At 60.3% G+C, this 115,343-nt stretch carries 94 protein-coding genes, 2 tRNA genes and 1 pseudogene (2 of these 97 running past the window's edge); 52 read left to right on the top strand and 45 right to left on the bottom strand.

Going from position 1 to position 115,343, the window contains the following annotated elements:
* The 4 genes from HDF16_RS08690 to HDF16_RS08675 form a co-directional block, all read left to right on the top strand.
* Nucleotides 1-364, top strand: the 3' portion of a protein-coding gene (locus HDF16_RS08690; RefSeq protein ID WP_184215555.1) for a CDP-alcohol phosphatidyltransferase family protein. The gene continues 275 nt to the left of window position 1, outside the view; only the last 364 of its 639 coding nucleotides appear in the window; the start codon falls outside the window, past its left edge; its stop codon occupies nucleotides 362-364.
* 50 nt (nucleotides 365-414) lie between these two features.
* Nucleotides 415-1,383, top strand: coding sequence for an isoaspartyl peptidase/L-asparaginase (locus tag HDF16_RS08685; RefSeq protein WP_184215553.1), 969 nt, complete (start codon nucleotides 415-417; stop codon nucleotides 1,381-1,383).
* 90 nt (nucleotides 1,384-1,473) lie between these two features.
* Complete coding sequence (locus HDF16_RS08680; RefSeq protein WP_184216250.1) at nucleotides 1,474-3,030, top strand: hypothetical protein; 1,557 nt, start codon at nucleotides 1,474-1,476, stop codon at nucleotides 3,028-3,030.
* A 33-nt stretch (nucleotides 3,031-3,063) separates the two neighbouring features.
* Nucleotides 3,064-3,750: an endonuclease III domain-containing protein gene (locus tag HDF16_RS08675; RefSeq protein WP_184215551.1), complete on the top strand. Its 687-nt coding sequence runs from the start codon at nucleotides 3,064-3,066 to the stop codon at nucleotides 3,748-3,750.
* 8 nt (nucleotides 3,751-3,758) lie between these two features.
* Here the strand turns inward: HDF16_RS08675 and HDF16_RS08670 are convergent, their stop codons facing one another.
* Both HDF16_RS08670 and HDF16_RS08665 read right to left on the bottom strand, forming a co-directional pair.
* Complete coding sequence (locus HDF16_RS08670; protein WP_184215549.1) at nucleotides 3,759-4,892, bottom strand: type IV pilus twitching motility protein PilT; 1,134 nt, start codon at nucleotides 4,890-4,892, stop codon at nucleotides 3,759-3,761.
* Nucleotides 4,893-5,174: 282 nt separating this feature from the next.
* Nucleotides 5,175-6,845 carry a B12-binding domain-containing radical SAM protein gene (locus HDF16_RS08665; RefSeq protein ID WP_184215547.1) on the bottom strand — a complete coding sequence of 557 codons (1,671 nt, stop codon included), beginning with the start codon at nucleotides 6,843-6,845 and terminating at the stop codon, nucleotides 5,175-5,177.
* 330 nt (nucleotides 6,846-7,175) lie between these two features.
* Between HDF16_RS08665 and HDF16_RS08660 the strand changes: the two genes are divergently transcribed.
* Together HDF16_RS08660 and HDF16_RS31210 are read left to right on the top strand one after the other, a co-directional pair.
* Nucleotides 7,176-7,355 (top strand): hypothetical protein, encoded by a 180-nt coding sequence (locus tag HDF16_RS08660; RefSeq protein WP_184215545.1) that lies wholly within the window; start codon nucleotides 7,176-7,178, stop codon nucleotides 7,353-7,355.
* Between the two features lie 319 nt (nucleotides 7,356-7,674).
* Nucleotides 7,675-11,373, top strand: a complete 3,699-nt coding sequence (locus tag HDF16_RS31210; RefSeq protein ID WP_184215543.1) for a TonB-dependent receptor — start codon at nucleotides 7,675-7,677, stop codon at nucleotides 11,371-11,373.
* A 149-nt stretch (nucleotides 11,374-11,522) separates the two neighbouring features.
* On the opposite strand, the gene HDF16_RS08650 is transcribed toward HDF16_RS31210, so the two are convergent.
* Complete coding sequence (locus HDF16_RS08650) at nucleotides 11,523-12,890, bottom strand: Nramp family divalent metal transporter (protein WP_246408899.1); 1,368 nt, start codon at nucleotides 12,888-12,890, stop codon at nucleotides 11,523-11,525.
* A 112-nt stretch (nucleotides 12,891-13,002) separates the two neighbouring features.
* On the opposite strand from HDF16_RS08650, the gene HDF16_RS08645 reads away from it, so the two are divergent.
* Together HDF16_RS08645 and purD are read left to right on the top strand one after the other, a co-directional pair.
* Nucleotides 13,003-13,677, top strand: coding sequence for a metal-dependent transcriptional regulator (locus tag HDF16_RS08645; protein ID WP_184215542.1), 675 nt, complete (start codon nucleotides 13,003-13,005; stop codon nucleotides 13,675-13,677).
* A gap of 138 nt (nucleotides 13,678-13,815) precedes the next feature.
* A complete protein-coding gene (gene purD / locus HDF16_RS08640) occupies nucleotides 13,816-15,225 on the top strand; it encodes a phosphoribosylamine--glycine ligase (protein WP_184215540.1) in 1,410 nt (469 codons plus the stop codon).
* On the opposite strand, the gene HDF16_RS08635 is transcribed toward purD, so the two are convergent.
* Complete coding sequence (locus HDF16_RS08635) at nucleotides 15,222-16,274, bottom strand: hypothetical protein (protein WP_184215538.1); 1,053 nt, start codon at nucleotides 16,272-16,274, stop codon at nucleotides 15,222-15,224. The two genes, purD and HDF16_RS08635, sit on opposite strands and share 4 nt — an antisense overlap.
* Nucleotides 16,275-16,313: 39 nt before the next feature.
* Between HDF16_RS08635 and HDF16_RS08630 the strand changes: the two genes are divergently transcribed.
* Nucleotides 16,314-18,365 (top strand): glycosyltransferase family 39 protein, encoded by a 2,052-nt coding sequence (locus HDF16_RS08630; protein ID WP_184215536.1) that lies wholly within the window; start codon nucleotides 16,314-16,316, stop codon nucleotides 18,363-18,365.
* Nucleotides 18,366-18,515: 150 nt separating this feature from the next.
* Nucleotides 18,516-20,351 carry an ATP-dependent DNA ligase gene (locus HDF16_RS08625; protein WP_184215534.1) on the top strand — a complete coding sequence of 612 codons (1,836 nt, stop codon included), beginning with the start codon at nucleotides 18,516-18,518 and terminating at the stop codon, nucleotides 20,349-20,351.
* An 11-nt stretch (nucleotides 20,352-20,362) separates the two neighbouring features.
* Here the strand turns inward: HDF16_RS08625 and HDF16_RS08620 are convergent, their stop codons facing one another.
* From HDF16_RS08620 to HDF16_RS08610, 3 genes are all read right to left on the bottom strand, one after another.
* Nucleotides 20,363-20,776, bottom strand: a complete 414-nt coding sequence (locus HDF16_RS08620; protein WP_184215532.1) for a hypothetical protein — start codon at nucleotides 20,774-20,776, stop codon at nucleotides 20,363-20,365.
* Nucleotides 20,777-20,845: 69 nt separating this feature from the next.
* Nucleotides 20,846-21,058 (bottom strand): hypothetical protein, encoded by a 213-nt coding sequence (locus HDF16_RS08615; protein ID WP_184215530.1) that lies wholly within the window; start codon nucleotides 21,056-21,058, stop codon nucleotides 20,846-20,848.
* A gap of 183 nt (nucleotides 21,059-21,241) precedes the next feature.
* On the bottom strand, nucleotides 21,242-21,808 hold the full coding sequence (locus tag HDF16_RS08610; protein ID WP_246408983.1) for a type VI secretion system tube protein Hcp: 567 nt from the start codon (nucleotides 21,806-21,808) through the stop codon (nucleotides 21,242-21,244).
* Between the two features lie 227 nt (nucleotides 21,809-22,035).
* Here HDF16_RS08610 and HDF16_RS08605 point away from each other — a divergent pair, with 227 nt between their 5' ends.
* Nucleotides 22,036-23,082 (top strand): aldo/keto reductase, encoded by a 1,047-nt coding sequence (locus HDF16_RS08605; protein ID WP_184215526.1) that lies wholly within the window; start codon nucleotides 22,036-22,038, stop codon nucleotides 23,080-23,082.
* A gap of 83 nt (nucleotides 23,083-23,165) precedes the next feature.
* On the opposite strand, the gene HDF16_RS08600 is transcribed toward HDF16_RS08605, so the two are convergent.
* From HDF16_RS08600 to rpsU, 4 genes are all read right to left on the bottom strand, one after another.
* Complete coding sequence (locus tag HDF16_RS08600; RefSeq protein ID WP_184215524.1) at nucleotides 23,166-23,657, bottom strand: DinB family protein; 492 nt, start codon at nucleotides 23,655-23,657, stop codon at nucleotides 23,166-23,168.
* Between the two features lie 25 nt (nucleotides 23,658-23,682).
* Nucleotides 23,683-24,606 (bottom strand): MBL fold metallo-hydrolase, encoded by a 924-nt coding sequence (locus tag HDF16_RS08595; RefSeq protein ID WP_348641275.1) that lies wholly within the window; start codon nucleotides 24,604-24,606, stop codon nucleotides 23,683-23,685.
* Between the two features lie 148 nt (nucleotides 24,607-24,754).
* On the bottom strand, nucleotides 24,755-25,159 hold the full coding sequence (locus HDF16_RS08590) for a zinc-ribbon domain containing protein (protein WP_184215520.1): 405 nt from the start codon (nucleotides 25,157-25,159) through the stop codon (nucleotides 24,755-24,757).
* Nucleotides 25,160-25,482: 323 nt separating this feature from the next.
* Nucleotides 25,483-25,680 carry a 30S ribosomal protein S21 gene (gene rpsU / locus HDF16_RS08585; RefSeq protein WP_013581735.1) on the bottom strand — a complete coding sequence of 66 codons (198 nt, stop codon included), beginning with the start codon at nucleotides 25,678-25,680 and terminating at the stop codon, nucleotides 25,483-25,485.
* 173 nt (nucleotides 25,681-25,853) lie between these two features.
* Between rpsU and HDF16_RS08580 the strand changes: the two genes are divergently transcribed.
* On the top strand, nucleotides 25,854-26,369 hold the full coding sequence (locus HDF16_RS08580; protein ID WP_184215519.1) for a gamma carbonic anhydrase family protein: 516 nt from the start codon (nucleotides 25,854-25,856) through the stop codon (nucleotides 26,367-26,369).
* A gap of 90 nt (nucleotides 26,370-26,459) precedes the next feature.
* On the opposite strand, the gene HDF16_RS08575 is transcribed toward HDF16_RS08580, so the two are convergent.
* On the bottom strand, nucleotides 26,460-26,786 hold the full coding sequence (locus HDF16_RS08575; protein WP_184215517.1) for a hypothetical protein: 327 nt from the start codon (nucleotides 26,784-26,786) through the stop codon (nucleotides 26,460-26,462).
* Complete coding sequence (locus tag HDF16_RS08570) at nucleotides 26,783-27,343, bottom strand: RNA polymerase sigma factor (protein ID WP_184215515.1); 561 nt, start codon at nucleotides 27,341-27,343, stop codon at nucleotides 26,783-26,785. Before HDF16_RS08570 ends, HDF16_RS08575 begins: the two co-directional genes overlap by 4 nt.
* A 111-nt stretch (nucleotides 27,344-27,454) precedes the next feature.
* Between HDF16_RS08570 and HDF16_RS08565 the strand changes: the two genes are divergently transcribed.
* From HDF16_RS08565 to HDF16_RS31785, 3 genes and pseudogenes are all read left to right on the top strand, one after another.
* Nucleotides 27,455-27,889: a DUF6249 domain-containing protein gene (locus HDF16_RS08565; protein ID WP_184215513.1), complete on the top strand. Its 435-nt coding sequence runs from the start codon at nucleotides 27,455-27,457 to the stop codon at nucleotides 27,887-27,889.
* Between the two features lie 76 nt (nucleotides 27,890-27,965).
* Complete coding sequence (hisS, locus tag HDF16_RS08560; RefSeq protein ID WP_184215511.1) at nucleotides 27,966-29,291, top strand: histidine--tRNA ligase; 1,326 nt, start codon at nucleotides 27,966-27,968, stop codon at nucleotides 29,289-29,291.
* Nucleotides 29,288-29,830, top strand: a pseudogene (locus HDF16_RS31785) (DUF1287 domain-containing protein); the annotation flags it as partial. The gene hisS and the pseudogene HDF16_RS31785, both read left to right, overlap by 4 nt.
* Before the next feature lie 177 nt (nucleotides 29,831-30,007).
* Here the strand turns inward: HDF16_RS31785 and HDF16_RS30565 are convergent.
* The gene (locus HDF16_RS30565; protein ID WP_246408898.1) at nucleotides 30,008-30,514 is read right to left on the bottom strand and encodes a hypothetical protein; all 507 of its coding nucleotides are present in this window, start codon (nucleotides 30,512-30,514) and stop codon (nucleotides 30,008-30,010) included.
* 230 nt (nucleotides 30,515-30,744) lie between these two features.
* Between HDF16_RS30565 and aspS the strand changes: the two genes are divergently transcribed.
* Together aspS and HDF16_RS08545 are read left to right on the top strand one after the other, a co-directional pair.
* Nucleotides 30,745-32,529, top strand: a complete 1,785-nt coding sequence (gene aspS / locus HDF16_RS08550; protein WP_184216245.1) for an aspartate--tRNA ligase — start codon at nucleotides 30,745-30,747, stop codon at nucleotides 32,527-32,529.
* A gap of 194 nt (nucleotides 32,530-32,723) precedes the next feature.
* Nucleotides 32,724-33,659, top strand: coding sequence for an alpha/beta fold hydrolase (locus HDF16_RS08545; protein ID WP_184215507.1), 936 nt, complete (start codon nucleotides 32,724-32,726; stop codon nucleotides 33,657-33,659).
* Nucleotides 33,660-33,684: 25 nt separating this feature from the next.
* Here the strand turns inward: HDF16_RS08545 and HDF16_RS08540 are convergent, their stop codons facing one another.
* The 3 genes from HDF16_RS08540 to HDF16_RS08530 form a co-directional block, all read right to left on the bottom strand.
* Nucleotides 33,685-34,317 carry a TetR/AcrR family transcriptional regulator gene (locus HDF16_RS08540; protein ID WP_184215505.1) on the bottom strand — a complete coding sequence of 211 codons (633 nt, stop codon included), beginning with the start codon at nucleotides 34,315-34,317 and terminating at the stop codon, nucleotides 33,685-33,687.
* 244 nt (nucleotides 34,318-34,561) lie between these two features.
* Nucleotides 34,562-35,581, bottom strand: coding sequence for a hypothetical protein (locus HDF16_RS08535; RefSeq protein WP_184215503.1), 1,020 nt, complete (start codon nucleotides 35,579-35,581; stop codon nucleotides 34,562-34,564).
* 178 nt (nucleotides 35,582-35,759) lie between these two features.
* Nucleotides 35,760-36,722 carry an AraC family transcriptional regulator gene (locus tag HDF16_RS08530; RefSeq protein ID WP_184215501.1) on the bottom strand — a complete coding sequence of 321 codons (963 nt, stop codon included), beginning with the start codon at nucleotides 36,720-36,722 and terminating at the stop codon, nucleotides 35,760-35,762.
* A 196-nt stretch (nucleotides 36,723-36,918) separates the two neighbouring features.
* Here HDF16_RS08530 and HDF16_RS08525 point away from each other — a divergent pair, with 196 nt between their 5' ends.
* Nucleotides 36,919-37,914: an aldo/keto reductase gene (locus tag HDF16_RS08525; RefSeq protein WP_184215499.1), complete on the top strand. Its 996-nt coding sequence runs from the start codon at nucleotides 36,919-36,921 to the stop codon at nucleotides 37,912-37,914.
* Nucleotides 37,915-37,998: 84 nt separating this feature from the next.
* Nucleotides 37,999-38,394 carry a (R)-mandelonitrile lyase gene (locus tag HDF16_RS08520; protein ID WP_184215497.1) on the top strand — a complete coding sequence of 132 codons (396 nt, stop codon included), beginning with the start codon at nucleotides 37,999-38,001 and terminating at the stop codon, nucleotides 38,392-38,394.
* A gap of 24 nt (nucleotides 38,395-38,418) precedes the next feature.
* Here HDF16_RS08520 and HDF16_RS08515 read toward each other — a convergent pair whose 3' ends face one another.
* Complete coding sequence (locus HDF16_RS08515) at nucleotides 38,419-40,032, bottom strand: DHA2 family efflux MFS transporter permease subunit (protein WP_184215495.1); 1,614 nt, start codon at nucleotides 40,030-40,032, stop codon at nucleotides 38,419-38,421.
* 160 nt (nucleotides 40,033-40,192) lie between these two features.
* Between HDF16_RS08515 and HDF16_RS08510 the strand changes: the two genes are divergently transcribed.
* From HDF16_RS08510 to HDF16_RS08495, 4 genes are all read left to right on the top strand, one after another.
* Entirely contained in the window at nucleotides 40,193-40,768 is a 576-nt protein-coding gene (locus HDF16_RS08510; protein WP_246408897.1) for a TetR/AcrR family transcriptional regulator, read from the top strand.
* 114 nt (nucleotides 40,769-40,882) lie between these two features.
* Nucleotides 40,883-41,266: an ArsR/SmtB family transcription factor gene (locus HDF16_RS08505; protein ID WP_184215493.1), complete on the top strand. Its 384-nt coding sequence runs from the start codon at nucleotides 40,883-40,885 to the stop codon at nucleotides 41,264-41,266.
* Entirely contained in the window at nucleotides 41,266-41,715 is a 450-nt protein-coding gene (locus HDF16_RS08500) for an SRPBCC family protein (protein WP_184215491.1), read from the top strand. Before HDF16_RS08505 ends, HDF16_RS08500 begins: the two co-directional genes overlap by 1 nt.
* Nucleotides 41,716-41,890: 175 nt before the next feature.
* Nucleotides 41,891-42,721, top strand: coding sequence for a DUF899 domain-containing protein (locus HDF16_RS08495; protein WP_184215489.1), 831 nt, complete (start codon nucleotides 41,891-41,893; stop codon nucleotides 42,719-42,721).
* A 16-nt stretch (nucleotides 42,722-42,737) separates the two neighbouring features.
* Here HDF16_RS08495 and HDF16_RS08490 read toward each other — a convergent pair whose 3' ends face one another.
* Together HDF16_RS08490 and HDF16_RS08485 are read right to left on the bottom strand one after the other, a co-directional pair.
* A complete protein-coding gene (locus HDF16_RS08490) occupies nucleotides 42,738-43,469 on the bottom strand; it encodes a gamma-glutamyl-gamma-aminobutyrate hydrolase family protein (protein ID WP_184215487.1) in 732 nt (243 codons plus the stop codon).
* Nucleotides 43,466-44,608: a pyridoxal phosphate-dependent aminotransferase gene (locus tag HDF16_RS08485; RefSeq protein WP_184215485.1), complete on the bottom strand. Its 1,143-nt coding sequence runs from the start codon at nucleotides 44,606-44,608 to the stop codon at nucleotides 43,466-43,468. The genes HDF16_RS08490 and HDF16_RS08485 overlap by 4 nt, the downstream gene beginning before the upstream one ends.
* Before the next feature lie 366 nt (nucleotides 44,609-44,974).
* On the opposite strand from HDF16_RS08485, the gene HDF16_RS08480 reads away from it, so the two are divergent.
* A complete protein-coding gene (locus HDF16_RS08480) occupies nucleotides 44,975-45,508 on the top strand; it encodes an Hsp20/alpha crystallin family protein (protein WP_184215483.1) in 534 nt (177 codons plus the stop codon).
* Nucleotides 45,509-45,574: 66 nt separating this feature from the next.
* On the opposite strand, the gene HDF16_RS08475 is transcribed toward HDF16_RS08480, so the two are convergent.
* A complete protein-coding gene (locus tag HDF16_RS08475) occupies nucleotides 45,575-46,288 on the bottom strand; it encodes a YoaK family protein (protein WP_184215481.1) in 714 nt (237 codons plus the stop codon).
* A 66-nt stretch (nucleotides 46,289-46,354) separates the two neighbouring features.
* On the opposite strand from HDF16_RS08475, the gene clpB reads away from it, so the two are divergent.
* Complete coding sequence (gene clpB / locus HDF16_RS08470; RefSeq protein WP_184215479.1) at nucleotides 46,355-48,976, top strand: ATP-dependent chaperone ClpB; 2,622 nt, start codon at nucleotides 46,355-46,357, stop codon at nucleotides 48,974-48,976.
* Nucleotides 48,977-49,099: 123 nt separating this feature from the next.
* On the top strand, nucleotides 49,100-50,854 hold the full coding sequence (locus HDF16_RS08465) for an NAD(P)/FAD-dependent oxidoreductase (protein ID WP_184215477.1): 1,755 nt from the start codon (nucleotides 49,100-49,102) through the stop codon (nucleotides 50,852-50,854).
* A gap of 9 nt (nucleotides 50,855-50,863) precedes the next feature.
* Here the strand turns inward: HDF16_RS08465 and HDF16_RS08460 are convergent, their stop codons facing one another.
* Nucleotides 50,864-51,847 carry a LysR family transcriptional regulator gene (locus tag HDF16_RS08460; RefSeq protein ID WP_184215475.1) on the bottom strand — a complete coding sequence of 328 codons (984 nt, stop codon included), beginning with the start codon at nucleotides 51,845-51,847 and terminating at the stop codon, nucleotides 50,864-50,866.
* A gap of 109 nt (nucleotides 51,848-51,956) precedes the next feature.
* Here HDF16_RS08460 and HDF16_RS08455 point away from each other — a divergent pair, with 109 nt between their 5' ends.
* Nucleotides 51,957-52,883, top strand: coding sequence for a DMT family transporter (locus tag HDF16_RS08455; RefSeq protein WP_184215473.1), 927 nt, complete (start codon nucleotides 51,957-51,959; stop codon nucleotides 52,881-52,883).
* Between the two features lie 15 nt (nucleotides 52,884-52,898).
* Here the strand turns inward: HDF16_RS08455 and HDF16_RS08450 are convergent, their stop codons facing one another.
* Entirely contained in the window at nucleotides 52,899-53,600 is a 702-nt protein-coding gene (locus HDF16_RS08450; protein ID WP_348641273.1) for a hypothetical protein, read from the bottom strand.
* A gap of 159 nt (nucleotides 53,601-53,759) precedes the next feature.
* Between HDF16_RS08450 and HDF16_RS08445 the strand changes: the two genes are divergently transcribed.
* Nucleotides 53,760-54,581 carry a cytochrome b/b6 domain-containing protein gene (locus HDF16_RS08445; RefSeq protein ID WP_184215471.1) on the top strand — a complete coding sequence of 274 codons (822 nt, stop codon included), beginning with the start codon at nucleotides 53,760-53,762 and terminating at the stop codon, nucleotides 54,579-54,581.
* Nucleotides 54,578-55,855 carry a molybdopterin-dependent oxidoreductase gene (locus tag HDF16_RS08440; RefSeq protein ID WP_246408893.1) on the top strand — a complete coding sequence of 426 codons (1,278 nt, stop codon included), beginning with the start codon at nucleotides 54,578-54,580 and terminating at the stop codon, nucleotides 55,853-55,855. Before HDF16_RS08445 ends, HDF16_RS08440 begins: the two co-directional genes overlap by 4 nt.
* 12 nt (nucleotides 55,856-55,867) lie before the next feature.
* Here HDF16_RS08440 and HDF16_RS08435 read toward each other — a convergent pair whose 3' ends face one another.
* A complete protein-coding gene (locus HDF16_RS08435; RefSeq protein WP_246408891.1) occupies nucleotides 55,868-56,299 on the bottom strand; it encodes a winged helix-turn-helix transcriptional regulator in 432 nt (143 codons plus the stop codon).
* An 84-nt stretch (nucleotides 56,300-56,383) separates the two neighbouring features.
* Here HDF16_RS08435 and HDF16_RS08430 point away from each other — a divergent pair, with 84 nt between their 5' ends.
* Nucleotides 56,384-57,154, top strand: a complete 771-nt coding sequence (locus tag HDF16_RS08430) for an SDR family oxidoreductase (RefSeq protein ID WP_184215469.1) — start codon at nucleotides 56,384-56,386, stop codon at nucleotides 57,152-57,154.
* Nucleotides 57,155-57,203: 49 nt separating this feature from the next.
* On the opposite strand, the gene HDF16_RS08425 is transcribed toward HDF16_RS08430, so the two are convergent.
* From HDF16_RS08425 to HDF16_RS08415, 3 genes are read right to left on the bottom strand one after another with little or no spacing between them, the layout of a single operon-like run.
* Complete coding sequence (locus HDF16_RS08425) at nucleotides 57,204-58,883, bottom strand: mechanosensitive ion channel family protein (protein WP_184215467.1); 1,680 nt, start codon at nucleotides 58,881-58,883, stop codon at nucleotides 57,204-57,206.
* Between the two features lie 19 nt (nucleotides 58,884-58,902).
* Complete coding sequence (locus HDF16_RS08420; protein WP_184215465.1) at nucleotides 58,903-60,174, bottom strand: Gfo/Idh/MocA family protein; 1,272 nt, start codon at nucleotides 60,172-60,174, stop codon at nucleotides 58,903-58,905.
* A 22-nt stretch (nucleotides 60,175-60,196) separates the two neighbouring features.
* Complete coding sequence (locus tag HDF16_RS08415) at nucleotides 60,197-61,126, bottom strand: sugar phosphate isomerase/epimerase family protein (protein ID WP_184215463.1); 930 nt, start codon at nucleotides 61,124-61,126, stop codon at nucleotides 60,197-60,199.
* Nucleotides 61,127-61,320: 194 nt separating this feature from the next.
* Here HDF16_RS08415 and HDF16_RS08410 point away from each other — a divergent pair, with 194 nt between their 5' ends.
* Nucleotides 61,321-62,409: a serine/threonine-protein kinase gene (locus HDF16_RS08410; RefSeq protein WP_184215461.1), complete on the top strand. Its 1,089-nt coding sequence runs from the start codon at nucleotides 61,321-61,323 to the stop codon at nucleotides 62,407-62,409.
* Nucleotides 62,410-62,416: 7 nt separating this feature from the next.
* On the opposite strand, the gene HDF16_RS08405 is transcribed toward HDF16_RS08410, so the two are convergent.
* Nucleotides 62,417-63,424: a c-type heme family protein gene (locus HDF16_RS08405; RefSeq protein WP_184215459.1), complete on the bottom strand. Its 1,008-nt coding sequence runs from the start codon at nucleotides 63,422-63,424 to the stop codon at nucleotides 62,417-62,419.
* Between HDF16_RS08405 and HDF16_RS08400 the strand changes: the two genes are divergently transcribed.
* Together HDF16_RS08400 and HDF16_RS08395 are read left to right on the top strand one after the other, a co-directional pair.
* Nucleotides 63,403-64,191 carry a HugZ family protein gene (locus HDF16_RS08400; protein WP_246408889.1) on the top strand — a complete coding sequence of 263 codons (789 nt, stop codon included), beginning with the start codon at nucleotides 63,403-63,405 and terminating at the stop codon, nucleotides 64,189-64,191. The genes HDF16_RS08405 and HDF16_RS08400 overlap by 22 nt on opposite strands.
* A gap of 111 nt (nucleotides 64,192-64,302) precedes the next feature.
* A complete protein-coding gene (locus HDF16_RS08395; protein WP_184215455.1) occupies nucleotides 64,303-65,856 on the top strand; it encodes a FecR family protein in 1,554 nt (517 codons plus the stop codon).
* Here HDF16_RS08395 and prmC read toward each other — a convergent pair.
* The 4 genes from prmC to prfA form a co-directional block, all read right to left on the bottom strand.
* Nucleotides 65,853-66,716, bottom strand: coding sequence for a peptide chain release factor N(5)-glutamine methyltransferase (prmC, locus tag HDF16_RS08390; protein ID WP_184215453.1), 864 nt, complete (start codon nucleotides 66,714-66,716; stop codon nucleotides 65,853-65,855). The genes HDF16_RS08395 and prmC overlap by 4 nt on opposite strands.
* Nucleotides 66,717-66,736: 20 nt before the next feature.
* On the bottom strand, nucleotides 66,737-67,123 hold the full coding sequence (locus HDF16_RS08385; protein WP_184215451.1) for a VOC family protein: 387 nt from the start codon (nucleotides 67,121-67,123) through the stop codon (nucleotides 66,737-66,739).
* A 10-nt stretch (nucleotides 67,124-67,133) separates the two neighbouring features.
* Nucleotides 67,134-67,703: a hypothetical protein gene (locus HDF16_RS08380; protein WP_184215449.1), complete on the bottom strand. Its 570-nt coding sequence runs from the start codon at nucleotides 67,701-67,703 to the stop codon at nucleotides 67,134-67,136.
* Between the two features lie 66 nt (nucleotides 67,704-67,769).
* Entirely contained in the window at nucleotides 67,770-68,846 is a 1,077-nt protein-coding gene (gene prfA, locus HDF16_RS08375) for a peptide chain release factor 1 (RefSeq protein WP_184215447.1), read from the bottom strand.
* Nucleotides 68,847-69,160: 314 nt separating this feature from the next.
* Between prfA and HDF16_RS08370 the strand changes: the two genes are divergently transcribed.
* From HDF16_RS08370 to HDF16_RS08340, 7 genes are all read left to right on the top strand, one after another.
* Nucleotides 69,161-69,235: transfer RNA gene (locus HDF16_RS08370), tRNA-His, on the top strand.
* Nucleotides 69,236-69,307: 72 nt separating this feature from the next.
* Entirely contained in the window at nucleotides 69,308-70,105 is a 798-nt protein-coding gene (locus tag HDF16_RS08365; RefSeq protein ID WP_221312606.1) for a DUF72 domain-containing protein, read from the top strand.
* A gap of 17 nt (nucleotides 70,106-70,122) precedes the next feature.
* On the top strand, nucleotides 70,123-71,139 hold the full coding sequence (locus tag HDF16_RS08360) for an alpha/beta fold hydrolase (protein ID WP_184215445.1): 1,017 nt from the start codon (nucleotides 70,123-70,125) through the stop codon (nucleotides 71,137-71,139).
* 79 nt (nucleotides 71,140-71,218) lie between these two features.
* Nucleotides 71,219-71,836, top strand: a complete 618-nt coding sequence (locus HDF16_RS08355; RefSeq protein WP_184215443.1) for a hypothetical protein — start codon at nucleotides 71,219-71,221, stop codon at nucleotides 71,834-71,836.
* A 48-nt stretch (nucleotides 71,837-71,884) separates the two neighbouring features.
* A tRNA-Arg gene (locus tag HDF16_RS08350) sits at nucleotides 71,885-71,961 on the top strand.
* Nucleotides 71,962-72,231: 270 nt separating this feature from the next.
* Nucleotides 72,232-78,183 (top strand): FG-GAP-like repeat-containing protein, encoded by a 5,952-nt coding sequence (locus HDF16_RS08345; RefSeq protein WP_184215441.1) that lies wholly within the window; start codon nucleotides 72,232-72,234, stop codon nucleotides 78,181-78,183.
* Nucleotides 78,184-78,583: 400 nt separating this feature from the next.
* Nucleotides 78,584-79,999, top strand: coding sequence for a sensor domain-containing diguanylate cyclase (locus HDF16_RS08340; protein WP_184215439.1), 1,416 nt, complete (start codon nucleotides 78,584-78,586; stop codon nucleotides 79,997-79,999).
* A gap of 15 nt (nucleotides 80,000-80,014) precedes the next feature.
* Here the strand turns inward: HDF16_RS08340 and HDF16_RS08335 are convergent, their stop codons facing one another.
* The 4 genes from HDF16_RS08335 to HDF16_RS08320 form a co-directional block, all read right to left on the bottom strand.
* Nucleotides 80,015-81,016 (bottom strand): MBL fold metallo-hydrolase, encoded by a 1,002-nt coding sequence (locus tag HDF16_RS08335; RefSeq protein WP_221312604.1) that lies wholly within the window; start codon nucleotides 81,014-81,016, stop codon nucleotides 80,015-80,017.
* 103 nt (nucleotides 81,017-81,119) lie between these two features.
* Nucleotides 81,120-82,133 carry an MBL fold metallo-hydrolase gene (locus HDF16_RS08330; RefSeq protein WP_184215437.1) on the bottom strand — a complete coding sequence of 338 codons (1,014 nt, stop codon included), beginning with the start codon at nucleotides 82,131-82,133 and terminating at the stop codon, nucleotides 81,120-81,122.
* A gap of 94 nt (nucleotides 82,134-82,227) precedes the next feature.
* Nucleotides 82,228-85,980, bottom strand: a complete 3,753-nt coding sequence (locus HDF16_RS08325; RefSeq protein WP_246408887.1) for a TonB-dependent receptor — start codon at nucleotides 85,978-85,980, stop codon at nucleotides 82,228-82,230.
* A gap of 417 nt (nucleotides 85,981-86,397) precedes the next feature.
* Nucleotides 86,398-87,297 (bottom strand): LysR family transcriptional regulator, encoded by a 900-nt coding sequence (locus tag HDF16_RS08320; RefSeq protein WP_184215435.1) that lies wholly within the window; start codon nucleotides 87,295-87,297, stop codon nucleotides 86,398-86,400.
* Nucleotides 87,298-87,556: 259 nt separating this feature from the next.
* Between HDF16_RS08320 and HDF16_RS08315 the strand changes: the two genes are divergently transcribed.
* Nucleotides 87,557-88,297, top strand: a complete 741-nt coding sequence (locus HDF16_RS08315) for a glutathione peroxidase (RefSeq protein WP_246408885.1) — start codon at nucleotides 87,557-87,559, stop codon at nucleotides 88,295-88,297.
* Nucleotides 88,298-88,303: 6 nt separating this feature from the next.
* Here HDF16_RS08315 and atzF read toward each other — a convergent pair whose 3' ends face one another.
* The 5 genes from atzF to HDF16_RS08290 all read right to left on the bottom strand — a co-directional run bounded on the left by atzF (nucleotide 88,304) and on the right by HDF16_RS08290 (nucleotide 96,289).
* The gene (gene atzF, locus HDF16_RS08310; protein ID WP_184215433.1) at nucleotides 88,304-90,103 is read right to left on the bottom strand and encodes an allophanate hydrolase; all 1,800 of its coding nucleotides are present in this window, start codon (nucleotides 90,101-90,103) and stop codon (nucleotides 88,304-88,306) included.
* 13 nt (nucleotides 90,104-90,116) lie between these two features.
* Nucleotides 90,117-93,716 carry an urea carboxylase gene (gene uca, locus HDF16_RS08305; RefSeq protein WP_184215431.1) on the bottom strand — a complete coding sequence of 1,200 codons (3,600 nt, stop codon included), beginning with the start codon at nucleotides 93,714-93,716 and terminating at the stop codon, nucleotides 90,117-90,119.
* 18 nt (nucleotides 93,717-93,734) lie between these two features.
* Nucleotides 93,735-94,409, bottom strand: a complete 675-nt coding sequence (locus tag HDF16_RS08300; RefSeq protein ID WP_184215429.1) for an urea amidolyase associated protein UAAP2 — start codon at nucleotides 94,407-94,409, stop codon at nucleotides 93,735-93,737.
* 42 nt (nucleotides 94,410-94,451) lie between these two features.
* A complete protein-coding gene (locus HDF16_RS08295) occupies nucleotides 94,452-95,177 on the bottom strand; it encodes an urea amidolyase associated protein UAAP1 (RefSeq protein WP_246408883.1) in 726 nt (241 codons plus the stop codon).
* 125 nt (nucleotides 95,178-95,302) lie between these two features.
* Entirely contained in the window at nucleotides 95,303-96,289 is a 987-nt protein-coding gene (locus tag HDF16_RS08290; protein WP_184215427.1) for a Vgb family protein, read from the bottom strand.
* A 217-nt stretch (nucleotides 96,290-96,506) separates the two neighbouring features.
* On the opposite strand from HDF16_RS08290, the gene hslV reads away from it, so the two are divergent.
* Both hslV and hslU read left to right on the top strand, forming a co-directional pair.
* Nucleotides 96,507-97,160 (top strand): ATP-dependent protease subunit HslV, encoded by a 654-nt coding sequence (gene hslV / locus HDF16_RS08285; RefSeq protein WP_281383427.1) that lies wholly within the window; start codon nucleotides 96,507-96,509, stop codon nucleotides 97,158-97,160.
* 58 nt (nucleotides 97,161-97,218) lie between these two features.
* On the top strand, nucleotides 97,219-98,853 hold the full coding sequence (hslU, locus tag HDF16_RS08280) for an ATP-dependent protease ATPase subunit HslU (RefSeq protein ID WP_184215425.1): 1,635 nt from the start codon (nucleotides 97,219-97,221) through the stop codon (nucleotides 98,851-98,853).
* A 5-nt stretch (nucleotides 98,854-98,858) separates the two neighbouring features.
* Here the strand turns inward: hslU and HDF16_RS08275 are convergent, their stop codons facing one another.
* From HDF16_RS08275 to HDF16_RS08265, 3 genes are all read right to left on the bottom strand, one after another.
* Nucleotides 98,859-100,034, bottom strand: coding sequence for an acyltransferase family protein (locus HDF16_RS08275; protein WP_184215424.1), 1,176 nt, complete (start codon nucleotides 100,032-100,034; stop codon nucleotides 98,859-98,861).
* Between the two features lie 101 nt (nucleotides 100,035-100,135).
* Nucleotides 100,136-101,128, bottom strand: a complete 993-nt coding sequence (locus HDF16_RS08270; RefSeq protein WP_184215422.1) for a transaldolase — start codon at nucleotides 101,126-101,128, stop codon at nucleotides 100,136-100,138.
* 97 nt (nucleotides 101,129-101,225) lie between these two features.
* Nucleotides 101,226-102,476 carry a fibronectin type III domain-containing protein gene (locus HDF16_RS08265; protein ID WP_184215420.1) on the bottom strand — a complete coding sequence of 417 codons (1,251 nt, stop codon included), beginning with the start codon at nucleotides 102,474-102,476 and terminating at the stop codon, nucleotides 101,226-101,228.
* A 187-nt stretch (nucleotides 102,477-102,663) separates the two neighbouring features.
* On the opposite strand from HDF16_RS08265, the gene HDF16_RS08260 reads away from it, so the two are divergent.
* Entirely contained in the window at nucleotides 102,664-103,506 is an 843-nt protein-coding gene (locus HDF16_RS08260; protein WP_246408881.1) for a helix-turn-helix domain-containing protein, read from the top strand.
* A 55-nt stretch (nucleotides 103,507-103,561) separates the two neighbouring features.
* On the opposite strand, the gene HDF16_RS08255 is transcribed toward HDF16_RS08260, so the two are convergent.
* Nucleotides 103,562-105,673, bottom strand: a complete 2,112-nt coding sequence (locus HDF16_RS08255; RefSeq protein ID WP_184215418.1) for an alpha/beta hydrolase family protein — start codon at nucleotides 105,671-105,673, stop codon at nucleotides 103,562-103,564.
* Between the two features lie 76 nt (nucleotides 105,674-105,749).
* Here HDF16_RS08255 and HDF16_RS08250 point away from each other — a divergent pair, with 76 nt between their 5' ends.
* The 8 genes from HDF16_RS08250 to HDF16_RS08215 form a co-directional block, all read left to right on the top strand.
* The gene (locus tag HDF16_RS08250) at nucleotides 105,750-107,123 is read left to right on the top strand and encodes a glycoside hydrolase family 27 protein (RefSeq protein WP_221312603.1); all 1,374 of its coding nucleotides are present in this window, start codon (nucleotides 105,750-105,752) and stop codon (nucleotides 107,121-107,123) included.
* A 48-nt stretch (nucleotides 107,124-107,171) separates the two neighbouring features.
* Nucleotides 107,172-107,723 (top strand): GNAT family N-acetyltransferase, encoded by a 552-nt coding sequence (locus tag HDF16_RS08245; protein ID WP_184215416.1) that lies wholly within the window; start codon nucleotides 107,172-107,174, stop codon nucleotides 107,721-107,723.
* A 120-nt stretch (nucleotides 107,724-107,843) separates the two neighbouring features.
* On the top strand, nucleotides 107,844-108,878 hold the full coding sequence (gene ruvB, locus HDF16_RS08240; RefSeq protein ID WP_184216219.1) for a Holliday junction branch migration DNA helicase RuvB: 1,035 nt from the start codon (nucleotides 107,844-107,846) through the stop codon (nucleotides 108,876-108,878).
* Nucleotides 108,879-109,108: 230 nt separating this feature from the next.
* Complete coding sequence (locus tag HDF16_RS08235) at nucleotides 109,109-110,203, top strand: putative urea ABC transporter substrate-binding protein (protein ID WP_184215414.1); 1,095 nt, start codon at nucleotides 109,109-109,111, stop codon at nucleotides 110,201-110,203.
* A gap of 3 nt (nucleotides 110,204-110,206) precedes the next feature.
* On the top strand, nucleotides 110,207-111,076 hold the full coding sequence (locus HDF16_RS08230) for an ABC transporter permease (protein ID WP_184215412.1): 870 nt from the start codon (nucleotides 110,207-110,209) through the stop codon (nucleotides 111,074-111,076).
* Nucleotides 111,061-112,008, top strand: a complete 948-nt coding sequence (locus HDF16_RS08225) for an ABC transporter ATP-binding protein (protein WP_184215410.1) — start codon at nucleotides 111,061-111,063, stop codon at nucleotides 112,006-112,008. The genes HDF16_RS08230 and HDF16_RS08225 overlap by 16 nt, the downstream gene beginning before the upstream one ends.
* Nucleotides 112,005-115,271: a PSD1 and planctomycete cytochrome C domain-containing protein gene (locus tag HDF16_RS08220; RefSeq protein WP_184215407.1), complete on the top strand. Its 3,267-nt coding sequence runs from the start codon at nucleotides 112,005-112,007 to the stop codon at nucleotides 115,269-115,271. Before HDF16_RS08225 ends, HDF16_RS08220 begins: the two co-directional genes overlap by 4 nt.
* 67 nt (nucleotides 115,272-115,338) lie before the next feature.
* Nucleotides 115,339-115,343: the 5' portion of a DUF1501 domain-containing protein gene (locus HDF16_RS08215; RefSeq protein WP_184215404.1), read on the top strand. It continues 1,465 nt past the right edge of the window; only the first 5 of its 1,470 coding nucleotides appear in the window; its start codon is at nucleotides 115,339-115,341; the stop codon falls past the right edge of the window.

The following is a 115,343-nucleotide window of genomic DNA, read 5'->3' as shown; positions in this document are numbered from 1 at the left end:
CTTCGACTCCGTCATGGACCGCTATTCCGACGTCGCCATCTTCTTTGGCCTGCTGGTCTTCTACGCCCGCGGCAATCGCCTCTTCTACGTCGGCCTCACCGCCTTCGTGATGACGGCCTGCCTGATGGTCAGCTACACCCGCGCTCGCGCCGAAGCCCTGATCGGAAGCTGCAAGGTAGGCTTCATGGAGCGCCCGGAACGCATCGTCTGCGTCATCCTCGGAGCGCTCGCCAACCACTGGGGAGTCATGGCCGCGGCCCTCTGGGTGCTCGCCTTCTTCTCAACAGTCACGGTCATCCACCGCATCCGCTACACGTATCTAGAAACCGAGCGGATGAAGATGCTAGAACTGAAGCGCGGCTAAGAAATACGTTCGCGAATACCGTGTACTGAGATCTGCATACAATCATCTAGATGCCCCACCCGAAACCCACCCTCATTATCCATGGCGGCGCATGGGCCATGCCCGACGACGCGATCGCCGCCCACGAGAACGGCATCGCCAACGCCCTCGCCGCCGGATACGCCATCCTTGAAGAAGGTGGCACCGCCGTCTCCGCCGTCGAAGCCGCCGTCGTCGTCATGGAAGATGACGAGACCTTCGACGCCGGCCGAGGCAGCTTCCTCACCCGCGACGGCCGCGTCCAACTAGACGCGCTCCTCATGGACGGCTCGAACCTCCGCACCGGCGGAGTCGCCTGCGTTGAACGCCTCCGCAACCCCATCAAGGCCGCCCGCCTAATCCTCGACGAAAGCCCTCATGTCTACTTTGTCGGCGCGGGAGCCGAGCGCTTCGCCCGCCAGCACGGCATGGAACTCTGCGACAACATGGACCTCGTCATCCCCCGCGAGCAGGCCCGCCTCTACGCCTTCCAACAAGCCGAACTCGCTGGCGGAGTCGACGAAACCTTCTCTGGCCCAGCCTCTGATTCATCGAGCTCGCTCGACAAAGAAGCCGCCCACGCCCTCGAATCCCACGACACCGTAGGCGCCGTAGCCCTGGACATCCACGGCAACATCGCCGCCGCTACCAGCACCGGAGGCACGCTCTCGAAGGCCCCTGGCCGCGTCGGCGACTCCTCCCTCATCGGCTGCGGCTGCTACGCTGATAACCTCTCCGCCGCCGTCTCCCTCACCGGCTGGGGCGAGCCCATCATGAAGCTTGTTCTCGGCAAGTGGGCCGTCGACCGCGTCGCCGCCGGCGTCGCTCCTGAAGACGCCGCCGCCCAAGCCATCGCCTACCTCTACAAGCGTCTTGGCGGCCACGGAGGCATCATTCTCCTCGCCCCCGACGGTCGCATCGGCCTCGCCCACAACACCCCCCGCATGGCCTGGGGTATCCAGACCCCCGAAGGCGCATCCCTCGGCGTCGCCCGCAACTAACTCCCTACGATCAAGCGACGCATTCGGGATCGCAGATCCCTCACAAAGTGGTTCGACCAATTTCCACCTATCATGGTAGAGTTGGCCGCCATGAAAATCGCCCTTGCATTTGTTCTCGCCGGATTGAGCCTTTCGCTCGAAGCGCAGCACACCCCGCAACTAAACCCGCAGACGTTGCCAAAGCTCGGCACCGTCGGTCCACGCTTCCAGTCCTACAACGTGGAGATGGTCGAGGTGATCGGCGGGCGCTTCTGGAAGCCCTACGCAAGCAAGGGAACGGTTGCACCGCCGACCGGGGCAGGCACACCCGGCGGGATCGATCCAAACCTCTTCGAGCAGCGAACGCCAATCAACCTCGAAGACACGCGACTGCGCAAGCTGGCAACATCGCTGGGCCCGGCGTACATGCGCGTCTCCGGCACCTGGGCGAATACGCTCTACTTTCAGGACACCGATGCGACCGTGGCCGCAGCTCCGCCGGAAGGATTCAATGGAGTGCTCACCCGCGCGGAGTGGAAGCGCGTCGTTGACTTTGCGAAGAGCGTCGACGCAGAACTGGTGACCTCCTTTGCTACGAGCGTGGGGACGCGCGACAAGGACGGCGTCTGGACTCCGGTCGAAGCGAAGAAGTTCCTCGACTACACCCACTCCATCGGCGGCGAGATCGCAGCGGCGGAGTTCATGAATGAACCAACTTTCGCGTCCGCAGCGGGCGTTCCCAAGGGATATGACGCGGCAGCGTACGGCAAGGACTTCGCGGTCTTCCAGCCGTTCTTTCGCGACGCCGCGCCGAAGACCGTCCTTCTCGGGCCAGGATCGGTAGGCGAGGGAATCGACTTCGTCCCGGTAAAGCTTCTGCCCTCAAAGGAACTGCTGTCAGCCATGGGATCGAACCCGGTCGACGCCTTCTCCTATCACTTCTACGGTACGATCTCGGAGCGCTGTGCCGGCCCGATGGGCGGTGGCAAGGTCGGCACCACTCCGGAGGCGGCGCTCACTGCAGACTGGCTCTCGCGAACAGGAACGGTAGAGCAGTTTTATGCGAAGCTCCGCGACGAATACGCTCCAGGCAAGGCGATGTGGCTCACCGAAACCGGGCAGGCGGCCTGTGGGGGCGACCGATGGGCTTCCACCTTTCTCGACAGCTTCCGTTATGTCGACCAGATGGGCCAGCTGGCCAAGCTGCATGTCCAGACCATCATGCACAACACGCTTGCGGCCAGCGACTATGGGCTGATCGACGAGAAGACCCTGCTGCCCAGACCGGACTATTGGGCTGCATTGCTCTGGCATCGCACAATGGGCACGACCGTTCTAAGCGCTGGTCCGGGCAGCACCAATACGATTCACCTCTACGCGCATTGCATGAAGGACACGCCCGGCGGCGTAACCCTGCTGGCGTCGAACCTGAGCCGAGACGAGGCAGGCACTCTGAACCTGCCTGTCGGCGGAGTGCGCTACATGCTGACAGCCAAAGACCTGATGGGACACACCGTGGATCTAAACGGCAAAGAGCTGATGGTCGCCTCCAACGGCGACATCCCGGAGTTCAAAGGTCTCCCGGTTGCAAAGGGCAAGCTGGCGCTGCCGCCAGCAAGCATCACATTCGTGGAATTTCCTTCAGCAGAGAACGTCGCCTGTAAGTAAGAAGCTCGATACACTCTGTGTAGAAGTCTCCCGATGCAACCCGCCTCCCTCTTCCCCGACACTCGCCTCCAAGACGTTCACCGTCGTCTGTTGGAACACTACGGCCCACCCGAACCCCGCGATCTCTGGGATCCGCTCACCCAGATGATCTACTCCATGCTCTCCTCGCGCACCAAGACACCCGTCTCCCACGCCGTCCTGGCCGCGCTCAGAGCCCGCTTCGGCACTTGGGAGAACCTCCGCGAAGCCTCCATCCCCGCGATCGAAGACATCATCCGCCCCGTCACCTTTCCAGAACCGAAAGCCATCAACCTCAAGGCCGCACTCATTCGCATCACCGAGCGTCACGGCTCTCTGGACCTAGGTTTTCTCGCTCGCCATTCAACAGAAAAGATCCGCACATGGCTCGAGAAGTTCGAAGGCGTAGGCGTCAAGACCAGCGCTGCCGTAGTCAACTTCTCCACCCTCCGCCGCCGAGCCATGTGCGTTGACAGCCACCACCTCCGCATCGTCCAGCGCCTCGGCTTCGTCAACAAGGCCGCAACCGCCCGCGAAGCCGAAACCCGCATCATGGAGATGACGCCCGACGACTGGTCAGCCGCCATGCTCGACGACCACCACTCCCTCATCAAGCTCCACGGTCAAAAATGCTGCACCAAGAACGATCCGCGCTGCCCTCGATGTCCTTTGCGCGATATCTGCCCCACAGCTACCGCGTGACCACGAAGCTATGGCAAATAAGACCTGAGCTCGTCAGGATGATAGCAATGTGCGAGAGCTGTATCTCGAGATATACGTCGCGATTGGACAAGTTCTGCCAAAGATTGGTCCATCGTCATCATGCCTTCAGCTTTGCCGGTTGAAATCTGGGACCGGAGCAAATGATCGTGCCCATGTCGTACAAGGTTCTTGACGGCTAAGGTAGCCACCATGATCTCTACCGCGGGATACAGACCTGCCTGATCCAGCCCAGGGACAAGCTGTTGCGCGATGACAGCAAGAAGCGCTAAGGACAACTGCTGTCTTATCTGCGATTGGTTGCTTGCCGGAAAGCTATCGACAATTCTGGACATCGTTTGGGATGCATCGTTTGTATGTAGAGATGAAAGCACTAGATGACCAGTCTCCGCCGCAGTAAGAGCGGCCGCCATCGTCTCCGAGTCGCGCATCTCGCCTATAAGAATGACGTTAGGGTTTTGGCGAAGCACAGCACGCACCGCTTGAGCGAAGCTGGGGGTGTCGTAACCCACCTCAATCTGCTCCAGGATCGATTTTTTGTTCGTGTGCTGATACTCCACCGGGTCTTCAATCGTCACGATGTGCTCCCTCCTCCGTGCGTTGATGAAGTCGACAAACGCTGCCATGGTAGAGGTTTTCCCGCACCCCGTGGGCCCGGTGAGTAACACAAGGCCCTGACGACGCTCCATCAAGCGCGAAAGTACGGGAGGCAAATGGAGGGATTCTATCGTTGGAATTTGAGCGGGAAGGAGCCGAATGCTCGCCGCAAGTGTGCCTCGCTGATAGTGAACGTTGGCGCGAAACCTTCCCGCGGAGTTGTGGGCAAAGCAGAAGTCGACGGCTCTGTTGTCCTCTAGTTCCTTCAATTGCGCTGCGCTCAGGAGGGGTAGAAGCATCCTGCGAAGATCATCGGAGGAGAGGATTTTGCCCGTGCCAAGGTTCAGTTCCCCCCTGATTCTGAGTATTACGGGGGAGCCCAACACCAAGAGGATGTCTGAGGCACGCTGGTCAGCCGCCAAGATCAAGAGGGAGTCCAGCGAAGCACTCCGTTCCAGCTTTGTCGTCGATGTAGAGGAGTTCAGCTCATAGACGAGCTCCGAAAGCTCATTTTGGTAGGTCGCCATAAAACAGCATTGCTCCTAATGACGTTGCCGGCTCTCTTCTACGCAGCCGGAAGTTAGACCGGGATGATATCGCCATGGTAGCAACGTCATGACTGATCTCCTGAAAAGAGCTCTGACTGAAACAGCAAGCCAGCGCCAACCTATGCCAAGGCGGCGGCCCGAACTCTTCCTCAAGCAAGGCATGAAACTCATTGCGTGAGGTGAATGAAGGCCCGGCAGGTGGGCCTTCATTCACCTCAACCACTTCCTCATAGCGTGCGAACCGAAGCCGGGATTTCGCCTCTAAACACTGTTCTCCGCGGCGACAGCCAATGTCTGCGAATAAAGTCCTGAGTCTTCGAGCGTCTGGCACTCCTCCTCTAAAGTTTCCGCAACTCCTCTCGCATACTTCAAGAAATGATTCGCCGAAAGCAAAACCATGACAGCCAGCCACATCTTGGCCGGCTGAAGAGCCCATCTCCGGACAGCCGTGAGGAGAAATCGCCAATAGGCAAGCCGATAGTTTGAGCACACCCCCTGTTGCCACATCGACTGTACAAAGACACGCAGGTTGTAAAGCATTGGCAGCTCCGGAGGCCTTTGTGCCGGACGTGGTTGCCACGATTCGATGGAGCGCATCGCTCGGCCAAAGTAATTTGCCGGGGTGTACAAGCCTGTGAGCAGCGTGCTCAGCCCGCGCAGCAGGACCGGAAGTGGAAGCACTGTTTTGAAGTTTGGCGGGCTGAAGTTGGTTGTGGCCGTACTGTCTTCAATCAGCCTTCCTTCCCGTTTCATGCGATCGAACAGCGCAGTCGTGGGCGGGGCTTGTAACACGCCGGCCATCGCCCACGTGATCGCAGTCTTCTCGATAAACTGCAGCTGTCGTTCGAAGATCGTCTCGTCATCCGAATCGAAGCCCACAATGAACCCTGCCAGTACCCACAAGCCGCTCTCACGAATCTTACTCACCTGCGTCACCAGGTCACCACGAAGATTCTGGAACTTCGACGATCCCTTCAACGCCTCCGCCGACGGTGTTTCAATCCCCAGAAACACATACATGAAGTTTGCCTCAACCATCGACGCAAGCAACTCGGGTTTGTCCGCCAGATCGATCGACGCCTCAGTGTAGAACGAGATGACACGCTTATTGCGCTCCTGCCATTCAGCGAGCGAGTGGGTGAGTTGCAGTGCCAACTTGTGGTTGCCTATGAAGTTGTCGTCAACAATAAATACCTCGTTGCGCCAGCCCAGTGCCAGCAGAGCGTCCAACTCCGCAATCAGCTTCTCCGGCGGCTTGGCCCGAGGGCGTCTCCCATAGATGGTGATGATGTCGCAAAACTCACATTGAAACGGGCACCCGCGCGAGAACTGTACGGACATCGAGGTGTACTTATTCATGTGCAGAAGATCAAAGCGCGGCACCGGGCTGACTGACATATCAGGCTTGTCGATGACTCGATAGACAGCCTGTGCTGTACCGAGCTCAAGTTGATGCGCAACCTCTGCGAAGACCTCTTCCGCCTCACCAACGAATACATGGTCAGCGCGCGTCATCAGGAACTCGGGTTCGCTGCTGGCCCAAGGGCCGCCGATGAAGGTCCTACGGCCCAGTTCTCGAGCGCGGCTCAGGACGTCCAGTGTGTCGGCGCGTTGTGCCTGCATCGAACTCACCATCACCAGGTCGCACCAGAGCAGATCCTCCTCGCGCAACTCCTGGAACGATAGGTCCAGCAATCGAACTGTCCACGACAGCGGAAGCAGTGCAGCGACGGTGATCAAACCGAGTGGAGGCATGACGGACTTCTCAGGCACCATCTCAAGCACGCCCTCAAAACCCCAGAATGAGGGCGGGAAGCGGGGCCAGACCATCAGAGCCTTGACCTGTTTGCCAAGCGGTTCGAACTGCTTCGTTGCGATCTCGTGGGCGGAGGAAGAAATCTGCTGAAACGGGTCTTTCAGAGAGGCGAGCATGGGTATCTCCGGCAAAACGTGATCTCCGCGACTCATTCAGGCGGTGAGATCGATCCAGTCAGCTTCAGAAGATGTGCAAGTGGGAGCAGGGAAGAGATGCAATCCCCTGTGTTCTGTGTCCCTGAAAGGTACCACGCATCCGATTGTGACGCTCCGAGCTGACTTCAATTGAGAACCGGGGGCGTGTCAATAGACCTCACTTCTGCACACCAGAAAGCTTTCCGGCGCTGCGACGGTGGTGTTATCGGATGCCCCTCAAGCCGTATTGTCCGAGCCGCGACTTTGGAGCATTGTCAAAGGAGAACTTGGACAGTGTTCCTGGAGGATTCAATGGATCAGCCTACGCACGCCGAACGAGCTGAAACGTACGTCATACCTTGGCACTTTAAGGCCGAGGACCCGGAGTCTGGAAGAGACTGCGTCCTGATCGCCACGATGATCGGAGACGAGATGCAAACGATCTCCTTGCACGCCGGTCACCTGCCTGATATGTCGCCTGAGCTCACATAGAACGACTGGGGCAAAGCTCGACTGAAGTCTGCCCTGGCCTCGTCTCGTCGAGAGCTAATCAGGTATACCGCGCGTACACCGGTCCCATAGCGCTCTTTTGCTGAGTGCCCTTACATCTCGATTTGGAGATGTGGCCATCGAGCGAAGCCCGACCGCCTGCTCCCCGGCTCCATCCCTTGTAAACCATTCGGTCCCGCATCCTTAATCAATCGTCTTGCATACTGAATGCTCATTCATGTAGAAGATTCCCGCGCGAAATCGTAGTCTTTATCCGCCACGAACCTCACCGGGCAGACACTATTTCGCAGAGGTGTCCTACATGCTCATCCGTACTCTGCGGAGCCTCCCCGCGCTCCTGCTGTTCGCTGTAGGCTTCGCATCCCCGGCGCTCCACGGCCAGAACACCGCCACCGCCCAGCTCTCCGGTACCATCCGCGACTCCACCGGCGCAGCCATTCCGGGCGCAACCGTCACCATCGCCGACGAGAGCAAGGGCTTCACCCGCACAGACACGAGCGATGGAGCAGGGAACTACCAGCTTCTCCTTCTGCCCCCGGGAACCTACATCCTTACCGTTAAGGCGAACCTCTTCAATACCCTCGAGCAAAAAAACATCACCCTTACCGTAGGCGAACAGGCCGAGCTTCCCGTCACGCTCCAGGTCGCCTCCGTAGGCCAGATCATCGTCGTTCAGTCCAGCGCCGACGTCATTGAAACCCAGCGCAGCTCCCAATCGACCACCGTCGACCAGCTCAAGATCACCAACCTCCCCACTAACGGCCGCAACTACATCAACTTCACCCTCACCAACTCGCAGATCGCCCGCGACGCCGCACCCTCTGTCGGAGCGATCCCCACCTCCGGCCTCAACTTTGGCGGAGTCCGAGCCCGCTCCAACTCCATCAACGTCGATGGCGCAGACTCGGGCGACTACGTCTCCGGCGGAACCCGCGCCACCGTCTCCCAGGACGCCGTCCAGGAGTTCCAGATCATCACCAACGGCTTCGCGGCGGAGTACGGCCGCGCCTCCGGTGGCGTCGTCAATATCATCACCAAATCCGGTTCGAACAAGACCCACGCCAGCGCCTTTGGCTTCCTCCGCAACCGCTATATCCAAGCCACAAATCCGTTTAGCACTGTGGCTCAGCCTGCCTACACCCGCGTCCAGGCCGGCTTCACTGTAGGCGGAGCTATCATCCCCGACAAGACCTTCTACTTCTTCTCCACCGAGATCACCCGCCGTAACGAGACCGGCTTCTCCGACATCGGCTCCAACAACTTCGGCCTCACAGCCATCGACGTCAGCAAATTCTTCGGCTACCCCTCCGGCACCGTCTCCATCCAGGGAACCCCGCAGCAGGCCGCCGCCCTCGGCTCTCTCCCCGCCGCAACTCCCGGCATCCAGCAGTACATCGCCCTCGTCGGATCATCCTCTTCACTCTCAACCACCGGCCAGAACCCCGGCTTCCTCCAGCCCACCATCGGAGCCGCAAACTTCGTCACCTCCGGCCAGGCGACGCCCGCGTCGTTCGTCCCACTGAACTCGCTCATCGGCAACTTCCCCATCGGCGAAAAGACAGAGGTCTACTCCCTCCGCCTCGATCACAAGCTCACAGAAAACCAGCAGCTATTCCTCCGCGCCAGCGTTAGCCCCAGCTTCGTCTCCGGCATCCAGGAGAACGCCGCCAACCAGAACCTCGGCGAAAACTCCTTCTCCCGCACCGCCACCCAGCGCTTCCACGACTACTCCATCCTCGGCCAGCACACTGTTCTCTTCGGCTCGAACAAGGTCAACGAGCTTCGCTTCCAGTTCGCTCGCCACCCCATCATGTTCGCCAACACCAACTCTCTCGGCGGAGACGGTGCCGCCGTCAACATCCCCGGCTTCGCCTACTTCGGCAAGACCCCCTTTTCCGTCGTCGACCGCATCGAAGACCAGTCCCAGCTCCAGGACAACTTCACCTACACCCGCGGCAGCCACACCGCCAAGGCCGGCATCGACCTCCGCTACATCGTCATCAACCTCAAGCAGGGCCAGCTCTACGGTGGCGGCGACTACAGCTTCGCCGCCCTCAGCGCGACCGATGTCTCGCCAGCACTAGCCGGCCTCCCCGGCTTCTCGCCCATCCAGGCCTACGGCCTCGGCCTGCCACAGTCCTTCGCGCAAGGCATCGGCAAGACCAGCACCAAGTACGACCTCAAGACCCTGGGGGGCTTCCTCGAGGACAGTTGGCGCATCACCTCGCGCATCACCCTCAACTACGGCGTCCGCTACGACGTCGAATCCTTCCCTACGCAGTTGGCCCTGAACTCCGCAACCAACTCCGCCGAACGCGCCTACGGTGTCCGCGAAGGCATCCGCCTCCAGGACTCGAACGTCGCCCCCCGCATTGGTGCTGCCTGGGACATCACCGGCGACGGCAAGACTGTCGTCCGCGCCAACTATGGCCTCTTCTACGACCGCGCGCCAGGTAACCTCGAGTCGCAGTCGCTCAAGTTCAACGCCAGCGCCGTACCGCTCGTCATCCTCGCCGGCGGAGCGCCTTGCACCGCGGCCAGCACCTTGAGCCCTCTCAATCTCAACGCGACCAACACCTTCCAGGGCTCGCTAAGCAACGCAAACTGCCTGCCCGTCCCTAGCCTCAACTACATCCCCGGCCAGCAGCGCTTCGACCCCGACAACTCCGCCTCCCTCTTCGTCAACCAGAACTACCTCGCCGCCGGATTCCCACTCGCCATCCTGCCCTCCGGCCTCCCTGCGGATCTCCACTACGTAACCCCCTACGTCCAGCAGATCTCCTTCGGAATCGAGCGCGACCTCGGCCACAACTACTCGCTCAACGTCGCCTTCAACTCCACCGGAGGCCGCGACCTCAACCGCCCCATCAACGTCAACCCGGTCAACCCCGCTCTGGTCGTCGCCAACTGGCGCAACGCCGTCGCCGCAGTCAACGCAGGCTCCGCCGGAGTCTTCCCCGGAACCCCGCAATCCGCCGTCGCCTCCGGCACCTCGAACCCTCTTACCGTCGCCACGGCTAGTGGCACCGTCCCGTGCGGAGTAGGCCCCAATGGCCCCTACGTCGCCCCGCCGCTGCTCAACTTCTTCCGCCGCTCTGGCCTCAACACCTCGCTAGGCCAGTTCCTCGACTCTCAGGGCGCAGGCCAGTGCGTCGAACTCGCCAGCGAACTTGCTGCCGCCTATGGCCTCGGCATCGGCCAGGCCGTCCCCTTCGGCGACATGACACCAAACCTCACCACCGGCACCTCCAGCTACAACGGCCTCTCCGTCAACCTCAAGAAGACCTACTCCGCCAACTTCGAGGGCCTTCTCAGCTACACCTGGTCCCACGCCATCGACGACTCCACCGATGTTGTCTCCACCTCCGACTCCCCGCAAAACAACTTCGCCCCCAACGCCGAACGCTCCCGCTCCGCCTTCGACCAACGCCATCGCCTCGTCCTCAGCGGCGTCTACAACTCCGGCAAAGTCGGATCAGGTAAGTTCATGAGCTCGCCCTTCATGCAGAAAGCACTCTCCGGCTTCACCGTCGCTCCCATCATCGAGATCTCCTCCGGCCGCCCCTTCAACATCCTCACCGGTACCGACACCAACTTCGACTTCAACCCACTCACCGACCGCCCCAACGCCGTCACACCCGACAGTGCCCCCACCAGCTGCGGCACCGCCCCCGTAGCCTCGAAGTTCTCCCCCACCGGAGCCTTCAACCTTCCCTGCTACATCGACGCTCCCGCCAACGCCGGCTCCACCGACAGCCACTTCAGCGGCAACCTCGGCCGCAACGCCGCCGTAAAACCCTACGTAGTCTTCACCGACTTCCGCCTCGCCCGTGCCTTCGTTCTCCCCCACGAGATAGCCCTGCAAATCACCGCCGACGCCTTCAACCTCATCAACAAGAACAACACCCTGGACGTAAACCTTCTCTACACCAACGCAGGCCGCCCCACCGCCGCCTCCGATCCCCGCCAGTTCCAGTTCGGAGCCCGCCTCTCGTTCTAGCCATCATCACAAACCCGCCATCCTGAGCGGCGTTTGGCGCGCACTTGCGCCCAAACGCAGTCGAAGGACCCCGATACCGCCCACATCACCTCAGCCGCCCGAACCTTTTAACCACGAACGTACCGCCACGTCGCGAAAACGGGCCTAGCCTACCCACCTATAGCCAACTGCCCCACCAGCACCACATTCAATGCCACAATAATCCCCACCGTCACCCACCCCGCAACACGAACTCTAGGCGGACTCAAAAACTCACCCATCACCCCGCTCCGATTCGTCAAAATCAGCAACGGCACCAGAGCAAACGGCAGAGTAAAGCTCAACACCACCTGCGACAGCACCAATATCTTCAACGGGTCGAGCCCAATGGCGATCACCGCCAGCGCCGGAATGATCGTAATCAGCCGTCGGACAAAGATCGGAAACTTGATGTCCAGAAATCCTTCGATAATCACCTGTCCAGCCAGCACCCCAACCGTGGATGACGAGAGCCCCGAACACAGCAGCGCGACCGCGAACATCATCGCCGCCGCCGGCCCTAGCAGCGGTCCCAGCGTCCGGTAAGCATCCTCGATCGAAGGAGCCGCAAATCCCGTGTGCGCAAGCGCCATGGCCGCCATCACGATCATTGCCGAGTTGATCAGCCAAGCCCCGTTCATCGCTACGATGATGTCGATCAGCTCGTAGCGTAGGTAACGCCTCCGGCTCGTATTCATGCCTGAAGTCGTACCCGCCAGCCGCCGTTGGTCCTTGGCCTCAAGCTCCTTCAAACGCGGCTGCACCAGCGCTGAATGCAGATACACCACATGCGGCATCACGGTAGCGCCCAGCATCGCGACTGCCGTGTAGATGCTGTCGTGGAACGACTTCGCGCTGCTCCCATCCAGCATCGGCACCAGCGTATGCAAGGCCACGTTGCGCCAGTCAGGATGTACCAGGAAGACCTCTACCGCATAGCAGACCCCAATGATCGCAACGAACCCGATGATGCCGCCCTCGAACCACCGGTACCCCGCGACCTCAAGCGCCAGAATCCCGAACACCAGCACCGAAGCCGCCACCGCTGCAACAAACAGAGTCCCCGTCCGCGAAAATCCATACTCCAGCAGCGGCGTTCCGAACAGAAGGTAAATCCCGATCGCAGCTCCCAAGAACTCCGCCAGGTCGGTCGCAATCGCCGACACCTCAGCCGCAATCCAAAGCAGAATCGTATTCCGTCGCGAGAAGTGCTTTCGGCAGTTCTGCGGCAGCGTCAGCCCGGTCACGATCCCGAGCTTGGCCGAAAGATACTGGACGAGAATTGCCATTGCGTTCGACCACAACAGCACCCAAAGCAGCTTGTACCCAAACTGGCTTCCGCCCTGGATATTCGCAGCGAAGTTGCCGGGATCGATATAAGCCACGCTCGCAACGAACGCCGGGCCGAGGTAACGCATCAACTCGCCGCGCTTTACCTCCTGCGGCACCGCGCCGAAGTCCGTCGTCTCCGCATCCCGTACTGTTGATCCCGATCCCAATTCCGCCTGCCTCAATCGTCCAAATTTAGTCTTGCCTACTTATTAGGTTTACCTAAATCAAACTTCTGAGTCAAACTGTTAACTCCGAAGTCGTACCGCTTTGAAAGATCCCATGCCCCAACGCAGCACTGAATCCGTCGACAACTACCTCAAGGCGATTCTCACTCTCGGCGAGCGTCAGCCCGGCCGTGTAGCCAGCAACGCCCTCGCCGCTCACCTCGGCGTCGCGCCAGCCTCGGTCACCAACATGCTGCAGAAGCTCGCCGCCGCAGCCGCACCTTTCGTCGAGTACGAGCGCCACCGCGGCGTTCTCCTCTCGCCCTCGGGCCGTCGTCGCGCCCTCGAGATCGTGCGCCACCACCGCCTCATCGAGACCTTCCTCTACGAGGTCCTCGACTACCCCATCGAAGAGCTCCACGAAGAGGCCGAACGCCTCGAACACTTCATCTCTGAGCGCTTTGAAGAGCGCATCGCCGCCAAGCTCGGCCACCCCACCACCGACCCCCACGGCCACGCCATCCCTTCGCTCGAAGGCGAGATGCCGCCGCGCTCCTCTATGTGCCTCACCGACGTCTCCGAGGGCACCTTCATCGTCGACAGCATCTCCGACCGCGACGCCCCCACTCTCCGCTCTTTGCAAGCCAACGGCCTGACTCCAGGGACGAAGGTCCGCGTCACCCGCTCACCGTCAGACAGCTACTCCGTCCGCATCGGCCGCTCCACGACCGCGCTTGATCTTTCCCCAGAGGTAGCCCGCGAGGTCCGCATCCTGCCGCTCACGAAATAGCCGCAGGCACCGGGTGCCCAGAATGTTCGGGTGCCCCATTCATGCGGCTTCATCGCATGAGTGGGACGTAAGACGCTCCCCTACCTTAGTGACCCTTCCGAAACCATCTATCATCAATCTCTGGAGACTCACCGAAAAATGAAGGTTCTCGTATTAGGCGGCGGAGGCCGCGAACACGCCCTCGCATGGGCCATCGCGCAATCCCCCCGCGTCACCGAATTGGTCATCGCACCCGGCAACGGCGGCATCGCCGCCTGGGGAGCAACCGCGAAGATTCCCGTCCGCTGCGTCCCCATTGACGGCACCAACCTCGAAGCCATGCTCGCCCTCACGCTCTCTGAGGGGCCCGACCTTACCGTCATCGGCCCCGAAATCCCCCTCGCCTTCGGTCTCGTCGACGAACTCGAACGCCACGGCCTCCGCGTCTTCGGCCCCACCAAAGCCGCCGCCGAACTCGAGTCAAGCAAGGCCTTCGCCAAGCAATTCATGCAGCAGCACGGCATCCCCACCGCCGGCTACGTCGTATGCGACTCGCCCGAAGACGTCGCACGCGAACTCATCGCATTCGCCCTTCCTGTAGTCGTCAAGGCCGATGGCCTGGCTGCCGGCAAAGGCGTAGTCATCTGCGCCAGCAGGGAAGAGGCCCAACAAGCAGCTGACGAAATGTTCTCCGGCGCGCTACTCGGAGCAGCCGTCGACCAGGTCGTCCTTGAAGAGTTCCTTCACGGCGAAGAGCTTTCCTTCTTCGCTCTCTGCGACGGCACCCACGCCGTCCCGCTCGCCGCCGCGCAGGACCACAAGCGTATCGGCGAAGGCGATACCGGCCCCAACACCGGCGGCATGGGAGCCTACTCCACGGACGCCTTGATGTCGCCCGCCATGCGCGACTGGCTCACCGCGAACGTCGCCCAGCCGGTGGTAGACGGTATGGCCGCCGTCGGAACTCCCTTCAAGGGCATCCTCTTCTGCGGCATCATGATGGTCCCCGAGCAAGGCGCCAATGAGGAATTCCAAAGTGTCGATACCATTAGCCAAATCGCCATCATCCTGGGCGAAGCAAAAGATCCCGGTATTGCGTTCGGCGGTAGACCCGTCCTCCCCATGGTCCTCGAGTTCAATACCCGCTTTGGCGACCCAGAGACCCAGGCCCTCATGCTCCGCCTCGACACCAACAAAACCGACATCGTCGACCTCTTCACCGCTACCATCGACGGCACCGCCGACAAGCTCGACATTGCCATGAAGTCCGGCGCGAGCGTATGTGTCATCGCTGCCAGCGAGGGCTACCCCGGCAAGTACCCCAGCGGCCGCTCCATCTCCGGCCTCACCACCCAATCCGACACCGAAGCCGTCACCGTCTTCCACTCCGGCACGTCGCTCAAGGGCGAAACCCTCGTCACCGCCGGAGGCCGCGTCCTTGGCATCACCGCCTACGCCGCCGACCTACGCTCCGCCCTCGACCAGGCCTACGCCCGCCTCGACCAGATCACCTTCGAAGGCATGCAATTCCGCCGCGATATAGGCTGGCGCGCCCTGCAAAAACCCTAGTTTGGTTTGGAGTCATCCGGCTTTGGCGTCACATGCAGCGCCTCGCCCACATGTCGCGCCGAGCTTCCGAGAGCATGCTTGGTCTTCCGATAGCTCGTCCCAAGCGCGTTGCCCGTCGAATCCTGCGCGGTCGACAGCGCATTGCCAGTTGAGTCGCCGGCCAGCGAGATGGCCGAGCTCGCATTGTGCCCGCCACCAGCAATGCTCTGCTCCGTAGCGCTGCTGATCGAGATGATCTGCTGCGCCGGATGCCTGCCCGCGTTGACCCAAGCGATGTCGGTATCGGGCAGCGCCTCCAGCCGCGCCAACGGCTCTGCCGGAAAGTTTGTCTGCGACATCTTCGCCGCCAGCGGCCACGCCCTCGACGCGATAAACGCCGACTCGTTCATCGGTGCTCCCACCTCGCCCAGGTTCACGATCCCACCTGGCGTCAACGGGACCATCCTTTCGCACTTGTCCGCGCCGCATCCGCGTCGGCATAGCTCCCCATTGAGATAGGAAGCATGTTTACCCGGAGATATCCAAACCCTCGCCCCGCGATCTTCCGCATGCAGTGTAGACGCCCGCGCAACCTGGCTGACGTCGCACACCGTATTCTCATGCGCCGCCGCGTACCAGTAGATTGCTTTCCAATCGTCCCGCTTCCACTCCGCACTAGACCTGGAAGCGCGCACCAACACCGCTACATGCTCCGTATCCAATGGATGCCCATGCTTTCCGCAGTCCGTCCGCCACAGATGGTAGTAGTGAATCTCCACGTCCTGCCTGCGTCCGCCACCCGCTTTCGCCGGAGAGACCTGGCCGTAGATCGTGCCGTTTTCGTGCTCCACCTCGGGCGTCTTCACTGCTGGCCGGAACTCCGCCGGAACATCCGAGCAGTCACGCTCCCCAATCATGAACGTTGGCGCAAACTGCACCAGCAGCGCCTGCTCCAGCCCATCACTCATCCCGTCATGGTCAGAATCCACACTCTGAGCGATCCCATGCCCGCAAGCTCCAACCACCAGCGTCAGGAAGACCAACGCTCCGCTCCACAGTGAAGTCCTCATATTGATCCCGTCTTTCGCGAATAAGCCACCCGCAATTGGATGCATAGTTCGAACCGCACCGGATACTATCTTGAAATCAATCCATCCGCCGAGCGTCCCGTGCCCAGCTATCTTCCCAAGATCAAGCCCGCCCATCGAAAGCTCTTCTTCCTGACCCTGCTTGCGATTCTGGCCGCGCAGCTCATCCACGTCAGCGGTGCCACCTCCATCACCTGGGACGAGGGCCACCACCTCTATGACGGTTACAACACCTGGAAGAACTTCGACTACCGCCTCAACCCCGAGGTCCCGCCGCTGGTAAAGTTTATCTCGGCGCTGCCCCTCCTGCACGCGGACCTACAGGTCCCACCGAATCAAGAGCGCGAAGAACAGACCGAGGCTTACCTCGACGGCCGTGCCTTTCTGATCGCCAACGGCTACGACCGCATCCTCTTCCCAGCGCGCATGGCATGCGTAATCTTCACGCTCGCGCTAGCGTTGCTCCTCTACGCAGCCACAAGCGAGATCTTCGGCCCATTCGCCGCGCTGCTTGCTCTAGCGCTCTTCGCCTTCGATCCCAACTTCCTCGCCCACGGCGCGCTCGTCACCACCGACGTCCCCTGCGCCTGCCTGATGCTCGCCTCCATCTACGCATGGTACCGCTACTGCAAGCGGTCAACGACCCTCCGGCTCTTCCTGGTCGCGCTTGCAATCGGCCTATCGGTCGTCGCGAAGTTCACCGGAATCTTTTTCTGGCCGATGCTTCTCCTCCTCGCCGCAGGCGAAGCCGCCCGTCGCCGCAGCCTCCGCCTCTTTGGCCAACGCTTGGCGGCTCTAGTTGCCGTCGCCGCAGTTGCCTACATTATCCTGTGGTCTTTTTACGGCTTTCGCTACGCCCCGGCCCCCAACGGCCGCGACACCAACCCTCCCTTCGCCGAGTACCTCCACAAAGTCCCGCGCCCCACCGACGCCGCCCACCTCGAACTCGTCGCCAAGCATCACCTTCTCCCCGAGGCCTACATCTTTGGCCTCGCCAACACCAAGATCACCGAGAATGCCGACACCAGCTACTTCTTCGGCCACGTCTACCGGCACGGCACCTGGCTTTACTTTCCCGCCGCCTTCCTCATCAAATCCACACTTCCATTCCTCATACTGCTGTGCCTCGCGCCCTTCGCGTGGCGACTTAGCCGATGGAACGACCGGGCCTTCGACCTCACCTTCCTCCTGCTTCCTGTCGTCGTCTATCTCGCCATCGCGATGAGCTCCAGCATGAATATCGGCCATCGCCATCTGCTGCCCATCTACCCTTTTCTCTACATCCTCGCTGCCGGCGCCGCCCTCGCCCTCTACGAGTCGAACCGCCGTTGGGCCGCACCCATCGCCGCACTCCTGATCTGGCAGGTCGCAACCTCCGTCTACGCCGCACCCGGCTACATGGGCTACGGCAACGAGGCCTGGGGCGGCTCCGACCAAGTCCACAACTACCTCAGCGATGCCAACACCGACTGGGGCCAGCAGCTCAAAGACGTGAAGCTCTACATCGACAAGCACCACATCACCAACTGCTGGTTCGCCTATTTCGTCGACGGCGTCACCGAGCCCTCCGACTACGGCATCCACTGCAAGCGCCTGCCCACGCAGGAGTCAACGCTCTGGATGAATCTGCCCATGGACGTTCCTCCCGAGATCGACGGCACCGTCTTCCTCTCCGACAGCGACCTCCAGGGCATCGAGTACGGCCCGGGCGCACTCAATCCCTACGACAGCTTCCACGCCATCAAGCCCACCGCCATCATCGAGCACGGCCTCTTCGTCTACGATGGCCACTTCTCGCTTCCCCTGGCGAGCGCTCTCGATCAAGCCGAGAAAGCCGATACCGCACGCTATGCGAAGCATCTCGACGCCGCCTTCGCCCACGCCCGGCAAGCCGTCGCGTTAGCCCCGCAATCCGTCCGCACACAGAGCGCTCTCGCCGATGTACTGGCCGAGCAAGGCCGTTCCGCCGAAGCGCACGCCCACTACGCCGCCGCTCTTCAGAACGCCCGAACCATCGAGCCGGAGCTGCAGGCAGACCAGATTCCCAGTCTCGAACAGAAGCTACGACCGTAGCCCTGTGCATCTTGCCTCTCTTTGTTTGTCATTCCCGCAAGGGAATCTGCTTTTGGTTCTAAACCCGTTACCGCATCACCAAAGTAAGCGCAGACCGCCCCAAACGCATCTGTATCCAGAGAGCCCTGAATTTCTGGAGATCATGACCCCATGGCGTTGTTCGCAGACGTAGCCTCGCTGGCTGAATACCTCTCCGGCGAACCCAGCCGCCTGAAGAAGCGCGCCGCCATCGCCGCCGCCTTGCGCTCCGCGCACTCCGCCGCTCCAGCCAGCAATGACGCCGGTCTCCTGGCCCTCTACATCGCCGGAACTCCCTTCGCCGAATCGGACCCACGCAAGCTCAACGCCGGAGGCGCTCTGCTCTCGAGCGCCATAAAGGCCATCACCGGCGCCACAGACGCAGCCCTCACCACCGCCTACCGCCGCCACGGCGACATGGGCGCAGCCGCCTTCGACCTCTGGCCCCTGCAGGCGACCGTCACCTTGACTCTCTCCGAAGTCGCCACCACCTTCGCCGCTATGCCCTTCGCCAAGACCACTGCCGTCCGCGGCGAACTCGTCCAGCGACTCCTCCGGCGCTCCTCACCTCTCGAAGCCAAGTACCTGCTCAAGCTCATGCTCGGAGACATGCGCATCGGCGTAAAGCAGAGTCTTGTCGAAGAAGCGATCGCCGCCGCAGCCTCAGTCGAAGACGGCACGCAGGTGCTAGTCAAAGCCGTCCGCCACGCCGTCATGCTCGAAGCCGACCTCTCCCGCGCCACCGCCATGGCCTTCTCCGGCACTCTTGACCAGGCGATGATGCGACTCTTCCATCCACTTGGGTTCATGCTCGCCAGCCCCGTGGAATCACCTGAAGAGGCCGTGGCTCGCTTCAGCTCTAAGCCGATTGACGAAGCCGAAGAAGTACGCGTCGAAGCCTTCCTCGAAGACAAGTACGACGGCATGCGCGCTCAAATTCATTGTGGAGAAAGTTCGCGCGTCGCCATGTACTCCCGCAACAAGGAAGAGATTACCGAGAGCTTCCCGGATCTCCTCGAAGCTTTCGCATCTGTCCCGGCCAGCACAGGCGGGCTAATTCTAGACGGCGAAATCCTAGGCTGGGACTTCGCCACCGGCCGGGCGCTACCCTTCGCTGTCATGGGCCAGCGCATCGGTCGCAAGCGCGTACAAGCTGAACTCCTGCGCAAGATCCCCGCCGTCTTCATGGTCTTCGATCTGCTCTACTCCGCAGGAGAGCTACAGCTCGACAAGCCATTGAAAGCCCGTCGCAACGCCCTAGAAGCCATCGTCGAGCAGCTCGGTACGCTTGCCACATCCCCCATCCCAATTGAAGATCGCACCCCTCCTGCACAAGCCGACCTCTTCTCGCAGCTCGAACCAACAGCCGCCGAGGAAGAGAAATTCGCACGCCTCATGCTCTCGCCCTCGCGTCTGGTCGAATCCGCCGAAGAGATCGATCGCGCCTACGCAGCCGCCCGTGCCCGCGCCAATGAAGGCGTCATGCTCAAAGCCGCCAACTCGCACTATCAGCCTGGTCGCCGGGGCCTAGCCTGGATCAAGCTGAAGCGCGAACTCGCCACCCTCGATGTCGTCATCACCGGAGCCGAGTTCGGCCATGGCCGTCGTGCCGGCATCCTTAGCGACTACACCTTCGCCGTCTGCGGCCCCGCCTTCCACCAGACCGGCGAACTCCTCAACGTCGGCAAGGCCTACTCCGGCCTCACCGACGCCGAGATCGCCGAACTAAGCGCCTGGGCGATGGCCCACACTTTGGAAGATCAAGGCCACTTCCGCACCGTTGAACCCATTCGCATCCTCGAAGTGGCCTTCAACAACATCATGCGCAGCGAACGCCACGCCAGCGGCTTCGCCATGCGCTTCCCGCGCATCCTTCGCATCCGCGACGACAAGCCCCTCGAAGAGATCGACACCCTCGACCGCGTCGAAGAGATTTATCAATCCCAGGTCGACAAGCCGGTGGAGTGAATCAGATGTGTCTACTCAGACTGACCCGTGACCTGGAACTTCGCAAGTCTTCCATCCGGCATGAGTAACTCATAGTTCTTCATCACGAAGTGAGAGACCTTCGGCTCCTTCAACTTGTTAGACAGAAGCATCGCTTTGTAGTCTCCCGGAGCCAGGAACCCATCGTAGGATTCAAACCTCGTCTCCCCCGAATGGTTCTCAATTCCACCTTCAAGCTCGAACTTCGCTCCATCGATCGTTGCATTCAAAACGAGCTGCGAAGCGCATTGTGGCGTCGCTCCCCTCTGTGTGCACTGCCACACGGTTCGCGATGAAGTCACGTGAAGGTTCACGTTATAGTCAGCCGGATTGGGGGGCGTTGAGGCAAAGGAGGCGGTTGCGCAGAGCAGAAAACAGGGAAGATGGCGGAGGGCAAAGCTCTTCATGATCGAGACCCTTTCAATTCCATGCTGATCATATATCCGCTTCCGCGCGCGAGGATTGCTACCCTCACTTCACCCCGACCGCTTGGTCCGAATGATGTCCTCGCAGTTGAAGCACTGCCGCATCGCGATCCCCGGCTTCCCCGTCTCGCGATTGTTCGGGTGGATCGCCTGCAGCCGGTTGCACTTCTCGGTGATGTGGTAAACATCGCTGCCGATGCCCCACGTTGGTGGAATCTCCGGAGTAAGCCCCGGTTCTGACGGAAATAAAAGAGTTGCCTGCACTACATAAGAATACCGGCGACGCCAGTGGAAAGAAATTCCACGAGATTATGGCTGTTTACTCTCCAATGAACCTCGTTCCGGGCCACCGTTCCGCGACACCTGCATCGCAACCATTATGGAATATCAGCATGCGTGTCAGCTTTCGCGCCGTCTCCCCGACTTGTTCCGGATGCGCTGTAGCAACTACTTGCCCTGCAACTCAGAGCAATGAGAGCTGTCCTGAACATTTCTAACTCGGTCCCATCCGCGGCAGGATAGTAAGCTCCCTGACGGTGACAACTCCGCCAGGGTGAGGTCCCCGTACTCGAGCAGCACTTGTTCCTGAATCACAGTCTTGTCAGCCGCGGCATCGGTAAGGTCCTTCACCGCGGCCAGGCCAAGTCGAATGACAAAGGTTGACTGCGAAGCATTGCCAGCGGGCGGAGAGATGACGACAAGCACCTCACTGAACGCAGTGCCGCTAACGGCCGAACTGAAAAAGACAGGTGAGCAGAGGTCTATCGGCTTAACGATACTTAAGGGGTTGAAAGTAATCTTTCCGGCCCCTGCGCCAGAACTTTGCGACCCTATATTCAAGGTTTGTTCAATATTGTATTTGACGGAGCTTGCATTGAACACGCATGCAGCTGCGGTGTCACCATAACTCTTGAGAGTAACGGCGATTGTGGCGGTCCTTGCTGTAATCGGGTTGTCTTGCGCGAAGATGGATCCACACCCAACCGTAAGAATTACTACCAGCGATGAAAGCATCTTCACAGGTACACCTCGGTCCAATCAATTAACACGGAGGATTATGGCACGACGAATCGAGCTTCCCGTCTATTAATTTCGAAACGCTGCGGAGCTTTTGCGCTCGGCGGCCATCCGGGCATCGTCGCCTTTTGCTAAAGGCCGGAGTACATGCACTTACGCCGACCCCGCGATCGATTTCTACAGGCCAATCAATCGAAGACGAGGTTGGAGGCATCTATAGTCACATGGAATATCGTCAACTTGGCAAGTCAGGATTCAAGGTGCCGGAGCTCTGCTTCGGCTGCGGAACATTCGGCGGACACGACAACGAGTTCTTCAAGACCTGGGGCGCGTCCGACGTCGCCGAGGCCCGCAAGATCGTCGACATCTGCATGGAAGCCGGCCTCAACTTCTTCGATACCTCGGACATCTACTCGATGGGCTCCAGCGAAGAAGTCCTCGGCAAGGCCATCGACCACCTGAAGCGCGAAGATGTCCTCATCTCCACCAAGGCCACCTTCCGCTTCGGTAAGGGCCCCAACGATGTCGGCAGCTCCCGCTACCATCTCACCCAGGCCCTCGAAGGCTCCCTGAAGCGCCTCGGGACGGACTACATCGACGTCTACCACCTCCACGCCTTCGACGCGACCACGCCAGTCGAAGAGACCCTGAACACCCTCGACAACTTCATCCGCCAGGGCAAAGTCCGCTACATCGCCGCATCGAACTTCTCCGGCTGGCACCTCATGAAGTCGCTCTCCGTTAGCGAGCGCTACGGCTGGTCGCGCTACATCGGCCACCAGGTTTACTACTCGCTCCTAGGCCGCGACTACGAGTGGGAGCTAATGCCCCTCGCCGCCGACCAAGGCGTCGGTGCTCTCGTATGGTCGCCCCTCGGCTGGGGCCGTCTCACTGGCAAAATCCGCCGCGGCCAGCCGATGCCTGAGACCAGCCGCCTCAACTCAAAACTCTCCACGGACGCCGGCCCGCAGGTCCCCGAGGAGCATCTCTACAAGGTCGTCGACGCTCTCGATGAGGTTGCTGCCGAGACCGGCAAGACCGTTCCGCAAGTTGCGCTGAACTGGGTGCTCCGCAGGCCCACTATCTCGACTGTCATCATCGGTGCCCGCACCGAGGAGCAACTCAAACAGAACCTCGCCGCAGTGGGCTGGCAGCTCACGCCGGAACAAATCGCCAAGCTCGACGCCGCCAGCGCGGTTCCGCTCGCCTACCCCTACTGGCACCAGGCCTTCTTCTCGGAGCGCAATCCCTTCCCCGTGCCTCAGAAGTAGTTGGTCTGTGCCCATTCATCAGGTCTGTGCCCCATTCATCGCAGCAACATCGCGATGAGTGGGACAGCCCGAGAATCTTCCGGTCACGCCGAATAATTCGGCAACTGCTTCAAGTGGTGTTTCAGGTGCCCGATGTAGTCCTCGATCAGGAAGCCAAGCGGCATCGGCCCTTCTTCGAAGTGCCACACGCGGCCCAGATGTTCTACCTTGATGTGCTGAATTACATAGGCGAGATGCTGGTTGAACACCCGCCACGTCTCGAGCGCCTGCATCCACGGCATCACCGCGTAGCACTGCACCGCGACCCACTCTTCCTGCTTGTAGCCGGGGAGATGCAGGTCAGGCTCAATCTGCAACCGTACAAACCGCTGGTGGTTGTTCGCGGCCGAATCGATCAGGTGCCCGACGACCTGTTTGGCGCTCCACTTGTTCGCGCCGAGAGGCTGCGAGGTCAATGGTTCAGGCAGGCGGCAAAGCCCATCGAAACCCTGCTCAACAACAGCACGCAACTCGGCAGCGAGTTTCTTGGGTTCAAGTGTGGAGAGGTCGCTCGGTTCGGTATAAAGCAAGGGCATGGAAGACTCCTGGTACGGTGCAATTCTAATTTCCGACTGGCGTCGCCACCGGCTTGCCCTTCTCATTCAGGACAACCTTCGCCGCTGGGGTGTGGTGGTCGTGCGTGAAGAGCACGGTCCATTGCTCCGGAATCGCGCGCTCATAAAATCTCTTGCGCTCCGCAATGCACCGCACCGGGTCTAGATCGTATGCGATCACCCACGTCGGATCGAGATGGTGCACGGTCGGGATCAGGTCGCCAATGTAGCAGGCATGCTCGCCGCCCGACTCAATATGAACGCCGATCATCTGCGCCGTGTGACCCGGAAACTCCTCCACCGAAATGCCGGACACGATCTCAGGATTGGCACGAATGCCTTCCGCCGTGAGTAGCGTCATCTGGCCGGAGGCGATCAAAGGATCGTAGTTCGGCGAAAGATAGCTGACGCGGTCGCGGTCAAGCTGCAGGTGCCCATGCGCAACCTCGCCTGCGTGCGCAAAGTATCGTGCGTTGGGAAAAGTCGGCGTCACCGAGCCATCAGGATGCAGCGTCGTGTTCCAGCCGCAATGGTCGAAGTGCAGGTGGGTATTGAGGACGACGTCAACCTCCTCCGCTCGCACCCCGGCGGCTGCGAGCGAGGCTGGCAGCAACTCCTGATTCTGTTGAATCTCGCGCATCTTTGCGGACTGTTTGTTGCCGATGCCAGTCTCGATCAGAACGACGTGCTTGCCCGTCCGTACCACCACAGAATTCAGGCCGAGCAGAATGCGGTTCAGATCGTCCGCCGGCGTCCGCTTCGACCACAGCGTCTTGGGAACGACGCCGAACATAGCCCCGCCATCCAGCAGGTAGGTGCCATCGCTGCAGACGGTCACGTCGAAGGCGCCCACATCCAGCCGTGTCCGTACGAGATCGCCATCGTTCGCTCGTGCTGCAGGATGTGTCGCGATGGTTGCCGATGTGCTCACGCAGAGTAGTCTACCGCGCGTGACTTCGCTCAGTTCGCGTGTCGCGCATTCGCAACGCCTGCGGTCGCAGGCGCGCATTCTTTACTGAACACGCGAAACTGTTGCCAGATATGCGGAGAAACCAGGCTAGACTAATCCTGACTCTCCATCAGGCCTGCAGACCCACCGAGAGAGAATCGCCCAGCGAAGCCGCTAATTCGAAGCTGACCGGGTTCGCCGAAGAGATCACTGCTGGGACGGCCGCTGCCGGGCGCTTGCCCTGAAAACACTGGCGGCAGAGCACAGGACGTCCCTGGGTCGGCTTGAACGGGACCGTCGTCTCGATATGGCACTCGGAGCACTCGGTCCGTGTCTCCGTCCGGGCGACCGCCGTGGCGGGAGTTCCGGGCGCGCGCACCCCGACGCTGGCACGCTTGGCCTTGCAAGGCTTGCAACGCTTGGGATCGTTCTTGAATTGTTTGTCGAGGAAGAATATCTGCTCGCCGGCAGTGAATACGAACTGGCCGTGGCAGTCAACGCAGGTCAGAAGTCTGTCGATAAACTCGGTTTGCATCGCTTTTCTCCATGTCTTGCAGGAAAAAGGATGATCACTCCACCGGCCATCGGACGCGACCGTGCGAGGTGGTCAAGCTTAATGTACCGGGGCCCGATGTAGTCAGTTTCTGGACGCGGCAGCAGGAGAGAGGTCTGCCGGTCAAAGCTCACGAGTTAGAAAAACTCGCCGAGCGATCTGCGGAAGGCCACCACCGTTACGCCTTCTGTGTGCCTGAGTTCGGCAAGGGCATTGGGCGGCGGCCTTCCTATAGTCGTTCCATACAGCTTTTTACTGCTTGTTGCGTAAAGCGTGCTACTTTAGTGCCGAAGTCAGAAACGGACTTAGTCCTGTTCCTTACGAACCTTCTTGCGGTTGCGCTTGCGGGCCAGTGCTTCCTTCACCCGCTTCTTCTCGCCCGGCTTCAGGTAAAAAGAGTGACGTTTTACTTCCTTAATGATGTCTTCCGTCTGCACTTTACGCTTGAACCGGCGAAGAGCGTTCTCAAGAGGTTCACCTTCCTGAACACGAATCTCTGCCAAGGGAAATACACCTCCAAACCATCCCTGATCGGGTTTATATCTTAGGATACCTCCTTACGCCAGAGAAAAATAGAATAATTGCGCAGCTTTTTGATGCTTTGTAACGTATTGCCCGTTGTTGCCGCACTTTGACCGCTGCGGAACAACGTCCAGGCCGGGCTAAGATAGGGCGTATGATTCGCTCGTACCAGGGGAAACTCCCCGTCATTCCAGCAACTTGCTACGTTGACGCCTCCGCGCAGGTCATCGGCGATGTGTCGCTCGGAGAACACTGCAGCATCTGGATGAACGCCGTCGTACGCGGAGACGTCAACTCCATCCGCATCGGCGCTCGTTCGAACGTCCAGGATTGCGCCGTTCTGCACGGTATGCGACATCTGTACCCCGTGATCATTGGCGAGCTGGTAACCATCGGCCATAACTCCACCGTCCACGGCTGCACCCTTGAAGACGCCGTCCTGATCGGCATCGGCGCGGTCGTCCTGAACGACGCCCGAATTGGCGAGGGTTCCATCATCGCCGCCGGCGCTGTCATCCCGGAGCACACGGTCATCCCGCCGAAATCGCTTGTCGCAGGTGTTCCCGGGAAGGTCCGTCGCACGCTTGGCGATGCCGACCGCGAGATGATCCTCAAGTACGCCCAGAACTACCTCGACTACACGAAGATCTACCTCGCGGAGACTGAATGACCCGCGGGTGCCTAAGAAACTCTGAAATAACCAGCAAGCCCCGCAGATGTTCCACGTGGAGCATTAAAAATCGCTCCGCGGAACCTCGAATTAGCCTTCGCTATGAGTTCCCAGCCAGAAGCCGACAGCCACCAGCTGCGCCACAAGCAGCAGTTCCAGGACGAAAGTCATGCTTTCGGGCACCTTGATTGTCTCGGGATAAAGCATCGTCAGCACCACCAGTGCCACGGCCATGCAAACAGCGGCGACGTACGCTGTCGTCCTGGCAAAGCTGACGCGGCGGGCGGCCCGCCGCGCAGGTTCCTCAGCCAGGGACGCCCGGAGACGCAGATGGAAGTCCACCGGCACGGCGATCTCGGGCCTGCGCTCCAGCGCCGCGATCAGTAGGGATTCCTGATTATTTTGCTCTGGGTTCATCGCGCGACTACCTCCCTGGGGCGAATTCTAGTTCTTACGGCTTCACCGAGGCGCTGTCTTCCTCGATGGAGATGCGTTCTGACCGTGCCTATCGGCAGATGAAGGATCTCTGCAATCGCCTCGTAACTGCACTCTTCCTGATGATAGAGCACCAGCACGGCGCGTTCGCTCTCGCCAAGCGCGAGCAACTCGCAGTCCACGGTCTGCCAGAACTCCTGCTCGAGAAGCTGCTGTTCAGCGTCGGGATCAGGGTGCGCAAAGGATTCCATATAATCGGGCGCGGTCTCGTCCTGCGCCGAAAATGGCATCACTCTCGCGGCTCGCTCCTTACGGCGGCGCTTCCACTCGTCCTGCGCGACATTGACCACGATCCGGTAAAGATAAGTCGAGATCTTCGCCTGTCCGCGAAAGTTGTCCAGTGCGCGATAGAGACGCAGAAAGACCTCCTGTGCCAGGTCGTCCACCTGTTCGCGGTCACCCGTCAGACGCAGCAGGGTCCGGAAGACCATGGACTGGTGTTCGCGGACGATCTCTTCGAACTGGAGGTGTGTCTGCAAGTTGGGTAAGACCGCAGTATGCGCCGAAAGTTTCAGGGTTCGCCATGAAACTTTCAGCGAACGGCGAGGTCTAACCCGGCCAGAAACACACCAGTGAATGAGGAGAACGATATGTTGATGGAGTTTGAGAACGCGTTCAGTAGCCCGTTTATCGTCCCGGTTGCGGCGATGATCATGGTTCCCGCCATCGTCGCTGTCTCGAAGCTCAGCGACTACAGCACGCGCAAGCTGCAGTACGAGGAGCGCATGGCGGCGATCGCAAAGGGAATCCCGCTTCCCGAACTGCCGCCGATGCCGATGCGGAGCTCGTTCGTAAATCTGCAGATTCGGATGGGCAATGTGCGGCGCGGCGGCATCGTGTTGGTGGCTACGGGGATCGGAGTCGCGACGTTCTTCATCGTGCTCGCGTGGATCTTGCAGGAGCGCGATGTTCTTTCGGGCGCAGCCGCGGCGATCATCCCCTTTGCCATCGGCGTGGGTCTGCTGATTGACGCTTGGGCGCAGGCGCGGGAGATAGGAAGCAGCGGGCTGGCAAACGGGCTTTGAGGCCGCTGTTTGCGGAACGCCGCTTGACGGGTTCGATAGAGGTGTTGCTTGACGGATTCGATAGACTGGAACTCTTATGTCGACCCTGAAAGCCGTACGCGGCACCCGCGACCTGCTGCCGCCCGAAACCGCACTTTGGAACCGCGTTGAGGCTACTGCCCGCGCTGTCTTTGCCCGCTATGGATTTGGCGAGATCCGTACGCCCGTATTCGAAGACACGCAGCTATTTGTCCGCGGCGTGGGCGAAGAGACCGATGTCGTCTCGAAGGAGATGTACACCTGGGAGGACCGCGCCCGCGCTGCCAGTGAAAAGGCCCAGTCGCTGACCCTTCGGCCAGAGAACACTGCTGGTGTGGTTCGCTCGTATATCGAACATAAGATGGGTGATACGGGCATGCTGCAGAAGCTCTTCTACATTGGTCCGCAGTTCCGCCGCGAGCGTCCCCAGCGGGGCCGATACCGCCAGTTCTGGCAGATTGGAGCCGAGGTTCTTGGCCCTCAATCCTCCGGTGCCGAGTCGGCACTGCGCGACGCCGAAGTGCTTGAGATGCTGGCGACTCTCCTTGATGAGCTTGCGATCCCGCGCGCATCCGAGGCAAACGACGGCAAGGGCTGGCGGCTGGCGCTGAACTCAGTTGGCTCGTCGACGGACCGACCTCGATACATCGCAGCTTTGAAGGCCGCGCTCGAGCCGGTTAAGGCGACAATGTGCGTCGACTGCCAGCGCCGGGCGGAGACGAATCCACTGCGTGTGCTGGACTGCAAGGTGCCGGAGGATCAGCCCATCATCGACGGTCTGCCGAAGATCGCCGAGTACCTGGATGAGGCTTCAACCGCGCACTTCGCCGAGGTCAAGGCAGCGCTGGACGCCTGCGGCGTGCCGTATGTCATTGAGCCAAGGCTGGTTCGCGGCCTGGACTACTACACGCGGACGACCTTCGAGTTCACCGTCGCGCTCGGTCTGGGAACGCAGAATGCGCTTCTCGGCGGCGGCCGATACGACGGTCTGAGCGAGATGCTGGGCGGCCCGAAGGCCCCAGGAATCGGCTTCGCGATCGGCGAAGACCGCCTGATCCTGACGTTACAGGCGCTTGCCGAGGCTGGCTCAGTAACCATTGCCGAAAGCAAGCTGGACGCCTACATCGCCCCGATGGGCGCAGGCCAGAACGCCGCAGCACTCGCGCTGGCGAAGGACCTCCGTGCTTCGGGTTTGTCGGTCGAGGTAGGCGACGGCAGCTTCCGGCTGAAGAAGTCGTTTGAGCTAGCAGACAAGCTGGCGCGTCGAATCCTGATCCTTGGTGAGGATGAAGTGGCGACCGGGGTAATGACCGTGAAGACCTTCGCTACGGGCGACCAGGTAAAGGTGGAGCGGGCAGAACTTGGAGAGTTCCTGAAGAACTGATTCAGCTTGCTGAGAGCGGGCGTGTCGAGGATACTCAGGCCCTGAGGAAAGAATCCGATGCTGCCCAGGGATTTCATCGTTCAATCGGCAGCCACTCTCGCTGTAGCGGGGATGCAGAGAGCGACGGCGAAAAGCTGGCCGCCGCTGCCCGAACCCAGTTGGGCGTGACCACAGGCTACGATCCTCAATATGCCCGCATCACCTATCCGGGTGGGGACGTTGCGCGGTCGACAGGCGTCTGTGCCGATGTGATCGTGCGCGCGGGGCGGGACGGCCTTGGGCTAGATCTTCAACAACTTGTTCATGAAGACATGGAACGCCACTTCGCGGCCTACCCGAAGGCCTGGGGTACGAAGCGTGCAGACTCGAACATCGACCATCGTCGCGTGTTGAATCTTGAGACATTCTGGCAGCGTTCGGGGCAGAGGCTCTGGTATGCCGCAAGGGAGACCAGGGGAGATACGTTCGAGGCAGAGCTTCGGATCGGGGATCAACTGACTTGGCTCCTTGATGCACGGTTGCCCCATGTGGCCATTGTCGTGGCCGCATCTCCTTCCGCAACCCGGTCGTCCACAACATCGGTGAAGGAGCGCAGGAGATCGAACTTGCCGCTTTTCAACCCCATCTCGCGAAGGGGCACTATCGCTGGCCGAAGGCGTGAGCCTGCGGGCCGTCAGATAAGCAAGGTCACAGGTCGCGTAACGCGTACGATTGAATCAGGGCATGCGATAGACGGTGGGGCCACGGAAGAGGTCTGCCGGGCCTGTGATCAGCCCGCCAAGGACAGCTCCGATTCCGGCCCCGGCCGCAGCGAACTTCCCCTTGTCGTCACCGAAGAAGCTGTCTTTTCCGCCCGCCAGGCCGATCCCAACGCCAACCCCTATGCCCGCGCCAATGCCCGCCCCGACCGCGGTCGACACACCGTAGCGGGTGAGCTTGACGCTCTTCACGTCGGCGCGTTGGAAGGTGTGTTTGCCGCAGATTAGGGTTGCGTCGTCGACAGAGAGCAACTTGCAGGTGCCGCCGCCCTTATCCGCTGAAACGTGAATCTTGGTTTGCGCTGGGAGCGCTTTCAGGTAGTCCCAGTTGGATCCGGCGGGCGCCTGCGCGAGCGCGGAGGTTGTGATCGCCAGAACGCTGATCGCAATGCCGAACATAGCGATTTGGCGGATGGCAGGACAGGTCATCATCGGGGCCCGGAGCAACGAGGTCGAGAAGCGCACGTTTCCTCACAGATGCAGCGGATTTCCGGCAAGGCAGACGTTATGGCGGTGTCGATTGGTGATCAGTGTAGTGAGATTCGCCGGCGTTACAAGATAATTCGTCGATGCGGGCGACTTTCTTGCGGCAGCGCAAGCGAATGGGTCGCTGAACAAACGCGCAGGCTGGCGGAAGTTCGTACAATAGAACCACTGTGACACTCGACTTTTTAGGCAAGCTGCAACGAACGAAGATGTGCGGAGATCTCCGCGCTGAGGATGCTGGCAACGACGTAGTCCTGATGGGCTGGGTGAACCGGCGACGCGACCATGGCAACCTGATCTTTCTCGATGTGCGCGACCGCAGCGGCATTACGCAGATCGTGCTCGATATCGAGAAGTCGCCGGAGGCCCATGCCAAGGCAGAGGCCGCGCGTTCGGAGTATGTCGTCGCGGTGAAGGGAAGCGTGCGCAAGCGTGCAGCTGGCCTTGAGAACCCAAACATGTCGACGGGCGATGTTGAGGTTGTTGCGCATGAACTATTACTGCTGAACGAGGCGAAGACGCCGCCGTTCTCGCCTGCCGAAGAGGCGATTGCGAATGAAGAGGTGCGGCTGAAGTACCGCTATCTCGATCTGCGGCGGGTGGAGATGCAGAAGAACTTCGCGCTGCGCAGCCGCGTGGCAATGGCGATCCGGAACTACCTCGTGGCCGAAGGCTTCCTCGAGATCGAGACGCCCTTCATGACTCGGTCGACGCCAGAGGGCGCGCGCGATTATCTTGTTCCGAGCCGCGTGCATGGTGGGCATTTCTATGCGCTGCCGCAGTCGCCGCAGATCTTCAAGCAGATCCTGATGATCTCCGGGTTTGATAAGTACTTTCAGATTGCGCGATGCTTCCGCGATGAGGACCTTCGCGCGGATAGACAGCCCGAGTTTACGCAGATCGACCTCGAGACGACCTTCCCGCAGCAGGAACTGATCTTCGGATTTGTCGAAGGCTTTTTGAAGGCGGCGTTCAGGGAAGCGGGCATCACACTTGAGCCTCCGTTCGTGCAAATGACGTATGACGATGCGATCAAGAACTACGGCATCGACAAGCCGGATATGCGGCTGCCTGCGATGGTTTCGCTGACCGATGAACTTACGTCGGAGTTGCGCGAGACGTTGAAGATCGAGCAGGCGCTGCCGGTGCTTGGGTTCGTGATTCCAAGCGTTGGCGAACTAAGCGGGACGGCGCGTAAGTCGCTGCTGTCGGAGATTCGCGGTGGCTTTGGCGACTCCGGCCTTGATCTGCTGGATGTGGCGCGACTCAAGACGAACGAGACGTTCGCTCCGCTGGCTGCAGCGATTGAGACGAAGGCCTCTCTTGGTGCGGACGATCTGTTGATCGTGGTCACGCCGAAGCTGGGCACGCCGGCCATGTGGAACTACGATCCGCAGTGGATCTACAAGCGCGTCGGCGCACTGCGGCTTACGCTGGCGGCGAAGTTCGCGGACAAGCACAAGCGCTTCGAGCAGACGGGCACAGCGGCGGACTTCAAGTTTCTCTGGGTCACCGACTTCCCGATGTACGAGTGGGATGAAGAGCACAAGGTCTGGAACGCGGCGCACCATCCGTTCACGTCGCCGCATGAAGAGGACATCAAGGCTGGCAAGCTGACGAACGATAAGGGCGCAGTGCGGGCGCTCGCTTACGACATAGTGCTGAATGGCACGGAGCTTGGGTCGGGATCGATACGTATCCATCGCCAGGATGTCCAGGCGGAGATATTCCGGTCTTTGGGCATGACGGATGAAGAGGCGCATGAGCGCTTTGGATTCTTCCTCGATGCTCTTGAGTACGGCACACCTCCGCATGGCGGCATTGCGCTGGGGCTTGATCGCATCGTGATGATCCTCGCCGGGGCGACGAGCCTGCGCGAGGTGATCGCATTCCCGAAGACTGCCAAGGCGATCGATCTGATGGTGGATGCGCCGACACCGGTGAGCGAGCAGCAGTTGAAAGAGCTTAGCTTGCGGGTCGCGACGAAGAGTTGAGGTGATCCACTCCCATCCATGCGATGAGATCGTTATGGATGGGCACCCGGTTCTTGTAGAGTCTAAATCGCTGAAAGGTTCGGACGGCTGAGGCGGTACGAACTTACTCGGGACTCGTCGCTGAGCTAAGCTTGACGGTGTTTCGAGCGGCGCAGCTTGATGGCTTAAGTGATTTGTAACATTTGGAGGAGCAAATGCAACTTCGTCGTTCTCTATATGCCTTGGTGGTTGGCGCGGTTGCAATGGGTCTAACGCCGATGATGGAGGCGCAGGTGAAACCGGCACCGCCCGCGCAGTCGCCGCTGGCGGCCGAGAACACTTTGCCTCCGCATCGGACGGCGCTTATCTTCGGGCAGAAGATCTCGTACTACGATTCGGGCTCGGGGCCGACGCTGGTGCTGGTGCATGGCTTTGCAAGCCAGGCGCGTTTCGATTGGGGCAATGTGATCGTGCCGCTGAGCAAGCATCATCGTGTGATCGCTCTCGACCAAATTGGTTTTGGCGGGTCGGACAAGCCGTTCATCGATTACAGCATTCAGACTTATGTGGACTTCCTTGGGGAGTTTCTGCGCTCGCTGCGCGTCGAGAAGTTTGATCTTGCGGGTGAGAGTCTTGGTGGATGGATTGTCGCGAATTACACGATGCAGGCGCTGGCTCCAGCGAACGATGGTAAGTTTGCGCTGCCCAAGCCGGAGAAGCTGATACTTGAAGATGCGGCGGGACACACATCGCTGCACTCGGTGTTACAGCGGATTCCGATCGCTGGAAACCTACGCGATGCTGCGGGCGTGGCGATTGTCTTCTACGACAAGTCGCGCATTACTCCGGAGTTCATCCGCGAGAGCTTCGCGATGAAGCTGAAGGCGAACGACGGTATGACGGAGCGGCTGCTGGTGGGCAATCCGGAGACGGACAAGGAAGTGGTTGGCAAGAATCTGGCCGGCATCTCCATCCCCACCCTTGTGGTGTGGGGCGGTAACGATGAGCTGGTTCCGCTGGCCGATGGCAAGGACTATGCGGAGAAGATTCCCGGAGCAAAGCTGGTGATTGTGCCGGAGTGCGGGCATGCGCCTTCGCTTGAGAAGCCGAAGGAGTTTGTCGACGCGGTGACGGAGTTCCTGGGTAACTGAGGCCGACGGCCCGGTTGGCTAGGCGTCAACCGGGCGGAAGCTCAAACAAGGCATCGAAGACGCGACCAACGATCCTCTTGATGGTCGCTTTGTCGAGCAGGGCGGTCTCCAACTGCGTCTCGAGGACCAGGGTGGAGATGATAGGAAAGATTGCCTCGACCGCCGATGTAAGTCTGATTCCGTTTTTTTGTCTGGGTTGAAGTCCGAGGATGTTGGAGATTCGCTGCTCATCATTTTCAGTGATGAATGCTTTTCTCAGACTCTGCAGGCGAGACTTCGACTCGGGATGTCGCAGGGCGAAGAGCTTGAACTCGAGCAGCAGCAGGGACCATGCTGTGTCCGCGGTGCGCTGAAGGTAAAAAGACCGGAGCGCTGCAAGATTGCCTTCGGCGTTGGTTGAGACGGACAGGAACTTCTCCATCTGCGCCCGAAAGCAGTTGGAGCGCTCTTCGATAAGGGCAAGGAAGATGTCTTCCTTGCTCTTGAACTGGGCGTAGATAGCACCCTTGGTGCGGCCGGCGAGAGCGGCGATTTCGCCAAGGTCAGCACCTTCGTAGCCGTCACGAACGAAGATCGTTTCGGCAGCTTGCAGGAGACGCGCCCGCGTCTCCCTGGTTTTGAGTTCATGCTTATTTGCAGTTTTTTCGACAGTCATCATTCCTGATTTCATTTTAGTAAAGGGATCGGTCGCGACCGGACTCAACTTGTTCCGGTTTGGCCGATCGCGACTCAACCAAAGCATAGCGAAGCTCTTGATTTTCTATTAGAAGGTGGGAGACGAGAAGCCGCAGATCCTTTAGCTGATGCATGAGCTCAACGATGTCGGCTCCGGATTGATCTCCGCTATCTGAAGGTAGCTGATCGCAGCAGGTCATGGTATCTCCGTCGTACTTCATCGCTGCCTAGCTCTTCGCCTCGGTGAGCTTCCATGAGCGTTCCACTGCAGCCGTGTAGCGTTTGGCAAGCGACTTGGCTAAGTGGTCCGCGACGTTGGTGCTCTCCGACTCTCCCCGTATCGTCGCCTTGATCTGCTCGGTCCCGATGACGCTGCCGGTGGCCCGGGTGAAGGTCGCGTCGAACTTCATCTGCGTGGTACCCACAAAGAAGCCGATGGGGCCAAGGGCCGCGCGCTTCACGGAGCTGCCCTGCTTGAATGCCATGACTGAGATGTGGACGATGTACTGCGGGCAGCCGGCACCCTGTTCGCCGTCACGATAGACGCGGCCAACATCTTTTGTTTTGCGGAAGCGGTCGACGATGTGCTCGTAGACGAGTGCCCGGTAGGCGGCTGGCACTTCGGCGCGGCCCCAGTCCGGCTCGGAGATAAGGACGCTGTTGCGTTCAACGGAGGTGCCGCATGAGGTCTCTGAAGCAACAAGGGACAGGGCGCTCTTCTGGCTTGGCGGCTGCTGGCTGGGGAAGCTGGCGGCGGCTCGCGTGGCAGGCAGAGCGAAGCCGCTCAGGGCAATCTCCGCTTGTTTGGCGGGGAGAACGAAGACGGCCGAATGCGCGCCGCCGTGGGCGTCTTTGAACTCGACCGTGAGCATGTCGACGCGATGATGCATGAACGCTGCTGCCGCAAGACCGCCGCCGTCGGGGATGGTCATGCGGAGGATCCTGCCGCCAACACCCCAGATCTCGACTCGCTGATTGCCGGCGCTCGCGGCTGTTAGCAAACTGCGCGGGATCGAGGTGGTGCCGGACTTTGAGGAGAAGGTGAGCGTGTCCGCGCCTAACGTAAGAGTGCCCTTCTTGTTGGGTTTGGCGTCGGGAAATCCATAGACATGCTGGACGTGAGCGGAGGTCCAGGCGGCCTGGGAGAGTTGCTGGGCGGCAGCTTCGCGGGCTTCGGCGGAGAGGTTCGGAATGCACAGAGATGTGTGGAGGATAAGAAAGATTGCAGCGCCGGAAAGAGGTTTCATAAGTCTCCTTAATAAATACGTACTAGTAGGTATATATATTAAGCAAGAAACGAGTGCAAGGGGATTTGGATGAAAAGAGACAAATTGTAGCGAGATTTGTTTGAGGGCCAGGAGTGTGTCCTACGAGCGCGCTGGTGAATGCGGCCACCTTTGGCGTTGTTGTTCGGCAGGACCAGTGTCAGTCGCCGGTGGCGGCGACCTCGGCTTCAGGAGCAATCGCGAGACGGCGTGACTTGATGTCGCGCATGGGTGGCTGGCCGAAGAAGCGGCTGTACTCGCGATTGAACTGGCTGGCGCTCTCGTAGCCTACATCGAAGGCGGCGGATGCTGCGTCCATGCCGTCGTGGAGCATGCGCTCGCGGGCGACATGGAGGCGCAGGTGCTTCTGGTATTGCAGGGGGCTCATAGCGGTGAGAGAGCGGAACTGGTGGTGCAGGGTGGAGACTCCCATCCGGGCCATCTCGGCCAGCTCTTCGACGCGGAGGGGTTTGGCGTAGTTTGCTCGCAGCCATTCGACGGCGCGGGCGGTGCGCTGGCTCTGTTCGCCGAGCGTGGCGATGGAGCGGAGGTGCTTGCCCTGAGGGCTGCGCAGGAGCCGGTAGATGACTTCGCGGTGGAGCATGGGACTGAGGAAGGCGATGTCCTGTGGGGCGTCGAGGAGATCCATCAGGCGCAGGCAGGGGGCGAGGAGTTCAGGCGTGGTGACGCCCATGGCCATGCCGCGGGTGCCGGCGGGTTCGTTGGTGTGGAACTCCTCCAGGCTTAGAATCTCGCGAACCGTGGGCATGTCGAATTTGAGCAGCATGCCGAGCAGAGGTTTCTGCGGGGTGGCGGCGACGATCTGGCTGACTACGGGGAGGTCAACCGAGGTGAGCAGGAGGCTGGACTCATCGCAGAGGAAGGTGGTCTTGCCGAGGTCGATGCGCTTCTGGCCCTGGACGAAGACGACGAGGTGAGGCTCATAGGTGGCGGAGCAGCAGGCGGTGGGTGTGGAGCGGCGGGTGAGGATCATGCCGGGGACGGCGGTGGAGCGTGGGCCTTCGGTGGGGCAATGCGCGGAGATCTTTCGGGCTAGAGTTGCGCGCAGGGTTATGACGGCCTTGTTGTCAGGCTGAGGTGTCGGTTCAAAGTGTGCTGTCATCTGGTCGCTCTATCTCTTCCTTACTTACGGTATCTCCAGTGCGGTGGCTTGTTGACAAAATTCATAACCGGCGACAGGATCAGGCAAGATATTGGCAGGATCGGGATACCGGCTTTCAGGGGTGGTTGCGTAGGCTTGGAGATGAGAAAGGGCAGTGAACGGGCCGTGAGTCTGGCTCGATCCGGAGGGTAAAAATATGCAGAAACGCAAACTGGGAAAGAGCAATCTGGAGGTCTCGGCGCTTGGGTTTGGAGCGATGGGGATGAGCTTTGGCTACGGCAAGGCGGGGGACAAGCAGGAGATGATCTCACTGTTGCGAGCCGCGGTGGACAAGGGCGTGACGTTCTTCGATACGGCGGAGGTATACGGGCCGTACGCGAACGAAGAGCTGTTGGGCGAGGCGTTTGCCGGAATTCGCGATCAGGTGGTGATTGCTACGAAGTTTGGCTTCAAGCTGAAAGAGGATCTGTCACCGGGCTTCGTTGGACTGGACAGCCGGCCGGAGCATATCCGTGAGGTTGTTGAAGGTTCGCTGAAGCGGCTGAAGATCGAGGCGATCGATCTACTGTATCAGCACCGGGTCGATCCGGAGGTGCCGATCGAAGACGTTGCCGGCACAGTGAAGGAGCTGATCGCGGAGGGCAAGGTGAAGCACTTCGGGCTGTCGGAGGCGGGAGCGCAGACGATTCGCCGCGCGAATGCGGTTCAGCCGGTGACGGCGCTGCAGAGCGAGTACTCGCTCTGGTGGCGTGAGCCTGAGGCGGAGATCATTCCGACGCTCGAAGAGCTGGGGATTGGTTTTGTGCCGTACAGTCCGCTGGGCAAGGGATTCCTGACGGGCAAGGTCAACGAGAGCACAGAGCTAGTGGACGGAGACTTCCGCAAGATTCTGCCGCGGTTTACGCCGGATGCGATGAAGGCGAACCAGGGGATCGTCGACTACATCGCGGAGTTGGCGAGGTTGAAGAATGCGACGCAGGCACAGATCGCTCTGGCATGGGTGATGGCGCAGAAGCCGTGGATGGTGCCGATTCCGGGGACGACGAAGCTGCATCGGCTGGAGGAGAATCTGGGATCGCTGAACGTGGAGCTGACGGCGGATGAGCTGGACGAGATCGATGGCGCGGTGAAGAAGATCGATCTGCAGGGCGAGCGTTATCCGGAGAGCATCAAGGCGCTTGTTGGGCGGTAACTGCAGGCGAGTAGGATCGCAGCAAGGGGCCTTCGATGCGGAGGCCCCTTGTGTTGTGCATCAGAACTTTCAGGAGAAGACTTTATGGAGATCAAGAGAGTTGGGTCGCAGGCTTCGAACAAGGGACCGGCGGATTGGTTCACCGGAGCGGTACGGATAGATCAGCCGTTTCAGGCGGCGGAGCCTGCGAAGGTTGGCGGAGCGACAGTGACCTTCGAGCCGGGTGCGCGTACGGCTTGGCATACGCATCCGCTGGGGCAGACATTGATCGTGACGGCTGGCTGCGGGTGGACGCAGCGCGACGGCGGTCCGGTGGAAGAGATTCGTCCCGGTGATGTGGTGTGGTTCGCGCCGGGGGAGAAGCACTGGCATGGAGCTACGGCGACGACTGGTGTGAGTCATGTCGCAATTGCGGAGAAGGTAGATGGCAGGTCGGTGGACTGGCTCGAGCATGTTACGGACGAGCAGTATCGCGCGTGATTCACGCGGTACTGCCGCAGCGGCTTAGTGCCCGGCGGGAGCCTTTCCGCCGACCTTGAAGTTCTTCGTCAGCAGCACGATGGGGGCGGCGATGAGCGTCATGACGCCGATGATCAAGAAGCAATCCATGAACGCCAGCAGCAGCGTTTGGTTGTGAAGCTGTTCGTAGAGCCGCCCATAGGCTGCTGTGACTGCGTCGGCGTGGGAGAATCCGTGCGCCTGCAGGTAGGCGGTGGTGCTGTGAATGTTGTCCTGCAGCGCGGTTGAGGAAGGCGCGAGATTGTTGCCGGTGCGGGCCTGGTGGAAGTTCTGGCGGCGCTCGCTGACGGTGGTGATCAGCGCGATTCCGAAGCTGCCACCCCAGTTGCGGAAGAAGTTGGTCAGCGAGGACGCCTTGTTGTTCTGCGCCGGGGTTAGCTGCGAGTAAGCGATAACGGTGAGCGGCACGAAGAAGAAGGCGTAGCCGAGACCCTGAAGCGCGCGGGCGAGAGCGTAGTGCTCGTAGTCGGTCTGCAGGTTGAAGTGGCTGTAGTGAAGGAACGAGATGCCCACGACCATGACCGCTCCGAAGAGCAGGATCCTGGGGTGGATGATCTGGCGCTGGACGAGTTGCGCTCCTACGGGAGCGAGCAGCGTGATGACGAAAGCTCCGGGCCCAAGGACCAGGCCGGCGTCGATGGCGCGATAGCCGTAGAGGGTCTGCAGGATCTGCGGGATCATCGTAGTGGAGGCGAAGAGGCCGACACCAAAGATGAAGTAGAAGAAGTTTGCGATGGCGAAGTTGCGGATCTTGAGCAGGCGGAAGTCGATGACCGGGTCGGGGTGATTGAGCTCCCAGAAGACGGCAGCGGTGAGGCAGCCTACGCCGACGACGAACATCGCGACGATGAAGCGAGATCCGAACCAGTCGTCGATCTGGCCGCGGTCCAGAAGGACTTCAAGGCAGGCAGAGCCGAGAGCGATGAGGGCGATGCCGATGCCGTCGATCTTCAGCTTGCCGTCGGTACGGACGGTCTTGCGCTCCTCGGCGAAGGACGGGGGATCGTGGACGAAGCGGTTCGTAAGGAAGAGCGAGATGAGCCCAATCGGGATGTTGATAAAGAAGACCCAGCGCCAGTTGTAGTTGTCGGTGATCCATCCGCCGAGCACCGGGCCGATGGCGGGCGCGGTGACGATGGCAACCGTGTAGAGGGCGAAGGCTGAGGCGCGTTTGGCCGGAGCGAAGGTGTCGACCAGGATCGCCTGCTCGACGGGAGCGAGGCCGCCGCCGCCGATGCCCTGCAGCACGCGTGCGATCAGCATGATGTTGAGGCTGGGAGCGATGCCGCAGAAGAACGAGGTGATGGTAAAGAGGGCCACGCAGGCCATGTAGTAGTTCTTGCGGCCAAAGACACGGGAGAGCCACGCGGACATGGGAAGGATGACGGCGTTGGCGACGAGGTAGGTGGTCAGAATCCAGGTGACTTCGTCGTAAGAACGGCCAAGACCGCCGGCGATGTAGGGGAGCGACACGTTCGCGATGGAGGTGTCGAGCAATTCCATGAACGTGGCGATCGTCACCGTGAGGGCAATGACCCAGGGATTGATTCCCGCCCGTTGCACGGCTGTTTGCGGCGGTGTGAGGACGGCGGTTGCCATGGTTCTCCCTAGATCTGCCCGTCGGCTGCGCGGGGCGTATATTTGAGACCGTTCGGTCTTATTCCTGCATCTGATTATTTAAATGGGCGGCAGGGTGCAAATTTTCGGGGGAGAGATGAAAAACGAGGTCGGAATGAGCAAAGGAGAGCTGACTCGGCAAATGATTATCGCGAAGGCGGCGCCTGTCTTCAATCAGCGCGGCTTCGCGGGCTGCTCCATGCAGGACCTGATGCAGGCGACGGGGCTGGAGAAGGGTGGCATCTACCGGCACTTTGCGAGCAAGGAAGAGCTGGCGGTGGCGGCGTTCCGGTACGCGATGCAGGAGGCTGTGGCCGCTCGCATCGTCGATCTGGACAAGGTTTCGGGCGCGATTCCTCGGCTGATGCATGTAGTGAAGGCGTTTGTGGAGATTCCGTCGCCGGTGCCGGGCGGATGTCCCCTGCTGAACGTGGCGGCGTACTCCGAATCCGGTTGCGAGGGAGTTCAGGCGCAAGCGAAGGATTTCATGGGAGCGTGGAAGGCGCGGCTGCTGGGGATCCTGGAGGACGGAGTCGCGAGTGGCGAGCTGCGCGGTGATGTCGATGCGAAAAGGACGGCGAATGCGGTGATCTCGATGCTGGAAGGGTCGCTGGTGATCAGCCGGATTGAAGGGACGAAGCAAGCGAGGCGCGATGCTCAGGAGACGCTCGAGGTGATGCTGAGCGGACTGGCGTCTGCTTCCGCTGCACAAGCTTGAGCGCGCCCGCAAGAAAGTGACAGGTCTTCGATAAAGACTTTCTCGCGAGTGAAATTTCGCAATTGGAGAAAGCCGGCCTTGACATATTCCTATATCGGAATGTAATGTTCCGGCATGGCAAGAGCAAGCACGACGTCGGACGCATTCAACGCGGTGGCTGAACCAAGACGGCGGGAGATTTTGAGCTATCTCGCCGGCTCTGAGCGGCCGGTTGGGGAGATTGTCGCGGCTCTGGGCCTGGAACAGCCTTCGGTCTCGAAGCACCTTCGGGTGCTGCGGGATGTGGGTCTGGTCCGTATGCGCTGTGTGGGCCGCCAGAAGTTGTACCAGACCAACGCGGCGGCGATCCGGCCGCTGCACGAGTGGGCGGGAACCTTCGAGCGGTACTGGCAGCACCAGTTGAATCGTGTGAAAGAGCGCGCGGAGGCGATGGCGCGTCAGGGCCCTGTTTTTAATTCCCCAGAACCGAATCCCAATCTGAAATCTAAGGAGAAGTGATGACCGCTACGGAATCGACGCTCGAAGACATGTTGTTGACCATCAACCAGGAGATCCACGTGCAGGCGTCCATGGACGTGACCTTCGCCGCTCTGCTAGAGCAGTTGGGGCCGGGAAATGAGACGCCCGATGGCAAGTCTCTCAGCATGAAGATCGAGCCATGGCCCGGCGGCCGGTGGTATCGCGATATGGGCGATGGCAACGGGCACTTCTGGGCCAATGTGAAGGCGATCATGCGGCCGACGCTGCTGGAGTTCGTTGGGCCGATGTTTGCCTCGTTTCCGTTCGTCTCGAACGTTCAATACCGTCTGAGCGAGGTCGAGGGCGGAACTCTGATCACCTTTCGCCACACCGCGCTGGGCCTCGTTACCGAAGAGCATAAGGCGGGGATGACTAAGGGGTGGACTTCGATGCACGACCGCGTTCGGCGGCATGCCGAGGGTCGCTGAGAACTGACTCCAAAGGAGGGTAGGCCCATGTGTCCAGTGTGCTTAACCAGCGCAATGTTGATTGCCGGGAGCGTGCTCTCAGCAGGCGGAATTACGGCGATCGTAGTCAGGAAGCTCGGCGGCAGGAGCGCCGGAGAATTTCATCCCATCCCAACCCCAGCAACGGAGGAACATCATGGCTAGCAGCGCGATTGCAGTTCAGCAAGCAGATGTCGTTTCGCATTCCGAGTGGCTCGAAGCTCGCATGGAGTTTCTAGCGAAAGAAAGGGAGTTTACCCACCTGCGCGATGAGTTGAGCCGGCAGCGAAGAACTCTGCCGTGGGAGCGGGTAGAGAAGCGGTATGAGTTCGATTCGGCGAACGGGAAAGTCGCGCTCTCACATCTATTCGACGGCCGCAGCCAGTTGATGGTGTATCACTTCATGCTCGGACCGGGGTGGGAGCAGGGCTGCCCAAGCTGTTCGTTCTTCGCCGACCAATTCGATGGAACGACGATTCATCTTGCCAATCGCGACGTGACGCTGGTGGTCGTCTCTCATGCGCCGCTGGCCGAGATTGCAAGGTTCAAGGCGCGCATGGGATGGAAGTTCCAGTGGGTCTCTTCCTACGAGAGCGACTTCAACTTTGACTATCACGTCTCGTTCACGCCGGAAGAGATGAAGTCAGGCAAGGTCGACTACAACTATGCCGAAGGCGCGTTTCCAAGCGAAGAAGCTCCGGGGATGAGTGTCTTCGCCAAGGATGCGGCGGGAGAGGTGTTTCATACTTATTCCGCCTATGCGCGAGGGCTGGATATCCTGAACGGCACGTATAACCTGCTGGATCTCGTGCCCAAAGGACGGGACGAAGATCGACTGGCCTTCACCATGTCGTGGGTGCGTCACCATGACCGCTACGAGCAGAACTACTCCGTGGACTCGGCACTGAAGCCGGAGGAACTCTTCGCGAGATACGGCAAGGAGAAGAGTGCTGGCGGGTCCTGCTGCTTGGGTGAAGGCCGCTCGTAAGCCCGCCTTCGGGCGTTTACCGGCTGCGGTCTTTGATTGCTGAGGTGAACGCTTCCCAGACCTTCAGGTTGCCGGCGTAGTCGTTCAACATGCGTTCGGGGTGGAATTGAAGTCCCACCACAAACGCGGCGTTGGGATCGTAGTAGGCCTCGATGAGGCCGTCGTCGGCGTGGGCCATGGGCTGGAAGCGTGGGGCGAGTTCGCGGTAACCCTGGTGGTGATAGCTGTTTACTTTCAGTTCATCCAAGCCATACCAGTCTGCCAGCGGGGTGTCTTTAACGATGGAGACCGGGTGGCGGTAGGTGTCGTAGTTTTCGTAATCGATGTGGTGGCGGGCGGTGTGTTTTTCCTTCTGCACATCACCGTAGAGCGTGCCGCCGTTGACGACGTTGAGTAGCTGCGATCCGCGGCAGATGCCCATGATCGGGATTTGCAGCTTCATGGCACGGCGGAGGAGACGGATCTCGATCTCGTCTTTGAGCGGGTGGGTGTTTTCGACGTACTCGAAGTTGGCCTCATCGGCATGGAACCGCTTTGGCTCGATGTCATCGCCTTCGACCAGAAGCAGGCCGTCCATGCGTTCTTTGTACTGCGGCAGGCAGGCAAGCGTGCCCTCGACAACCGGGACGATGAGCGGGAGGGTGCCGAAGCGGATGAGGAGTTCGAGGTGCAGCTCGCCCACGTAGTCGATCTGGCGATCTTTGCGAGAGGTGCGGCGGGAGACGACGAGGACAACAGGACGAGTCATTGGAGCAGGGTCCTCAGCGCGTGGACGAGGCGCTTGTCTTTTTCGCGGCCCTGGGAGGCAACGCGGATGTGGAACTGGTCCATGCCGAGTTTATTCGAGCAGTCGCGAACGTACATCTCGTGATCGACAAGAAGCCTTGTCTGGAGCTCGTTGGCGGTCATGCCGTTTTGAATCTTGAAGAGCAGGAAGTTGGCGCCGGTTGGATAGACATCCAGGTGCGGGAGGGCGCGGAGATCTTCGTAGAGGGCGGTGACGTCGCCGATGAGCCGCCTGCGGCTCTGGTGATAGACGGCGTCGTTATCCGGTAGCTGCGAGAGGAAGTACTGCGCGAGCGTGTTCAGGTTCCAGGTGGGGATGAACCGCCGGAGGCGGTTGAGGAGATAGAGGTTCGAGCTGTAGCAGTATCCGAGGCGCAGGCCGGGGACGCCGCAGTGCTTGCTCATGCTGCGGACGATGAGCAGGTTGGTGAACTGGTCGGCCATGGAGAGCAGGCTGGGGATGGTGTCGCCGGAGAAGTCGATGAAGGACTCGTCGACGATGACGAGTTCGAGATGCCGGGCGCGATGGAGGAACTCCACCATCTCTTCGAGCGGGATGAACTGGCCGGTGGGGTTGCCGGGATTGATGACGAGGAGGCAGCCGAGCTTTCGCTTGTCGACCCAGGCGAGGTAGTCGTCGAGGTTGAGCTGATAGCGGTCTTCGGGGCGCAGGGAATAGAGTTCGGCGTCGCGGAGGTCCTTCATCTTTTCGATGTACTCGCCGAAGGTGGGGATGGGGACGGCGATGCGGTCGATGAGGGTGAGCTTGATGAGGGCGATGAGCTCAGTGGCACCGTTGCCGATGATGAGGTGCTCGGGGTCGACGTTGAGGACGGCGGCGAGGTGTTGCTGGCTAAGCACCGGGTTGCTAGAGGGGTAGGACTTGATGAGATTCGGGAGGTTGCGCTGCAGGTCTTCGAGCATCGCCGGGGTGGGGTAGTAGGGGTTGGCGATGAAGCAGAAGTCGATGATGTCCTGGGCTTTTTCGTAGCCGACGAGGTCGGCGAGCGCCGGGGAGTGGGAGGTCTCGTAGAAGAGGTGGCGCCGGGAGTCTGCGGACATGTCGGCGGATGTGGCGGGTTCTGCCAAAGTAGCTTTCATCAGAGATCATCCCATTCGGCGGTGTACGTTGCGCCGCATAACAATCATCTATAGCGCCGATAGATTTGTCGAATGCTGCAATCGCGTCCTGTGCCGTCATTCTGAGGCGTAGCCGAATAATCCCCGCATTTCGGTCATGTTGCCGGGGGAAGTTGGTGGCACGGGAACGGAATTCGAGGATTCTTCACTCCGTTCAGAATGACGGCTTGGGAGGTCGGGGATACTCTGAATCATCAGGGGAATAAAAAACATGAGCGCAAGTACATCACATTTTGTGAATCGCCTGTGCTATATTTGCGTCTACAGAGATGTGAGGCCACGAGCCCTGCTCCAGCCCACCTCAAATTTCTTCTCAGGAGAGTTGTTATGACCACGATGACTCGGTTCGTTCCTTTGCGCAGCACCTTCAACGAGATGGCAGCCCTTCAGGACCGCCTCAACTCCATCTTCAGCGAATTCGCCCGTCCGGCAGTCGCCGAGAATCAGGCTGAAGGTGCTCCGGCTATGGGTAGCTTCGTCCCGGCCGTCGATATCTACGAAGATGCCCAGGCCTTGGTGCTGCACCTCGAAGTTCCGGGCGTGAAACAGTCAGATCTTGATATTCGGCTTGAAAGTCAGACACTTACCATCAAAGGCGAACGCAAACTCGAAAACACCTCGAAGCAGGAGAACTTCCACCGGATCGAGCGCCGGTTTGGGAGCTTCGTCCGCACCTTCACGCTTCCGCGGTCGGTCGACACGGAAAACATCACGGCGGCGTACGACGCTGGAGTGCTGACCATTACGCTGGCCAAGAAGGCCGAGGCTCAGCCTCGCCAGGTGAAGATCGAATTGTCGGCCCCCGGTCGTGAGGCCGGACGGGAGAACGGTTCGGCCACGACTCAGGGTCGTATCGTGTAAGGCGAGTAAGGTCGCAAGAAGGAGAGGTTGGCGACGGGCGGAGACTTTCGGTTTCCGCCCGTCCGTCTATTCAGCCAGAGCGACTCCAGGATCGGAGTTGAGGAAGAGGACGCGCGCGAGGACGATGAGGAGCAGGGGCTCAGCAAGCCAGAGAGTTTTGTTCCCAAGGTGTGGCGCTCCCCATGCGCCCGCCATGGCTCCCAGAAGAAAGTAGCCGCAGATGAAAAATAGCTTCCGCGCTTTGGCAGCCTCGCTTCGACGCACTTCGGGGGCGGAGTCGAGGAACTGGTTTACGGTCGCCTCTGCTGCGGTTCGAAGATTTCCGGTGATGAAGGTGGAGTTGTACGCGAACCGCCCCACCTGTCGGAAGGTGGAGACTTGAAATGCCGAGGTGAACGAGATGATGGCGGTAAAGGTCATCTCCGGAAAAGACATCGGTAGGAGGCCGGCGGCGAAGAGCACGACCATCTCCAGCGCAAGGACCGCGATCGAGGCGTGGAATAGGGGCAGAATGCGGAGGAACCGCGACGCGACGACCCCGGCGATGAAGCAGAGAATCGGCACCATGTGACGGGCGGCCTGCATCCAGTCATGGGAGAAGGTGCTGATGCCGAGAAGGATTACATTGCCGGTCATCGCATTCGCGAAGACATGGCCGTGCAGGGTATAGACCACCGCGTCCAGCAGACCGCCGGTAGCAGCGAGCAGCGAGGCGCTCAGAAGGCGGTCGGGTTGGAGTGGTCGATTCTGGGCAGCCAGGATCGGGTCGGGTCTGGTCAATTGGGCACGTTCACAAGGCTGAACCCAGTAGAGCATGGTGTAGTGGCAGGTTGAGAGAGGAAGAGTATGGCGATTCGTTGGGAGAAGTTGACAGTCAAGGCACAGCAGGCCGTCCAGGCGGCAAGCACGATGGCCGGCGAACACGGCAACCCGGAGATTCTGCCGCTGCATCTGCTTGCCGCGCTGCTGGAGGACAAGGAGGGCATTTGCATTCCGGTGCTCGAGAAAGTTGGCGTGCCGGTGGAGCAGTTACTCTCGGGCGTCAATGCGGCGATTGAGAAGTTGCCGAAGGTCGCCGGCGGCAACCAGCCCGGCATGTCCAAGGCGCTGCAGACTGTGATGGACCAGTCCTTCAAGGAGGCCGAGAATTTCAAGGATGAGTACGTCTCGACCGAGCACCTGCTGCTCGCGCTGACCCGCGCCAAGGGCGATGCGGTGGAGTCGGCGATGGCCGCGCTTGGGGCCACGCACGAGGCTGTATTGAAGGCGCTGAGTTCGGTTCGCGGGTCGCAGCGCGTCACCGACCAGAACCCCGAGGGCAAGTTCCAGGCGCTTGAGAAGTACGCAAAAGACCTCACGGAGCTCGCCCGTCGAGGCAAGCTCGACCCCGTCATCGGCCGCGATGAAGAGATTCGTCGCGTGGTGCAGGTGCTCAGCCGCCGGACGAAGAATAATCCCGTGCTTATTGGAGAGCCTGGCGTAGGTAAGACCGCTATCGTTGAAGGCCTCGCACGTCGCATCATTCAGGGAGATGTGCCCGAAGTTTTGAAGGATAAGCGCGTGGTCTCGCTCGACCTTGGCAGCATGATCGCCGGAGCCAAGTTTCGCGGCGAGTTCGAAGATCGCCTCAAAGCTGTTTTGAAGGAGATCGAAGAGTCGAACGGCGAGATCATCCTCTTCATCGACGAACTGCACACGCTGGTTGGCGCGGGTGCGTCCGAGGGCTCGCTCGACGCCAGCAATATGCTGAAGCCGGCGCTCGCTCGCGGTGGCCTCCGCGCTATCGGCGCGACCACGTTGAACGAGTATCGCAAGTACATCGAGAAAGATGCTGCGTTGGAGCGCCGTTTCCAGATCGTCTATGTCGGCGAGCCGAACGTGGAGGACACGGTCGCGATTCTGCGTGGCTTGAAGGAGCGCTACGAGTCGCACCACAAGATCCGCATCAAGGACTCGGCGATCGTTGCTGCGGCGACGCTCTCGCACCGCTATATCTCCGACCGCTTCCTTCCGGATAAGGCGATCGACCTGGTCGACGAAGCTGCGGCAGCGTTGGCAATTCAGATTGGCAGCGTTCCCGTCGAGATCGATGACCTCGAACGCCGCGCTACGTCGCTCGAGATCGAGCGGCAGGCGTTGAAGCGCGAGACCGACCCTGCATCCATAGAACGTCGCGAGATAGTCGAGCGCGAACTCGCTGAGTTGCAGGAGACCTCAAGCGGCCTTCGTGCTCGCTGGCAGACCGAACGCGGAGCCATCGGCAAGATCGCTGAGCTGAAAGAGAAGCTTGAGTCGCTGCGTTTCCAGATGAGCGAAGAGACGCGCAAGGGTAACCTGCAGCGCGCCGCCGAGCTGCAGTACGGCGAGATCCCCAAGCTCGAGGCTGAGCTTGCCACGCTTACCCAGACGCACGACTCTGCTTCGGGGCCGGGTTCGCGGATGCTGAAAGAAGAAGTGGACGAAGAAGACATCGCCCGCGTCGTCTCCAAGTGGACCGGCATTCCTGTCTCGAAGATGCTTGAAGGCGAGATGCAGAAGCTGGTGCAGATGGAGACGCGGCTTGGCGAGCGCGTTGTCGGCCAGGCCGATGCGCTTGCCGCTGTGGCCAATGCCATCCGGCGTTCGCGGGCTGGGCTTTCTGACCCGAAACGGCCGATAGGCAGCTTCATCTTCCTTGGGCCTACGGGCGTTGGGAAGACGGAGACGGCGCGTGCGCTTGCCGAGTTCCTCTTCGATGACGAGGCCTCCATGGTGCGCATCGACATGAGCGAGTACATGGAGAAGCATGCCGTCGCGCGGCTGATCGGCGCGCCTCCGGGCTACGTCGGCTACGACGAGGGCGGTCAGCTTACCGAGGCGGTACGTCGCCGTCCCTACTCGGTGGTGCTGTTCGACGAGATCGAAAAGGCGCATCCCGATGTCTTCAATGTCCTGCTGCAGGTGCTCGACGATGGCCGCCTGACGGACTCCAAGGGCCGCACCGTCGACTTCAAGAACACGGTGCTGATCATGACCTCGAACATCGGCGCGCAGCAGCTTTCGGGCGCATGGGCCGATGGCCCCGCCGGCTTCGAAGACGCGAAGGGCCGGGTGATGGAACAGCTTCGCCAGCACTTCCGGCCGGAGTTCCTGAACCGCGTCGACGACATCGTCATCTTCCACGCCCTTGGGCAGGACCAGTTGACGCACATCATCGATCTCCGGCTCCTCGACCTTGAGAAGCTCTTAGCAGACCGCAAGATCACGCTGGAACTTACGCCCGAGGCGCGGGCCGCGCTCTTCAAGGCCGGATACGACCGCGCTTACGGAGCGAGGCCGCTGAAGCGTGCGATCCAGCGAATGGTTCAAGACCCGCTGGCAGTCAAGATCCTCGACGGCAGCATCCTGCATGGGGATCACGTTGTGGGAACGGTGGGAGCGAAGGGGCTGGAGTTCGAGGTAGAGGGCCGCACTGCACTTACCGTGTAACAGATGGCCCCCATCGCGATGGGGTGCCATCTCGCTTCAGTCGCCGCGCCTGAGCCTTTCCCTTCCACCAACTCGTATACTCAAGAGTTGGATTGCTAATCCGGCCACCGCCGAAGTGCGTGGATGCGAGGGAGTTTGGGAAAGACGGCGGTAATTATAGGAGCGGGCCCGGCAGGCCTTACAGCGGCGCTCGAGCTCCTTCGGCGAACGGACATCAAGCCCATCATCCTTGAAGCCTCGAACGAGATTGGCGGCATCTCGCGAACCATCAAGTACAAGGGCAACCGCATGGACATCGGCGGCCACCGATTTTTCTCAAAGAGCGACCGCGTGATGCAGTGGTGGATGGACCTGATGCCGCCCGAACTCGCTGCCGGCGGTTTAGCCGTGCCCGAAGCTGAAATTAGTTATCAAGGCAAGCGTCGGGTGGTTACTGTGCCCGCGCACCTTACTGAAGAGCCGCCGCTACGTGGCCTTGGGCCGCTGCAACATGAGCCTGAAGCTGAGCAGGGTGACGACGCCTACGAAGAAGCGCCCACTGTTGGAGAGGTCATTGAGACGGTCGAGGTGACGCCATCTTGCGACCCCGATCTGGTTATGCTCATCCGTCCGCGCAAGAGTCGCATCTACTATCTGCGCAAGTTCTTCGACTACCCCATCAAGCTGACTGCGAACACGCTTGAGAACCTCGGCATTGCACGGACGATTCGCGTCGGTGTCAGCTACGTCAAGTCGCGCTTCTTCCAGATCAAACCGGAGAAGAGTCTTGAAGACTTCCTCATCAATCGCTTCGGTCGCGAGCTCTATCTCACCTTCTTCAAGAGCTACACGGAGAAGGTCTGGGGCACGCCCTGCGACAAGATCTCGGCGGAGTGGGGAGCGCAGCGCATCAAGGGTCTCAGCTTGACCACTGCGGTAAAGCACTTCCTCAAGAAGACCTTCAGCGCGAAGAAGCCCACGGGCGACCTGGCGCAGAAGGGCACCGACACCAGCCTGATTGAACGCTTCATGTATCCCAAGTTCGGCCCCGGCCAGTTGTGGGAGCACGTCGCTGACGAGATCATTCGCCTTGGCGGCGAGATCCACATGAACGGAAAGGTCGATCGGATAGAAGCGATTCCCGGCGATAAGATGACCCACGCCGCACGCCAGGTCACAGCCGTTGAGATCGTCGATAACGCAGGCCAGAGACAACGCTACGAAGGCGACTACTATTTCTCAACGATGCCGATGCGCGAACTCGTCTCTGCCATCAAGATGACTGGCTATGACGTTCCTCACAATGTGCAGGAGGTCAGCGAAGGCCTCGAGTACCGTGACTTCATCACCGTCGGCCTGCTTGCCGATCGCCTGAAAGTCCGCGAGTCAGACGGTGGGTTGTTGAAAGATACGTGGATCTATGTGCAGGAGCCAGATGTGCTCCTCGGCAGGTTACAAATCTTCAATAACTGGAGCCCGTATCTTGTCTCCGATCCAACAAAGGTCTGGATCGGTCTCGAGTACTTCTGTTACGAGACAGATGACCTGTGGAAGATGGAAGACGAAGCCCTCAAGCGCTTCGCCATCGAGGAGGTCGCGAAGATCGGCATCCTTGACGCTAACGCTGTCAGCGATGGTCACGTTGTGCGTGTGCCGAAGACTTATCCAGCCTACTTTGGAACCTACGATCGCTTCGGTGAACTACGAGAGTTTACGGATAGCTTTGAGAATATCTTTCTCGTCGGCCGCAACGGAATGCACAAGTACAACAACCAGGACCACAGCATGTTGACGGCGATGAGCGTCGTCGATGGCTTGGTCGCAGGCTATGTCGATAAGGCGGCTCTCTGGTCGATTAATACCGAGCAGGAGTACCACGAAGAGAAGGACAAAAAGTAATAAGCCTTGTCATCCTTCGTGGTCGAACGCCACAGCGTTACCGTGACGTTTGACTGCGGAAATCTGCTTTCTCTGTTCTCCCCGCGCCGTCGGAATGTCCTCCATCGTCTCCGCGCACGTCTCTACTGCCATCTGCCAAAACGCCGTCATCACCGGCGACATCCACTTATCTCGGTGCCGGTAGAGTTGTGTGTATACCACCAGCGGCTTCCTTGGCCATTCCACTGCGACCAGTGTCCCTTCCTTCAGTTCGCGCTGTACCACCACCTCCGGCAGCACGGCCACGCCGAGCGAAGCGAGAGCACACTGCTTGATCGCCTCCACACTCAGCAACTCAAGTGAACGCGTCACCGGCACACCTTCTGCGCGCAAAGCCCGCTCGAACAGCGCTCTGTAACTGCACGCACGCTCGTTCACCAGCACCTGTTCGGCACCGATCTCCTTTGCCTTCACCCGCTTCTTTCCAGCAAGGGGATGTCCGGCTGCGACTACCAGCACAATTGGCTCCACGCGCAGCGTCTGCACGATAAGGTGGGGTGCCCGAAGAGGAACGTCAAGCGAGAACGCGACGTCGACGTTCGGCTCGATATCACCGCCCGTGCCGCAGCTTTCGCTGGCCGAAAGCGATAGATGGATGCCCGGGTACTCCGACTGAAACCGCTTCAACAAGTCAGGCAGACGGTAAGCGAGCAGCGTCTCTGGCGCAAGCATAGTCAGGACGCCCGTCTTCTCACCATCTTCGCGCACAGCGCGCCGCGCCTCATCGGCCAGGCTCAGCAGCCTGTCCGCATACGTCAGCAACTGCCTGCCTGCAAGTGTCAGCTCCACTTGACGTCCCAGCCTGTCGAAGAGCGGAACGCCGACCTCGCCTTCAAGGCTTTGAATCTGCGCGGTCACGCTGGACTGTGCATAGTTCAGACCATTCGCGGCCCGCGTAAAGCTCTTCTCCGCAGCTACCGCTTGAAATGTCTTTAGTTCTCTCAGGTCGAGCATGGAAGGACTATCGCATATTTCGATCTATTGCATCGAAACAAATCGTTGGACGCGATGTGCGTTTGATGGGAGTCTGGATAAGACGCATGGATTTAGCAAGGGAGAAAGCATGAAACTCCGCGACGTCGTCCAACTCCTGGTTCTATCTGCGATCTGGGGAGCCTCATTTCTCCTCATCAGTATCTCTGTCGGCAGCTTCCCGCCAGCGTGGGTCGCGATGCTGCGGCTGTTCTTCGGGGCGATGTTTCTGTGGGCGGTGATGTTTGCGAAAGGCCGCAAGCTGCCGCCTTTCCGGCTGATAGTGGTGCTGCTGTTGGTCGCCTTGTTCAACAACGCGATTCCCTTCATCCTCTTTCCGATGGGCGAACGCTTCGTGCCTTCGAACATCGCGGCAGTCGTCAACGCGACGACGCCCATCTGGGCGCTCATCCTGGGCATGACCTTCGTCGGCAAGAAGGCCGAAGGAGGTGCCATCCCCGGCATCGTGCTCGGGTTCATTGGCGTTGTCCTCGTCGTGTTTTCGCATGGAACATCAGGGGCTGCCGTATCGCGTCACGACTACCTTGCAGGCATCGCTTACATCGCCCTCGCGAGCGCGGCTTACGCTATCGCTGCCGTGCTGGCTAAGGCAAAGCTCGCAGGCCTCGATCCCATCGGCCTCGCCACCACACAACTTAGCCTCGCGCTTCTAATGGTGACACCCGTAGCTCTCTTTGGCCCCCACCCCACGGCTTTCCATGCCGCATCGCTCGCCGCGGCCATCACGCTCGGTGTGCTCGGCAGCGGCCTCGCGTATCTCCTCTTCTACACGCTGCTGGATCGTGTCTCGCCGACGCGCGTCGTCTCGGTTACTTACTTTGGGCCGGTGTGGGGATTGTTTTGGGGCAAGCTCGCCCATGAGTCGATCGCGCCAGCGGCGTATGTGGGAGTTGCGATCGTCATCGCCGGACTCGTTTTGCTCAGCAGGACATCGTCACCAGCGAAGCAGAAGGTGCACGCGCCCGTGAAGCTTTCAGAAGCTGCTGCGTGCGAGTGACCCATTACGGCGCCGCTAGTGGAACTTTCGGTTAAGTTTTAGAGTTTCGGCGGCCTTGTCTATCTCTGACTGGGTGTGGAAGAACTTGTGTTCCGTGTTCGACCCCGGATAATACCGGATCACGATCTTCGGGTCTTCCACCGCGTCATCTTTGCCATCCTTGTAGGGATAGCCAAGGCCCTGAAGTAAGGCCAGTGAACCCTCCGTCCCCGCCGGGTTGCCGGAGTCGCCGACGATCGCGTAGACCGTCTTCTCTGTCTCGTGACTGTGCACCACGACGAAGTCGCCCAGCTTTACGTGATGCCGCTTCGCGAAGTTTCCCATGACTACGTAATGAATCTTCGTGGCGTCCAGATACTTTCTTGGGTTGCGATCATCGACGATCGACTCGTCACGAAAGTCGGTCGTCGAGACGTAGTAACCCGGTGCCGGATCGTTCGGTCCCTGCACCACCGCCTTGCCATGCTCCATCATGTAACCGACGATCTTGCCGCTGAGAATGCCACCGGTATGCGCATTCTTTTCGAAGTCCAACGTCCGCTTGCCCTTGGGCCCGTATGCCGTCGGCGCTCCATCCACGTCGACCGTCATCTTGCCTGTCTGGTCGAAGAACCGGATCGGCTTCGGAGTCTGAGCTTCAATTGCAATAGTCAGAGTCGCTGCCAGCAACCCGATTGCACCACGTAATCCGGAACCCAACGCGAAACGTAAATTCACCAGCGGCCACCCTCTATAAGGATACGTTCAAAGCCGCCGCGAGGCCTCATTGTGCTTCGCTTGCACAATCGAAATCAGCTGTAACTTTTCGAGAATTAACTTGTCTCATAGGCATGGAAGGGGCAATGTTAGGTGTCACTTCCCACAGGAGAACTTGCCATGCAGAACGTAGCTTCGGGTGCCGAGGGTGTCGCTGCCGTGGTCTCCGCTGTGCCGGGGGCCGTGCCAACACCTGCCGCCCTAGAGCCTGAAAGGGCCGTCGCCAGCATTCGCCTGGAGAAGAAGCATCCCCTGGCCATCCGCTGGATGCACTGGATCAACTTCCCTGTTTTGTTCACCATGATCTGGAGCGGCATGCTGATCTACTGGGGCGACTCCGACAATGCCTACCAGCATCCGCACCGCATCTACCGCATTGGCATCGGCAGCTTCACACTCTTCCGCTTCTGGCCGGAGTGGGTCTACACCTGGCTGAACGCGCCCTATCGTATTACTGTCGGGCTGGGCTGGCACTTCGTCTTCATGTGGATCTTCGCCATCAACGGCCTCTGCTACGTAACGTACCTGTGGCTCTCTGGCAACTGGCGGTTGCTAGTCCCAACACTCGGCTCGTGGAAAGAAGCGATCCAGGTTACCCTCTATGATCTCCATCTGACGAAGGTCCATCCGCCCGCAAAGAAGTTCAACGGAGCGCAGAAGATTGCTTACTCCGCGATCATCCTGATGGGCCTCGGTTCTCTGCTTACCGGCCTTGCCATCTATAAGCCCAGCCAGGCCCACTATCTCACTTCGCTGCTGGGCGGCTACGAGATGGCACGATGGGAGCACTTCTTCCTGACGATCGGCTTCATGGCCTTCTTTCTGCTGCACGTAGGTCAGGTCATCAAGACAGGATGGAATAACTTCCGCGGCATGGTTAGCGGCTACGAGATCCGGCCAGCGGATTCAACTCCCTACACTGAAGAGAGGAGAGACGTATGACCCCAGAGAAACAAGTACCTAATGATCCGCTGAAAACAAGCGACGATCCGCTGAAGATGAGCGATGGCCGCGAAGAGCGTGAGGAGCGCGAGAAGCGTCGCGAGATAGAGAAGAAGACTGACCGCTCCGACCGTGTCGGAGAAGAGTCGGACGACTACGAGCCGGAGCGCCCTGATTCCAACTCCACCGAGACGCCTATCGCTGCGGCTCCCATAGTGGAGGACACTCCGGCCCCGCCGGTCACCGTGTCCGCAATCCCAATCACCGCTCCGGTCGATGCGGCTCCAGAGCCCGATCCAGCCGCGATCGAAGCGTCTAACAAGGCTGTCCGCAGTAAGTCTGGCAAGCGCACTCGCCGCAGCTTCGTGATAGCTGCGGCCGCGGCAGCTGCGGCTTACACCGGCTACAACTGGATCGACAAGAGCGAGATGATCGGCCGCCAGCAGAAGCCGCTCCGCACAGCCTTCAACACCAACGCGAAGATTGCCCGTGAAGTCTTCAATGAGCGCGGCATCGCGCCCACTTACTCGAAAGATAAAGCCGTCTCCGAGCTTCGCTTCAACGGCCCCTACGGTTTGCGGCAGGAGCTCGTGTTCGATAGCTGGCGGCTGAAACTGGTGGGTGTCGCCAACGCCCCGAAGTACAAGCAGTTCGTCCCGGACGTGACCGCGTGGGAGTACAAAGAGATCGACTTCGTGCAGCCCGGGTCTGCGCACTCCGATGACTCCAAAGGCCCTGCCGAGAAGCCCGCCGTCTGGACGCGCGCTCTCAACGGCGACGGCTCCCCCATGCGCGGCCAGGAAGAGGCTGGTGACAGCGACAGCGATCTCGATCCATTTACCCCCGGCCTGCTACTAACCCTCGACGACATCAAGGCGCTGCCCCACCACGAGTTCGTCACCGAGTTCAAGTGCATCGAGGGCTGGAGCGAGATCGTCCACTGGGGAGGCTACCGTCTCGCCGACCTCATCGCCGCCTACCCACCGGCACGCAACGCCAAGGGCGAACTCCCCAAGTACGTCTACATGGAGACGCCCTACGGCGACTACTACTGCGGCTACAACATGACCGCATGCACCCATCCGCAGAGCCTGCTCACCACGGAGATGTCCGGCGCCCCGCTCTCTCAGCTCCACGGCGCCCCGATCCGCCTGCACATGCCGATCAAGTATGGCTACAAGCAGATTAAGCGCATCGCGCTGATCGCCTATACTGACAAACAGCCGGACGACTATTGGACCAAGCTCGGATATGACTGGTATGCGGGGCTGTAGCGTTCAGGTGATTCAATCCGGCTTCATCCGGAGCGCATACGTTGCCCTGCGCTGCTCCACTTCCTCGTAGTTCTTCTCCGCCCACTCCCACACGCCGCAGAACGCCGCTCCCAGGCTCTCCCCCAGCTTTGTCAGCTCGTACTCAACCTTTGGCGGGACTACCGGGTACACTGTCCGCGTGACGAAACCATCTGCTTCCATCTGCCGAAGGGTCTGCGTCAGCATCTTCTGGCTGATGCCGCCGACGAGCTCCGCCAGCCGGCTGAAGCGCACAACTCCATGCTGCGCCAGCGCTTCCAATAGCAGCAGCGTCCACTTGTCCGCAACCCGGCCGATGACCTCCTCAACCAGCTTGTCGATCTCCGGCCGTGCGACGTTGCCGTCCATGCCTTCGAAGCGCAGTTTCTTTGCCTTCTTATTTAGCTTCTTCGCAACTCTTACCATGCGGTGCGTACCCCACTTAAAAGTGCCTACTTCCCAAAAGAGAGTGGCTCTCTTATCGTAATTCAAGAAGGAGATTTACCCCCAATGAATCCCAGCGCAAACAACACCATTCTCATCACCGGCGGCGGATCCGGCATCGGCCGCGGCCTAGCGGAAGCCTTTCACAAGTTTGGCAATAAGGTGATCATCGCCGGTCGCCGCAAGGAAGTCCTCGAGACCGTCACTGCCGCAAACCCTGGCATGGAGTTCGCCGTCCTCGACGTGCAGGACTCCACCAAGCTTTCCACCTTTGTCGCGGATATCACCGCGAAGTATCCCGCTCTGAACGTGCTCATCAACATGGCGGGAGTCATGAAGCCGGAGAACTTCGCCGACTCAACGGACACCGCGACCGCCGATGACATCATCTCCACTAACCTGACTGCTCCCATTCATCTGACTGCCACGCTGTTGCCTTTGCTGAAGAAGCAGCCTAAGGCAACTGTCATGACTGTCACCTCCGGCCTCGCCTTCACGCCGCTCGCGATGACGCCCACCTACTGTGCGACGAAGGCCGCCATGCACTCGTGGTCCGTCTCGCTGCGCTACCAGCTTCGCCACACCTCGGTCGAGGTGCTCGAGCTCGCGCCACCCTACGTCCAGACCGAGCTTATGGGCGAGCACCAGGCCAGCGATCCGCGTGCCATGCCACTCGCCGACTATATAGCCGAGGTCATGAGCATCCTCTCCACCCAGCCTGATGCGAAGGAGATTCTCGTGAAGAACGTCTATCCGCTACGGTTCGCGGGCGACTTCAACAGTGAGAAGTTCTACGCGTTCTTCGAGCAGTTCAACGCGGCCATGGCAGCTCACTAACCTTCAACGCAAGCGATGCCTCCCGCATCACAGCGTCGGAGGCGTTGCTTCACTCTCTATCGCCTCGCTTGTTCTCCATGCCAACGCGAAACGTCGGTGCCTTGTAGCCCTTCGGTAGATATTGTTCGGGGATCGCAATCGGGTTGCCGTCGCGCAGGGTGGAGAAGTGCGGCGACATGATCTCGACGCCGGCCTCGTTGAACTTGTCCTGAATGTTCTGGTGCAGGTCGGAGTAGGTTTTCGCCATGCGGGCGGGTTGATCGGTAAATGCATTGGTCTGGTAGTGAACGTAGAAGTCGTCGAGCGCCGTCTGCAGCACAAACGGCGCAGGAGTCTTCAGGATGTTCTCCGTTGCCTCGGCTGCGGCGATCAGCAGCTCGTGGATCTGTCTCCAGGGAGCGTCGTAGCCGATGGTCACGGTGGTATGCAGCACCAGACCCTCCTCCTGCACCGATCCGCTGAAGTTGATGATGTGGCTGCTGAGCACCATAGAGTTCGCAATCGTGACCTCAACGTTCTTGATCGTCCGCACTCGCGTAACCAGCAGCGAAACTTCCACTACATCGCCGACGGTGTCCGCGATCTGTACGCGATCTCCCAACTTGAACGCGCGCATGTAAGTGAGGATCACTCCGGCGACGATGTTCGCGACCGCGGAGGTCGATCCTAGCGAGAGCAACAGGCCGAGGAAGATCGAGATGCCCTGAAACGCCGGCGACTTCGCGCCTGGCAGATAGGGGAAGACCGCGACCCCGGTTACCGCTAGGATCAGGAAGCGGGCGATCTTGTAGGTCGGCTCAGCCCACTCCGGATGAAAGCCCGAGAAGGCTATGGAGCCCTTCCCGATCTCCTGGAAGATGATGCGTGTGAACTTGATGAAGTAGACCGCCACCAGCACGATCACCGCAATGGAAAACATGTCAGGCAGATACGCCACGATCGTCTGGCCCAGCCCCTTGAGCGGAGCGACAACATAGCTGATCAGAACCTGCCCGTAGCCTCTCGTCCAGGGGAAGAAGCCCAGCACCAGCGATATGTAGAAGTAAAGAACGACGAGCACCAGCGCGAGGCGGATGAGCTTCGCTAGCCCGATCGCAAAGTCTGCGATCCGTTCCGCCGGCAGCAGCTCGAACTTCTGGATGCGCAGCGAAGGGATGCGTGTCCCGCGCCATATCTCCATCTGGCTGAAGAGCTTGCCGAAGAGAAAGCCGATTGCCCTGAAGATCACGATAAGGAGAATCGTTGCCAGCAGAGCGTAGATGCCTCCAAGGGTGAGGGTCTTTACCGAGTAGGCCTTCCGTAGTTGTTCCAGGGACACGCTGATCGTTCGGGCGTACGCCTCCGCCAAGTCATGCCGGGACTTGCCCGCGAGTTCAGCGTCCTGCTCGGTGACCGAGAGCAGGACGAGGTCCCCGGCCGCCACGTCGCTGGTTCTCTCGGCGTCGGAGACAGTGATCTTCGCATGCGCCGCGTTCACGTCTTGGTATACGGAGGTGATTCTTTTCGCGATGGCCTCCGCCCGGGTTGTGGCGGAAAACGAAAGTACGCCGGGAACCTGGAAGAGAGTCTTTCCCTGTAGCACGACGGGGGCTGTGGCGACCTGACTGGGAGGTGGCTGCGCCGCCGCCGAAGCCGCGCCCTTGCCGCTGTTCTCGGCTCGTCCCGCGCAGAAGGACGCGACAAAAAGAAGAAGCACCAGCATCCGTGCCGCTATTCGTCGAACACGCATAAGATACCCCCGGTCCGGCTTAGGCAAACTGGTCGAGGCTCATTCCGAGTTGGTACGACTCTCCGTGTGTCATCAGCTCTTCCCACGTCACTTCGCGACCGGTGTAGCCGGCCATCCGGCCCAGCATGCAGCTGAGCGCCGTCTCTACTCCGGCTGCGATCTGGTTGTGCGTTGGGCCGGACATGATGCTCTCGATGAAACTGCGGTCTTTGTCGCGGTCAGCGAACTCAAGGTTGTCGAGGAAGCTGCCGTTGGCGGCGAACTGGCCTCCGCTCGAAGCGCTGCTGCGAGAGTCTTTCCACTCCCACGCCTGTGCGCCGGTGATCTGGATCGGCCCGGAGTAGGGAACGGTCGCCGATCCCGCTGAGCCGAACAGCTTCAGGCCTGCGTCGAACTTGCCGTCGCTGCCAAACTGCGTCGATGCGAAGGAGAAGTGGACATCGCCGGGATAGGTGTAGTCGACCTCGTAGTTGTCCCAGCAGTCGCCATAGTGCTTTAGGACGTTGCGGCCCCCGGTGGCCGTGGCCTTCAGCGGATGCGTGCCGAGCATCCAGTTGCAGAGATCGATGATGTGGATGTTCTGCTCGACGAGGATGTCGCCGGAGAGCGCCTTGTCCCATAGCCAGTTGCGCAGACGGTACTCGTCGGGCTTGATGCCGGGATGCGTCTTCTCGGTCGATGCCGGGGCGTTGTAGTTGCCAGCAACTGTTGCAATCTTGCCGAGTGCGCCCGCCTTGATCTGGGCTTCGATCGCCGCGATGGGCGGTGCCATGCGGCATTGGAAACCCACATCCACGCTCTGGTTCGGCTTCACGCGCTTTGCGATCTCAAGTGCCTGCTTCGCCTGGCGGACATCAATGCCTACCGGCTTCTCGCAGTAGACATGCTTACCCGCGTCGACCGCTGCGGCGAGGTGCTGGACATGAAAGAACGGCGGCGTCGAGATCTGAATCGAATCGACGTCGTGCGAGGCGGCCAGCTCTTCGAATGCGTGCGGTCCGTGGAAGAGCAGCTTGCTGTCGATGGCAGCGCGGTGCAAGCCGGCGTTCACCTTGTCGAAGTGTGCCTTGCCGGCGGCTAGTTGATCCGGGAAGAGGTCGGCCAGGGCGACAACCTGTCCTGCGGTGTTCTCCGAAAACGACGTAGCCACGGAGGTTCCGCGGTTCCCGCAACCCAGCAGCCCGATGCGGACAGCGGAGTTTGCCTGGTAACCGAAGGCGGTGCTCGACTTCAAAATCATGATGCCCGATAGTGCCTGCGATCCCTTGACGATAAGTTCCCTACGATTCATAGCACCTCAACTTAATCCTGATTCAGCCCACGACTTCTTTCAGTATGTTTTCGAGATACAGCTTCTCCTGGCGCACATCTTCAATCTGCTGCGGGCCGGAGGTCTCGCGTTCAATCGTCACCGCGCCGGTGTATCCGACCTTATGCAGCTTCGCGAAGACGGTGCGGAAGTCGACGAGTCCCTTGCCGATCTGTACCTCTTCGCCGAGGTTGCTGGGGTTGGTGGGCCAGCGGCCATCTTTGGCGTGGATGCTGCGAACATGGGGGCCGAGGATGTCGACCGCATCGACGGGGTTTGCCTTGCCGTAGAGGATCAGGTTCGCCGTGTCCAGGCCGACGCCGAGGCTCGGCACATCTACATCGCGGATCATGCGCGACATGGTCGTCGGCGTCTCCTGCCCGGTCTCCATCAGGAAGCTTTGTCCGTTCGCGTCGCAGTGCTGCGCTACCGCGCGGATTGCTTCCACTGCGCCTGGATACAGCCTGTCGGCGGGGTCTTCGGGGATGAAGCCGCAGTGCGTCTGCACCTGCTCGACGCCCAGCATCTTGGCGAAGTCCGAGACCTGCCGGAGTGCGTCGATACGGGCGGATCGCGTGGTTGGGGGAACAAGCCCAATTGTGGAAGGTCCATTGAGGAAATCCCAGATCAGCGGCTTCGGGCCAACGACTTCGACCGTTGTCGCTGTCACCTCATACTTCGCGAGCAGACTTTTCATCTCCGCCGCGAGCGCCGGGGTGAAGCCGCCGATATATCCGTCGAGGGAGAGGAAGCAATTGGTGAAGCCAAGGTCGTGGACGCGGCGGATCGTCGCCTCGGGCGCCCCAAACGGGCTCACAAGCAGACCGAGAGCCATCGGCTTCAGCCTGGTCGCCTGCGCGGCCAGTGGGATTGTATGAAGTGCTGTCGCAGCCATCGCAGCCGATGCTGTGGTCAAAAACGTGCGGCGGTCCATTCAGTTTCCTCGTCTGGAGCTCTTCCCGGCACAATGCGATAGCAGATTGGCTGTTGAGTCATTATGCTGGGCTGCACCAGCTTTGCACCAGTCGGGCTGTTGAGGCAAGTCGTAGCCCAGTGCCGACAGAATCGGCGGTTGCGCAGGGGGCGTGACGTGTAAGCGCGCCCAACCTCCTCATTTACAATCCCCGCATGGCCTTCGAACCTGGCGGCATCATCGGCGAGTACACAATCGAGGCTGCCCTCGGCCATGGTGGGCTGGGCACGGTCTACCGGGTGCAGCATCGTATCTCGCAACGGCAAGAGGCCATGAAGGTCCTGCTGCCGGAGCGCACGGGCACGGCCGAATCCGCCGAGCGCTTCCGCCGCGAGATCCAGATGTTGGCCTCCTTGAATCATCCGAATATTGCCCGGCTTCATACCGCCTTCTACTTTGAAGAGCAGTTGATTATGATGATGGAGCTGGTGGAAGGTGAAGACCTCCGGGCGTTGAGCCGTCGAACCAGCATCGCCATTCCGCTGCTGCTGGACTACTCCTCACAGGCGCTGCGAGCGCTCGAATATGCCCATGCCCGAGGCGTCGTCCATCGCGACATCAAGCCCGCCAACATGATGGTCTCGCCCGCCGGACAGATGAAGGTGCTGGACTTCGGTCTAGCCCAGAACGGCACGTCCACGGAGCTCACGCTAGCCGGCTCGGTCGTAGGTTCGCCCATCTATATGTCGCCGGAGCAGGTGCGCGGCGAGAAGGCTACGTCGCAGTCCGACCTGTACTCCTTCGGCGTCACACTCTATGAACTGATCGCCGGAGACTCCCCCATTCAAGGCAAGAACGCCTATGAGCTGATGATGGGACACCTGAACCACGTCCCTAAGCCGCTCCGGGTGGTCCGACCTGAGATTCCCGCACATGTCTCTGACGCTGTGGCGCGGGCGCTCGAGAAGGAGCCAGTGCGTCGGTTCGCCAGCGCCGCGGAGTTCCTCGACGCGCTGAACGCCCGGGTCCATGCTGCTGATGACCTTACGGCCACGTTGCCACCCGTCAACAGCTCGCACCGTCCAGGCTCCGACGACCAGAACAAGACCCCAACCGGTGCCGTCCCGCAGCCGCTTGAACCGCTGGTGAAGCACCTTGCGTCCTTCATCGGGCCCATCGCGAAGATCACCGTTCTGAGGCTTGCGAGGAAAACTTCGGATATCGACCAGCTCTATCAGGCTGCGGCGAAGGAGATCGACGATCCGGCGGAGCGGCAGAAGTTCCTCCGCACCCGCCCACGCTGACGCACTGTTACTCCTCGAGCAGATTCATCGCCTTCTGCAAGCTCGTATGCATCCGGTTGAAGGACCGCGTCACCTCGGTGACCTCGTCGTTCCCGCGTGCTGTCAGGTGTTCGAGATCCATCTCGCCCCGGCTGATTCGATTGGCCGACTCCGAGATTGTGCGCAGCGGTCGAATGACGATCACGTACAGACCAATGTCGATCAGCACGATGACGAAAGCGAAGATGACAAACAGGTCGATCGTCAATCGGATTAACCCCTGGTGCGCGATCTTCAGCGGTAGCGAGGTGGGAACTGAGACGATCTGCGCCCCGACCACCTCACCCATGTTCCATCCGAAGCCGTTCCGGTCACCATACTTTGCCACCAGGGTCTTTGGCGCGACTGACGGCTGGCTGTGGCAGCTCAGGCATCCCTCGGTCACGCGGATGGGGTGGGCGAGGTACAGGCTTGGCCCGTTCGCGGTCTCTCGCGTGCGAGTCAGTTCGTTGTCGCCGGGAGAGTCGCGGAAGTGCTGGATCAGGTCGGCCTCCCAGTCCGTCGCCCGGTCGCGGAGGTTGGTTGGGTTCAGTGCCGCTTCCTTATAGGTGTAGTCAGGGTAGTCGTGCTGGATCTTCTGGAAGGTCGTGGTCGCGGCGTAGAAGGGGATGGTCTGCGGAAGGAAGACGCCGTCATGCTCGCCTGCCTTCGCCAGGTACGGAGTGATCGCCTCCTCCGTGTAGACCCGGGTCGCGGAGGCGCTGGCAGCCAGCAGTCCGGCCTCGCGCAGAACCTCTTCCTGGGCCTGGCCTTGCAGGAAGTCCCGCGCCTCGAACCAGGTCGAGATCAAGCCAAGGGCGAAGACGCCCACCAGCAGCAGATTGAACTTCACCAGTAGCTTCAACGTCCGCTCCCCTTGTGTCGTCAGTAAACGCAGCGCCCGCGCGACGCGATACGTCCGCAATTCGGGTTCACGATACTGGAGCGATAGTATCAGCGTAGAGGATGCTTCCCATGTCGACCGTAGCCGTTCCATCCCGCCAGCACGCCTCCACAGGCCCCAGCATTCCCACGCCGCCGGAACCTTCGCACGCCGAGCGCGTGCGCACGCTACTCTCTCTTGCGTCGGTCGCGACGCTCTCGACGCAGTCGCGCAAGCATGAGGGCTTTCCCTTTGGTTCACTGATGCCGTTTGCGTCCGACGACGCCGGTCGGCCTATCTTCCTGATCAGCAACATGGCGATGCACACGCAGAACCTGCGTTCGGACCCTCGCTGCAGCCTCTTCATCCTGCAGGCTGCGGCCGATGGCGATCCCCTCGGCGCAGCCCGCGCCACGCTGGTTGGCAACGCGGAGCCAGTTGCTGTCGAAGAGCTTCCCGCGGTTCGCGAGCTCTATCTTGCCCGTCATCCCAACAGCAGCTACTGGGTCGATTTTGCCGACTTTCACTTCTTCCGGCTCGAAGTTGTAGACCTTTACTACGTCGGCGGATTTGGCGTCATGGGCTGGGTCGCCGCTGAAGAGTACGCCACGGCTGCGCCCGACCCGCTAGCGGATGCCGCGCCCGGGATTATTGCCCACATGAACGCCGACCATGTCGACTCGATGATCCTGCTCGCGCGCGTCCATTCGAGCCTAGAAGCGACTGAAGGGACCATGACCTCGGTCGACCGGCTCGGCTTCTGGCTGCGCCTGAAGACCGCCGAGGGGATGAAAGGCGCGCGAATCAACTTCACCCGCGAGGTCGCCACCGCCGCCGAAACGCGAACCATACTGGTCGAGATGGTACGAGCGGTCCGCTAAGTTCCGTACAAAAAGAGATCAGTCCTTGCGTTTCAGGCATATACTTACCGCGAGCCGATAAGAACGATACGGCTCGCGGCGAATCGTCGCTTCGCCGAGGAGAGCAACCCCATGAGAATCGCCTCCCGTTATCTTCCCGCATCGTTAGCCATTGGACTCTTCGTCTCCGACTGCGCCGCGCAGTCTGCCGCGCCCGTGGTCCAGCCAGCTGCTCGTACCGCAACGGTTATTTCAACCGACGTGCCCGACCGCAACGAAGACCAGGCCACCACGCGCTCCGTTTCGCAGATTCGCATCGTCCGACTCAGCCAGGTTCGTGGCGAGGTTCAACTCGATCGCAAGACCGGCCAGAAGTTCGAAGCGGCCTTCACCAACCTCCCCATCGTCGCGGGGGAGCAGCTCCGCACGCAACTGGGCGCCGCCGAGGTGGAGTTCGAAGACAACAGCTCGCTTCGGATCGTTCCGGACTCCCAGATAGACTTCCCCCAGCTCGGTCGCAGCGATTCCGGAGCGACCACGACGACCGTTCGTCTGGTGCGCGGCAGTATGTATGTCAGTCTGGCCAGCAGCAAGACCCCTGCGGACTTCACCGTCCGTGTCGGTGGCGAAACTCTGACGCTTTCACCCTCCAGCCACTTTCGGATTGATCTCACCGACAACACTGCCAAGCTGACCGTCTTTCAGGGCAGTGTTACCGCAGCAAGCGACTCCGGCTCGCTGATCGTAACCAAGCATAAGGCTGCTTCGTTTGATCTGACCGCTGGGACGGTCCCCACGTTGGCCCGCATGGAGGAACCCTCGCCCTTCGACGCCTGGGATAAAAACGCTGTAGATTATCACAAGGCCCTGGCCGTCACCGCCGGCTATGCCAACTCGCCGTACAGTTACGGCGTAAACGATCTCGCCTACTACGGCTCGTTTTCGGACGTTGGAGGCTGCGGCACGATGTGGCGTCCTTACCTCGCCACTGCATCGTTTGATCCCTACGCGAGCGGCATCTGGAGCTATTATCCCGCCAGCGGATATTCGTGGGTGTCGCCTTATCCCTGGGGCTGGACGCCGTATCACTCAGGAAGCTGGAACTACTGCGCGGGCGGCGGAGGATGGGGATGGCAGCCCCAAGGCGGCTGGAACGGCCTGCAGAATCAACCCGCACCCTCGAAGATCAAGGCTCCCGGAGGGTTACGGCCGCGTCCGCCGGCCAGGCCGGTGGGCGGACAGCCGACGATCATTGGCGTCAATCTCTCGAAGCTGCAGGTTTCGAAGCCCGGTTCCGACGGCTCCTTCGTCTTCCGCGGCGAGTCCGCAGGTCTTGGAGTGCCGCGGGGAGTCTTCAATAATCTGAATAAGATCTCCCAGCATGCCGTCGAACGCGGATCGGTGACACGTTCTCTCTCAGAGACCCAGGTCGAACGCAGCTATGCCGCAACCGCTACCACTACCGCCCCCACTTCGATGAACAACGCAGGTATCCGGCAAGGCTCATCTGCCAGCCTTGGGCGCACTTCCGGCGGCTCAGGAGTCACGAGCCTGGGCCGAGCCTCTGCTGGCAGTACCTCCATGGGAGCGGTCCATAGCTCAGCTTCCTTCTCTTCGGCAGCGCCTGCAGCGTCATCGGCATCGGGATCGGCGGGCGCCTCTGCCGGTAAGGGCGGGCCTCACTAATCGAAATTGCTCTCTCGCGTCCGCGCTAGCATCACGCGCGATACCCCCTGTAGATCGTCTAGGTCCTCCACCTCGCTCCAGACGTGCAAAAGTGCCTCAATCTCGGGCCGCTGTCCGTAGCCAATCTCCACTGCGAGCAGGCCTCCGGGCTTAAGCGCTTTTGCGGCCTCCGGGATCAGCCTACGGTAGACATCCAGACCTTCGGCTCCGGCAAAAAGAGCCATCCCCGGCTCAAACTCACGGACCTGCCGGTGCAGGGAAGTCCGGTCCGTCTCTGGAATATACGGCGGGTTCGAGAGCACCGCGTCGAACCGCGTTTCGCCGTCTACCTCGGCCAAAAGATCTGACCGCATGAAGCGCACCTGCTCCTGCAACCCAAGCCTCACTGCGTTCTCCCGAGCCACAGCCAGTGCAGCCTCCGAGAGGTCGACTGCAATCACCTGTGCCAGCGGAAGATGCTTCGCCACCGCAAGGGCGATGGCTCCCGATCCTGTACCGACATCGATGATCCGAAGAGGCTTATCCTTTGGCAGCCGGGCGAGCACCGCTTCAACGAGCAACTCTGTCTCCGGTCGAGGAATCAGCACCGCCGATGTCACCTTCAGCGGCAACCCGTAAAACTCCTGTTCCCCGAGGATGTACTGGATCGGTTCGCCGAGAAGCCGCCGTTCCAACAGAGAGTTGTACTCTGAGAATTCGCGGTCGCTCACCGTCCGGTCACTATCGGTGAACAGCAGCGTCCGCGTTGCCCTGAGCACATGGAGCAGCAGCAACTCCGCGTCGCGCTGCGCATTTTCGCGAAGGTCTTCTTCGGAAGACAACCGGCCTGCACCTTCAGCAATCGCTTCGCGAAGAGTCACACCTTATTGTCTCTCACGCTTCAGGCTGTCCGAGCGATCTCGCTCATCAGCCCGACCGGGTTTCCATCGGGATCGCTCACGATCGCCAGCCAGAGATCGTGGTCCGGCATCTTCGCGATCATCTGGGGAGCCTGTACGCTCGGCGATCCCGCGTCTGTGAGACGCGCATAGTCTCCCTTGAGGTCGTCGGACTTCAGATACAGAATTGTTCCGCCGTTCGAAATCGGCTTGCCCGGCTCCGGCGTTCCCAGCAGCAAGCGGACTTCGCGGCATTGCAGGAACGCCATCGTTCCTGCGTTGAAAAGAAACGCCATCCCGAGCTGGTCGCGGTAGAAGGCGACCGACCGATCCAGGTCACTCACTGTGACCGCGATCTGCATGATCCTGCCGGGAGCAACTCCGGACATACGTAACCTTTCAGCGAGCGGATGAGATCAGGACGAATGGGTCTGGCCGGACGCTGCACTTTTGCGTCTCCGATTCGTGCCAGTTGGTTCCGTTAGAGTAGGTGATCGACTCCACCTCGATCCAGCGGATCGAAGTCACACCGTCCATCCAGAGATCGCTGCTGAAGCCGCTACCTTCCTTCGCTTCCAGGTGAAACGACCGTGTCACGTCCGCGTCGTCTACGTTTGAAGTGAGAACGGCTCGATTCCTCGGCGAAAAAGCGTGCGCCACGACCTCGACGCTCGTGATCCGGAGCGCTCGCCGCCCGGACAATGTGATCCTCAGCCCCTGGGTCGGTCTTGGCGGGATGAGGCCTCCGGTTTCAACCTGCTGGGGTAATGATCGCTGGTTTGCCGACAGGAAGACCGGACATCCCGTTACCGCCAAGCCAAGCTGCGGCCTCTGCAGGAACACCTGTGGACCGTCGAGTCCAGGTGCCTGTCCGGGAGCCTGGGCCATACCATAGGAAGCGGCAAGCATAGCGGCGATGCCAAGGCCTGTCGGAACTAACTTCACCACCGAAGAAATGGATCTCATCATGGCACCTCAAGCGGAAGGTAGCTTTCACCCACACTTTACTCCCGCCCCGGCCACCCTTCAAGAGATTTAGGCCGCGACCGCCTCGGCCTTCAGCTTCTCTGCGGTGTAGTGCGCGATTAGCGCGTCAATCGTCGGCTGCAACTGGCCTTCCATGACCATCGCAAGCTGATGGTTCGTCAGTCCGATGCGGTGATCGGTCAGCCGGTTCTGGGGGAAGTTATAGGTGCGGATCTTCTCGGAGCGGTCGCCAGATCCAATCTGCTGCTTGCGATCCTTCGCCTGAATCTGGTGGATGCGTTCTGCCTCGACCTCATACAAGCGAGCCCGAAGAACGCGCATTCCTTTTTCGCGATTCTTGATCTGCGACTTCTCGTCCTGGCAGCTTACGACGGTATTCGTCGGCAGGTGGGTGATGCGCACGGCGGAATACGTCGTATTCACCGACTGCCCACCGGGTCCTGAGGAGCAGAACGTGTCGATGCGAAGATCCTTCGCCTCAATCTTGATATCGACCTCTTCGGCCTCCGGCAGCACTGCAACCGTGATCGCCGAGGTATGTACGCGGCCTTGAGTCTCAGTCGCCGGAACGCGCTGGACGCGGTGAACGCCGGACTCGTACTTCATCTGCGAGTACACGTGCTCGCCTTCGATGATCGCCGTCACGTCCTTCAGGCCATGCCCGATACCGGTCTCAGTCTGTGACAGGATCTCGACCTTCCAGCGGTGCTGCTCTGCGAAGCGGAGATACATGCGAAAGACCTCGGCCACAAACAGAGCGGCTTCGTCGCCGCCGGTTCCCGCGCGCAGTTCCAGGATGACGTTCTTCTCGTCGTTGGGATCCTTGGGAAGCAGGAGAATCTTGAGAGCTTCTTCAATCGGCTCGACACGGGGTTCAAGCGCAGCAAGTTCCTCTTGGGCCATCGCGCGGATCTCAGGATCGCTCTCGGCCAGCATCGCCTTCGCGTCGGCGATTGCATTCTTCACTGCGCGGTACTCGCGGAACTTTTCTACCATCGGCTCCATGTCGCGGTGCTGCTTGGAGACCTTGCGATAGTTCTCCTGGTCGCTAACGATATTGGGGTCGGAGAGCTGCTTGCCGAGATCTTCGTAGCGGGCTTCCATCTGGTCGAGACGGTCAAACATGGGGTGCTCCTAAAGCTAGGGTGTTTGGGGGTAAGTACAGGGGAATAGCAAGACACACGACGACGCTGCGGTTAGGCGCAGCTAGAGGAAGTCGTGGCGGATTGTCACGCGGGGAGAAGACACCGAATTTGCCGTCGCACCTTGCATCGCTACTTTAGATGTTACAGCTTCTCCAAGGTTGCGGCGCGAGTTCTGCTGCGGGAGTTGTACACGGACTGATGCCATGATTCGGTGTCCGGCTACGCCTGGATGTCTTCTTGGCGATCTACTGCTTCTCTGCAGAGGGTGCCGATGCTACAATTGGAGGTAATACGGCGGCTATAGTTCAGTGGCAGAACGCCGCTCTGTGGCAGCGGATGTCGTGGGTTCGAAACCCACTAGCCGCCCCAAAACTCCCCTCCCTGCTAACGAAGCAGCGATGCGGGGCTCCAAGTTGAAGCCGCGTATCTAACGGACTTCCTTTGCCCCGCGCCTCCAAGACTCCCGAAACGAAGATCAATGAGAAGCCGGTCGTGACGATCGTCGCGCCTGCTGGGCTGTTCGTGGGAACATCGGGATGGGCATACCCGACCTGGAAGCCCGGCTTCTATCCGGAGGGTCTGGCTGCGAAGAAGTTCCTGAGCTACTACGCGTGTCAAGTGAACTCGGTGGAGGTGAACTACACCTTCCGCGCCCTGCCTACAGCGAAGATGCTTTCGGACTGGCTGGCGGCGACTCCGGAAGGATTTCGCTTCAGCTTCAAAGCTCCGCAGCGCATCACGCACTTCAAGCGCCTGCGCGAGTGCGAGGCTGATCTCAGCCAGTTCATCACCGCTTTGGAACCAGTCGGGGCTGCCGGAAAACTTGGACTGCTGCTCTTCCAGCTTCCACCGAACTTCAAGGCTGATCCAGAACGCCTTCGCGGCTTCCTGGCGGTAACCGCGCTCACCGACGCAGCCATCCCGACTGCCTTCGAGTTCCGCCACGAAAGCTGGTTCACGCCTGAGGTGGAGGCGGTTCTACACGACCACAATGCTGCACTCTGCATAGCGGAGAGTGACGACTTAGTCTCGCCGGAGATTCATCCTTCCGCCACGCACACCAGCTTTCGGCTGCGGCGGAACGGCGGCTACAGCGCCGCGGAGATTGCAACATTCGCGGAGAAGTTTGCTGGACTAGCCGCCTCTCGCGACGTCTACGTCTACTTCAAACATGAGGATGAACCGACGGGGGCGCTCAACGCGGCGGCTCTCATCAAGACTCTGGGTGCCGGGTCTTGATAGCGTCGTCGACACCCGTGGTCACAGCGCTCGAGGCCACATTCCGTCCCCGGCGTTTCCTTCGCAATGGCCATCTGCAGACGATCGTGGGCAACTTTTTGCGACGCGTGGACGCTCTGCCGCCGGCGGAGGCATGCCTGGTCGAAGTCGCTCAATCCCAGGGCGACCAGCCCGCGAGCCAGGTGCTCTGCCACTACCACTTCCAGCCAGTTGAGGTAAGAGCACAACGTCCGACCGCGATCATCGTGCATGGGCTTGAAGGGTCATCGAACTCGCAGTACGTCATCGGCAACGCGAACAAGCTGTGGTGCGCGGGCTGCAACATCATCCGCATGAACATGCGGACCTGTGGCGGCACGGAGCGCCTCTCGCCAACGCTCTATCACTCTGGACTTTCGTCCGATGTTGACGCAGTCCTGCGATTCTTCAACGCGCGCGAGGGATTCACAAGCATGTCACTGATCGGCTACTCGATGGGCGGCAATCTCGTCCTGAAGCTTGCCGGCGATCTTGGCGCCTTTGCTCCTCCCGCCCTGAAGTCGGTCATCGGGGTTTCTCCTGCGATCGATCTTGGCTCTTCGGCGGATGCCTTGCACGAACCGTTGAATCGCGTCTACGAGATGAAGTTTCTGCGCTCGCTCGTAGCGCGATTCCGCCGCAAGGCTGAACTGTTTCCGGCGATCTATGATCCAGTGCGGGCGGAGGGACTGCGTTCCTTGCGCGATTTTGACGAGCGCGTCACCGCTTTCTATGCGGGCTTCACAGGTGCCGACGATTACTACTTCCGCGCAGCCGCTGCTCGGGTAATCGATCGCATCGCGATCCCGGCGCTGGTTCTGCATGCGCTCGACGATCCCTTCGTTCGGCTCACGCAGGAGAGCCGCGCCAAGCTGGAGGCGAACCCCTGCGTCACTCTGCTGGAGACCATGCACGGCGGCCACTGCGCCTTCCTCGCCGACGCCGATCCCGTCCGTGGTGACGATGGCTATTGGGCCGAACAGACGCTGCTTCGCTTCCTGCTAGCAAACGCCTGACAGAGCCGGCAGCACTCACGACTGCAATCGCCCGAAGGTCGGACCGCTGCCTGCCCGGGCGAAGCTAGAATAAGAAGTTATGGTTGTTGAGTGGTCGGTTGAGTGCTCTGCGGACGATCCAGTGCTGGTCGTCCCATGGTCGAGGGCGGAGGCGGGAGCGGCGACGGTCGAAACGACAGCTGACTTTGTCGACCTGCGCGAGAATCCCTACGACATGGATCAGATCCCGGAGGCGGAGCAGAATCCTCCGTTGATGCAGGCGCTGCGAGCTCTGAACGCTGGACGTTCGCCGGTGTTCACAGCAAAGTGCGACGCTTGGGCGCTCGATAGCGAAGAGCTGGAGCAACTACAGTTGCAGCTCGACATCAGTGCCGACAGCCCTGACGCGAAGACGGGCTTCGCAAGCTATGTTGACCTCGTCTGGCGCGACCGCACGATCTTCGCCTCGTTTCATCAGAGCGAGCAGTTGCTGCATCGGCTGGAGCGGCTCGCCGCGCCCATCGACGAACCACTGGTGATGATGGATTGCGTGCTGCGTCCTGCATTGGTCGATCTCACCGGGCCGCAGGAGGGCTTTGCGGTATCGCTGTATGTGAAGGCGCTTGGACCAAATCTTGCGGCTGCGAAGCAGGCATGGGGATTGGCACTCGAAGCGATTGTTGCGCTGCTGCGCAGCAGAGATATCGCGCTGGCATAAAACGTCTCCGCTGGTGGCTGCACCTGCCACTACAATTGAAATAGCACCGGGCGAGTAGCTCAATTGGATAGAGCACCGGCCTTCTAAGCCGACGGTTGTGGGTTCGATCCCCGCCTCGCCCACCATCTCCTTTTCCTCCAAACTTGAATAGACGGCTCGACTAGATTGCGGGCACGCAATTCTGGCCGTCGCTCCGCCCATCCCCCGCCTTTTCTGGTGACAAGCGATGGATGCTGTGGTTCACTTTCTCTCGACACCTCTATGGACTATCGATCTGGCCTGAATTCGCGGGCGCTCCGGCTTTGAAGGAGGCGCATTGTGTTCGCCGGATCGTAGCTCTGCCGCACTGATCTTCACCAAGGACAGGCGAACAGTTGGGCTGTCGGGAGATCCAATTGCGCAATCTGAGCTGTTCGAAGATCGAGACCCCGGGAGCTATGTTGTTTTGCGGAGCGGTTTTACTGGCTGTCTTAAGCGGCGTTGCCGAAGCGGCAACGCCCGCGGTAACCGGGGCTCCCACAACGATCTCTACGGCAGGCCAGAGCGTAACCATGATCAGCCGCGATGGCTCGCGGCGCGAGTTCACGCGGCAGATCAAGGTCTCCACTCGGGAGACCCCCAAGGCGGTTCCTGCCTCAACTTCTTCGAAGGCCAAGAAGGCCGCACCGGCGGCCCGCATTGTGAGCGGTAACGGGCGGTTGAAGCCGAATCTCGTGCCGGGATATCCCGGTGCGGTGATCAACTCGCAGAGCTTCGGCAGCACGGTAGTCGGTGGAACTTCGTCGACGATCACGTTGTCGTATCCGTATCCGACGGGAGTCACCAGCCAAACCCTTACCTTCGCAGCGGGCTTGAATGGCTTTGCTGGGCAGGCGACCTGCAACTATCCTTCAGCGTGCACTGCTCCGCTTGCGTTTACGCCGGTTTATCCGGGATTGACGACGAACGCAGTGATCTCGAAGGACCAGAACGGTAACGTCATCTATGAGACTTTGCTCTACGCGACGGGCACCGCTTCGCAGCTCGGGTTCGACCTTGGCGACCTGTCCGTTACTACGGGCATTACGAACCAGCCGGACCATGTTGCCGTGGGGCCAGACGGGAACTACTACATCACCGACGCGTCTCAGAATGCGGTGTACAAGTACACAACGAGTTCTGGTTCGTCGGCGCAACTGGATATCTCAGGTTTAGGGACGCCGGGCGGCATGGCGATCGATGGTGCCGGTACTCTTTACATCGCCGACCGGACGCACAATACGATCGTCGCGTACAACGAGGCATTCGGGACACCAACGACGGTCACAACAAGCATTTTGTCGATTCCAAATGGGGTCGGTGTGGATGGAATGGGAGCGGTGTACGTCGCCGATACCGGCAACAACCGGATCATCAAGATCGACAATCAGGGAACGGAGACGACGCTTGCCAGCGGGATTGGTTCACCGACGAGTCTCGCGGTGGACGCCCTCGGAAACGTTTTTTATGTAGACGATCAGAACGGCGGCGAAGTGACAAAGCTGCCGATGGGGGGCGGCACTGGGGTCTCGATTGCAACCGGCCTGGGGACGTTGTACGACATTGCGGTTGATGCGGGAGAGCGACTTTATATCTCGACTTCGAATGGCGACACGCTGATCAGCCCGGACGGGGCAATCATCAACTACGGCGGCGGATCGAACTACGGGATGGCGGTGGACCTGGCGGGCAATGTGATTACAACTCAGCCGGGCAGTAGCGGTGGTCTTGCGATTACGAACCGCGCGGCCTCGAACTTCATTCTGACGACGCAGGTCGGTACGACGACGACGGGCGGAGACACGATCTCAAATACGGGAAACATGCCGCTGACGTTGAGCAACCTCTCGATCAGCGGGACGGTGTTTACGAAGGACTCCGCGAGCGGATGTGTGAACGGGAGTGTCATTCAGCCGGGGCAGAAGTGCGACTTCTCGGTGGACTTTGCGCCCCCGGCGGCGCAGAGCTACCAGGAGACGTATACGGCGACATCGAACAGCCTGAATGTGACGACGTCGACGAACGGCGATGTTCTGGCTGGATATGGCACGGGAGTGCCGACGGCTGAGTCACTCACTATCTATCCGAACCCGGTGATCACGGGGCAGTCGGTTGAGTTTATCGGCACGGTGTCGCGGACGGGCACAGGCGTATCCGGGACGACGAACGGGTCGACCAACTTCTATGACGGCACTACGTTGCTCGGAACGGTGAGCCAGGCAAACGGCCCATCGTATGCGATGTACTTTACGTCGACGTTGGCAGCAGGAACGCACAGCATCACGGCGAAGTACAGCGGCGACTCGATTAATGCTTCGAGCACGAGTCCGGCGCAGACTCTGTTGGTCACAGCGGGCGCGACTTCGACAACGACGCTGACTTCGACGCCAAACACACCGCGGCAAGGGCAAGCAGTGAAGTTCCAAGTGGTCGTGGCTGCGGGGACAACGACAAGCACTCCTCCCACGCCGACCGGCACGGTCACGCTGACGAACACGGCCACCACTCCGGCGACGGTGCTGGGAACGGCGACGCTCGCCGGCGATGGGACGGGGACGCTTAGGTATTCGACGCTGCCGGTGGGCAATGCTTCGGTGGTCGCAACCTACAACGGCGACGCAAACTATGGGACAAGCGAGAGCGCGGTGGACAGCTTCGGTGTCGCAGCGGCTCTACAGCCTGTGACGACACTAACGGTGTCGCCGACGACGGTCACGTACCAGACGCCGGTGTTGTTGAGCGCCACGGTGAAATCGGGCGACTCGAACCTGGGGTACGGTCAGGTTTACTTCTGCGATGCAGCGGCGACCCAGTGCGGCCTGACCGCGAATCTTGGGATCGCGCAGATCGGCATCGACACTCCCGCGACGCTCAAGCTCGCTCCGGGAACGATTGGGACACATAACTTCACAGCGAATTTTGTACCGCTGCCAGGGATGCTGGCGAGCCAGTCGTCACCGCAGACGGTGACGGTGACCGGGAAGTATCCGTCCACCACTAGCTTCACCACAACGGGCAGTGGCGGAAACTACAGCGCGACCGGAACCGTCGTGAGCATAGGGTCGAACACGGTTGCCCCGACGGGAATGGTCTCATTCCTGGATACAAATAACTCGAACGCGGTGCTGGGATCAGTCGGGCTCGGTGCGGGAGCGGTAGAGTTCTCGGCTGTTTCTCCGGCGGGTAGCCCGAATACTACAGGCTCAGGCTCCTATGCGCAGGCTGCCGGAGACTTCAATGGCGACGGCTTCCAGGACCTTGCAGTCGGGAACTACGAGGAGAACACCATCAGCATCCTTCTGGGCAAGGGCGATGGGACGTTCCAGCCGGAGGTGAAATACAGCGTCGGCAGCGAGCCGGAGCGAGTACTGGTCGCGGACCTGAATGGCGACGGATTCCTCGACCTCATCGTTGCGAATACGGGCGGCGGGTCGATCGGCGTGCTGCTGGGGAACGGAGATGGGACCTTCCAGGCACAGGTGAACTATGAGTGCGCTTCGCCGGTGGGCCTGGGTGTATTGGATATAAACGGGGATGGGTATCCGGATGTCGTTGCTGGCGACTACTACAGCAACACGATGAGTGTTCTGCTCGGTAACAAAGACGGCACGCTGCAGCAGGCGGTCTCCTATCCGACGGGTAATACTCCGCAGACGCTCGCTGAGGGAGACTTCAACGGAGACGGTTTGCTGGATGTCGCCGTGGGAAATAACGGAGACAACACGGTTGGGATCTTCCTCGGCAACGGCGACGGGACGTTCCAACAGATGGTGACTTACGCGGTAGGAACCGGCCCGCAGGGAGTGCAGACGGGAGACTTCAACGGGGATGGCAAGCTGGATCTTGCCGTGACGAACCACGAAGACGGGACGATAAGCGTATTGCTCGGCAACGGAGACGGGACATTCCAGACGCAGGTGACGTACGTAGTCGGCGGACAACCGGTTGGCCTGGTGATCGCAGACTTCAACGGCGACGGTAAGGAAGATATCTCCGTCGGAAACACGACGCAATCGAGCCTGACGGAGAGCATCCTTCTAGGCAACGGCGATGGCACATTCCAGACGCAACTTACCTATCCGACAGGAAACTTCCCGTATGGAGAGTCTGCTGCGGACTTCAATGGAGATGGATATCCAGACATTGGCATCTCGAACTTCAGCGACGGAACCGCTACAGTTCTGCTCAGCCAGGTGACCGAGACTGCAATGGGAATGCGGAACTTGACGATCGGCGGAAGCAGCGACACGCAGCACGCAGTGGAAGCCAGCTACGCGGGAGACACGAACGTATCGGCCAGCGTATCTGAGACGACGAACCTGGCCGGCGGTGGTACGACGACCGGAGCGCAGAGCACCACCACTTTGGTCATCACTCCAACAGCGGCGAGAGTCGGGCAGAATGTAGCGTTTGCGGTGCAGGTGACAGGTCTATCCCCGGCACCTTCCGGAACCGTGATGTTGATGAACACGGCGGTTACTCCAGCGTCGGTGCTTGCGACGATCACCCTTGATGGGAACGGCGCGGGGAGCTTCAGTACGACGTCGCTCGCGGCTGGAACCTACAGCGTCATTGCGAGTTACGGTGGGGATGCAAACTACCAGGCCAGCGCGAGCGCGGCGCAGACGCTTACGATCGCGAAGACAGCGCAGACGATCACGTTTGGTGCGCTGGGGAACAAGACTTATGGAGCCGCTCCGTTTACACTGACCGCAACAGCAAGTTCCTCGCTGGCCGTGACCTTCACCGTGACAGGTCCAGCGACCGTGACCGGATCGACCGTGACGATTACTGGAGTGGGTCAGGTCGTGGTGACGGCGGCGCAGGCGGGCAATGCGACCTATGCGGCTGCGACCTCCGTCTCGCAGAGCTTCACAGTGACGAAGGCAGTGCTGACGGCGACGGCGGCCAATCTGTCGCGTGCATTCGGAGCGGCAAATCCTACACTGACTTACGCGACGGCGGGCTTCGTAAATGGCGACACGGCGGCGGTGATTAGCGGTACTGCCACGTTGGCGACGACCGCGACGACCACGTCGCCGGCAGGAACCTATCCGATCACGTTCGCCACCCAGGCGTTGACCGCGACGAACTATAGCTTCACCTACGTTCCCGGAACGCTGACGGTACACGGTGGAGCGGCGCAGACGATCACCTTCCCGACGATTCTGAACCACATCGTGGGCGATGCGCCATTTACGCTATCGGCGACTGCCTCGTCAGGATTGGCTGTGAGCTACGCTGTGACCTCTGGCCCAGCCACCATCACCGGAAGCGTGGTGACGTTGACGGGTGCGGGAACGGTGACGATCCAGGCGACCCAGACCGGTGATACGACTTACGCGGCTGCGACACCGGTCTCGCAAAGCTTCACGGTGGCAACTGCGGCCGTACCCACGCTGTCGGGAATCTCGCCTGTCGGCGCGGTTGCGGGAAGCGCGGCGACGACGGTGGCCTTGACGGGCGCGAACTTTACGACGACCGATGCGGTCTTCGTGAACTCGACCATGCTAACCACGACCTACACTAGTACGACGACCCTGACGGCCGTGATCCCAGCGAACCTGCTGACATCAGCCGGTGCGTTGTCTCTTACTGTGACCGATACCGCCTCCGGAAAGACGAGTGCGGCGTCGAGTTTCGCGGTGGAGGTAGCGCCGGTGGTGGTCTTTACCGGCCCATCAATGGCGGCCTCGGGAGATCAGCCGGTGGTGACCTTTCAGTTGAAGCAGCCGTATGCGGTGCCCATCAACTGCCTGCTCACACTCACCTTCGTCCCTGCCACGTCGACGGGGATCGACGATCCTGCGGTGCAGTTCTCATCGGGTGGCAGAACGATCAACGTGACGCTCCCGGCGAGCTCGACTACGACGCCCGACGTGCAGTTCCAGGCGGGAACCGTTGCTGGAACGGTCACGGTGGCGCTCACGATCACGGCTGACGACGTGAATGTGACCCCTGCCAGCGTCACTCCAGTGGTAGTCACGCTTCCAACGGTGGTGCCGCAGATCGCGGCGGCGAAGTCCGCGAGCACGACGAGCGCGCTTACCGTTACTGTCACCGGCTTCTCCAATACCCGCGAGGTGAAGTCAGCGATCTTCCACTTCACGCCTACTCCGGGAAATACGATCTCCAACCCTGACGTAACGATCGACGTGACCTCGATCTTCGCCACTTGGTACAGCAATCCGATGTCGACCACTTACGGATCGATATTTACCTACACGCAGCCGTTCAACCTGAGCGAGGATGCCACTACGATTCAGGGTGTGACTGTAACTCTGGTAAATGCAGTAGGAAACTCCGTAGTTACAACCGCGGCGCAGTAGGATAAGTCAAACCGTACAGCGCTTCTCGATGTTTTGTAAAAGCATCGGGCGGCTGGGAGACAATCTTGTGTAGCCTATGCCCCATTGGTCTAGCGGGGGTACGCCCTTTGCGTATGGCAAGTTCGTACAAAACGTTGGAATATGCCGATAGTATGAAAATGGCCGACCGCGAAGGAAAGTTCTCCGGAGAGCCCTTGGATCCACAAACTCCAGGTGGACGCCGGAATTCACACGAGCTGACCCGTCCAGGCGGTCGCAGCCGGAGTGCGCTATGTTGTGGGGTTGACGGGTGTTGAACTCCGGCGAACTCATAGATGAAGTTACTGCATGGGGCGGACGGATCCATGCTTCGGCATCCCGGCTCCGTGATCAGTCTCCGCTGGCGTACGGCATAACGATCATGCTCATTAGCGCCTTTGGCGTCTATCTCAACTCCAAGCTGATCAATCCACTCGTTTTTTACACATCGCTGCATGCCATCTGCTGGCCGATCGACGGTCTCCTTATCGGCATTTTGCTCTTGTGTTCCCGCCGCAATTGGCCCTGGATCATGGCCGGCTACATGATCACAACCGGGACGCAGTTAAGGCTCCTGGGCCAACCCCTTTCGCAGGTTGCAGGGGACGTAGGCTGCAACGTCTTCGAGATGGTCTTTGCTGCAGCTATGCTCCCCGGCTTTACGAACCTGTCGGATTGGCTGCGGCGGCCCGGACTGATCCTTCGATTCAGCGTCGTGGTGCTGATCGGCGCGCCGTTGATACCCGCTGTTCCATGGTCGGCTTATACCCACGTTCATCTTGGCGAGGAGTTTTGGTCAACGGTCCAACACTGGGTCAGCGGAGACGCCCTCGGAATCGCACTTTTCACCCCGCTGGTTCTTGTCCTCGCCAGTCGGGAGACCTACCTCCTCCTGCGTCCCGGACAGCGTCTCAAGACCCTGGTCATGTTTGGCCTGCTGCTGGGTACGAGTTGGTTTATATTTCATCAGACCGCGTATCCGGTTGCGTTCCTAATCTTCCCGATCCTCGTCCTGATGGTCGATCGTGTTGGCTTTCCCGGCGCGGTTCTGGCTGTCAACCTAGTGACCATCATCGCGGCTCACGGCACGATCGGCGGTATGGGGCCGTTCATGTTCGTCCAGGGGCATCATGAGCCGTACCGGATCATGACTCTCCAGGCCTACCTCACCATTGCCATGGTCATGAGCTTCGCCATCACGCTGACCGCGCGGGATCGTGACGACTTCCAGGAGCAGTTGAAGCTGGCGCTGCAGCAGATGGAGGTCCTCGCGACGCGCGATGGTCTGACTGGGCTTGGCAATCGCAGGCTCTTCGACCAGACGCTCGACGCCGAATGGGGAAGGGCGCGGCGGCAGGGAATGTCCATTGGCCTGCTGCTGCTCGATGTCGACTACTTCAAGTCCTACAACGACATGTATGGTCACCTTGCCGGCGATCATTGCCTCTGCGCGATCGCCAGCAGCTTTGGCACACATCTGAAGCGGGCGGGCGACTTGGCGGCGCGCTACGGCGGCGAGGAGTTCGTGGTGCTTCTCCCCGGCGCTACGCTGGAAGACGCCAGCGTCATTGCGGAGTCGATTCGGAAAGGCGTAGAAGCACTTGGCCTGGAGCACAAGGGCAACGCCACCGGAGTTGTAACCATCTCGGTCGGCTTCAGTGCCGTAGTTCCCGGCACCGTTCGTCCTTCGCAGCGCCTCATCGCCGCAGCGGATGAGGCGCTGTACGCTGCCAAGCAGGGCGGACGCAACCGGGGGGTGAGTGCGTCGTCCCACGTACCCGAGGCCTGCGAAGCCTGATCCGAATTGCTCAGGCTACGGCTTCGTGTGATCCCATATGCGATCCTTCTCCTCCTGGCGATGCTTCTTGAACTTCGCTTCGTCTTCAGCCGTCATGAAAGACGGCCCGACCGGCCAGACGGAGATATCGCGCATACAGTAGCGATGCGGCGTGCCGTGCATGGAGATCACTGCGTCGTTCAACTCCAGCAGCGTTCCGCGGGAGAGCGCGAGTTCATGCTCGTTCGGCTGATACATGGTGCCGACAGGGTAGTCGACGAACGGCGTGGCCGTCTGCTCAATGTGGTTGCCCAGGATGTTTGCGATGGGCTTGCCCTCGGTGAAGGCGACCAGCCGTGCAAGGCTGGCGGTGAATGCGGCGAAGTCGTTGACATAGATGCGTCCGGGATAGACCGTGTCGCCGCCCAGCAGCACGGCTGTGCGCCGGTCGTAGAGCGCCACGCTGACCTTGCTGTGGCCCGGGATGGGGATGAGGTCGACGATGCGGTCACCAAGATCGAGGTGGCCAATGTCGGTCGGCCAGTTTGCGATCCCGAAAAGTTTCTTCGTCGCTTCTACCTCTGAGGGCGTGAAGGTAATGGGCATGGCAGGATCGCTCAACGCCTGAAGCTCTTTGTCGCCCCACGTATGGTCTTCGTGTTCATGGGTGTGAGCGACGATCACCGGGATGCTGGTGCGCCCATTGCGTGCCAGCCAGTTTTTCACCGTGTGCTGCAACGCGGGTGCGAGGTTGCCGTTGCGTGAGCCAGTGTCCATTAAGAGAGCTTTGTCTTTGCCGAAGATCAGAAAGATGAACGGCTTCTCGTAGTCGGTGCAGGGCGATTGGCGAAGGATGTAGAAGTCCTTGTTGTACTCATGCACCTGCCATTCAGGAATCTCCATGCACTTCGGCAACTGCGAGTACCAGTGATCGGGCAATGTGCCGCGTTCGATGTTGCCGCCGTCCGGCTGTGGGAGTTGCGCGACGGCGAGGGAGGAGACGAGGCACAGGGTGGCGGCGAAGAGTGGCAGCTTCAAGATGGTCTCCTGAGGATTAAGTCGGTGAACCTAAAAAACGGTAAATCTTTCGTCGTCGATCACAACGGCGAAGGATCGCAACATGAGCGCGGTCGTGCGTGGCTTATTTCTGCGGATCCCACATGTGATCCTTCTGCACTTTCATGTAAGCCTCAACGTGTTTCCGTTCTTCGCGAGTGATAAGCCCGAATTCCATGGGGTAGATGGAGAAGTCGCGCATGGCCAGACGACGCGGTTTGCCATTCATCGAGAGAAGGGCGTCCCTAAGCTCGACGAGCGAACCCACGGGCATCGCCAATTCGTGCTCGTCCGGCTGGAAGAGCGTGCCCTCTGGATAATCGAGGAACGGCGTTGTTGTTTGCTCGATGTGATCGCCAAGAGTGTGTGCGATCGGCTTGCCTTCGGTGAACTTGACCAGCCGGACAACGCTCTCCTGGAATTCGGCGAAGTGCTCTACAAAGATGCGTCCGGGGTACAGCGTGTCGCCGGTGAGCAGAACGCCGGTATTGCGATCGTAGAAGGCCAGATCCTCGTGGGTGTGGCCGGGGATGGGAACGATGTCGAGAATGCGGCCGCCTAGGTCGTACTGAACCACATCCGTCGGCCAGTTCTTGATGCCATAGAACTTCTTCTGCGCTTCGATATCGGAGGCGACGAAGGTAACGGGGAACGCGGGATCGTTCATCGCCTGCACCGCCTTATCGCCCCAGGTGTGGTCTTCGTGCGAGTGCGTGTGGGTGACGATCAGCGGGATACTGGTACGGTGATTGCGCGCGAGCCAGCGATCCATGACGATCTTCAGCGACGGCGCGAGATTGCCGTTGGCGGAGCCGGTATCGGCCAACAGCGCTTTGTCCTTGCCGAAGAAGAGGAAGATCAACGGCTTCTCAAAGTCTGTATACGGGGACTGCCGCAGGATGTAGAAGTCCTTGTTGTACTCATGGATCTGCCAGTCGGGCATCTCCATGCACTTGTTCCCCTGCGAGAGCCAGCGCGCGGGCAGAACACCGCGTTCAAGACCGCCACCGTCGGGTTGTGGAAACTGCGCGCGAGCGAAGCTCGAAGTAAGGCAGAGAGCGGCAGCGAAAATGGCGTTACGGCAAAGGCTGTTCGGCATGCTTTCCTCTCGTGATGAACGCTGAGCTTAGAGAAAGAAAAGGCCCGGACCGCAGGTGTGAGCTTTGCAGTCCGGGCCTTTTACAGGTTGAGGTTTAGAAGGTGTACTTGCCGGAGAACTGCATCTGCCGGGGCTGCAGCAGAAGAGAACTGGTGCCCGGCTGGTTCGTGGTGGTGTTGGCCGACTGGCCCGCCGAGTTCTCATAGGTCCCGAAGGCTGATGTGGTTCCATCCATGTTCGGCGTCGCAAAGCGGTTAGTGTTGATGACGTTGAAGACTTCGACCGAGATGCGGAACTGCTGCTCGCGCCAGGTGTGGAAGCTCTTCGCGAGGCCGTCGTCGATCGCAAGATAACCATCGGAGCGGAAGTTGTTACGCTGGCCTGCTTCTCCGACATAAGCGAATCTCAGATTGGCCTTGGCCTGTTCGCCTGTCATCCCCTTCAGGGCTGTCTCAGTTTGTGACGCCGCATCGTAGCGGTGGCCGCCTGTGGAGATAGGACCAACCTGGACCATGTTGCTGTTGTTCGCGAAGTTCGTCGCCCAGCCGTTGTATCCAACTGCGCTGAAGGGAAGACCGGTGCTGTAGTGGACGACACCATTGAGCTGGAATCCACCCACGATGCGATCCATCAAGCCGCCCCGATTCAGGAACATCTTCCCGAGACCGAGCGGAAACGGTGCTGTGTAGTTGGCAGTGATGTTGTGGCGAACATCGAAGTCTGAGTTCGCATACCACTGGTGGGGCATAAAGGAGTTGAGGATCGAGCTTCCGCCCGAGCCGTTCCGCTCCGGGTCCGAGCCTTCGTCGATGGACTTTGAGAAGGTGTAGTTTACGTCATACTCCAGGCCCGAGCGCAAAGCCTGGCGGACCGAAAGCTGCATCGCGTGATAGTTGCTGACACCGGTAGTGGACTGTACGTAAATCGAAGATGTCTGGGGGTAGAAGTAGCGGAAGGACTGGCCTGACGCTGAGGTTGTAGAGTCTGTGTCCGCGATATAGAGCGCGTTCGTCTCGTTGCCCCGATTGACGGCGAAGAGAGAGTAGTAAGCCTGTGCTCCCTTGTACCCGTTGAACTGCAGGTTTGGGAAGACATTGTGGAAGTAGCCGCTATCGGGAACGGTGGAGGGATCGACCCCCGCGTCGACCATCTTGTCGAATACGGTCGCGGCCTGGAAGTAGGTCTGGCCGCTGCCCGAATCATAGAAATTGGTGGGCATGGCGACGTCAAGATTCTGTAGTAGATGCCGCCCGAGGCGTCCAACGTATGAGGCCGTAACCGAGATGCTCTTCGGGAACTCGTGTTGCAGGGTGAGGTTGAAGGTCTCCGCGTACGGAGTCTTCTGCTTGTCGTTGATGCTGTGATCGAAGGTGAAAGAATTCTCCTCGGGAGTGAAAGGCAGCTGTAGCACGTCCGTTGCTCCGGCTGGCGCGGGAACGTCGTGGTAGCCGGTGAAGCGAGGATTGGAGTCAATGTTCGTAAAGGTAGCCAGGTTCGTCTTTGACAGAGAGAACAAGGAGCTCGAGTTGGACTGGTAGGAATCGATCACGCCGGTACCGAAGTGGTCGAAGCTTAGCGCGAAGCCGCCGCGAACAGAAGTTTTATTGTCGCGCGTGGCATAGGCGAACGCGACGCGGGGAGCGAAGTTCGCTTTCTGCGCGCTCCAGAAATTCGGCTGGCCATTGGGTGAGCCGGAAGCGCGGAAGGATACATCCGTGTCGTATGCCTGGCCCTGTGCCGCTGCCGATACCCGGTTGGCGAAGAAGGTATTCAGCGAAATGTCAGGAGCGATCTGCTGACCGTCCTTTTCATATGGAACGCCTAGATAGACGTAACGCAAGCCGGCGGTAAGGGTGAGCTGTGAGGTCGCCTTCCATTGGTCTTGGATGTAGTACTCCTGCTCGATGTTCTTGAACGTGTGGGTGGGGACGTTACCGGTGTTGAGTGGCACGAGCGTATTGCCCTTCACCTGGAACTCAGTTCCGGAGCTTGCCGTTTCAATCGCGCCGACATTGGAGATGATGTCGCTGTTATAGAAGCTTTGAAAGGTGTTGTCGACGGGTGCGCAGTTCGCACAGTTGAACGCGGCTGGATCAAGGCTGCCACCCTGGTTTGCGATCGCGGCAGTCGAGAGCAGGTTCGGGCTCACGTATCCCGTTGAGAGCAGCGGCTGGTCGAAGTATTGACCATTGGAGATGAAGTAGAGGTTAGTGCCTGCCTGGATGGTGTGGCGGCCCTTGACGTAGGTGAAGTCGTCGGCGAAGTTGTTTGTCGTGACTCTGTAAAGATACGACGTGGTAGCTGCCGTAAGCGTACTGAAGGCACCGAAGTTGATAAAAGGTTGGCTGCCGGTGCCGCGGGATGCGCTTCCGACACGGCTCAGGCCGTAGCGGGCATTGTTGGTCATCTTGTCGTTGATCGACCAAATGTGGCCGACGGCTATGCCTTTGCTGTTCCCGTAGACGCTGGAGGATGCCGCACCTCCCAGAAACTGCTCGGGAGTTAGCTGGTTGTCGCTTTGCAGGTTGCCACGGGCGAAGACGCTCATCTTCGGCGTGATGTTGTAGTCGAGGCGAACGATGTTGGTGATCTGGCTGATGGGCGCGGGCGATGCAAAGTTATAGTTGCCCACGTTCAGTGAATCTGAGTTGCCGGGCGCGTTAGCGAGAGGGAACTGCTTGAAGTAAGCGATGGCCGCGTCGTTCGTGACGGGTGAGTAACAGGTCACCTTGGCGCACGCCGGGTCACTGGCGGTGCCGTCCATCTGCGCGATGTCAGTGGGGGTAAGCGTTTTATAGCTCTTATCCGTCGCTTGGTAGGTGACATTGCCTGTGACGAGTCCGGCCGCGGCGCCATTCGTCGTGAACGCCGAGGGCACCGTCTGGCCTACGGAGACGTCGCTTGACTGTTTGAATCCTTCGTACGCTCCGAAGAAGAAGAGCTTGTCTTTCGAGAGTGGCAGACCAAGGGATGCGCCAAAGGTGTGCTGAAGGACCTTGGCAGGAATGTTGGGTGAGCCCTGGCTCAACTCTGCCTGCTTAATGAACCAATTGTTGCCAGCGGCGGCGGGATCGCGATAGTACTCATACGCGCTGCCGTGCCAGGCGTTTGTGCCGCTGCGAGTTACAAGTGAAACCTGGGCTCCTGACGAGCGGCCGGCATCAGCATTGGAGTTGGTAGTGGTGACGCGGAACTCTTCCACGGAGTCGCGGGTGGAGCGCAGAGCTCCATTGAAGGCGTAGCCGAACACTTGGTCGTTATTGTCGACGCCGTCGAGCGTGATGTTGCTCTGGTCCTGGCGGGCACCATTGACAATGCCGGTCCGGGTGTCGGTGTTCAGTCCACCAGTCGCGGCGCCGCTGTCGAGCGCCAACACGCCGGGCTGCAGCGAGAGAAGATAGGTCACGTTATTCGCGAGGTAAGGCAGGTTCTGTACCTGTTCGCTGTTGAAGGCCTTACCCAGCGTGGCATCGGAGGTGTTCACCTCCGCCAAGCTCGTCTCAACCGTCACGCTTTGCATGGTGCCGACAGCAAGCTTGAAGGACAGCTTGAGCGGCGTGGCAACGAGGGCGTCGACCGTCTGTTGCACGTCGTTGAAGCCGGAATACGAGACCCTGACCACATAGCTGCCTGGCTGTACCTGCTCGAAGGCAAAGTTGCCGTTGCCGGAGGTAGTAGCCGTCTGTGCCGCGGCGTTTGCCTTGTTTGTGATAGTCACTTCGACGCCAGGCATGATGGCTCCGGAGGTGTCCGTCACGCTGCCGCTGATTGTCGTGGTGTTCGTCTGCGCGAACAGCGCGACGGAAGAGAGCAGGATAGCCAGCATGGCCAGAACGATACGTTTCAAAAGAAACCTCCTGAAAATAGGCGTGCGGGATCGTAATGATTCTTGGGGGCGACGCTGCTGAGCTTAGGCCTCCAGGCGCCTTTGAAGGGCCTGCGGCGTGCTGTCGCAGTTTCTTTCCAGACAGAGACTCCGCTTCAGAAGTCTCTGAAGAATGCGGAGGACCTCGGCGGTCCGAACAGGCGTTGGGCCGAGATCGTACTCGTCTGCTTCAATGCGGTCCGGGATAAAGGAATCCGGGCCGATTGGCAAGGGTGCTATGTTACTGGGTCGATGAAATCGATTATGCGGCTCGCTCGCGCGGGAGATCAACGTGATCGGCCATCCCGTTATCGCGGCTATAGAAGATCGTGATGATGGTCGCATTAGAGCGCCTCATCGCGTCGCTCGGCAGCTTCCCAACGATTGCCTACAGATCGCCTACAGGTCTTCGGGGATCGAACGCACGGTTCCCGTGGCGAAGGTGAAGAAGGCGTTGCCGGCACGGGTCAGCGCGCGGTCTTTGCGGCTGATCAGCGCAAGCTCGCGTGAGATGGAGACGCCGTCGATCGGCACGATAGCGAGAGTCTCGCCGCGGACTTCGTCGAGCACGTTGATACGCGGCAGGAAGCCGATCCCCATCTCTTTCAGCACAAGCCGCTTAAGTAACTCGTTCGAGTCGAGTTCCATGGCGATGCGTGGACAGAGCTTCTCCTGTTCGAAGAGTTCGTCGATCTGTTCCCGCTTGCGACCCTGGTTGAGCAGGAGCAGGCGCTGCTGCGATACCTGGCGAAGCGTCACAGATTCTAGTTTGGCAAACGGGTGGCCTGCGGGGACGACGAGAACGAAGTCGTCGCTGTGGATGATCTCGATGTGCAGTCGCTTGTCTTTGAGCGGAAGCGAGACGACTCCGAACTCCACTTCGCGGTCTAGTACGAGTTCCAGCGTCCGGCTGCGTTCTGCGCGGATGATGTTGAGCGAGACGCGCGGATACTGCTTGCCAAACTTGCTGAAGAAAACGGGAAGGACATAGAGCGCGGTCGACTCATTCGCGCTGACGGTCAACGATCCGCGCGGCATGCGCTCGAGATCGGCAAGCGTCAGGGACATATGGTTCAAGCGGGTCAGGCAGCTTTCGGCGAAGGGCTCGAAGACTCGGCCGGCGGCGGTAAGCGTGACCTTGCCGCCGCCGCGTTCCAGCAGCCGATGGCCCAGCGAAGTTTCGAGCGAGCGAATCTGCGCTGAGATCGATGGCTGGGTGACATGCAGCTTCTCCGCGGCGCGAGAAAAGCTCTTCTGTCGCGTTACTTCGAGGAACGTCTTGAGGTGGTCAAAGTCCATCTGTGGCTAAGTTCCGTGACTGAGGTAGCACGCATCGCGGCGTGCAGGTGTTCGCAGTTTGCCAACGGGAATCGCTCGGGACGTTGTCTGGTTATAGCGAAAGACGATGCGAGCTATACGATTAGTCGCAACACCTTCGTTTCTTTATAGCCTGAATAGCAAAAGCATATAGCAGTTTGGCGATTTCTCCCACCGCGCTATACCCTCAGGCATACCCGTGCGATATCCCTCCGCTGCTTTTGCCCCCTTGCGTTATCGTTTGGCAGATCCTGCCTCGTCTTCCGATCGCCAGCCAGTGCCTCCTGCCGGCTGGTGGATGCGCGGCGTCGGCGCGGTGGTGCTGACGGGAGTTCTCTTTACTTCATCTGCGTCTGCGTTCCAGGCTAAAGCGAAGCAGAAGCCCGCAGCCAGCGCAGACGCGAAGGACGCTGCGAAGAAGTCCAAGCCAGAGAAGACCGCCTACGACTATGTGCTGCCCGGTGCGGATGGCAAGGATGTTCCGCTGACGACCTTCAAAGGGAAGTACATTCTGGTCGTGAACCTTGCACGGAAATCGAGCTACAACGCGCAGCTTGCGGCGCTCGAGAAGGACTACGAGACCTACAGGGACAAGGGCGTCGTTGTGATCGGTGTGCCCTCGAACGACTTCGGTGCGGCCGAGCCCGGGAAAGACGCTGAGATTCAAAAGGCCTACACCGATGCGAAGGTGACGTTTCCCGTGATGGCTGTCTCGAAGCTCGCGGGTGACGATGTGATCCCGTTCTATCTCTACCTGACGAAGAGCAAGGACGCTCCCGCCGGTGGTCCAGTGCACTGGAACTACACCAAGTTCATCGTGAACAAAGAAGGCAAGGTCATTGCCCGGCTAGGTCCGGACGTGACGCCGGACTCGCCCGAGATGATCTCGACCATCGACCAGATACTCGATGGCCGGTACAAGCCGAAGAAGGGTGGCAAAGATGGACCGCCCGGCCCCGGTGGCGATGATGATGACGAATAGTCAAGGCTACTTGAGCGATGCAAGATAGCTGCGCCAGCCGCCGAGGTGCGTGATCTCAAGGCCGCCTTCGGTGCCGACTGGCTCGACCAGGAATCCCTTCACCAGGCTACCGTCTTCAAGCTCCAAAGTGCCGATGGAGAGCGGCTGTGGCACGCCTTCCACGAACGTGCCAACCGTATTCGCGGGGAGCGCCCATACTTCCACTTCGATACCAGGGCCGTTGAATGCAGGCTCACGGACCAGGCCGGGCTTCGGCGGGGTCGTGTTCGCCAACGCGTAGAAGCGGTAGTGCGGACTTGTCTTCGATGTCTTGACGAGTTGGCCGCCGCGTTGCGTAAGCTGCCAGTTGAGCGGCTGCCCGGAGAGGTGGGCCCCCACGACGGCCATCAATAGGCAGCCGTGCGGCGGGTTTGCTGCTTTGAGTGATGGCGTCGTGGCAAGCTCGCGCCTTGATCCGCCCAGTGCTGTTGAAAGTTTGCGATGCAGCTTGTCTGCCAGCGAGAGCAGTGCGGCTTCCGTGAATGCCTGGCCGATGAGCGTGACGCCGAAGGGCAAGCCATCGGGGCGCATACCTGCTGGCAGAGCGACTGCGGCAAGGTCGAGCAGGTTCACGAAGTTTGTGTAGGTTCCCAGGATGCTGTTGCGCTCGATCGGATTCTCCGCGATCTCTTCGATAGTGAAGGCACGCGGCGCGGTCGGTAGCAGCATCACATCGAAGTTGTGCCATGCGGTTGATGTCGTACGGCGCAGTGCTTCTAGCTTGTAGGCCGCATCGAAGGAATCCACTGCGGAGTAGTTGGCGGCACCAGAGATGATGGTCGCCACTGTCGGGTCCATCTCGGCCTTGTGATCGCCGATGAACTTCGCGATCGCGGCATAACGCTCTGCCACCCACGGGCCTTTGTAGAGAAGCTGTGCGGCATCGAGGAATGGCTGCAGATCGAACTCAACGGCAACTCCGCCAAGCGTGGTGAGCTGTTCGGCCGCACTCTTGAATAGTGCGGGATTATGATCGTCGCCGAAGAAATTCAGCAGTGCCTCTGACGGAACGCCGAAGCGGAACGTGGGAGCACCCGCCCATGGCGAAGCTCCAGCTCCGACTGCGGGCTGGCGCGAGTAAAGATCAGCCGCGTCGAAGCCAGCAGCATTGGCCAGCACAAGGCTTGCATCATAAGAGGTCTCGGCGAAGATCGAGACACAGTCGAGCGTGCGGCAGGCGGGAACAACGCCATGTGTGCTGATGGCTCCGCGCGTGGGCTTCAAGCCAATGAGGTTGTTGAACATCGCAGGCACGCGACCTGAGCCTGCTGTGTCCGTACCAAGTGAGAACGTGACTAGGCCGCCTGCGACCGCGACTGCCGAGCCAGCGCTAGACCCGCCAGAGATGTACTTCGCATTGAAGACGCTGGAGCAGATGCCGTAGGGCGTCCGCGTACCCACGAGGCCAGTCGCGAACTGGTCCATGTTCGTCTTGCCGATCAGGATCGCTCCAGCCGCTTCAAGCTTCGTTACCACGGTCGCGGACTCCGTCGGCGTGTATGCGTAAGCCGGGCAGGCCGCAGTGGTCGGCATCTCCGTTACATCGATGTTGTCCTTCACGGCAAAAGGAATGCCGTAAAGAGGCAGCTTGCTGCGGTCCTGCGATTCAAGCGCATGCGCGCGCGCAATAGCTTGCTCGCGCGGCACGATGGAGATCCAGACCGGCCGCAGACCTTCCTTCTCGATGCGGTCGTAGATACCCTCGACGACGCATCTGGGGTTCTGATCACCGGCTGCGTAGGCTGCGTGAAGCGCTGCGATGTCCATCGTTCTCCTATGTCTATTCTGTTGGCCGAACGGAGAGCAGCAGTTGGCCGCCCTGCACCAGCGCTCCCTGTGCGCAGTAAATCTCTTCGACGATGCCGTCTACGTGTGAGGCGACGACGATCTCCGTCTTCATGGCGTCGAGCACGATTAGCTTCTGGCCATCACCGACGGCATCTCCCGGCTTGACGACGATCTGGAAGATGCTCGCCGTAACCGGCGACGAGACTCCCTCGCATCCTTCAGCGACGACAGCGGCGGTCGTCGCTTCAAGCGCTGCCTCGGGCTCGGCGACGGTCATCAATCCTGCCGCGACCCAACGCTCGCGTTCGGCGTTGAACGATGCCTTCTGGTGCTTCTTGAAGGCTGCAGCTTCGACGGCGATGGAGTCGAGAAAGGCTTGATACTCCTTAAGGTTGAAGGTCGTCTCTTCGACGCGTAGTTCAAAGCGGCCATGCGGGAAGTCTTCGCGCGCTTTCAGTAGATCTTCTGCACTGATGGGATAGAACCGGATCTGGTCGAAAAAGCGCAGCGACCATGGCGTACCTTCAGCGAATGTAGGCGTGGACTTCCATGTGTTCCACACCTGAACCGTGCGGCCGACGAGTTGATAGCCGCCTGGGCCTTCCATGCCGTAGACGCACATGTACGCTCCGCCGATTCCGACTGCGTTCTCCGGCGTCCACGTGCGGGCAGGGTTGTACTTCGTGGTGACGAGACGATGCCGCGGATCGACAGGCGTCGCAACCGGAGCGCCGAGATAGACATCGCCCAGACCGAGTACAAGATAGCTTGCCTCATGCACGATGCGGTAGACATCCTCGATGGAATCGAGGCCGTTGATGCGGCGGATGAACTCGATGTTCGACGGGCACCACGGAGCGTCGGGGCGCACGGCCTGCATGTACTTTTCCTGCGCGATCTTCGCCTGTGGGTCGTCCCACGAAAGCGGCAGGTAGACGATGCGCGAGGGCACGGTGATATCGGTAAGCTCGGGCATCGTGCGGTCGAGATCGTTCAGCAGTTCGATCAGCTTGGCGCGCGCGAGCATGCGGCTGTCGTAATGAATGTGAAGCGAGCGGATGCCCGGCGTGATGTCAATGATGGCGTTGAGTGCAGTCTCTCGCAACTTCTGCTCGAGGATGTGAACGCGGAAGCGCAGGTAGAGATCGAGCTCAAGCTCGCCATATTCGACGAGGAGATACTTGTCGCCATCCGCGCGGAAGACCATCTTCTGCGGCCGATCGGTGTAGGCCGCGATGATGGCCGGTTCTGGCGTCGAGCTTGTTGGCAGAGCGAGCGGAGCGGATGTGAAGTCTTCGAGGAACTTGTCCTGCGCGAGCTCAAGCGCTTGGGCTTCAGCAAGTGTGATGCGATTGAAGTGGACGGTGTCGCCAGCCTTGAGTTGGCCGAGTTTCCATAGCTCCGCCTGAACGATGGTCGCGGGGCAGACGAAGCCGCCAAGGCTCGGGCCATCGGGCCCAAGCAAAATGGGCATATCGCCGGTGAAGTCGATGGTGCCGATCGCGTAGGCGTTGTCGTGAATGTTCGAGGGGTGCAGGCCGGCATCGCCACCATCGGGCCGCGCCCATGTCGGCTTCGGGCCGACGAGTCGCACCCCAGTGCGATCGCTCTGGTAGTGGACCTTCCAGTGCGTCGCAAAGAGCATCTCGATGTCCGGGGCAGTGAAGAAGTCAGGCGCAGTGTGCGGCCCAAAGAGAACTCCGATCTCCCACGTTCTCGTCAGTGCTGGCGCGGACTCTGCGGGCAGCATTGCAGGCGCGCCGAGCTTTGCGTCCGGAGCTCCAAGATGCAACACGTCGCCCGCACGCAATGCTCGGCCAGCGTGCCCGCCGAAGCCGCCAAGCATAAACGTGCTGCGGCTATTCAAATACGGCTGCGTATCGATGCCGCCACGCAGAGCGAGGTAGGCACGGATACCTTCCTTCGAAGCTGCACCGAGCGACAACGTGCTGCCCGCCTTCACGTCGATGGCGACCCAGCGCGCAACCGGCTTGCCGTTGAGCTTCGCTCCCATGTCCGCGCCGGTCAGCGCGATTGTCGTTTCGGAGGTAAAGCGGATGCGGCCGCCCATGGTGGCAAACTCGATCGCCGCCGCTCCCGCATCGTTGCCGACCAGGCGGTTGGCGATGCGAAACGAGAGATGATCCATCGGGCCCGACGGAGGCACGCCGATGTTCCAGTAGCCCGTACGGCCGGGGTAGTCCTGAATGGTGGTCTGCGTTCCGCCTTCCAGAATTTCAATCGCGTTGCGCTCGAAGGCGAACGTGCCCAGAAATGCAGTTGTAACTCTTCCAGATACAAACTCCGGAGTCGCCGCAACCTTGCGCAGATAGCGCAGATTCGTCTCGGTGCCATCGATAAAACTCGCGGCCAGTGCGGCGTCGAGCTTCACCAGCGCCTCGGTGCGGTCTTTGCCGGTGACGATGATCTTCGCGATCATGGGATCGTAGAACGGTGTGATCGTCGATCCTGACTCGATCCACGTTTCTACGCGAGCAAGCTCCGGAGGAGGGAAACGCACCAGCGTTAGCTTGCCGGGTGAAGGTTGGAAGTTCTGTGCCGGGTCTTCCGCGTAGACGCGGGCTTCGATGGAAGCGCCCGTAGGCTTGATCTCGAACGAGTCGAGCGGAGCGAGGTCGCCCGATGCCTGTAACACCATCCATTCGACGAGGTCGACGCCGGTGACCTGCTCGGTCACGCCGTGTTCTACCTGCAGCCGTGTGTTCACTTCTAGGAAGTAAAACTCGCTGGTGTCGTCGTCATAGATGAACTCAACAGTGCCCGCCGATGCGTAGTTCACCGCCTTCCCGAGCACGATCGCGGACTTGTAAAGCTCCTGCCGCGTGGCATCTGTAAGGCCCGGCGCGGGTGTCTCTTCGAGCACCTTCTGGTGCCGTCGCTGCGTGGAGCAGTCACGTTCGCCAAGTGCGATGACGCCGCCCTTACCGTCGCCGAAGATCTGCACCTCGATGTGTCGTGCGCGCGCGACGTACTTCTCGAGAAAGACTCCACTGTCGCCAAAGTTTGCCTTGCTCAGTCGCAACACGGAGTCATAAGTCTCGGCAAGCTGTTCAGCGGAGTAGCAGACCTTCATGCCGATGCCTCCGCCGCCGCCCGAGCTCTTGAGCATCACGGGATACTTCAACGTCTCCGCTTGTGCGAGCGCGTCGTCAAGATCGGTCAACAGACCAGTGCCGGGAAGCAGCGGAACGCCGCAGCTCTTAGCCGTCTCGCGAGCCGTATGCTTCAGCGCGAAGGCTTCGACGTGCGCTGGCTCGGGGCCGATGAATTTGATACCGCGAGCGGCACATTCTCTCGCGAAGTGGACGTTCTCGCTGAGGAAGCCATAGCCGGGGTGGATCGCTTCCGCGCCCGTCTCGGCGGCAGCAGCGAAGATCTTGTCGAGGACGAGATAGCTCTGCGCGGCGGGCGGCGCCCCGATCGCCACGGCTTCGTCGGCTTCAAATACATGCAGCGAGTGGGCGTCGGCTTCGGAGTAGACAGCGACAGACGCGATGCCCATCTTGCGCAGTGTGCGCTCGATGCGGCAGGCAATTGCGCCGCGATTTGCGATAAGGACTTTCTTGAACATCGTGCTCCTGAATCCTGTCTAGCTATTCGCCCCGGCATCCCAGATGAGGATGCGCACCGGAGTGGGGTTGTAAGCGTTGCATGGGTTGTTCAACTGCGGACAGTTGGAGATGACGATGAGCGTGTCCATCTCGGCGCGCAGTTCGACATACTTGCCTGCGTCCGAGACTCCGTCCTCGAAGGTCAGCTTGCCTTCGGGCGTGACTGGGACATTCATGAAGAAGTTGATATTTGCCGCCAGATCGCGCTTGCCGAGTTCGCGGCCCGTCTTCTCCGACCATGCGATTGCACCCTTGAGAAAGCTCTGGCGGCAGGCGTGCATACTGCGCTTCTCGATTGCGTAGCGGACCATGTTGCTCTCACAGGAGCAGGCTCCACCGAGCGTATCGTGGCGGCCACAGGTATCCGCGACGATGGTCAGCAGCACATTGCGCTCTGTCGAGAGGAGCTTTGTTCCGGTGGTGAGATAGACGTTCCCCTGGGCGCGGATGGTGTCCTGCGTGCTGTAGCGGTCGGCGTAGTCATGCGCGTTGTAGAAGAGCGTGTCGACGGCCTGGTTGCCTTCGAGGTCGACGATGCGGACGTACTGCCCGGCGCGAATCTCATGTACGAAGGAGTCGCCCGCTTTGATGTCTTCCGAGAAGATGGCATCCTCGGGCGTTCGCGGACTCGTCACTAGAACTGCTTCTGACATATCTGGAACTCCAAAAAAAAGTGACTCGGAAAGGCGCAAGTGCTAGAGGAAGTAGCGCTCCGTCAGGGTGAATCCTCGGGCGTTCTCCGCGCGGAAGTTGCGGCAGATGTCGTCAGCTGCGGGGGCGGGCACGCGTTTGATCGCGAGTTCAACGGGAACCTGGCGATAGGCCGGATCGGGATCCATCGGATGCTGGCAGGTGTTCAGGATGACGAGCGTGTTCATCTCCGCGCGAAGCTCGACCGATGTGCCGGCCTTCGCATGGCCTTCGATGAAGGCCATGCTGCCATCGTCCTTTACTTCGACCTTGCTAAAGAAGTTGATGTTCATCATCAGGTCGCGCGGGCCCAAACCGTACTTGGCAAGCTCGATCAGGAAGCCGTCGAGAGCATTCTGGTGCCAGTCGTTGCGCGCCGCCTGGTAATCGAGCGCGCCATACTTCGCCGCGACCGTCGCTGCATCCGAGCAGCCGCCCAAAGGATCGTGCCAGCCCAGCGTGTCGTCGGTGATGGAGCAGAGGATGCGCGCCATGTCGGAGTAGAGAACCGCGCCCGTGGTGAGTCGTGCGATATGCTGCGCCTTCAGCGTGTCGGGCAGGTTCAACCGCTCAGAGAAGTTGTCCGCGTTCAACAGTAGCGCGCCCACATTGGCGTGGTCGCCGCCTGCGGTGATACGCAGCGCCGTGCCGCGCTTCAGGACATGCGACCAGGTCGAGGAGCCTAGCAGCATCTCCTGCCAGAGAGTTTTGGAGGACACTTCGAACGACAAGGAAACAACCTTTCTGATGAGACAAGCGGAATCAAAGACGAAATGCGCTGATTCTTCGCGGCGCTCAGAATGACGGCTTGGGAATGACGAGATTGGGAATGACGAGATTGCTCGGCCCGTCCAGTCTACTTCTGATCGGGCGAAATTCTCCAGACCGTTTGCTGAGCCAGGTTCGAGAGCCAGAGTGAACCAAAGCCGAACTGCAAGCCGTCGCCGCCCTTGCCCGCCCACTGCTTTACTGCCTTGTTAGTGCTGGCGTCGATCTGAGTCAGCGGGATGTTGAAGAGCGTTGCCCAAGCGGAGCCCGCGCCAAAGGTGATCTCGCCGCCAGGGCCACTTAGGCCGCACTCGATCGTAGCGACGAGCGTACCGCTTGCCATGTCCACTCGAGAGACCGAGCCGTCACCCTGGTTCACCGTCCACACGGAGCCAGCGCCCACGGTGAGGAAGCGCGGTTTGGGGCCGATGGGGATGGTGGCGACGAGCTGCATCGACTGCGGATCGACCTTCAGCAACGCGTTGTGGCCAAACGATGTGACCCAGACGAAGCCGTTGCCGAAGAATGGGTTTTCGGACTCCGAGGGCAGATCGAGCTTCGCGACTACGGTGTTCGTCTCCGGATCGACCTTGAGCAGCGTGCTTGGTTTGACCACCAGGTAGACTGCCCCCAGTCCGGTGGTGATGCCGCCCTCGGAGTTAGCCGCGTCAGCGTCAATCTCGGCGACGGTCTTGCCGGTGGTCTCATCGACGCGGAGCAACTTCTTCGCGCCACAGCTTGGAATCCAGATCGAGTTCCAGCCGTAGGCGAGGCTTGAGCAGGGCTTGGGGACGTCGACGACGATGCCGGTCTTGCCTTCGCCGGGCAGAAGCTGCACGACGTGGTTGGCCCGGGCGCTTGTCACCCATACCGAATCCTTCGCCATCACCTTCCAGTCCGGCGAACCGGCGACCTGGTAGACGGTGCTCGGCTTGATGTCGCTGAGCGGACGCACGACACCGGGCGTCTTGATCCCCGGAGGCGGTGGCGGCTGCTGTGCTAAGAGCGAGGTTGTAGCGAAGATTCCAGAGGCCAACAGGGTTACACCCTGCCATTTCATACTGATCGAAGCCATAGATACAAGTTGCTCCTGCAACGAAGCTGTTTGAACATAGAATTGTCGCTTGTGGGGACGAGCATCTTCAACTAGAACAAATGGCGGCGAATGCGGGCCGGAGTATGGGAATTTTCTATATCGCTGATAGGTTCGTGCAGTCCGCCCGCTGGCTGAGTGGGACGGCGAGGCTGTAACCGTCCCTTTGCAGTGCGCGTTATACTGAAGAGTGACCATAATGCGCGATAAACAGACCGTTTCTACAGTTTCAGGCAGCACAACTCTGAGCCAGGCAGCACCTATTTCAACCGGCCATCCGCTTGATCTTGGCGAAGGCCGCCGCATCCGTTCGACCACCGTCATCTGCGTTCGCCGGGGCGACTCCGTGGTGATGGCCGCCGACGGACAGGTCTCGCTGGGCGCGACCGTGATGAAGGGCTCAGCGAAGAAGATCCGCAAGCTCTACAACGATAAGGTCTTGGCGGGATTTGCTGGATCGACGGCAGACGCCTTCTCGCTTTTCAGCCGCTTTGAGACGAAGTTGGAGCAGTACGCCGGGAATCTAGGCCGCTCGGCTGTCGAACTCGCGAAAGACTGGCGGACAGATAAGATGCTGCGCCAGCTTGAGGCTCTGCTGATCGTGACCGACGCGAAGTCGACCTTCCTGCTGAGCGGAACCGGCGACGTTATCGACCCGGATGAGGGCATCGCGACGATTGGATCGGGCGGGAGTTACGCACTCGCAGCTGCACGCGCTCTGATGGAGAACACAGACCTTACCGCCCGTGAGATTGCGACCAAGTCGCTCGCTATTGCCGGGCAGATTTGTATCTATACCAACGACCAGATGACGATTGAAGAGTTGAAGGCCGAACCTCCAACCAGCCTCTAGCTCATGCCCGGGAACCGATCCACTCGCACTACCGTTTTACCTACTAGGAGTAGTACCCATGGCAATTTTTCTACCCGGAACCGCTGAAGACCAAGCCCTCGCGCTGGATGAGATGACTCCGCGCGAGATCGTCGCGGAGCTTGATAAGTATGTTGTTGGCCAGCAGGCGGCCAAACGCGCTGTGGCCATCGCCCTCCGCAACCGCATGCGCCGGCAGAAGCTTTCGCCTGAGCTCGCCGAAGACATCATGCCGAAGAACATCATCATGATCGGGCCCACGGGTGTCGGCAAGACGGAGATTGCCCGGCGGCTGGCGAAGCTTACCAACTCGCCGTTTCTGAAGGTAGAAGCTTCCAAGTTCACCGAAGTCGGCTATGTCGGCCGCGATGTCGAGTCGATCGTGCGCGACCTGGTGGAGATCGCCATCGACATGGTGCGCGACGAGAAGCTCGACGAGGTGGAGGAGAAGGCTGAGATGAACGCCGAGGACCGGCTGCTCGACCTGCTGCTGCCGCCGCCTCCGATCTCCGTCTCTGCCAGCGCACCCGTCTCGCCGATATCGGTTGTGCCGTCGCTGGTCGATGAGTCGAAGGTGATCGAGCTGCCTGTTTCGCCTGTCGATGGAAGCACGTCGGAGAAGTCCGACAAGCCGGGCGACAGCCACAGCCGCACACGCGAAAAGCTGCGCCAGCAGTTCCGCGAGGGCAAGCTGGACGACCGCATCGTCGAGATCGACGTGCGCGACCGCAACACGCCCAGCTTTGAAGTAATCAGCAACATGGGCCCGAACTCCGGACCCGACCAGGGCGGCGAAGGTATGGACCTGCGCGAGATGCTGCCCGGACTCTTCGGCCAGCGCACCAAGAAGCGCAAGATGAAGGTGTCGGAAGCCTTTGAATACCTCGTCCAGGAAGAAGAGTCGCGGCTGATCGACATGGACCAGGTCACGCGGCTCGCAGTCGAACGCGTAGAGGACTCCGGCATGGTCTTCCTCGATGAGATCGACAAGATCGCCGGTCGTGAAGGTGGCCATGGTCCTGACGTCTCGCGCGAGGGTGTCCAGCGCGACATCCTGCCCATCGTTGAAGGTACGACCGTTAGTACGAAATATGGCATGGTCTCGACTGACCACATCCTCTTTATCGCCGCCGGCGCCTTCCACGTCTCGAAGCCGAGTGACCTTATTCCGGAGTTGCAGGGCCGCTTCCCGATCCGCGTTGAGCTGCACTCGCTGACGGTGAACGACTTCGTCCGCATCCTCACCGAGCCAAAGTCTTCGCTGGTCAAGCAATCGACCGCGCTGCTCGAGACTGAAGGCCTGAAGCTCGAGTTCACCAAGGAAGCGATCCTCGAGATGGCGCAGTTCGCCTTCCGCGTGAACGAGACGACGGAGAACATTGGGGCCCGCCGTCTGCACACGATCATGGAGCGCGTGCTCGACGAGATCAGCTTCCAGGCACCCGACCTGTTCAAGACTCCGCGGCCCGAGGCTACGGAGGAGGGTGTGATCGCGGAGATTGGAGCTTCGGCTCCGCTGACCGCCGAGCCGCAACTGCCTTCGCCACCGCTTCCGGTCATCGAGCGCCAGACGGCGACTGGCACGGAGAAGGTCATCGTCATTGACCCAGAGTATGTGCGACAGCAGGTTGCGGACATCGTGAAGGATCAGGATCTAAGCCGCTATATTCTCTAGTCCGCTTACTGCGTACGAAGCCCGCGATAGGCGAAGAAGCGCTTAAGGCGAAGGAAGTGCACCTCGAACGCGTGATAGCTGAGTACGCTTACGGCAACGCTGACTGCCGCTCCAGCCACGGCGCTGGCAAGCAGCAGCAGCAGCTTGCTGTGCAGTTGCTGACTTAGCGCGGCATGGAGCGGGGGCACCACGAGGAACGGCACGATCATGTGCCAGACGTAGATGCCATAGCTATAGCGTCCGAACCAACGCAACCACGATCGCCTGAAGGCGCGCGCACACCGGGAGCCTGCGCCGAGGGTCATCGCGATCAGCGCGGTCGACGCAAGCGCGGTGAGCGTGTAGCCAATGGAGTTGATGAATCGACTGTGCTGCCAGTCAATGCCGTGCTCGCGAATAGCCACCACAAGCAGGATCCCCGCAGCAGTGAAGAAGACGGCTGGCGCACGACGCAGCCAGAGTTCGCGATGAGGTCCGCGGATCGCCAAAGCGAGCGCGCCGCCCAGCAGCAAGCCGTCCAACCGGCAGGGAAGCGTCTTGTAGGTGATCTCTTCCGGCGCACCGTGCGCCACCAGTACGCAGCGGAGACACAGGGCCACGGCTGATAGAGCAAGCGCGGTAGCGATGAGCCTGCGGCGATCTCGCAACAGAAGAACAAGCAGCGGCCAGACGAGGTAGAACTGTTCTTCCAGCGCGAGCGACCAGAGATGGCCGGTCAGGTCGACCAACGGATGGGGCACCGCATGGCTGATCCAAAGTCGCGTGTTGTCGAGGTAGGCGATCAGCACCCACTGGTAGCCACTCCAGCGCATCGCGATGGGAAGCCCAATCACCCAGACAGCGAAGAGCGCGAGGTAGTAGAGAGGAAAGATGCGGACCGCGCGGCGGCCGTAGAAGTTGCGCAAAAAATGGGAGCCGCTCAGCGAGTCGAAGAGGATGCCAGTGATGAGGAAGCCGGAGAGCGCGAAGAAGAGATCGACGCCAACCCACATCGACTCGCGGATGGCGATGAAGAAGGCGATCACTCGCGAATTAGTCTGTGGATTCGACGAGAGGGAGTGGTGAACCAGGATCAGCAGGATGGCGAGGCCGCGGATGCCGTCAAGCTGGGGGATATGGGCGAAGCCACCGGGGTCGGAGGTGGAGAGCTCAGGCTTTGCAGTGGCGGAGGATAAGCCCATCCGGCAATCGTATGGGGAATCGGGCTGAGGGACAACAAGGGTGAGGTCGCAAACAACGATGGCGGCCCGGAGGCCGCCATCGTTGTCTCGTGATGCAATCCTTACGCCGTGACGGGCTGTACAAGTTCCTGCAGCCGCTTCGCCAGCAGCTTCTCCAGATCCTCGAGCGCCTTCGAGAAGCCGTCGATGCCTTCCTGCAGCTTGTCGTGGGCCATGCGGTCTTCGGCGTGCATCTTGTCGAAGGTCGCCTTGTCGATGGTCAGCTTTTCAATGTCCATAGCGGCAGCCTTCGAAGCATCGAGCTTCAACGGCAGATCGCCTTCCTTCGAATCCAGCTCTTCCAGCAGCTTGGGAGCGATGGTCAGCAGATCCGATCCGGCAAGCTCGGTGATCTCGCTGATGTTGCGGAAGCTCGCGCCCATTACCTGGGTCTTGTAGCCGAACTTCTTGTAGTAGTTGAAGATGGTCGTGACGGACTGCACGCCAGGATCGTCTGCTCCAACGTAGTCCTTGCCCGTGTCCTTCTTGTACCAGTCGAGAATTCGTCCGACGAAGGGCGAGATCAGGGTGACCTTGGCCTCGGCGCAGGCGATCGCCTGGTGCAGACCGAAGAGAAGCGTCAGGTTGCAGTGGATGCCTTCCTTCTCGAGGATCTCCGCAGCCTTAATGCCCTCCCAGGTGGAGGCGATCTTCACCAGCACGCGCTCGCGGCCGATGCCAGCCTTGTCGTACTGCGCGATGATGTCGCGGGCTTGCTCGAGCGTCTTCTCCGTGTCGAAGCTCAGGCGCGCATCCACTTCCGTAGACACGCGGCCGGGGACGATCTTCAGGATCTTCTTGCCGAAGGCGACGGCGAGCGACTTGAAGGCCATGTTGGCTACCACTTCGTCAGAGGCGTCATCGCCAGCGGCGTCGCGCGACTCTTTCAAAACATCGTCGACGATCTGGGAGTATGCAGGCATGGTGGCGGCGGCGGCGATCAGGGAAGGATTGGTCGTCGAGTCCGTCGGCTTGAACTTTTCGATGGAGTTGATGTCACCGGTGTCAGCGACGACGGTGGTCACTTTCTTGAGCTGTTCGAGAAGAGTTGCCATTGCGTTTACTCCTTGTGGTGCGCGTGTGTGTGGATCGGAATTTGAGGTAGACGCTGCGGCACAATCTGCGGAGCGGCAACGAAAGTCTGGCGACTGCTTAGTGCGGCGAACCGACGTTTTGTGCTGCGGCAACTTCCTGGGCCTTCGCCGACGGCGCGCTCTCGTTTCCAGAAGCGTCGACAGCCGTTACCGAATAAATATAACGCTGACCGGGCGCGACTGCCACATCTCGATACGCCGGAGCGGCTATCGGTAATGGCGTCATCTTCCCTAATGGGCCTTGCGGATCGCCGTTTGGCCGGGCAAGTTGGCGGTAAACGAGGTATCCGGCGAGGTCCGGTTCGGAGTTCGGTTCCCACGAGAGATCGATGTAGGCGGCTGTCGGCGATCCGTTCGCGGCATCAGCCAGGCCTGGAATCGTGGCCAGTCCGGTAGGGGATTTCGGCGGGAAGGTATCGCGCATCTCTACCGTGACGGCAGGGGCTGGCTGGCTGCGAATCTCCAGCGCATGGCCGTCGAGAGTGGCAAGCCTGACCTGCTGCGCGATGTAGCTGTAGGTCTGGCCCATGACGGCGGAGGTATCGACGGTGCCGGCGAAGCCGTCTTTCGCAGCTTGTGAGGCTTCCGCTCCGTCAGCCCGAAGATGGACCTCATTCGAGTCGGAGGGCCCGGTGTTACCGGGTTGGACTGACTTCCCGCGATGGACGGGTAAAGAGGCGGGCTTGCGAGTCGGCGTTGCTGGAGCTGAAAGGTTCTTTCGCAGGAGGTCGACAGCGAGGTTCTCGCCACCGGCGTCCTTTTTCCACCGGATCACGGCTCCGGCTTCGCTGGCGGTTGCGGTGAGCGACGCCGCTGGAGACGGAGCGGCACCCGCGGAGGAGTAGGCTGCAACCGTGGATTTCCCGGAGGAGCGTCCCGCAGCGTTGAAGATCTCCACCCGGTACGTCAGGAGTGTGACCGGATCTGCCAGGAGTGGCACAGGCAGATCATCCCATGCGGATGAAGGACCGGGGACAGCGGGCACTCGCTTGACCATCACGCATGCAGCAAAGGATTTCTTCGTGTTGGCTACCGGCGCACCGGCGCTGCGGCAGATCTCAGCGGTTAGAGCGCCTCTTATATCTAGTTTGTCGGTGGTCTGCGACGGCGTTGTCCAATGCAGAAGAACCCGGTCCCCGACGCGTTCAGCGGAGAGGTCGCCGACCAAGGATGGAAGCTGAAGCGAGGGTGGCCGCGGCGGGCCGGGATTCGCGCAGCCGGCAAGAAGTGTCGTGCACAAGAGAAGGACGGAGGCACCGGACTGGACGGAGATCTTGCCTGAGCCCAATTCGTCCGCTTGCGTCTGCATTCGTCTAGGTTACTGCATCGCAATTTCTTCCGGGCCTTTGGCGGGAGCTCCGGCCCTTAATCGAACGAAAGCTCCAGCTCGAGGAAACTTTTGATGCGGCCATAACATCTATTGATGGTATAAACATCTTCTCCACTGCACTCTCTAAGGACTACACATGCCAATGCCCCCTCCATCTGATCTGCAAATGCTCGAACAACCAGTTTTGGCTGAAGTGTCGGGTACCCCGATGACCGGGGCAGAGTTCGCCTCCTCTGAAAGTAAGATCGCGGGCCACGCCTCCGGCTCCGGCGAGAACGGCGTTCAGATCGATGGCGAGGCGGCGGAGAGCTTTATCGCGGAGAAGCGCATAGGCGAGCGGATCAAGCATCTGCGTTTGAAGAAGTCGATGGGGCTGGTGGAGCTCGGCCGGCATACCGGCCTTTCCGCGAGTTTTCTCTCGCAACTCGAGACCGGGCGCGTCGTGCCGACGCTGCGCAACCTGGCGCGCATCGCAATGGTGTTCTCGAAGGATCTTAGTTACTTCTTCGAACCGGAACCGCAGACGCTCTTTCGCGTTCACCGGGCTAAGGACCGCGTTCGCCTGCCGCAGAGCGGTGCCGCTGATCCCTCCTATTTCTTCGAGAGTCTTGGGTACATGGTGCCGGACCGGCAGCTCGACCCATACTTCGCCGAGTTTCTGCCGATCCGCAAGGGCCGGGAGACACGGGCGCATCAGCACACAGGCTGCGAGTTTCTCATCCTTCTCACCGGGAGGTTGGATATTCAGCACGGCGAGGTGACGCACCATATTGACGCGGGCGATGCGGTCTACTTCGACGCGGACACCGTGCACAGCTACCAGTGTTCGGGCGAGGTTCCCGCCACGGCCATCATTGTGACGCTGCAGCAGCCAGTGGGCTATGGCGCCAGCCGCACCGGACAACTGGTCGGGGTCTCGTCGAACCGGCTGCGCGCGACGCCACAAGCGAGGCAGGGCGTGGTGATGAATGGAACCGGGAAGAAGACGGCAGTCTCGGAGCTGGGTTAGATCAGAAACCGCCCCCATAGAAGCGATTCAAGGCTCGGCAAACCTGCCGGGCCTTCTACTTTTCGGGTTCAGCCTCACCGAAGCCCCTGGCGATGAAGTTGACGATCCGGCGTCGGGCATCGAATCCGTGCCACGGCTCATTTGTAGGCGATCCATAGATTGCCCCGCCCAGCGGGCCGTGATCGACGCGCGGATAGGTGACAAGCTCCACCGGAACCTTCATCTGCCGTAGCGCGCGGTACATTTCCTGCGACTGGCCCAGCGGATCGGTGGTGTCGCTCTCTCCCTGGATCAGCAGGAACGGCGTCTTCGCATGGGCGGCTCCCGATAGCGGACTCTGCCGCCAGGCGTCGGCCTCGTGTTCCCACGGTTTGCCAAAATACCACTGGTCGTAGAAGGAGCCGCGCTCAGTGCCGTACTCGCTGTTCTGGTCGATCACCGGGGCCATGCTGACGATAGCCTTGAAGCGTTCCGTCTTGGTCTCGACGAATCCGGCCATCTCGCCGCCGTAGCTGTAGCCGGTCAGGGCCAGCTTCGCGGGATCGATTGGAGTAGTCTTCAACACGGAATCGACGCCGGCCATGATGTCGCGATAGTCGCCGCCGCCTAGATCGTTCTTGTTCGCCGCCGCGAACGCAGCGCCACGGCCGGTGCTCCCGCGTGGGTTCGTCTCCAATACGGCCCAGCCCTTGCCGAGAAGGTAGTCGACAAAGAGCGAATAGCTGTCGACATAAGCGCCGAGTGGCCCGCCGTGCACTTCAACCACAAGCGGAACTTTACCGGTTGCCGCCTGGGGCGGAAGGTAGAGCAGGCCGTCGATGGTGAAGCCATCGCTCTTCCACGAGATGCGCTTCGGAGCCAATGATTTCAAGCCCTCGGGAGCGAGCGACGGCGTGGCCAGAGCCTTCGGCGTTTCACTGAGCGACGCGGTATAGAAAAGCCGCGGCCCGCTTCCGCCGCTGTTGCCGAGGTAGACGAAGCCTGTCTCGGCGGAGTTGGTGACCAGGCTGGAGACGGTTGCGGTCGGAGATGCAATTGCCGTCGAATGCCCATCGGCAGAGACCTTGAGAGGCGCGGTGACAACACCCTTTTCGGCGATCTCAAGGATCGATCCGTCCTTCAGCGGCAGCGGCTCCATCCTGCCAATCGAGCCATCGAAGCCGTCGGTCAGATTCTTGGTGGACTTCGTCGCCAGCGTATAGGTGTAAAGGTCCGAGTATCCCGGAGGTGCTTCGTGCTTTGCCTGTGCGAGATAGACGATAGAACCGCCGTCAACAGACCAGGCCGCTGACCCAAGCGTCGCGGGCAGGTCGTCGACCTTCGAAGGGTGCGCTGGATCACTCATTGAGACAATCCAGCCACTCCCTGCCGGACCAAGCTCGGATTCCCCGTTCGGCTCTTCGCGCTCTGCGATTAGCTTGCTGGAATCGGAGCTCCACTCGGCTCCGCGAACGTCGATCGCAAGCCCGGTGACGGTCAGCTTGCTGGTAGCCACGTCCAGCAGATAGAGCCGCGAACCATGGGTTTCGTGGTCGACCCAGGCAGCGTCGGCCTTCGCATCCTTCTGCTTCTTCTCGCCTGGGGTCTGCGGATCGGCCGCGATCAGAGCGATGGTCTTTCCGTCCGGCGAGACGCGGAATCCCGCAACATCGATGGCAATCGTCTCTGGCTTCTCTTCCTTCGTGCTCTTTGTCGCATCGGGCGTCGTTGTCGGCAGAGCCCCGGGCAGCTTCGACTCATCGGCAAGCGGCGTGACCTTCAGGTCGAAGGCCTTCGCCTCGCCACCATTCATCGGCAGACGGAAGAGCGAGGTATGTTCGCCACGATGGGCAAGGAAGAGGATGCTCTGGCCGTCGGGCATCCACATGCCGGAGCGCTCGCCAACTTTATCCGCATCGGGCGAATAGGTGAGTTGCCGCGCGGCAGAGCCGTCCACGGGGACCAGCCACAAATGACCTTTTGCGCCATCGGCGGTCGCGTCGACCATACGGATCAACACCTGCTTGCCATCGGGAGAGAGCCTGGGATCGCCCATCGCCTTGAAGTGGCGAAGCTGTTCGTTGGTGGGAAAGGTAGCAGGCTTCTCTTCGGCTGCGGCAATTCCAGCGAGCATGACGAACGGGACCAGCGGAACGAAGGCGAGGCGGCTCCAGCTTGTAAGGGACATGGAGACAGCGTAGCCGAAATGCGGGCTTATGTCGCCGAGTAGACGTTTACTTGATTGGAAGGATAAGGTTATCGGCATGTCGAAGCCGTCCCTGCCCTGCCGTTCGCTCGCCGTCGCTGCCTTGTCCCTGGCCTTCGCATTCACTCTCACTGCGCAGAAAGGCGTGCTGGCTCCGACACCGCCCATGGGCTGGAATAGCTGGGACTCTTACGGCCTGACGATCACTGAAGATCAGTTCAAGGCGAACGTCGAGGTAGAAGCTGCGCGCCTGAAGCTTGCGGGATATAGCTACGCCGTCGTCGATGAAGGCTGGTACCTCGGCAATCCCGAGTCTGCGGACAAGCATCCCGAGACGCTCGCGTACCGCATGGATGCAAACGGGCTCTACCAGCCGTCGTTGAACCGCTTCGCTACTGCGAAGGGTAATGAAGGTTTTGCGCCGCTGGCGAAGTTTGTCCACGATAAAGGGCTGAAGTTCGGCATCCATATCATTCGCGGCGTTCCAAAGGGCGCGGTGAAGGCGAATCTGTCGGTGGCGGGTAGCGGATATCGCATCAGCGATCTCGCTGATACCAGCGACACCTGTCCGTGGAACCCTGACAACTTCGGCGTAAAGAACAATGCTGCCGGACAGGCCTGGTACGACTCCATGTTCAAGCAGTACGCGGCCTGGGGCGTGGACTACGTAAAGGTCGACTGCATCGCCTCGCACCCGTATAAGGCCGACGAGATTGCCATGATCCACAACGCAATCCTGAAGACGCGGAGGCCGATCATTCTGAGCCTTTCGCCCGGCCCCGCGCCGCTTGAGAATGCCGTCGCGTTTGGCGAGAAGGCGCAGCTATGGCGCATCTCGAACGATGTCTGGGACCGCTGGACCGCGCCGCAGGATAAAGACCTGTTCCCGCAACCCATCAAGGCGCAGTTCGCCGTGATCGATAGCTGGACCAAGTACGTGAAGCCGGGAAACTGGCCCGACGCGGACATGCTTCCGCTGGGCACGCTCGGTCCCGTCCCCGGCTGGGGAGAGCCGCGCGAAACCCGCCTGACCCACGACGAGCAGCGCACGCTGATCTCGCTGTGGTGCATCGCCCGCGAGCCGCTCTTCTTCGGCGGAAATCTGACGAAGTTGGACGACTGGACGGCGTCGCTGCTGACCAATCCCGAAGTAATCGCGATGGATCAGCACGGCCACGACCAGCATCTTGCGGCGACGGACGGCGATGTCGTCGCATGGACATCAAAGGGAGCGGCTGGAGCGGAGTATCTCGCAATCTTCAACCGGGGCGATGCTCCTGCAGAGGTCAAGCAGCCGTTCGCGCACTACGGCCTCACTGGAAAGGCATACAGGTCGACGGAGCTATGGACGAAGGTGGAGACGCCTACCGCCGACAGCGTTTCGGCGACGCTTCCGCCGCACGGAGCGGTGCTGTTCGAACTCAAACCCTAAATGGCCGCATTGACGGTTTCTTTCGTCCGCATCCTCTACTCTTGAACGATGCTTGCCTGCGAAATTCGGAGTGCTACAGCGAACGACATGGCCTCCGTAAGCGCCATCTATGAACACTTTGTCCTGAACACCACCAATACCCTCGAGGTGACCCCCCCCGACGTTCTTGAGATGGAGCGGCGACGACAGTCGGTCCTCGATCGCGGGCTCCCGTACCTCGTCGCAGAGCTGGAGGGCTATGTGGTCGGGTACTGCTATGCCTCGCAGTTCCGCCCTCGCGAGGGCTACCGCTATACGGTGGAGGACTCCATCTACGTGCGCGCCGACTGCATCGGATATGGCGTCGGCCGCAAGCTGCTCAAAGCATTGATTGCGGCCTGCGAGTCCTCCGGCTGCCACCGCCTGGTCGCGTGCATCTGCGGAGATAATCCTGCGTCGATGGCGCTCCACGCTTCGCAGGGGTTTGCCCGGGTTGGAACCATTCCAGAGGCCGGCTTCAAACTTGGCAGGTGGGTCGACATGTCCATGATGCAGCGGCCGCTGGGAGTGTCAAAAGAGATCGCGATGCGATCCGAGGCGGGCGAGCTCCAGGCGGTCTAGATTATTCTGAGTCAGATATCGGGTTGGATCACCCGATTGCATCGCCCGCTTTTTCGCCTTACCATCGCCCCAGTGGATATTCCCAAATTCAACCCGAAAGCTGGCGGCAAGCGGCCTGATCTGGACCACGGTAGCAGCGACGCGGAGCGCCTGGTCTCGGCCGGCAAGGTGGACGACGACGTCGCTTTTGAGCTGAAGCTGCGACCGACGCGGCTGGCTGAATTCATCGGGCAAACCAAGGCAAAGGAACAACTTGCGATCGCGCTGGAGGCCGCAAAATCGCGCGGCGAGGCCCTCGATCACGTGCTGCTCTTCGGGCCTCCCGGCCTTGGCAAGACGACTCTGGCGACAATCATCGCCAACGAGCTCAGCGTCGGATACCAGCAGACCTCCGGGCCGGCGCTGCAGATCCAGGGCGATCTGACCGCGATCCTGACTAATCTCCGCGAGAGGCAGGTCCTCTTTCTCGACGAGATTCACCGGCTCCAGGCCGTCCTCGAAGAGAAACTCTACACCGCGCTAGAAGACTACAAGCTCGACATCATCATCGGTCAGGGACCGTCCGCCCGCACGCATGTGATGGAGATCAAGCCATTTACGTTCGTCGCGGCGACGACGCGGCCGGGCATGTTGAGTTCGCCGCTGCGCTCGCGATTCGGCATTCTACTGCGGCTGGAGTTCTACACCGACGACGAGCTGCGCTTCGTCGTGACACGTTCGGCCGAGGTGATGGGGATTCCCATTGACCAGGATGGAGCGGCGGAGATCGCCATGCGATCGCGGGGGACACCGCGTATCGCCAACCGCCTGCTGCGGCGCGTTCGCGATTACGCGCAGGTGCGGGCGGAGGGCCGGATCGACCGAGCTACTGCGCAAAAAGCACTTGAAATGCTGGAGGTCGACGCCCACGGCTTCGACGAGCTCGACCGGCGGCTGTTGCGGACGATCATCGAAAAGTACGATGGCGGCCCGGTCGGCCTGAACACGCTGGCAGCTGCGCTAGCGGAGGAACAGGACGCGCTCGAAGAGGTCTATGAGCCATTCCTGATCCAGATTGGCTTCCTCGATCGCACCCCGCGCGGTCGCGTCGCGACCCGGCTCGCCTACGAGCATCTGGGCATCGAGATGCCGAGAAAACTCAGCCTTTTCCCGTAGGCAGAGTGTCCCATAACGATTCTCTATAGTCAGAATTCGTTCCCTCCATACGCAATCTTCCTGACACACATAAGTCCTAGACTTGTTCTTATCCGTAGGTGTCATTGACCGGCCCTCATCACGGGCCTCCAGTCTGACTGCCGTCCAGCGCTATACACGTGCCAACCACGGGTTCAAGAATCAACCGGATCAACGACTTAGACAGAACAGCCAGAGCAGTTTGGGAGCCCATGAGAGACACGCAAGCGTCGAAGTCGCGCAGTTTGCTGTATGCCGCAGCAGCCTTTCTACTCCTTGCCACCTGCGTCTCCTCGCAGGCGAAGGCTGACGTGCCCACGTTCACCGTGGGCTGGTCAGTTTACGCAGGCTGGAACCCGTACTTCTACATGCAGAAGTCGGGAATTCTGAAGAAGTGGGCGGACAAGTACGGCATCGCGATCAAGGTGCAGCGGTTCGACTACGCCGCCTCGCTCGACGCCTTTGTGGCCAAGAACATCGACGCCTGCACGATGACCAACATGGAGGCCTTCGACCTTCCCGCCGCTGCCGGAGTCGATTCGACCGCCATCATCGTCGGCGACTACTCGAACGGCAACGACGCCATCATCGTGCGCAACGGCCTCACCTTCGACAAGCTGCCCGGACAGAAGATCATGCTGGTGCAGAAGACCGTCTCCGAGTACCTGCTCGAACGTGGCATGGTGCTGAACGGCCAGCAGGCGAACCTCTCGAAGCTGAAGTTGATCAATACCTCAGACTCGGACATCGTAGCGGCGTTCATGAATAACAAGTCGAACCCGGTGGTTGTGACCTGGAAGCCTCTGGTCTCGCAGATACTTGCTGACAAGAGCGTTCACTCCATCTTCGATTCCTCGAAGATCCCCGGCGAGATCCTTGATCTTCTCGTCGTCCGCACCGAAGTCCTGAATCGCCCCGACGGCTCAGGCCAGAAGTTCGCTAAGGCCGTAAGCGGTGCCTGGTACGAGACCGTCGCCCAGCTCGCGGCGGGACAGGCGAATGCGATCAAGTACTCAGCCGGAGCGTCGGGCGACTCGGTCGAGTCGTACAAAGAGCAGTTGAAGACGACCTCGCTCTTTGCGACCCCGAAGTCTGCGGCAGACTTCACCACCAGTCCGACGATCAAGCAGAAGATGGACCTCGTTCGTCAGTTCTGCTTCGCGCACGGCCTGCTGGGGCAGGGAATCAAATCTGCAGACGACGTGGCGATCATTTATCCGGATGGCTCGATCCAGGGCAAGAAGGACCGCGTTCGTCTGCGCTTCAACGCGACCTATATGCAGGCAGCTCAACAAGGGAAGCTCTAAACCATGGCCGCCTTCTCTCCGTTCGACATCGTCGATATACAAGCCCGGCCCAACCGGCTGGTGGCCCAGGCCTTGTCGTGTCTGTTGTTCCTGATCTGCATCGGTCTCTACATGCAGACCTCGATCAACCGGCATAAGGAGAACCCCGAAGATCGCGTCACCCCCAACGCCACGCAGCTTGCGAATGGCATTCATGCCTCCGTCTTCGAGCCAGCGGAAGAAGACGACTACATCCCCGCTGACGATGCCTCGAAGTGGGAGCGTTTCAAGCATTCGATGATCGTGAAGGACACGGTCTCGAGCGGCCGCCGTTTCCTGATCAGCCTCGCTCTGCTGATTCCCGCAGTGGTGCTGGCGCTCCACATCGGTCTCTTCCCATGGTTCGGCGCTGGCTTCCTGCGCTTCGTCCTCTTCTTCGACAAGATCGTGGCGCTCTCGCTGCTGCCGATATTGTTCATCGTCTTCGGCATCGATGAGTGGTCGAAGATCGCGCTCATCGTCATCGGCGTCGCGCCGACCATGATCCTCGACGTGACCCAGATGGTGAAGGCAGTGCCGCAGGAGCAGATCGTCAAGGCCTTCACTCTGGATGCGAACAACTTCGACGTCGCTTATCGCGTGGTCTTCCGGCAAGTGCTTCCGCAGGTCATCAACAGCCTGCGACTGAACCTGAAGCCGATGATGCTCTTCCTCTTCGCGGGCGAGATGATCGCGGCCTCGGACGGCCTCGCGTATCGCATCGCCATCATGCGCCGCCACATGGGCATGGACGTGATCCTGCCGTACGTTCTGTGGGTGGCGTTCCTGCTCTTCGCGATCGACCTTTCGCTGCGACTTCTGAACAGGAGGATGCATCCATGGTTTCAGGCGTGAGCGCTCCTGTGAAAGTTGCGAACGAGACCGGCACTGTGGTCGCGATGCCATCACCTGCCGCTACGTCGATCCATGTCGACGGCGTTTCGATGTGTTATCCGCTGGCTAAGAAGAAGCAGCGCACCGTGCTTGAGAACATCTCACTCGAGATTGAAGACGGCGAGTTCGTCGTTTTGTTGGGCGAGACGGGCTGCGGCAAGAGCACGCTGCTGCGAATGATCCTAGGCCAGGAACGGCCAACGTCTGGAAAGGTCTATGTCTCAGGCAAGGCTGTCGAGCGCGTCGATGCGCGCTCCGGCTACGTCCCGCAGAAATACTCGCTCTTCCCCGATCGCACAGTCCTCGACAACCTGACCATGGGCCCGGAGACCTCGAAGTACCACATCCTCGGGCGACTTATGCCCGGCTTCCGCAGCTTCCGCAAACAGGTTCGCAAAGAGGCGATGCGCCAGCTCGAGCACATGGGCCTGCGCCCAACCGACGCGGGCAAGTACCCGCACCAGCTTTCAGGTGGCATGCAGCAGCGCGTCGCCATCGCGCAGGCGCTGATGATGAAGAACCGCGTCCTGCTGATGGACGAGGCCTTCAGTGCGCTTGATCCGGCGACGCGTGCCAGTCTGCAGAGATTACTTAAGACGGTCTGGAACGAGTCGAAGCCGACCATCGTCTTCGTAACGCACAACACCGCCGAGGCACTCTATCTTGGCACGCGTTTGATCGTGCTCGCTCGTTCGAGCCATGAAGATCATTGCGGTTCGAAGGTCGCGCTCGACATGAAGCTCCCGGGTAACGAAGCCGGAATGAGCCTGAAGAAGAATGGACAGGAGTTCCTCGATCTCGTCGATTACGTGGAACGTTTCTCACGTGGCAATCGTCATGACGATCAGGCACTCGATGAATCTGCGGTAGACGGAGAAGAAGAGGCTGTATGAGAAGTCAGTGGATTCCGAACCCGATCATTGCTGCCTGTACGCTTGCCACCTTTGGCCTCGGCGCCGGCGTCATCCTGTCCGTGCATGGGCAGGAGAAAGCTGCCGTACCAGCTCGCACAGCCGCTGCTGCGACGCCGTCCGAAGAAGACAACACCCAGTTCTTTACCCAGAAGGTTCGCCCCATCTTCGCGCAGAGCTGCTACACCTGCCACACCACGGAGATGGCCGGGGGCCTGCGTCTTGATTCTCATGAGGCTGTGCTGAAGGGCGGAGACTCCGGCCCGGCGATCATTCCCGGCGATCCGGAGAAGAGCACTCTGATTGCCGCTGTTCGCCAGACCGGCGACCTGAAGATGCCGCCCAAAGGCGAGAAGCTTACCGCCAGCGAGGTTGCTGACCTTGCCGAGTGGGTGAAGCGCGGCGGCGTGTGGGACTCCGCCGAACCGACCAAGCCCGTCGTTGCGCTGCTGACGGTGGCGCAGGCCAAGGGCTCGCCCGGTGACGACTACTTCGAAAACAAAGTCCGTCCCATCTTCGCTGCGCAGTGCAACAGTTGCCACGTCGATCGCGAAGCCGGCGGCCTCAGTCTCGCCACTCGCGAAGGTTTGCTCAAGGGTGGTGACACCGGCCCCGGCATCGTCGTGGGCGATCCCGACAAGAGTCTTCTGCTGATAGCCGTACACCAGTCGGGCGAGCTGAAGATGCCGAAGAAGGCGCCGAAGATGTCGGAGGCCGATATCGCCACGCTCTCCGATTGGGTGAAGATGGGTGCGCCCTGGCCGAAGTCCACCGCTCCGATCCGCGTTGCGGGCAAGCAGATCACCGACGATATGAGGAAGTGGTGGTCATTCGTGCCGCTGAAGGACTACCCGGTTCCGGCGATCAAGGACCCGGCGCTGAAGTCATGGGCGAAGTCCGACATCGACCACTTCGTTCTTGCCAAGCTTGAAGAGAAGGGTCTTAAGCCCGCGCCAATGGCGGACAAGCGAACGTTGATTCGCCGCGCGACGCTTGACCTGACCGGCCTGCCGCCGACGCCAGAAGAGATCGCCGACTTTGAGAAGGATGGTTCGCCAGACGCCTTCGCGAAGGTGGTCGATCGCCTGCTCGCCTCGTCCGCATACGGTGAGCGCTGGGGCCGTCACTGGCTCGATGTCGCCCGCTATGGCGATGACGATATTCGCGGCCTCGATCCGCGTGGCCGTGGCTACATGCCCTTCGATGGGGCATGGGTCTATCGCGACTGGGTCATTAAGGCCGTCAACGACGACGTGACCTACGACAAGTTCGTCAAGATGCAGCTTGCCGGCGACCTGATGTCGAAGAAGCCGACGGCCGAAGATCTGAAGGCAACCGGCTTCCTCGGCGGAGCGCCATGGATCTGGGACCAGGCTGAGCCGATCCAGGGACGCGCGGACGAACGCAACGAACGCATCGACGCTGTGACTCGCGGCATGCTCGGCCTCACGGTAGCCTGCGCGCGCTGCCACGATCACAAGTACGACCCCATCCTTGCGAAGGACTACTACGCTCTGGGCGGCATCTTCGCCAGCTCCACTTACAAGGAGTACAACTTCGTTCCCGACTCCGAGGTTGACTTCTGGCGAGGAAAGTTCAAGCATGCCAACGACCTCGACGAAGCCACCTTCAAGTACATGAAGGAGACCTCATCGCAGGTGGCCGAGGCCTACGCTGCGCAGGCGACGGACTACATGGTCGCCGCCTGGCAGGTATCGGGCAAGCCGAAGAAAAAGGTTGAGGACGCGGCGGACGGAGCGAAGCTCGACCCGGAGATGCTGGATCGCTGGGTCAAGTTCCTCGCCAAGAAGCCGACCTACTATCCCTACCTGATCGACTGGCAGATGATGGTCGCGCAGGGCGGCACGGAAGATCAGGCCAAGGCATTGGCGGAGTCCTTCCAGCAACGCATCATCGACCTCGAGCTTGAGAACGCGAAGGTTGAAGAAGAGAACGACAAGATCAAGGCCAAGGCGGGCGTTCCCACCGAGCGCGAGAAGGACGTGAAGCCCTCGGACTTCGACACCTACGACCAGTTCTGCCCCGGCTGCACGCTGGAGTTGAAGGTGTTATCGCCCGAGAAGGCAAATCTCTACGAAGACATGTTCCTGCGCCAGCTCGGTACGGGCGTCTTCGAGGAGCGAGGTCTGCCCGGCCTCTTCGTCTTCCGTGGATGGGACCTTGTCCGGCGGCTGGGCCCTGCACAGCAGGCCTACTTCGCACAGCTTCAAAAGGAGATGGGACACGGTGGCCGCACCACTGCCGTCGGGGAGCAGTATCCCTTTGCGCATGGCACGGCGGACAAGCCGAAGGCAGTCGACATCGCTCTTGATCTGCGCGGCAATCCTCACGCGCATGGCGACATCGTCCCGCGCGGCTTCGTCACCGTGCTCGGCCCTTCGGACAAGAAGCCCTACACCGAAGGCAGCGGCCGTCTGCAGTTGGCGGAAGACATCATCGCCAGCCCGCTCGCGTCGCGCGTCATTGTCAATCGAGTATGGAAGTGGCACTTCGGCACGGGCATCGTGAACTCCGCCGACAACTTCGGCAAGGTCGGCGATCCGCCGTCCGATCCCGAGCTGCTCGATTACCTCGCCATCAAGTTCCGCAAGGATGGCATGTCGCTCAAGAAGCTGCAGCGGACGATCATGCTCTCCGCTGTCTATCAGCAGAGCAGCAAGGAGACTCCCGACGAGCACGTCAAGGACCCTCTCAATCGCCTCTACTCGCACTTCTCCGTACAGCGTCTCGACGCCGAGCAGCTTCGCGACTCGATGCTGTTCGTAGCAGGCGATCTCGATAAGAAGGGCGCAGGCGGTCCGGCGACGGAGCTTGGCCTCGACAACGATCGCCGCACGGTCTACGCCAAGGTCAGCCGCTTCCGCATCGACAGCTTCCTGCAGGCCTTCGACTTCCCCAACCCCACGTTCACGGCGGAGCAGCGCTTCTCCACCAACGTGCCCGTACAGCGTCTCTACTTCATGAATAACGCATGGGTCTACGCGCAGGCTGGCAAGCTCGCCGAACGCGTCTACGACAAAGGAGACGACTCGGCTCGCATCACCGAGGCCTATCGCCTTCTCTACGGAAGAGCGCCGACGCCAGCGGAGCTACAGGCCGGTCTCGACTTCTTGATGAACACGCCGGAGAAGCCCGGATACCTTGTCGCACAGGAGCCGATGACCGCGTGGAAGCAGTACTCGCGTGTGTTATTCAGCTCCAACGAGTTTGAGTTTTTGAATTAGGTAGCAGAAGAAATCGCTAGACTGATGGCAGGTTCATCAGGCACTTCGAAACAGAGGAGATTTCCCCATGTC

This window comes from Granulicella aggregans, from assembly GCF_014203275.1.
Taxonomy (GTDB): Bacteria; Acidobacteriota; Terriglobia; order Terriglobales; family Acidobacteriaceae; genus Edaphobacter.
Note: the sequence above shows the minus strand (reverse complement) of the source record. Positions and strands in the feature narration are given on the sequence as shown.

Coding starts and splice junctions, on each gene's coding strand:
- HDF16_RS08685 (WP_184215553.1), top strand. CDS start 415: ATGCCCCACCCGAAACCCACCCTCATTATCCATGGCGGCGCATGGGCC.
- HDF16_RS08680 (WP_184216250.1), top strand. CDS start 1,474: ATGAAAATCGCCCTTGCATTTGTTCTCGCCGGATTGAGCCTTTCGCTC.
- HDF16_RS08675 (WP_184215551.1), top strand. CDS start 3,064: ATGCAACCCGCCTCCCTCTTCCCCGACACTCGCCTCCAAGACGTTCAC.
- HDF16_RS08670 (WP_184215549.1), bottom strand. CDS start 4,892: ATGGCGACCTACCAAAATGAGCTTTCGGAGCTCGTCTATGAGCTGAAC.
- HDF16_RS08665 (WP_184215547.1), bottom strand. CDS start 6,845: ATGCTCGCCTCTCTGAAAGACCCGTTTCAGCAGATTTCTTCCTCCGCC.
- HDF16_RS08660 (WP_184215545.1), top strand. CDS start 7,176: ATGGATCAGCCTACGCACGCCGAACGAGCTGAAACGTACGTCATACCT.
- HDF16_RS31210 (WP_184215543.1), top strand. CDS start 7,675: ATGCTCATCCGTACTCTGCGGAGCCTCCCCGCGCTCCTGCTGTTCGCT.
- HDF16_RS08645 (WP_184215542.1), top strand. CDS start 13,003: ATGCCCCAACGCAGCACTGAATCCGTCGACAACTACCTCAAGGCGATT.
- purD (WP_184215540.1), top strand. CDS start 13,816: ATGAAGGTTCTCGTATTAGGCGGCGGAGGCCGCGAACACGCCCTCGCA.
- HDF16_RS08635 (WP_184215538.1), bottom strand. CDS start 16,274: ATGAGGACTTCACTGTGGAGCGGAGCGTTGGTCTTCCTGACGCTGGTG.
- HDF16_RS08630 (WP_184215536.1), top strand. CDS start 16,314: ATGCATAGTTCGAACCGCACCGGATACTATCTTGAAATCAATCCATCC.
- HDF16_RS08625 (WP_184215534.1), top strand. CDS start 18,516: ATGGCGTTGTTCGCAGACGTAGCCTCGCTGGCTGAATACCTCTCCGGC.
- HDF16_RS08620 (WP_184215532.1), bottom strand. CDS start 20,776: ATGAAGAGCTTTGCCCTCCGCCATCTTCCCTGTTTTCTGCTCTGCGCA.
- HDF16_RS08610 (WP_246408983.1), bottom strand. CDS start 21,808: ATGCTTTCATCGCTGGTAGTAATTCTTACGGTTGGGTGTGGATCCATC.
- HDF16_RS08605 (WP_184215526.1), top strand. CDS start 22,036: ATGGAATATCGTCAACTTGGCAAGTCAGGATTCAAGGTGCCGGAGCTC.
- HDF16_RS08600 (WP_184215524.1), bottom strand. CDS start 23,657: ATGCCCTTGCTTTATACCGAACCGAGCGACCTCTCCACACTTGAACCC.
- HDF16_RS08590 (WP_184215520.1), bottom strand. CDS start 25,159: ATGCAAACCGAGTTTATCGACAGACTTCTGACCTGCGTTGACTGCCAC.
- HDF16_RS08580 (WP_184215519.1), top strand. CDS start 25,854: ATGATTCGCTCGTACCAGGGGAAACTCCCCGTCATTCCAGCAACTTGC.
- HDF16_RS08575 (WP_184215517.1), bottom strand. CDS start 26,786: ATGAACCCAGAGCAAAATAATCAGGAATCCCTACTGATCGCGGCGCTG.
- HDF16_RS08565 (WP_184215513.1), top strand. CDS start 27,455: ATGTTGATGGAGTTTGAGAACGCGTTCAGTAGCCCGTTTATCGTCCCG.
- hisS (WP_184215511.1), top strand. CDS start 27,966: ATGTCGACCCTGAAAGCCGTACGCGGCACCCGCGACCTGCTGCCGCCC.
- aspS (WP_184216245.1), top strand. CDS start 30,745: ATGTGCGGAGATCTCCGCGCTGAGGATGCTGGCAACGACGTAGTCCTG.
- HDF16_RS08545 (WP_184215507.1), top strand. CDS start 32,724: ATGCAACTTCGTCGTTCTCTATATGCCTTGGTGGTTGGCGCGGTTGCA.
- HDF16_RS08540 (WP_184215505.1), bottom strand. CDS start 34,317: ATGATGACTGTCGAAAAAACTGCAAATAAGCATGAACTCAAAACCAGG.
- HDF16_RS08535 (WP_184215503.1), bottom strand. CDS start 35,581: ATGAAACCTCTTTCCGGCGCTGCAATCTTTCTTATCCTCCACACATCT.
- HDF16_RS08530 (WP_184215501.1), bottom strand. CDS start 36,722: ATGACAGCACACTTTGAACCGACACCTCAGCCTGACAACAAGGCCGTC.
- HDF16_RS08525 (WP_184215499.1), top strand. CDS start 36,919: ATGCAGAAACGCAAACTGGGAAAGAGCAATCTGGAGGTCTCGGCGCTT.
- HDF16_RS08520 (WP_184215497.1), top strand. CDS start 37,999: ATGGAGATCAAGAGAGTTGGGTCGCAGGCTTCGAACAAGGGACCGGCG.
- HDF16_RS08515 (WP_184215495.1), bottom strand. CDS start 40,032: ATGGCAACCGCCGTCCTCACACCGCCGCAAACAGCCGTGCAACGGGCG.
- HDF16_RS08510 (WP_246408897.1), top strand. CDS start 40,193: ATGATTATCGCGAAGGCGGCGCCTGTCTTCAATCAGCGCGGCTTCGCG.
- HDF16_RS08505 (WP_184215493.1), top strand. CDS start 40,883: ATGGCAAGAGCAAGCACGACGTCGGACGCATTCAACGCGGTGGCTGAA.
- HDF16_RS08500 (WP_184215491.1), top strand. CDS start 41,266: ATGACCGCTACGGAATCGACGCTCGAAGACATGTTGTTGACCATCAAC.
- HDF16_RS08495 (WP_184215489.1), top strand. CDS start 41,891: ATGGCTAGCAGCGCGATTGCAGTTCAGCAAGCAGATGTCGTTTCGCAT.
- HDF16_RS08490 (WP_184215487.1), bottom strand. CDS start 43,469: ATGACTCGTCCTGTTGTCCTCGTCGTCTCCCGCCGCACCTCTCGCAAA.
- HDF16_RS08485 (WP_184215485.1), bottom strand. CDS start 44,608: ATGAAAGCTACTTTGGCAGAACCCGCCACATCCGCCGACATGTCCGCA.
- HDF16_RS08480 (WP_184215483.1), top strand. CDS start 44,975: ATGACCACGATGACTCGGTTCGTTCCTTTGCGCAGCACCTTCAACGAG.
- clpB (WP_184215479.1), top strand. CDS start 46,355: ATGGCGATTCGTTGGGAGAAGTTGACAGTCAAGGCACAGCAGGCCGTC.
- HDF16_RS08465 (WP_184215477.1), top strand. CDS start 49,100: ATGCGAGGGAGTTTGGGAAAGACGGCGGTAATTATAGGAGCGGGCCCG.
- HDF16_RS08460 (WP_184215475.1), bottom strand. CDS start 51,847: ATGCTCGACCTGAGAGAACTAAAGACATTTCAAGCGGTAGCTGCGGAG.
- HDF16_RS08455 (WP_184215473.1), top strand. CDS start 51,957: ATGAAACTCCGCGACGTCGTCCAACTCCTGGTTCTATCTGCGATCTGG.
- HDF16_RS08445 (WP_184215471.1), top strand. CDS start 53,760: ATGCAGAACGTAGCTTCGGGTGCCGAGGGTGTCGCTGCCGTGGTCTCC.
- HDF16_RS08440 (WP_246408893.1), top strand. CDS start 54,578: ATGACCCCAGAGAAACAAGTACCTAATGATCCGCTGAAAACAAGCGAC.
- HDF16_RS08435 (WP_246408891.1), bottom strand. CDS start 56,299: ATGGTAAGAGTTGCGAAGAAGCTAAATAAGAAGGCAAAGAAACTGCGC.
- HDF16_RS08430 (WP_184215469.1), top strand. CDS start 56,384: ATGAATCCCAGCGCAAACAACACCATTCTCATCACCGGCGGCGGATCC.
- HDF16_RS08425 (WP_184215467.1), bottom strand. CDS start 58,883: ATGCGTGTTCGACGAATAGCGGCACGGATGCTGGTGCTTCTTCTTTTT.
- HDF16_RS08420 (WP_184215465.1), bottom strand. CDS start 60,174: ATGAATCGTAGGGAACTTATCGTCAAGGGATCGCAGGCACTATCGGGC.
- HDF16_RS08415 (WP_184215463.1), bottom strand. CDS start 61,126: ATGGACCGCCGCACGTTTTTGACCACAGCATCGGCTGCGATGGCTGCG.
- HDF16_RS08410 (WP_184215461.1), top strand. CDS start 61,321: ATGGCCTTCGAACCTGGCGGCATCATCGGCGAGTACACAATCGAGGCT.
- HDF16_RS08400 (WP_246408889.1), top strand. CDS start 63,403: ATGTCGACCGTAGCCGTTCCATCCCGCCAGCACGCCTCCACAGGCCCC.
- HDF16_RS08405 (WP_184215459.1), bottom strand. CDS start 63,424: ATGGAACGGCTACGGTCGACATGGGAAGCATCCTCTACGCTGATACTA.
- HDF16_RS08395 (WP_184215455.1), top strand. CDS start 64,303: ATGAGAATCGCCTCCCGTTATCTTCCCGCATCGTTAGCCATTGGACTC.
- HDF16_RS08385 (WP_184215451.1), bottom strand. CDS start 67,123: ATGTCCGGAGTTGCTCCCGGCAGGATCATGCAGATCGCGGTCACAGTG.
- HDF16_RS08380 (WP_184215449.1), bottom strand. CDS start 67,703: ATGATGAGATCCATTTCTTCGGTGGTGAAGTTAGTTCCGACAGGCCTT.
- prfA (WP_184215447.1), bottom strand. CDS start 68,846: ATGTTTGACCGTCTCGACCAGATGGAAGCCCGCTACGAAGATCTCGGC.
- HDF16_RS08355 (WP_184215443.1), top strand. CDS start 71,219: ATGGTTGTTGAGTGGTCGGTTGAGTGCTCTGCGGACGATCCAGTGCTG.
- HDF16_RS08340 (WP_184215439.1), top strand. CDS start 78,584: ATGCTCATTAGCGCCTTTGGCGTCTATCTCAACTCCAAGCTGATCAAT.
- HDF16_RS08330 (WP_184215437.1), bottom strand. CDS start 82,133: ATGCCGAACAGCCTTTGCCGTAACGCCATTTTCGCTGCCGCTCTCTGC.
- HDF16_RS08320 (WP_184215435.1), bottom strand. CDS start 87,297: ATGGACTTTGACCACCTCAAGACGTTCCTCGAAGTAACGCGACAGAAG.
- atzF (WP_184215433.1), bottom strand. CDS start 90,103: ATGGACATCGCAGCGCTTCACGCAGCCTACGCAGCCGGTGATCAGAAC.
- uca (WP_184215431.1), bottom strand. CDS start 93,716: ATGTTCAAGAAAGTCCTTATCGCAAATCGCGGCGCAATTGCCTGCCGC.
- HDF16_RS08300 (WP_184215429.1), bottom strand. CDS start 94,409: ATGTCAGAAGCAGTTCTAGTGACGAGTCCGCGAACGCCCGAGGATGCC.
- HDF16_RS08290 (WP_184215427.1), bottom strand. CDS start 96,289: ATGGCTTCGATCAGTATGAAATGGCAGGGTGTAACCCTGTTGGCCTCT.
- hslV (WP_281383427.1), top strand. CDS start 96,507: ATGCGCGATAAACAGACCGTTTCTACAGTTTCAGGCAGCACAACTCTG.
- hslU (WP_184215425.1), top strand. CDS start 97,219: ATGGCAATTTTTCTACCCGGAACCGCTGAAGACCAAGCCCTCGCGCTG.
- HDF16_RS08275 (WP_184215424.1), bottom strand. CDS start 100,034: ATGGGCTTATCCTCCGCCACTGCAAAGCCTGAGCTCTCCACCTCCGAC.
- HDF16_RS08270 (WP_184215422.1), bottom strand. CDS start 101,128: ATGGCAACTCTTCTCGAACAGCTCAAGAAAGTGACCACCGTCGTCGCT.
- HDF16_RS08265 (WP_184215420.1), bottom strand. CDS start 102,476: ATGCAGACGCAAGCGGACGAATTGGGCTCAGGCAAGATCTCCGTCCAG.
- HDF16_RS08260 (WP_246408881.1), top strand. CDS start 102,664: ATGCTCGAACAACCAGTTTTGGCTGAAGTGTCGGGTACCCCGATGACC.
- HDF16_RS08255 (WP_184215418.1), bottom strand. CDS start 105,673: ATGTCCCTTACAAGCTGGAGCCGCCTCGCCTTCGTTCCGCTGGTCCCG.
- HDF16_RS08250 (WP_221312603.1), top strand. CDS start 105,750: ATGTCGAAGCCGTCCCTGCCCTGCCGTTCGCTCGCCGTCGCTGCCTTG.
- HDF16_RS08245 (WP_184215416.1), top strand. CDS start 107,172: ATGCTTGCCTGCGAAATTCGGAGTGCTACAGCGAACGACATGGCCTCC.
- HDF16_RS08235 (WP_184215414.1), top strand. CDS start 109,109: ATGAGAGACACGCAAGCGTCGAAGTCGCGCAGTTTGCTGTATGCCGCA.
- HDF16_RS08230 (WP_184215412.1), top strand. CDS start 110,207: ATGGCCGCCTTCTCTCCGTTCGACATCGTCGATATACAAGCCCGGCCC.
- HDF16_RS08225 (WP_184215410.1), top strand. CDS start 111,061: ATGGTTTCAGGCGTGAGCGCTCCTGTGAAAGTTGCGAACGAGACCGGC.
- HDF16_RS08220 (WP_184215407.1), top strand. CDS start 112,005: ATGAGAAGTCAGTGGATTCCGAACCCGATCATTGCTGCCTGTACGCTT.